Genomic DNA, 115,343 nt, shown 5'->3' with positions numbered 1-115,343 from the left:
CCGTGTTGCGCGATATCGCGCAGCGTACGCGGCGCGGCGCGCAGCAGGCCATTGCGGACGTGCCGCTGGCGCTCTTCGTTGCGTTCCTTGAGCAGCGCCGACAGGCGTTCGATTTCTCTGTGCAGGCGGTCGGACTCGGCTTGCAGGTTGCGCAGGTCTTCGTCGCTGAGCGCGTCTTCCCATTGCGTCAGTTTCAGCAGGCCGCGCTTGTGCAGCGCTTGCCGTTGCAGGTCGAGGTCGACCGTGGCCAGCCGAGTTTGGTGGGCGTCCAGGTCCTGCAGTTCCTGGACGTCGCCGTTGGCGCGGTGCCATTTGTCGCCGAAGTCGAACACCAGCCCGTCGAAGTAGAAATACATCGGCAGGCCTTGTTCGAGCACCTGGCGGGCGGTCTTGTTCCAGCGGCTGGCCAGCTCGGCCAGAGTTAGCGTGATCGGTTCGATGATGGGCATTGTTGTCGCGAGTAGAATCCAATCCGGGATTTTCTCACAGACGACAGCCGGCCATCACTTTATCGCACCGGGACGCAGGCGCTTGCGCATGAAGATGGTCGCCTGCGGGTTGTCGTTGTAGCGTTCGCAGCGCTCGTAGCCGAGCTGCTCGTACAGCCTGATCGCCGCATGCAGGTCGTCCTTGGTGTCGAGATAGACAGCGTCGTAGCCGGCTTGGGCGGCGTGGCTTTCCAGCGCCTGCATCAGCGCCTCGGCCAGGCCGCGCCGGCGGTAGCGGTCGGCCACGTACAGCCGCTTGCATTCGGTCGCGTTGGCCACTTCCTGCAGCGGACGCATGGCCACGCAGGCGGCCGCCTCGCCGTCCACGTAGGCGATCCACATCGCCGAACTGCCGTCGTTGAGGAAGGCGCGGATGGCGTCGTCGTCGTCGCGCAGCACGACGTTGATCAGGTCGAAATATTCGTGCAGCAGATGACGGGCATCGTCGAGCTGGGCCGCAGTGGCGCGGACCACGCGCGTGGCCGGCGTCGACAGGATGTGTTGCACCTTGCGCATCGCGTCCAGCAACTCCATGCGCTGCGCTGCGCCCAGTTGTCCCAGCATGCGCACCGTTTCGGCCGAGGCGCGATGGTTGATGTCGGCAATGACGGCCTGGCCCGCGTCGGTCAGGCTCAGCAGGGTGGCGCGCTTGTCCTGCGGCGAACGCACGCCGTGGACCAGGCCGCGCTCGCCGAGCGATCGCACCAGGCGGCTCATGTAACCCGCGTCCAGATCCAGCTTGTTGCGCAGGTGGTTGGCGGTGCATCCAGGATTTTGCAACAGCTCGTACATGATGCGGCCTTCGCTGAGCGAATAGTCGGTGTCCAGGTAGCGCCCGCGCAGCAGGCCCAGGTGCACGGTGTAGTAGCGGTTGAATTGCCGCACAATGTCGGCTTGCTGTTGCATATCCATTAAATTCTCCACATGCTTGCTTTTGGCAACTATATCGGCGATGTGCGGTGCAGTCAACCGGACGTGCATGTAGAATGTCAGCTTCCATTAGCGGAGTAGCGACGATGATGTTTTTAAAAGTTCCGTTTGCGGAAAAAGACGAAGCCAAGGCGCTGGGAGCGCGTTGGAACGGCGAACGCAAATCGTGGTACGTCCCCGACGGTAAGCCGACCGAGCCATTCGAGCGCTGGCTGCCGCCCGGCGGCGCCGATTTCGTGCCGGCCAAGGCGTCGGTGGCGCCGAAGGCCAAGCCGCTGTCGGTCGATTCCTATGTGGGCAAGTCGGTGGTAGGCAAGTTTTACCAGGAGTTGCCGCACGATTGCAATCCGTTCGAGGCTTGTCCGGTCTGCGCGCCGGTCCTGGCCAGTTCAGGCTGGCAGGCGGCGCACGACGGCGTCGACCAGATGCTGGCTGCACTGCGCGCCTGATCCGCGGCCCATGCAGAGCGCACCGGCATTTCGTACCCACGAGACGGCGGTGCAGCCGGTGGCCGGTTTCCGGCATCCCGCCGATCTGTTCGAGGCCTTGTTCCAAAGCATACAAGGCGGCGAAAGGCATGTGCGCCCGCCGTTGGCGTTGGCGCCCGATTCTCCTTTTCTTCCGTTTATCGAAATCGGCTACGCGCTGCGCGCCTGCTTGGAAGACAAGTCGCGCCGCGATTATCTGGTGCAGCGCTTGCTTCCGCACCGCAGCGCCATCATCGGCACCCTGCCTGCGAGCCTGCTGCCGTACGGCATGCTGCCACGTACCCCGCCGCCATCCGGTTTCCGTTCGTTGGAACAGATCAGCGATGCGGAGGTTCGCGCCTGGCTGGTGGAGGACGGCGGCCTGATTTACGGCGAGCTCCAGCGTTTTGAACTGGAGAATTACTTCGATGCGATCGCCTCGGTCATGCGTCCCGGCGGCGTGATGGTTGATCTGGGCAGCGGTCTGGGCAAGGTGGTGATGTCGGCGGCGCTGGCGTTTCCGTTCCAGCGTTGCATAGGCGTGGAGTTGATGGGCTACCGGCATGCCCTGGCCGTCCGGCGGCTCGACGCCTTATTGGCGCTGACGCGGCAGGGGCTGGCCGCGCTGCCGGCGCCGTTGACGCCCGACACCCCGCTGCAACTGCCGTTTGGCGGCGAAGCCAGCGGCAGGCATTTGCTCGATCTTGGTTCGCGCATCGCGTTTATCGAGGCGGATCTGTTCAAGGTCGATGTGCGCGGCGCCAGCTTGGTGTTCATGTACAGCACCTGTTTCGGCCCGCTGATGGACGCGATCGGCGAAAAGCTGGCGCGCGAGATGCAGGAGGGCGCGCTGGTCAGCACGACCACCTATCCCTTGAACCATCCGGGGTTCAGGCTATTGTGCCAATTCCCGGCCGGCACGGTGGCCTGGACCAGCGTGATGCTCTACCAGCGCACCGAAGCGTTGCCAATCTTGAGTCCGGCCGAGCCGTCCGCTGTCTACGAGCCGGACCCTGCCGAGTGGGAAGCGCGCGTGCGGCAGGAGTTCGCTGCGCTGGATGGCAAGGATTAAAGCAGCCATTTACGCGCAGTTGAGATCATATTGTCCGACAAAGCGCGCGTAAAGGTGGTCTGGATGTCCCACATGTGCCAGATCAGCGGGACGTCCAGATAATCTCCAGGTGTCAGCTCCACCATCGTTCCGGCCCTCAATTGCTGTTCGCATTGCAATATCGGCAGCATGCCGTAGCCGAAGCCCGCCTCCACAAACCGCACAAACCCGTCCGAGCTGGCAAAGGAATGATGCGGATAGTGGCCGGTGTAGCCGGTGCGGCGGGCGATGTAGCGTTCCTGCAGCGCATCTTTGCGGTCGAAATTCAGCGCCGGCGCTTGTTGCACGGCGGCGGCCGTCATACCGTCCGGGAACCAGCGCCGGGCAAACGCCGGGCTGGCCACGCAGAGATAGCGCATGGCGCCCAGCGGCGTTGAGGTCGTCCCGGCAACTTGTGCCGATTCGCTGGTCACGCAGCCGAACACCCGGCCTTCCCGCAACATCGTCAGGGTATGGTCCTGGTCGTCCAGCCGGATGTGGAGCAGGCACTCGCCGCTGCCGATCAGCGGCGTCACGGCTTCCTGCACCCAGGTCGCGGCGCTGTCGGCGTTGACGGCGATGGCGATTTCCGGCCGAGCCTCGCCGGACTCCGGCCGATGCAGCAGCACCGCTTCCAGCAACCGAACTTGCCGGTAGTGGGCGATCAGGCGCTGGCCGGCCTCGGTGGGCGAGGGCGGCTGGCTGCGCACGATCAGCAACTCGCCGGCGCTGTTTTCCAGCATGCGGATACGCTGCGAGACGGCCGATTGGGTGATGGAAAGCGCGACGGCAGCCTTGTCGAAACTGCCATAGTCGATGACGGCGTCCAGCGCCGCCAGGCCGCGATAGTCAACTTGCTTCATTAGCGCCTCTAATATTTGGTCAATAATATTAATTATACTTATCTCCCATGGGAGTTTAAGCTGTCCGTATTGTTTTGGGAGAAAAAATATGGAAGCGACGGCTTTTTTAAAAGGAATGGGTCTCGGCGGCAGTTTGATCGTTGCAATCGGATCGCAAAATGCTTACCTGTTAAAACAGGCACTGAAGCGCGAATTTGTTTTAACCTGCATCGTCATTTGTGTTATCTGCGACGTCGTTCTGATAGGAATGGGCGTGGCCGGAATGGGCCGGCTGATCGTTGAAGCGCCGGCGTTGTTATTCTGGATAAAAATAGCCGGCGCGGGATTTCTTTTCTGGTACGGCTTGCGGGCCGCGCGGTCGGCTGTTAATCCTGGCGCAATGGTGGCCGGAGAAAATAATCCAACCGGCGATCGCCGCGCCGTCATTGCCGCCATGCTGGCATTCAGTTTGCTGAATCCCCACGTTTATCTGGATACCGTGGTATTGCTTGGATCGATAGGCGGGCAGCAGCCGGGCAATGGACGCCTATATTTCGCGCTGGGGGCCATGCTGGCCTCGTTCCTGTGGTTTAGCAGCCTCGGTTTGGGCGCCCGATATTTAACGCCGATATTCGCCAAGCCGCGCGCCTGGCAGATATTGGATGGCGTGATCGCGGTGGTGATGTGGGCCCTGGCTATTTCCCTGTTTGTTTGACGGCGCCTCTCGGGGGCGTATAGGTCAAGCCGGAAACTGGCAGGTACGTGCCAATTTTTAGCATAAAAAGCATGGTTGCGTCCGCTTTTGCGGATGGACAGGCGCATTGTGCTAATCGGCAACACTCGATCCCGCCGGCGATACCGTCGGCGCAGCCGTTCAGCTTACAATGGAGATAGTCACCCCCAAACAGCGCCACAGGATTCCGGGCCAGATGAAGGCCGAAATATATGAGCACGGACCTCAGTAATTACGCCCACCTCTCCGCAGTAGCGGCCGCCTTCGCAGCTGACGCTATTCTGAGTACATTGCTTATTTTCCTATGGCTGATGCAGCGCAAGGAGAAACACGCCTTATTCTGGGGATTAGGGCAGTTATCGGTAATGGGAGGAATTGTCACCTGGTTTATCGGCGACCGCGTATTATCGGAATCCCTGCGTATTCCATTGTGTGCCGCTTTGCTCAGCGGAAGCATGATAGGTTATTGGAGCGGTACCAAGTTTTTCTTGGGTGAATTACATCGCTATCAAATCCGCTGGATATTGCCAGTTGGAATATTCATTGCCGGAGCGTGTTACGCGATATGGCTAAAAGATCCGGCGATTATTCCGCCCGGCAGCGCCGCCATATTGGGCGCGGTAATGCTCTGGTGCGGACAGCGGCTGATCAAGAATAAAAACCGCTATCGCCTGCTGGGGATTACGCTTATTCTGCGTGGCGGTTTTAATATCCTGAGCGCAGTGACACTGGGCCCCGAGTTATATCTGATCTGGTTTGTCGGCACCACCATCCTGAAAACCCTGAGCATGCTGGGTTTGATTTATGCGGTGCAGGACGAGATACAGCAACGTTACGCCCGCACCATCGATAGCCTGAGCAACGGATTCCTGATCCGCGACCGCCGCGGCTATGTCATGGTGGCCAACGAACGCTGCGCCCGTTTGTTGGGTTTCAATGGCCCCGCCGACCTGATCGGCCGCCATGTTTCCGAACTGCTGCCCGGCCTGACCCGTGACATGGCGGACCAGTATTTCAGCCGTTTCCAGGCCGACGGCGTTCAATATCCCATCGTCGACCGCGTCACCATTACTTTGCACAATGGCAATAAATTGCCGGTGGAGATGCTGGGCTCGCCGTATGAGGAGCGCGGCCGGCTGTACTGCCTGGTCCAGCTGCTGGACGTCAGCGAGCGCAAAAAGAAGGACGATTTGCTGTACCAGGCGGCGCGCATCGATCCCGTCACCGGCTATTTCAACCGCCACGCGCTGTCCAAGCGGCTGGAGGAGGAGGTCGGGATCGCCGCTTCGGCCGAGAGCGAATGCGCCGTCCTGTTCATCGACCTGGACAAGTTCAAGCGCGTCAACGATTCCTTCGGCCACGCCGCCGGCGACGAATTGCTGCGCCAGTTCGCGCGCCGCCTGCACGGCATCCTGCGCCCGCAGGATGTGTTGGCCCGCTTCGGCGGCGACGAGTTCATCGTCGTCCTGCCCGGCCTGCCGCAGGGCTTCAGCGAGAAAATGGCCAGCGACTGCGCGGCCGGCGTGATCGCCATCATGGCCGACAGCTTCAACCTGTCGCACCATGCGATCGGGGTGTCGGCCAGCGTGGGCATCGCCTGCTATCCCCTGCACGGCGCCGATAGCGATACGCTGATACGCAACGCCGACATCGCCATGTACGAAGCCAAGAAGGCCGGGCGCGGCGAGATGCGTTTCTTCAACGACGCCATGAACGCCGCCGCCAAGGATGCGCTGGTGATCGATGGCGCCTTGCGCGGCGCCATCGAGGCCGGCGAATTCCATCTGGTCTACCAGGCCATCACCAACGCCCACACCGGCAAGCTGACCAAGGTCGAGGCGCTGCTGCGCTGGGACAGCGCCCTGCTGGGCGCGGTGCCGCCGGATCGTTTCATCCCGGTCGCAGAAGATAGCGGCATGATCGTCGAACTTGGCACCTGGGTGCTGAACCAGGCTTGCCGCCAGGTGGCGCTGTGGAAGTCCGGCGCGCTGGAGGAGATCACCATCAGCATCAACGTTTCGGCCTGGCAGCTGGCCGACCCGGCCTTTGTCGGGCTGGTGCGGCAGGCGCTGGCCAGCAACGGCCTGGCCGCGCGCCAGCTGGAGCTGGAATTGACCGAACGGGTGTTGATCGACGATGGCGGCCACGTGCAGGCGGTGCTGGCGCAGTTGCGCGCGCTGGGCGTCAGCATCTCGCTGGACGATTTCGGCACCGGCTATTCCTCGCTCAGCTACCTGACCCAGTTCCACCTGAACACGCTGAAGATAGACCGCGCCTTCGTGATGGATATCGAGCATAGCGAGCGCAGCAATAACCTGGTGCACGCCATCATCGCCATGGGCCACAGCCTGGGCCTGCAACTGGTGGCGGAAGGCGTGGAAACCGCCGGCCAGGCGGCCATCCTGGAAAAGATGGGCTGCCACTATCTGCAGGGCTACCATATTTCCCGGCCCATCCCGGCGGAGGAGCTGCTGGTTTTTGCGTGCGGCCTGCTAGCCAGGCCGCACGCCGATAACTTCGCTATTTAATCCCCGGTTTGCGCGCCGCCTCTTCGGCGGTCAATATCCAGATGCGGTCGATCCGGCCTTCGCCGTCCACCGTGTAGTTGACCACGATGTCGCTGCCCCGCAGCGCGGCCGGCATCTCGATCAGGTTGTCCTGGTTGAAGATGCGCGCGGCCGGCGACAGCCGGCGCGTGCCGCCGTCGATGCTCACTTCCGGGAAATAGCCGGGCGTCATCTTCCCGCGCTGCGCGTTGGCCGGGAACGTGCGCTCGGCCGCCCAGGCCGACAGCGCCAGGCAGCCGGCCGCCAGCACTACACACCATCGCCGCATGGGAACCTCCATAAAAAATCAGAGCTTCCAGCTTACCCGAAGTATCCCTTGCCGGCGTTGTTGTTTGTTGTCATGTCACCAAGCTGTCACATTGCCGTCATCGCTGCGTCACATGCAGTTCCTACAATCTTGCGAGTTAAGTTTCCAAGCCTAGTCCACACTAACCAGCAAGAAAGAAGAACAAATTATGCAACAGCGCTTCCCTCTGAAACCATTGTGCCTGGTGGTCCTGCAAGCCCTCGCTTGCCACGCCTACGCTGCCGCCGACGCGGCCGATGCAGCCGCCGACAGCTCGGTGGCCGGCGCCATCATCGGTCCTGTGCAAACGGTGGAAATCACCGGCCGTGGCCAGTCGCGCCAGGTGCAAAACATCAACAAGGCCGACCTGGCCGAAGCGCTGCCGGGCACCAGCCCGCTCAAGGTGCTGGAAAAACTGCCGGGCGTGAACTTCCAGTCGGCCGATCCGTTCGGCGCCTACGAGTGGTCGACCCGCTTCAGCGTGCGCGGCTTCAACCAGAACCAGCTGGGCTTCACGCTGGACGGCGTGCCGCTGGGCGACATGAGCTACGGTAACAACAACGGCCTGCACATCAGCCGCGCCATCTCGTCGGAAAACGTCGGCAACGTCACCGTGTCGCAGGGCGCGGGCGCGGTCGGCACCGCCTCGACCAGCAACCTGGGCGGCACCGTGCAGTTCTTCACGCTGGCCCCGAGCGACACGCGCGGCCTGACCTTCGCGCAAACCTTCGGCAGCGATTCGACCTCGCGCACCTTCGCCCGCGTCGATACCGGCCTGATCAACAACGCCGTCAAGGCCTACATCAGCGGCACCCGCCAGCGCACCGACAAGACCAAGGGCGAGGGCGGCCAGGACCAGGATCAGCTGAACTCGCAGTTCGTGTTCAATTTCGGCGAGAACAGCCTGACCGGTTTCCTCAACTATTCCGACCGCCGCGAAGTCGACTACCAGGACGTGTCGCTGGAAATGGTCAAGCGCCTGGGCTACGGCTGGGACAACTACCAGCCTGACTGGCAGCGCGCGGTGGATGCGGCACGCAACAAGTTCACCGGCGGCGTCAACAGCCAGGACGACGCCTACTACTCGGCCGGCGGCCTGCGCAAGGACACCATCGGCGGCCTGACGCTGACCCTGAACTTCACGCCGTCTGTCCAGCTCAAGAGCACCATCTACCACCACGACAACGACGGCCAGGGTCACTGGTACACGCCGTACGTGGCGACCGACGCCGCCAACCCGATCTCGCTGCGCACCACCGAGTACTCGATCGGCCGCGACGGCGTCACCAGCGACCTGACCTGGGAACTGGGCAACCACACCATCACCGCCGGCCTGTGGGGCGAGCGCAGCAACCACAACGTCAGCCGCAACTACTACAAGGTGACCGGCCCGGCCGACACCATGTTCTTCCTGTCCAATCCGTTCCGCACCGACTTCAAGCAGAACTTCGTCACCACCACTTCGCAGTACTACGTGGCCGACACCGTCAGCGCCATGGACGGCAAGCTTAAGTTCAACGCCGGCTTCAAGGCGATGGACGTGGACATCAAGGCAAACAGCCTGATCGGTTCGCGCGCCGCCGGCGAGCTCGACGCGGAGAAGAAATTCCTGCCGCAGGCCGGCGTCAACTACGCCATCAGCGCCGACGACGAAGTGTTCGCCTCCGCCTCGAAAAACATGCGCGCCTTCCAGCCGGGCGTCAGCGGCCCGTTCTCGCAGACCCAGGCCGCCTACAACGCCGGCATCGCCAAGCTCAGGCCGGAGACCTCGGTCAACGTCGACCTCGGCTACCGCTTCAAGCGCGCCGACATCCAGGGTTCGCTGGCCGTCTACAACGCCCGCTTCGACGACCGCCAGCTGAGCGTGGCCACCTGCGCCGGCATCGTCGGCTGCCCGTCGACCTTCGTCAACGTCGGCAAGGTCGACACCAAGGGCCTGGAAGCGATCGCCGTGTGGAAGTTCAACCGCGAAATCAGCTGGTTCAACTCGTACACCTTCAACGATTCCAAGTACAAGTCGGACTACTTCGACAACAACAAGCTGGTCGCCGTCAGCGGCAAGCAGGTGGTCGATGCGCCGCGTTCGCTGTTCAACACCGAGGCCTCGTATGAGAGCGGCACCTGGTTCGCCCGCGTCGGCGGCAAGTACACCGGCAAGCGCTACTACACCTACCTGAACGACGCCTCGGTGCCATCGTTCTGGCTGGCCAACCTGTCGGCCGGCTACAAGATGAAATCGCTGGGCATGCTGAAGGACCTGTCGCTGCAAGTGAACGTGACCAATCTGTTCGACAAGCAGTACATCGGCTCGATCGGCACCAACGGCTTCCAGGCCAGCGACCTCGGCGGCACCGCGCAGACGCTGCTGACCGGCGCGCCGCGCCAGGTGTTCATCACGCTCAACGGCAAGCTGTAAATGGCCCGTCCCCTGCTGGCGCTGGTCTGCGGTGCGTTGATGTCTACGGCCGCCGCAGCGGCCAGCGGGGCGGCCGTCACGCCGATCGAGCACGTGATCGTGCTGGTCGGCGAGAACCGCACTTTCGATAACCTGTACGGCGTCTACGAGCCGCGCAAAGGCCAGACGGTGGCCAATCTGTTGTCGAAGAAAATCGTCAACAAGGACGGCACGCCGGGCCCGCGCTTCGCGGACGCGGCGCAGAAGCTGGGCCTGTCCAGCGGCGCCTACACGGCCACGCCGGAGTTCAACGGCGTCTACGGCACCTTGCCCCAGCCCTGGGCCGGCGGCGCCTTCGGCCAGCGGCAGGACGTGCCCGACGCGCGCTTCCCGTCCAACCTGCCCAACGGCCCGTTCCAGATCACCCACCACGTCGGCTACGGCGCCCACACCGGCGATCCCACCCACCGCTTCTTCCAGATGTGGCAGCAGGTCGACGGCGGCAAGAACGACCTGTTCGTCTGGGTGGCCGACCAGACCGGTCCCGGCCCCAGCAACCCGGCGCCGCTGGCGCCCGGCAAGACCGGGCAGGGCGCGGTCGCCATGGGCTTCTACAACATGGCGCGCGGCGACGCGCCGCTGTTCAAGAAGCTGGCCGACCAGTACGCGCTGGCCGACAACTACCACCAGCCCGTCATGGGCGGCACCACCGCCAACTACTTCGCGCTGGCCACGGCCGATGTCGGCTACTACACGGAGGCCGGCGCGGCCGCCGTGCCGCCGGCCAAGCTGATCGAGAACCCCGACGCCCAGCCCGGCACCAACAATTGGTACACCGAGGACGGCTATCGCGGCGGCACCTATGTCAATTGCTCCGATCCGGCCCAGCCCGGCGTGGCGGGCATCCGCGCACTGCTGGCGCAACTACCTTACCCGGCCTTCAACGACGGCAACTGCGCGCCCGGCCACTACTACATGGTCAACAACCTCGATCCCGCGTTCAGCCCGATGGGCGAGGCGCTGCCGCTGGGGCCGGACAAATTCCTGCTGCCGCCGCAGACCATGCCGCACATCGGCGACGCCATGACGGCCGGCGGCGTGTCGTGGAAGTGGTATAGCGGCGGCCGCAACGACGGCAAGAAGGTCGACAAGGAATACTGCGGCATGTGCGACACGCCGACCTTCTTCAGCTCGACCATGAACGGTCCCGACAAGGACAAGCTGGTCGACCTGATGCAGTTCTACGTCGACGTCAAGGACGCCGCCAGCTTCCCGTCGGTGGCCGTGATCGCGCCGTACGACAGCATCTCCGGCCATCCCGGCTATGCGATGGAGACCAGCTTCGACGAACTGGTGGCCGGTGTGCTGGAGCGGGTGCAAGCCAATCCGGCGCTGTGGAAAAACACCGTCATCCTGGTCACCTTCGACGAGGGCGGCGGCTACTACGATTCCGGCTACGTGCAGGCGATCGACTTCTTCGGCGACGGCACGCGCATCCCGCTGCTGGCGGTTTCGCCGTGGGCCAAGAAGGGCGCGGTCGACCACACGTATTACGACCACGCCTCGATCGCCAAGTTCATCGAGCGCAACTGGTCGCTGCCGCCGCTGTCGGCGCGCAGCCGCGACAACCTGCCCAACCCGCTGCACGACAAGGCCGCGCCCTACGTGCCGCGCAACCGCCCGGCCATCGGCGATTTGATGAACCTGTTCGACTTCGGCGCGGCCCGCCGCTGAGTTGTTGCTTGCCGAACACACTTGCCGCGTCCCGCTGGTGGCGGGCGCGACATCGTTGCATACTGGATGGCCCAAGGCAGCGATGAGGAGACTTCCATGAAATGGTTTTACGACCTGAAAATAGCCACCAAGCTCATCGTGTCGTTCAGCGCGGTATTGCTGCTGACGCTGGTGATGGGCGTGTGTTCCATCCTGTCGATGGGCCAGGTCAACCAGGCCTCGACCGACCTGGCGACGAACTGGATGCCCAGCGTGCGCGCGGTGCTGGAATTGCGCGGCGACGTGGGCGATTACCGGCGCTGGGAACTGGCGCACCTGCTCAACGAAGACCCGCAGGGCATGGCCGGCTACGAAAAGCGCATGGACGACACGCTGACCACCCTCAAGGCCCATCGCCAGGGTTACGAAAAAGTGATCAGCGACTCTGAGGAGCGGGCGCTGGCCGTCGAATTCGACAAGAGCCTGGCCGCCTTCCTGGTCGAGCACGAAAAAATGATGACGCTGTCGCGCGCCAACCAGAAGGTGGAGGCGCGCGCCGTGGCCAGCGGCAACTCGGCCAAGATCCTGGGCGAGCTGACCGCCACCGTCAACAAGCTGGTCAAGCTGAATTCGGACGGCGGCGAGGCGGCCAGCGCTGCCGCCAGCGCCGTGTTCTCCAACGCGCGCTGGACCCAGATCGTGCTGCTGGTGGCGAACATCGTCATCGGCATGGGGCTGGCGCTGTGGGTGGCGCGCATCGTCGCCACGCCCCTGCAGCAGGCGGTGGCGCTGGCGCGCGACGTGGCCGGCGGCGACCTGACCCGCAGCATCGCCGTCACCTCGGCCTGCGAGACGGGCCAGCTGATGCAGGCGCTGCAGGACATGACCGGCAATCTGCAGCAACTGGTGAGCCAGGTGCGCAGCGGCACCGACACCATCGCCACCGCGTCCAGCGAGATCGCCAGCGGCAACCAGGACCTGTCGGCGCGCACCGAGGAGCAGGCCAGCTCGCTGGAGGAGACGGCCTCGTCGATGGAGCAGCTGACCAGCACCGTCAAGCAGAACGCCGACAACGCGCGCCAGGCCAATGTGCTGGCGCAGTCGGCGTCCGGCATCGCGGTCAAGGGCGGCGACGTGGTGGGGCAGGTGGTCGGCACCATGGCCTCGATCAATGAATCGTCGCGCAAGATCGTCGACATCATCGCCGTCATCGACGGCATCGCGTTCCAGACCAATATCCTGGCCTTGAACGCGGCGGTGGAGGCGGCCCGCGCCGGCGAGCAGGGACGCGGCTTCGCGGTGGTGGCGTCCGAGGTGCGCAACCTGGCCCAGCGCTCGGCGGCCGCGGCCAAGGACATCAAGCAGCTGATCGGCGATTCGGTGCAGAAGGTGGAGACCGGCTCGCAGCTGGTCGACCAGGCCGGGCAGACCATGGCCGAGATCGTCGCCAGCATCACCCGCGTGACCGACATCATGGCCGAGATCACCTCGGCCAGCGTGGAGCAGAGCCACGGCATCGAGCAGGTCAACACCGCCATCGTGCAGATGGACCAGGTGACCCAGCAGAACGCGGCGCTGGTGGAGCAGGCCGCGGCGGCGGCCGAGTCGATGCAGGATCAGGCCGCGAAGCTGAGCGAGGTGGTGGGGGTGTTCAAGCTGCTGGAGGCGAGTGCGCCGGCGCCGCGCCGCAAGCCGGTGGCGGTGGCGTCGCGCGCGGTGCAGGCTGCGGCGCGCAAGCCGGCATTGAAGCAGGCCGCCAGGACCGGCACCGGCGACGAGTGGGAAACGTTTTAACGTCATTCCCGCCTGCGCGGGAATGACGACGGCGGCGGCTAGCTAGCCGGGCGCTGCCGGGTGTCGTTCGCGCCAGGCCTTGAGCGCGGCGCGGTAGCGCTCCAGCTCGTCCTGGTACAGGTCCTCGACGCAGAAGGCGCAACCGCTGTGGCAGCAGTCGCCCGGCTCGGGCGGCCTTGGCGGCAGCGGCTGCGGATCGTCTGCCGGCGCCGGGGGCTGATGCTGTTCCATCAAAAACTCCTACAACGGCGGCATGGCCAGCAGCGCCATGTTGCGTCCCTTTTCCTTGGCGCGGTACAGCGCGCGGTCGGCCATCTGCACCAGCAGCTCGGGCGAGCTGTCCTCGGTCGGCCGCATCACCGCCACGCCGATGCTGATGGTCAGAATGCCGAACGGCGACTGTTCGTGCGGCAGCTGGCGCCGCGCCAGCTCGGCGCAGATTTCCTCGGCCACGCCGAAGGCGTCGGCCGCGTCGGTGGCCGCGGCCAGCAGTGCGAACTCCTCGCCGCCGTAGCGCGCCACCAGGTCGGTGGTGCGGCGCCCGTGCGCGGTGATCAGCTCGGCCACAGTGCGCAGGGTCGAGTCGCCGGCCAGGTGGCCGTAGTGGTCGTTGTACTTCTTGAAGTAGTCCACGTCCAGCATCGACAGCGCCAGCGTCTGGCCGGTGCGGGCGGCGCGCCGCCATTCGGCCTCCAGCGCCAGGTCGAAGCCGCGCCGGTTGCTCACGCCGGTCAGGCCGTCGGTGGTGCTGAGCGCGGCCAGCTTGCGGTTCGATTCCTCCAGCTCGCGCGTGCGCGCCGCCACCAGCTGCTTGAGCTCGGCCTGGTGGCGGGTCAGGCGGGCGATGCGGATTTTGTAGGCCAGCATCAGCGAGCCCAGCACCAGTACGGCGGCGCCCGCGCGGAACCACCAGCGCTGCCAGAACGGCGGCGTGATGGTGATGGCCAGCGTGGCCGGCTCCGGATTCCACACGCCCAGGTGGTTGGCGGCCTTGACCCGGAACACGTAGTGGCCGGGATTGAGGTTGGTGTAGCTGGCGCTGCGGTGGGCGGCGTCGGTGTGCACCCAGTCGCGGTCGAAGCCCTGCAGCTGGTAGGCGTAGCGGTTCTCGGCCGGCTCGGTGTAGTGCAGCGCGGCGAACTCCAGCGAGAACACCGAGGCCTGCGACGACAAGGTCAGCGCGGTGGGCGAGGTCACCGGGCCGTCGGCCTTGACGTTCTCGCCCGGCTTGCCGTCCTGCAGCGAGTGGTTGAACACGGTGATGTCGGTGATCGCCACCTGCGGCGGCACCGAGCTGGTGCGCACGGCCGACGGCGTCACCGCCGTCATGCCGTGCACGCCGCCGAAGTACAGCAAGCCGTCCCGGCCCATGGACGAGGAGTTGACGGTGTAGCCCTCGGTCAGCCCGTCCGACGGGCTGAAGTGGCTGACCTGGCCGCTGGCCGGGTCCAGCCGGTACAGGCCGGCGATGGTGCTGCACCAGATCTTGCCGTCGAGGTCGTGCTCGATGGCGAGGATCTTGGGCGCGCGCATGGCGGCCGCGTAGGACTTGAAGCTGACCTGGCCGTCCGCGCCGAACACCACCAGGTCCAGGCCCTTGCTGGTGCCGACCCAGATGCGGCCCTGCGCGTCCTCGTGCAGGCTGGCGATGTTGTCGTCGCTCAGGCTGTTCTTGTCGCCGCCGGCGTGGCGGTAGTGGCGGAACTTGCCGGTGGCCGGGTCCAGCAGGTCGAGCCCGCCGCCGTTCCATTCCGAGCCGGCCCACACGCGCCCGGCGCGGTCCTCCAGCACCGCCGAGGTGCCGTTGACGCTGCGCGTGCTCGGGTCCTGCGGATCGTTGTAGTAGATCTTGCGGGCGTCGGTCCTGCTGTCGTAGCGGATCAGGCTGTTGCCGGTGGCCAGCCACAGCACGCCGCCGGCGCCGGGCGCGATGGCGTTGATGTAGTCGCTGGCGGTGTTGCCGAAGTGGATGACCTGGAACGGGCTGTCCGGCGTGTCCAGCCGGTTCAGGCCGTTGGACGTGCCCAGCCACAGCGGGCCCTTGCCGTCGTCGTCCTGGTACATGCTGTAGACGATGGAGTGGCTCAGCATGCCGGGCTTCTTGTCGTCCGCGCGGTAGCTCTTGATCACGGTGCTGGTGGCCGGATCGTACAAGCTCATGCCGACATTCCCGCCCAGCCAGATGCGCCCGCCCGGCGCGCGGGCCAGGCTCAGCAGCGCGTTGCTGGCCGGCGCCGAGCGGCTGTCGATGCGGAACGGCACGTGGCGCGTGAAGCCCTCGCTCGACAGGTTGGCCAGGCTGATGCCGTCGGTGAAGGAGGCGATCCACAGCATGCCGCCGCGGTCCTGCATCACCGCGCGCAGGTTGTCGCCGGGCAGGCTGTAGGGATCGTCGGCCGCGTGCACGAACTGGTCGAACTCGCCGTTGGCCTCGTTCCAGCGCAGCAGGCCGGCCGACAGCGTGGTGCACCACAAGGTGCCCTTGTTGTCGAGGTTGAAGTTGGTGATGCGGCTGTACGGCGAGGCGACCGCCTGGCGGCTGTCCCAGTCGCGCTTGCCGTCCCAGCGGATCACGCCCGACTCGGTGCCTATCCACAGCGTGCCGCTGCGGTCGAACTGCAGCGCACGCACGATGTTCACGCGCGCGTCCGGCTTGGGCGCCGGGTCGACCTGGTGGTGGCGGAAGCTGGTGGCGCCCGGCGCCAGGTAGTCCAGCCCGCCGGGCCAGGTGCCGATCCACACGCCGCCCTGGGCGTCCAGCGCCAGCGCGTTCAGGTCGTTGCTGGCCAGGCTGCCGGGATCGGCGTCGTCGTGGGCGTAGACGGTGAACTTGCCGGTGTTGGGATCGAAGTGCTGCAGGCCGCCCCAGCTGCCGACCCACATGCCGTTCTTGCCGTCGGAAATGATGTTCTTGACGATGCGGTGGTTCTTGGGCGCCTTGCCGGTGGGCGCGAACAGCGTGAAGTCGTTGCTCTCCGGGTTGAAGCGTGCCAGCCCGTTCTGCGTGCCGGCCCAGATGCGGCCCTGGCGGTCCTCGTAGATGGCCGAGACGCGGTCGTGCGGCAGGCTGCGCGGGTCGGACGGGTTGTTGGTGTACTTGACCGCCTGGTAGCCGTTATAGCGGTACAGGCCGTTGGTGTGGGTGCCGACCCAGATGAAGCCCTTGCGGTCCTGCAGCAGCGACAGCATCGACGGCTCGTCGCCGCCCAGCGGCCCCAGCTTCTTGAAGCGCAGCGACGGCGCCGGCGCCGCGCCGGCGTCGGCCGGCGGCAGCCAGGCCAGCAGGAAACTCAGTATCAGCAAACAGGACAGCAAGACGGAAGGGCAGCGGCGCAGGACCGGCGGAAGCACGTGCATGGTGGTGGGATATCCGGTGGCGTAACGGGTTGCGCGGGCGGAGCTGCGCTCGAAAGTAAACGATATTCTGATCAGATTGGCTATTATACATACCATTGATACAAGAGTTTTAATATAAAAGCCGGCGGTTTTTAGCGCAGTTGCCGGAAATTAGGGTATAGTTTACGGCGCTCATTGTATCCTGCTAAGCGCGCGCCGCCCCGCCGGTCCTTCCGCACTTCCTCCAAGTCGTACACCAAGCCCGGGCCGGCAGCGCAGATCTGTTAATTGAAGAAAGCTTGGCTGTCCGCCGCAGGGCCGCCGCACACACTATGTCCGAAACCGAGATCACCACCCCGACCGTTATTGAGTCCGCCGCCCCGGAAACCGCGGCCGTCGACGCCGTGGCCGCCGCCGCGCCCGCTGTCGAAGCCGCTCCCGCAGTCGAAGCCGCTGTCGCAGTGGACGCCGTTGCCGCCGCCGCGCCCGCCGCCGAAGCCGCGCCGACCGCCGCCGCGCCCGAGCAAGTGCGCTTCGCCGACTTCGGCCTGTCGCCGGCCATCCTGCGCGCGCTGACCGACCAGGGCTATGTGCACCCGACGCCTATCCAGGCCCAGGCCATCCCCGTGCTGCTGCAGGGGCGCGACGTCATGGGCGCGGCCCAGACCGGCACCGGCAAGACCGCCGGCTTCGCGCTGCCCATCATCCAGATGCTGCTGGCCCACGCCAGCGCCAGCACCTCGCCGGCGCGCCATCCGGTGCGCGCGCTGATCCTCACGCCGACCCGCGAACTGGCGGTGCAGGTGGCCGAGAACGTCAAGGCCTACGCCCAGCACACGCCGCTGCGCTCGACCGTGGTGTTCGGCGGCATGGACATGAAGGGCCAGACCATCATCCTCAAGGCCGGCGTCGAGATCGTCATCGCCACGCCGGGCCGCCTGCTGGACCACGTCGAGCAGAAAAACATCAGCCTGGGCCAGGTGCAGATGCTGGTCATGGACGAGGCCGACCGCATGCTGGACATGGGCTTCCTGCCCGACCTGCAGCGCATCATCAACCTGCTGCCGGCCAAGCGCCAGAACCTGATGTTCTCGGCCACCTTCTCGCCGGAGATCAAGAAGCTGGCCAACACCTTCCTGAGCAACCCGGTCACGATCGAGGTGGCGCGCAGCAACCAGACCGCCGACAAGGTCACCCAGGTGGTCTACAAGGTGGCGGAGAACCAGAAGCACGCGCTGACCGCGCACCTGCTGCGCCAGCGCGAACTGAAGCAGGTGATCATCTTCTCCAACACCAAGATCGGCGCCTCGCGCCTGGCCAAGGGGCTGGAGCAGGAGGGCATGAAGGCGGTCGCCATCCACGGCGACAAGACCCAGCAGGAGCGCATGGCCGCGCTGGAATCGTTCAAGAAGGGCGAGATCGACATCCTGGTCGCCACCGATGTCGCCGCGCGCGGCCTCGACATCACCGACCTGCCGTGCGTGATCAACTACGACCTGCCGTACAACGCCGAGGACTATGTGCACCGCATCGGCCGCACCGGCCGCGCCGGCGCCTCGGGCGACGCGCTGTCGATCTACTCGGACAAGGATGAACGCCTGCTGGCCGACATCGAAAAACTGATCAAGCAGACCATCCGCCGCGGCGAACTGACCGGCTTCAACCCGGCCCCGAGCTACGGCGGCGACGAGCGCGGCGAACGCCGTCCGCGCCGCGACGAGGGCGGGCGCGGCGCGCCGTCGTCGTCCTCGAGCGGACGCGGCGAACGCAGCGACCGTGGCGAACGTCCGCCGCGCGCGGCCGGCGCGCCGGCCTACGGCAGCCGCCGCGAGAAGGTCGATCCCTGGTTCCTCAAGCCGTACGAGCCGGCCAAGGCGCCGGCGCCGGCGCCATCGTCCACGCTGAGCAGCGCGGCGGCGGCCAAGCCCAAGCAAAAGCTGGCGGCCCTGCTGGGCGGCTTGCGCAAATAAGTGGCCACCGAGTTGCAGGCCGGCGCGGCGCGCAGCACGCGCCGCCAGATGGCCAGTTTCGCCGTCGCCGGCGTGGCCGGGCTGGTGGTCGACGTGGCCGTGCTGTACCTGGCCATGGCGCTGGGCAGCGGCTTCTACCTGGGCCGCGCGCTGTCCTTCCTGGCGGCCGTCTGGACCACCTGGCGCATCAACCGCCGCTACACCTTCCATCCGGCCGGCGACAGCGTCTGGCGCGAATGGTGGCGCTACCTGTCGGCCATGCTGGGCGGCGGCGCGGTCAACTACCTCGGTTCCAGCGCCGCCATCGCGCTGCTGCCGCACTGGCCGCTGGCGCCGGCGCTGGCGGTGGGCGCGGGCTCGGTCGGCGGCATGGTGATCAACTTCCTCAGCGCCAAATTCCTCGTGTTCAAAAAACGCTGACGGCCCGCGGGCCGTCGGTGTGCTTCACTCCTGCTCGGTGCCGCCGCGCGACTCGCGCACCAGGTAGACCGGGCGCCGCTTGACCTCGTGGTAGATGCGGCCGATATACTCGCCCAGCACGCCGATCCCGATCAGCTGCACGCCGCCGATGAACATCACGCTCACCATCAGCGAGGCATAGCCCGGCACGTCGATGCCGGCGATCGCGGTCTTGATGACGATGATGGCCGCGTACAGCAGCGCGAACGCCGACGCCCCCAGCCCGATATAGGTCCAGATCTTCAGCGGCGCGGTGCTGAAGCTGGTGATGCCTTCCAGCGCCAGGTTCCACAGCTTCCAGAAGTTGAAGCTGGAGTTGCCGGCGCCGCGCGGGCCGTGCTCGTACGGGATGGTCACGGTGCGGAAGCCCACCCAGGCGAACAAGCCCTTCATGAAGCGGTGGTTTTCCGGCAGCTGGCGCAGCGCCGCCACCACCGCCTTGTCCATCAGGCGGAAGTCGCCGACGTTGGGCGGCACGTGGATGTTGGAGATCTTGTTGTGGAAGCGGTAGAACTGGGTGGCCGACAGCTTTTGCAGGCGGCCGTCGGTGACGCGGTCGGTGCGCTGCGCCAGCACCACCTCGGCGCCCCGCTCCCACTGCACCAGCATGTCGGCGATCAGTTCCGGCGGGTGCTGCAGGTCGGAATCGATGGGCACGACGGCATCGCCCATGGCGCGGTCCAGGCCGGCCGTCAGCGCCGCTTCCTTGCCGAAGTTGCGCGACAGGTCGATCACCTGCACCCGCGGATAGGCGGCGTGGGCTTGCAGCAGTTCGTTCCAGGTGTTGTCGCGGCTGCCGTCGTTGACGGCGATGACTTCGAAGTCGTACTGCGGCAGCGCGGCGGCCATGGCGCCGACGCGGCGGAAGAATTCCTCCACGTTGCCGGACTCGTTGTAGAAAGGCGCCACCAGGGACACTAGTTTTTTCATGGGTGATTCTCCGTTACAGTTGCGGGCGCCCGCTTGCACAGCCAGGCGAAATCCGCGTCGATGCAGGCCGCGGCCGCCGCGCCGCCGAGCAGCTGCTGGGCGTCGGCAAGGGCGGCGAAATCGGTCTTGATGAACACAAAGGCGGTCGAGGGCGCGCGCGTGGCGGCGATCTCGGCGGCGTAATTGTCGCACGGCTTCTTGACCCGGGCGACATAACCCGAGGTGATGTTGAGCCCGTGCTGGCTGGCGTACAGCATGGTCGGCAGGATGGTGGTGGTGGCCGGCGCCTTGCCGCAGCCGAACGGCGGATAGTTCTGCAGGGTCTTGATGTCCGGCCCCAGGAAGCCGTCCCAGAGCGCGGCGCGCACCCGCTGCGGCGCCGCGATGTCGGCGGTGGCGCGGTTGCGCTGGTTGTTCGGATGCAGGTCGTACAGCTGCAGCACCAGCAGGCCCACCAGCAGCAGGCCGGCGCGGCGCGGCGGCGCCAGCCGCGCCACGGTGATCACGGTGAAGGCCATCAGCGCGTAGCCGACCGGCCAGAAGAAGCGCGCCGAGGTGCGCATCACCGAGGTCAGCTTGCCGGTCCAGGACGGCAGGTCGAGGTGCAACACCTCGCTGTCGCTCAGGTAGACGATGTTCGACAGCGCGTACAGCGTCATGCACACCAGCACCACGAACAGCGGCCGGTGGCGGCGCCAGAACGCCGGATCGCGCAGGCGGCGCAGGCGGAGCGCGTACACCGTCATGGCCAGCATGAACACGCCGAGGTAGGCGTAGCCCTCGCCCTGGCCCTCGTTGGCGATCTCGACCTTGAAGTGCAGCAGGCGGCCGCCGGCGAACGGGCCCAGCAGGTTCATCGAGTAGAAGCCGAAGCCCCACTCGCCGCCGCCGGACTGCGCGCCCAGCGGCAGCATGGTGACGAACAGGCTGGCGCCCAGGCACACGGCGATCAGCAGCGGCGTGCGGCCCAGCCGGCGCCACGGCTGGCCGGCGCGCGCGTGGCGCAGCAGGTCGGCCAGCAGCAGCAGGCCCAGCATGCAGAACAGGTAGAGGTTGATGTAGAAGGCCAGCGGCATCAGCACGCTCCAGCCGGTGGCGGCCAGCCGGCCCAGGCGGGTGCCGCGGCCGTACAGGGCCAGGCCGAACAGCAGCAGCCACTGCGACATCAGGCTGGTGTGGTGGATGCGGTAGCCCAGCGCCGGGAACGAGGCCAGCAGCAGCACCAGCACCAGCAGCGCGGTCCACGAGCGCAGCCGCGCCTCGCGGCACAGCCACCAGGCGCCCGCGCCCTGCAGCAGGAAGCACAGCGTGATCCACAGCGGATAGGGGTTGCGGAACGGCGTGTCCGGGCCGTGCTGCCACAGCTTGAGCAGCAGCGCGTACAGCGGAATGGCGTCGAGGAAGGTGGCCAGGGTGCCGTCCGGATAGTTGATCGACGACAGGTGCAGCAGCGGCCACTGCCACGGCTCGCGCACGAAGGCGTTGAAGCCGGACACGTATTGGGCGATGTCGCCGTCCTGCTGCTGCCAGAAGCTGCTCAGGCCGCGCATGAAGGCGGTGCCGAACATCCAGTGGGCGAAGGCCAGCGACAGCAGCGCGGCCAGCAGCAGCGCGGCCGGGCCGGCCGGGTCGGCAAGGCGGCGCCAGCCGCGGGCGCCAGGGGAGGAAACAGGGGTCACGGAAACTCGCTTCTCAAAAGGTGGGGACGGCTCAGCGCTGCGCCGGATGCTGCGCCAGCGCCGCGCACAGCGCGGCGACGACCTGCGGCTGCTGGTCCTCCAGGCCCACCCACAGCGGCAGGCGCAGCAGGCGGTCGGCCAGCTGGTCGGTCTGCTCCATGGCGCCGTGGTGGCGGCTGTGGCGCAGGCCGGCCGGGGCGCTGTGCAGGGGCACGTAGTGGAACACCGTCTGCACCCCCTGGGCCTTCATGCTGGCGATCACGGCGCTGCGCTGCTCCAGCGACTCGAGCAGGATGTAGTACATATGGGCGTTGTGGACGCAGCCGTCCGGCAGCACCGGCCGGCGCAGCTGGCCGGCCGCCTCCAGCGGCGCCAGCGCCGCGTGGTAGCCGTCCCACAGCGCCAGGCGGCGCGCGGTGATGGCGTCGGCCTCCTCCATCTGGGCCCACAGGAAGGCGGCGATCACCTCGCCCGGCAGGTAGGACGAGCCGATGTCGACCCAGGTGTACTTGTCGACCTGGCCGCGGAAGAACTGACCGCGGTTGGTGCCCTTTTCGCGGATGATCTCGGCGCGCTCGGCCAGCGCCGGGTCGTTCACCAGCAGCGCGCCGCCCTCGCCGGCGATGATGTTCTTGGTCTCGTGGAAGGAATAGGCGCCCAGGTGGCCGATGGTGCCCAGCGCGCGTCCCTTGTAGGTCGACATGATGCCCTGCGCCGCGTCCTCCACCACCAGCAGGCCGTGGCGTTGGGCGATGTCCATGATGGTGTCCATCTCGCAGGCCACGCCGGCGTAGTGCACCGGCAGGATCACCCGGGTGCGCGGCGTGATGGCGGCCTCGATCTTGCTCTCGTCGATGTTGAGGGTGTCGGCGCGGATGTCGACGAACACCGGCACCGCGCCGCGCATGACGAAGGCGTTGGCGGTCGAGACGAAGGTGTAGGACGGCATGATGACCTCGTCGCCCGGCTGCAGCTCGGCCAGCAGCGCGGCCATCTCCAGCGCCGCGGTGCAGGAGTGGGTCAGCAGCGCGCGCCGGGTGCCGGTGCTGCGCTCGAGCCAGCCGTGGCAGCGCTTGGTGAACTGGCCGTCGCCGGACAGGTGGCCGTTGGTGTGGGCCTGGGCGATGTACCACAGCTCGCGGCCGGTCATGAAGGGTTTGTTGAAGGGGATCGTTTGCATGGTCGATAGGGGGAAGGGTTAGCCTTGGGCGGCGACGGCGGTGCCGATGCAGATCAGCGCCACGCCGAGCATGCGGGTGGCCGACATCGGCTCGTGGAACAACCAGGCGCTGAGCGCCAGCACGATGACGAAATTGAGGCTCATGAACGGGTAGGCATGGCTGAGCTGGAACTTGCTCATCGCGCCCATCCACGCCACCGACGCCAGGAAGGCGGCCGCGAAGGCGCTCAGCACCCAGGGGTTGAGCAGCAGCTGCAGCAGGAACTGCAGCTTGGCGGCGCCGTCGGCCGGCAGCGCGCCGGCCCTGGCCACCTGCATTTTCAGCACGATCTGGCCGTACACGGTCAGCGCGATGGTCAGCGCGATGTAGAGATAGTTCAGCATGCCGGCTCCATCCATTTGTGGAAGGTGTAATAGCTGCGGCAGGGCTCGAAGCCCTGGCGGCACCAGACCTTCTGCACCGACAGGTTGGTCACCTGGGTCGACACCAGCATCTGGCCGATGCCGCGCTCGCGCGCCCAGTTCTGCGCCAGCTGCATCAGCGCGTGGTACAGGCGCTTGCCCTGGTGCTGCGGGTGCACGCCGAACAGCACGCCCTCGAACTGGGCGGCGTCGTGCACCTTGAGCGTGGCGAAGGCGGCGATGCCGTCGGCGTGCTCGATCAGCAGCACGGCGTCGGCCACGGCCGGGTGGCGGCAGGCGCTGGCGGCCCAGCTCGAATACACCAGGTCGGCGTCGGCCTTGGCCAGGCGCGGGTCGGCGTGGTAGTGGCCCAGGTAGCCGTCGAAGGTCAGGCCGGCCAGCCGTTCGACCGCGCCGGCGTCGGCCGCCGTCGCCAGCCGCGCGCGGTAGCCGGGCGGCAGCGCCACGGCCGCCTCGGCGATGTCCTGCTTGCTGTAGTACAGCAGCGTGTCGGCCAGGAAGGCGCCGGCCTGCTCCAGTTGCTGGGCCAGCGCCAGCTCGGTGGTGGCGCTGCGCGTGATCAGCAGCTGGGCCTGGTGGCGGGCGCACCAGTCCAGCACGGCGGCCACCGGGGTGGCGCCGTCCAGCGTGGCCTTGGCGGTGACGACGCCGAAGCGTTCACGGTCGAGTTCGGATAAAGCGATCTGCATGGTCATTCCTCAGTCGTCCCGGCCGCGCGCGCGCGGGCCAGGCAGCGCGCCGGCCGTCAGGCGGCGCACGATGTACAACGGACGGCGCTTGACCTCGTCGAAGGTCTTGCCCAGATAGATGCCGAGGATGCCGAGGATGCCGATCACCAGGCCGCCGATGAAGTACAGCGAGACGATCAGGCTGGCCCAGCCGGCGATCGGCGAACTGTACAGCAGCGAGTGGGCCAGCAGGTAGCTGCCGAAGCAGAACGCCACCCCGGCCATGGTCAGGCCCAGGCTGGCGGCGATGCGCAGCGGCTTGTCCGAATAGGCCAGGATGGTGTCGGCCGCCAGCCGCACCAGCTTGGACAGGGTGTAGGTCGACTGGCCCTCGAAGCGCTCGGCGTGCTGCACCTGCAGGCCGGTGGTGGGAAAGCCCATCCACTGCACGTGGCCGCCGAAGAAGCGCAGCTGTTCGCGCATGCGGCCGAAGTTCTGCACCACCTGGCGCGACATGATGCGGAAGTTGCCGCTGTCGCCGTCGATGTCGATGTCGGCCAGGTAGCTGAACACGCGGTAGAACAGCCACGACGTCACGCGCTTGCGCAGCGGGTCCCGGCGCGGGCCGCGCAGCGCCAGCACCACGTCGTAGCCTTCCTGGGCCTTGGCGTACAGGCGCGGGATTTCCTCCGGCGCGTCCTGCAGGTCGCAGTCCATCACCACCGCCCAGTCGCCGTTGCACTGGTCGAGGCCGGCCGTGATGCCGTAGTGCTGGCCGAAGTTGCGGCTGAACTGCAGGCCGGTCACGCGCGGGTCGGCCTGCGCCAGGCGCTCGATCACGGCCCACGACTGGTCGCCGCCGCAGTCTTCGACCAGGATGATTTCAAAGTTGGGGCTGACCGTTTCCAGCGCGTCGCGCAGGCGTCGGTACAGCTCGTCGAGGATCTTCTCGGCCTTGTAGACCGGGATCACCACCGAGATCAGGGGAGGGGTGCTGTGCATGGAAAAAAACTCGGGTTAGGGTTGGGCGCGCGGGTCGCGCAGGCGCAGTTCGACGCCGCGCGTGACGACGCGGCCGCTGCCGTTGCTCCACACGCGGAATTCGATCGGCGCCGGCCAGTCCAGGCGGAACGGCACCTCGATCTGCAGCGGGCCGCGGCCCTTGATCGGCAGGCCGGCCAGCAGCTGGCCGCCGCCGTTGGCCACCACGTCGACCACGCCGAAGTCGGCGCTGTCGCCGGCCGTCTCCAGCGTGAACGTGGCCAGGTAGTTGCCGGCCGTGGTCACGCGGTGCGGGCCGTACTGCAGGTGGCCGGACGCGCCGGGGCCGGCCTCGAGCGCGGTGCCGTCCGCGCTCAGCTGGCCGATGCGGTGCGGCGTGGCCGCGCCGACCGGGAAGCGCAGCGGCGGCGAGCGCCGCCAGTCCCACTGCGGCAGGCGGGCCGCGATGTTGAACGGATAGCAGATCAGATGCGTGCCCTGGAACTCCAGCTTGCGGCTCGGCTCGCCCAGGTAGCGCGCCATCTGCGCCCAGTCGACCTGCTTTTCCTCGTCGTAGGTCAGCATCAGGAAGGTCTCGCCCTGCCAGGCCTCGGCCTCGTACCAGCGGTCGGACGCCAGGTGGCGGCTCGGCACCGGCAGGCCGTTGTCCAGCGTGACCTGGCGGATGCGGGTGTGCTGGCCGCTGAGCAGCGTGATGCGGCCGGCGCTCCAGAAATTGGCGTAGCCGTAGCGCAGGTCGTGCTCGGCCATGAAGGCGGCGAACTTGTGGTAGGGGCTGTTGTCGATGATGCGGGCGCGCGCGAAGTAGCGCGGCGCCCGCTCCAGGTAGTAGGCGCTGGCCGCGCTCAGCGCCAGCAGCGCCAGCACCGGCGTGGCCAGCACGGTGGCCGGCCGCTGCCAGCGGAAATCGTCGACCGCGATGCCGATCAGCAGCACCAGCGCGCCGGTCAGCGACGGCACCAGGTAGCGCACCGACGCCTCCGGCGCCGCCATGTCGGGCAGGGTGGTGGCCAGCAGCACGATCAGGTTGACCAGCAGGGCGGCGCCGAGGAACACGGCGATGAACAGCCGGCCGCGCTGGGCCGGCGCGCCGGCCTCGACGCGCAGCGCGCGCGCCAGCGCCCACGGCAGCAGGAACAGCAGCGCCAGCGCGGCCAGCAGGTGCAGCGCGGCCCAGGCGCCGGCGGCCTTGAGCACGGGGGCGCCCTCGGCGGGCAGGCCGCCGAACAAGCTCATCAATCCACGCAGCGCGCCCAGCACGTTGCGCAGCATGCCGTCAAAGCCCAGCCACAGCGCAGGCGCCAGGCCGCTGTTGCCGACCAGCTTGACGTAATGGGCGTGCAGCGCGCTGCCGGCCGCCAGCGCCGCCAGCAGCAGCGCCAGCAGGGACAGGCAGCGCCGCAGCGGCAGGCCGCCGGCCGCCACGCCGTGCAGGCGCGGCAGCAGGTACACCGCCGCCGTGGCCGCCATCAGCGGCAGGCCGAAGGACACCGCCGCGCGCGCCGGATTGGACCAGAAGGCCAGCAGCATCAGCAGCGCGAACAGCGCGCCCCAGCGCCGGCGCGCCGCGCCGTCGCCGTGCAGCAGGCGCCAGCCGCTCCAGGCCAGCAGGCTGGCCTGGGCGAACAGCAGGCCGTAGGCGGCCTGGCCGTACAGGTTTTCCGCCATATTGGCCGACAGGCCGCCGGCCAGCACCGTCAGCGTCGCCAGGCGCGCGTTGCGCGACTGGCCCAGCACCGCGCCCATGCCCCAGGCGCCCAGCAGCACCAGCGCCGCCGTGACCATGCCCGACACCGCGTGCAGCGCATAGGTGTTGGGAAACAGCGCCAGCAGCGGCACGATGACCGCGTGCGTGCCCAGCACCCACAGGTCGCCGTTGGCGTAGTGCCAGCCGCGCGGGAAGAACTGGCCGGTGTCGTGGATTTCCTGGGCGAGCAGGTTCATCACGGCCGAATCGGAGTGCACCGCCACCTGGTAGTCCCACACCAGGTAGTGCAGCAGCAGCGCCAGGTTGATCAGCAGCAGCGCCGGCAGCAGGCGCGCCGCCCGTGACGGGCGGGCTTGGTTCTTGTTTAACATGAAAACTTTACTTTTTAAAAATTGCCGGCATTATAAGCGAGCAGGGTCAGCAGGGCGGCCGCGTTGTCTTCCCAGCTCATCCAACGCATGCCGCTCGAGGCCGGGGCCCGGCCCTGCGCGTGCAGCGCCAGCCACTGCTGCAGCGCGGCCGCCAGCGCGGCGCCGTCCAGGCCGCTGAAGTAGTGGGCGTGCTGCTGCGCCACCTCGCGGAACACCGGCAGGTCGCGCGCCAGCACCGGCAGGCCGTAGCGGGCCGCCTCGATCAGCGGCAGGCCGTAGCCCTCGCCCTCGCTGGCGAACAGCAGGCAGTCGCTGGCCTGGTAGACCCGCAGCAGGCGGGCGTCGTCGATGCCCTTGAGCCAGAACAGGCGCCGTCCCAGCTGCGGATGCTGCTGCAGCCGGCGCACGATCTCGGGGATGGTGCGGCGCTCGTGCTCGGCCAGCGGGGTCCAGCCCTCGTGGCCGACGATCACCAGGTTGACCGCCACGCCGTCGCGCCACAGCTGCTCGAAGGCGTCGAGCGCCTGCAGGTGGCCCTTGCGCGGCTCGATCGTGCCCACCATCAGGAAGGCCGGCGCCGCGTCCGCGCCCGGCACGGCCGGGCCGTCGGCAGTCGCGGCCGGCACGGCGGCGTCGATGTCGGCGCCCAGGTGCAGCACCTCCAGCGCCGGCGGGCGCGCCGCCGGCGCCGGCTGCTGCGCCAGCCAGGCGCGCAGATCGTCGCGCACCGCGTCGGAAATGCTGATCAGGCGGTCGGCGTTGGCGGCCGCCACGGCCAGCCAGGCGGCGTGGCCGCGGTCGGCCCCGGCCGGGAAGAACTCCGGCCGCAGCACCGGCAGCAGGTCGTACACCACGAAGTTGACGCTGATGCCGCGCGCGCGCCAGCGCTGGTACAGGCCCTGGGCGGCGGCCGCCATCATCTCGGCCGGCGAGGAGTCGCCGCTGTAGTAGACGTCGCCGGCGTTGGCGTCGGCCACCGGGTCGCTGACCGCGGCCGGGTCCATGCCCAGCAGGCCGAAGGCGTAGCGGCGCGCGTAGCGGTAGTGCCAGTGGCCGCCCTGCTCGCTCAGGTAGACCGGCTCGACCCGCCAGCCGGGGTGCGCGTGGCGCAGCAGCTCGAGCAGCTGGGTGCGCACCACGCGCTCGATGCCGGTGCGCAGGTCGTGGCGGGCGATGGCGGTGACGTCGACCAGCAGCTGGCGCGGCGCCAGCCGGTCGGGCAGGCGCGCCATGCAGGCGGCCAGCTGCTGCAGGTAGGCGTCGTCGCGCGGCAGCTGCGGCAGCGCGGCCAGCGCCGGCGCCAGCGCGCGGGCGTTGTGGCCGCGCTCGGCGTAGGCCTGGTCGGCCGCCGCCGCGTACAGCGCGGCGCAGTGCTCGGGGCTGTAGTCGCGCCGCAGCAGCTCGCGCCCGGCCTGGCCCAGCGCGGCGCGCCGGGCCGGATCGCGCCGCAGCGTCTCGAGCGCCTCCACCAGCGCCGCCTGCTCGAAGCGGTCGTCCAGCATCCACACGGCGTCGGCCGGCAGCTCGCCCAGCGAGCCGTTGGCGTTGACGATGGTCGGCACGCCGTAGCTCATGCAGTACAACACGGCGCCCGAGGTCTCGCCGCGCGAGATGCTGCGCAGCTGCACGCCGACGTCGGCCGCCTGCAGGTACAGGTGGTAGACCGGGTCGTCGGTCCAGCCGGCGATGCGCACGCGGCCGCCGGCGGCCGCCACCAGCTCGCTCAACTGCTGGCCGTAGGCGCCGCCGTGGTTGGCGCCCACCAGCACCAGCTCGCACTGGCGGTCGGCGTGCAGCGCGGACGCGCTCCAGGCCTGCACCAGTTCGCACGTCAGCTTGGTGGGGGCGATGAAGCCGAAGCTGCACACCACGAAGGCGTCGGCGGCGATGCCCAGCGCGGCGCGCGCGGCGCCGCGGTCGTGGTGGGCGGCCAGCGCGCGCGCGTGCGGCACGATGCTCCAGTCCTGCCCGGCCTGCGGATGGTACCAGTGGCGCGCCAGCGTGCGCGCATACTCGGAATGGACGATCACGCGGGTGGCGTGCTCCAGCACCGCCAGGTTGCACGGATAGCTGTCCTTGGCCAGCTCGATGCCGTCGACCTGCTGGCCGGCCAGCAGCGCGGCGTAGCCGTGCGAGTGGAACAGCGCCTCGGCCCAGGCGCCCGGGACGTTGCCGCTGAGCTGGTCGTAGGCCAGCACGCCGCTCAGGAAGAAGTCGTGCAGCACCACCACGCCCGGATGCTCGGCCAGCAGCGGGAACATGTGGCTGTGGAAGGGGCTGTTGCCGAACTGGTACATCACCTGGTCGAACTGGCCGGCGTGGGCGCGGAACCATGCCACGCTGCGCTGCGGCAGGTGGGCCAGCGCCGGCGGCAGCGCGCACTGCGCCTGCTGCAGCACCAGCTCGATGTCGAAGTGGGCGCACAGCGCCGGCAGGATCTCCAGCGCGTAGTCGGCGATGCCGGTGCGTTCGGGCGGCATCGGCGAGACGAAGGCCAGCTTGCGGCGCGGCGCCGGCGCGGCGGCCGGGGCGCCCACGCGGCGGGCCGGCTGCGCCTCCAGCGCGCGCAGCGCGCGCCGCGCGCTGGCGTCCCACGAGAAGCGGGCGGCCTGGCGCGCGCCGTGCTCGCGCAGGCGCTGCAGCAGTTGCGGGTCGGCCAGCACGGCGCCGATCTTGTCGGCCATGGCCTGCGGCGAGCCGGCGTCGAACAGCGCCTCGGCGCTGCCGATCACCTCCGGGATGCTGGTGTTGTCGGCGCCGATCACCGGCGCGCCGCAGGCCATGGCCTCCAGCGCCGGCAGGCCGAAGCCCTCGTGCAGCGACGGGAACACGAACAGCCTGGCGCTGCGGTACAGCGTGACCAGGGTCGCGTCGCTGACGTAGCCGGTCAGGATCAGCTCGTCCGGCGCGAGGCCGGCCGCGTGGGCGCAGGCCTGCAGCGCCTCGCGGTCGTGGGCGCCGATCTTGCTGGCCACCAGCAGCTGGTGCCCGGCCCGCAGCGCGGCCGGCAGCAGGCCGTAGGCGCGGATCAGGCCGTCGATGTTCTTGCGCGCGTCGAAGCCGCCCGGCGCGTACATCAGCAGCTGGCGGCGGATGCCGAACTGTTCCTGCAGGGCCCGCCATTCGGCCGGATCGACCGGGCCGGGGCGGAAGCCCTCGTCCACGGCGGTCGAGATCGACACCACCTGGTCGGCCGCCAGGCCCAGCGCGTCCATGCCCTCCTGGCGCGAGTAGTCGGAGATGGCCAGCACCAGGCCGGCCCGCCGCAGCGAGTCGATCTTGCGCTGGTAGTAGGCGCGCTGCGCCGGCGTGCCGAGGTAGCGCTCGGGGTTCAGGTGCGGGATCAGGTCGTACAGGATGACGGCGGTGCGCTCGGCGCCGGCGTAGCAGCCGATCGAGGTGACGGCGTCGTCGACATAGCCCTCGAACAGGCTGGTGACCAGCACCGCGTCCGGCCGCAGCGCGGCGATATAGGCCTCGCGCAGCAGCTCGGCGGCGCGCGCGCGGGCGCTGTTGTGCTCGTCGAGTTCGGCCACCGGGCCGGCCACGTCGAACACGCGGATGCGCTCGGCGGGGACCAGGCCGGCGAAGGCGGCGCGCAGCTCGGCGATCGACTCGCCCAGCGCGCCGTTGAGCACCAGCCACAGTTCGTGCGGGCCGGCGTTGCGCGCCAGGCCCAGCGCCAGCGCCAGCGTGTAGCGGCCGATGCCGCGGTAGCGGCTTTCCGATTGCGCCCCTTGTAAATCGATGACTATGCGCATCAGTGTGGTCTCGTCTCTAGCGAAGATTTCAATTCCCGGAAATGGCGCAGCGTGCGCGGCGACATGTCGCCCGGCGGCTGCGGCGGCTCGGCCGGCAGCACCGCCAGGCTGGCGTCCTGCCGGCGCTGCAGGCCGCGCAGGCGGGCCTCCAGCGCCGGGCTCAGGCGCAGCAGCGCGCGCGCGGCGCGGGTCGCGCCCGGCCGCCGCCGCACCGCCCGGATCAGCGCCAGCAGCGGCGCCCGCAGGCGCCGCCCGACGCCGCTGAGCAGGCGGCCGTCGCGGCGCGCCGCGCGCAGCCGGCGCACATAGCCGCCCACCAGGCGCCACGGCGCGGTGATGCGCCACGAGCTGCTCGACAGCAGCGCCACCACGTGCTGGCCCAGCGCCTCGGCGCGCGCCTCGGCGGCGGCGTGGCGCTGTTCCAGCGCGTCCAGCCGGGCGGCCAGCGCGCCGGCCAGCGCCGCGTGCTGCGCGGCCAGCGCCGCGTGGTGTCCGGCCTGCTCGGCGCCGGCCTGCTCGGCGGCGTCGGCGCGCCGCTCCAGCTGTTTGAGTTCGGCGTCGACGCCGGGCAGGCGGGCGCGCTGCGCGGCCACGTGCGCGCCCAGCTCGGCCACGCCCTGTTCCAGGCTGTGCAGCGCCTGCCCCTGCTGCGCCAGGGCGCCGTGCAGCGCCTCGCGGCGCTGCGCCTGCAGCTGCTCGTAGCGCTGGGCGACGTCGCCCAGCGCGTAGCCGAACGGCCGGGCGAAGACAGCGTCGAACGGCGCCAGCGTGGCCGCCGGCGCCGCCTTCTGCGCCACGATCGCGTAGTCGGGGCTGACGCCCTCGAGCACGTCGATCAGGCCGATCGGGGCGTCGCCGTGCAGCGCCGCCGCCTCCTGCAGGCGCACGGTGCGCTGGCGGCCGTAGCCGGAGTACTCGGCCAGGAAGCCCAGCAGCAGCGGCGGCAGCGGCCGCTCGTGCGAGGGGTCGAGGTAGAAGCTGGTGGCGCCGACCGACAGGTTTTCCGGGTTAGGCGTCTCCATGATCAGCAGGCCGCCGGGGCGCAGCACGCGGCGCGCCTCGGCGATCAGCGTCTGCAGCGTCTCGAACGGGATGTGCTCGACCAGGTGGAAGGCCGACACCAGCTCCAGGCTGTCGTCCGGCAGCGCGCGCAGGCTGGCGACGGCGTCGGCGTGCGCGGCGTCCAGGCCGCGCTCGCGGCAGGCCGCCAGCATGCCGTCGTCGAGGTCGACGCCGCGGGCGGCGAAGCCGCGCCCGGCCAGCAGTTCCAGCCACTCGCCGCGGCCGCAGCCGAGGTCGAGCGCGGCCGGGCGCGGCGCCAGCGTGGCCAGCGCGTCCAGGAAGGGCAGGTAGGCGCGCAGGCGCGCGCCGATCACCGCGCGGCTGCCGCGGTAGCGGTCCTCGAAGGCGCGGTAGAAGCCGCCGCTCACCGGCACACCTCGACCTCGGGTTCCAGCCAGCTGCTGCCGACGAATTCGTTGCGGTTCATATTCATCACGATAAACAGGAAGGCCAGGTCGCGCCATTCGTAGTTGTTGGCCAGATGGGTTTCATTGCTGGTGAGCGCGGTGGTGACCGAATAGCTGCCCGGCCCCAGGTTGAGCGGGAAGCGGAAGCGGAATTCGAGCCGCTCGCCGGCGCGCACCTGTTCCAGCGCCTGCTGCATGTGGTGGGTGTTGGTGCCGTAGATCGGCTGGCCCAGGCGGTCCTTGATCATATAGCCCAGCACCAGGCGCGGCAAGTCGGCGTGCACCTGCACCTGGATGCGCAGCGTGACGGCGGTGCCGACGTTGGCCACCTCCAGCGGCGTGCCGTTGGCGTCCTCCAGCGTGATGCCGCTGACGGTCACCTCGCGGCTGCCGGAGGTGGTCTGCACCCGGCCCTCGGGCGTGACGCTCTGGTCGATGCTCGAGCCCTCGCGCTCGGCGATCAGGGCGTTGTAGTAGTCCATCACCTGTTCCGGCGCGCCCTGGTAGGCCAGGCGGCCGCGGTCGAGCAGGATGGCGCGGTCGCAGATCGACTGGATGGCGCCGCGGTCGTGGCTGACGATCAGCAGCGTGGTGCCGAGCGCGCGGAACTGGCGGATGCGCTCGAAGCTCTTGTGCTGGAAATAGGCGTCGCCCACCGACAGCGCCTCGTCGACGATCAGCACGTCGGGGCGGCGCGCGGTGGCCACGCTGAACGCCAGCCGCATCTGCATGCCCGACGAGTACACCCGCACCGGCTGGTCTATATAGTCGCCGATGTCGGCGAAGGCCTCGATCTCGGGCATCAGCGCGCCGATCTCGTCGACGGTCAGGCCCAGCAGCTGGCCCGCCATGTAGGCGTTCTGGCGGCCGCTGAAGTCCGGGTGGAAGCCCATGCCCAGCTCCAGCAGCGCGGCCACGCGGCCGCCGATGTGGACGCTGCCGGTGGTGGGCACGGTGGTGCCGGTGATCAGCTTGAGCAGGGTGCTCTTGCCGGCGCCGTTGACGCCCAGGATGCCGACCGCCTCGCCCGGCGCCAGCTGGAAGCTGACGTCCTCGATCACCCACTTGAGGCGGTGGCGCGGGCCGACCGGCAGCGCCCACTCGGCCAGCCGGCTCCAGCGGTTGCCGTACTGCTTGTAGGCCTTGCCCAGTCCCTTGACGATGATGGTGCCCATCAGAGCTCGTCCACCATTTCGCCGGCGCGCTTGCGGAACAGCTGCAGGCCCAGCGCGCAGCAGGCCAGGCCCAGCACGGTGACCGGCAGCAGGCTGCCCCAGTCCGGCATCTGGCCGTGCACCAGGATGGTCTGGTAGGCGGCGATGACGGCCGCCATCGGGTTCCACACCAGCAGCGCGCGCACCGGCGCCGGCAGCGTGTTGAGCGGGTAGACGATGGGGGTGAACCAGAACCAGAACTGCAGCAGGATGGTGAAGAACTGGCCGACGTCGCGGAAGAACACGTTGAGCACGCCGAGGATCATGCCCAGGCCGATGGCGAACAGGATCTGCAGCAGCAGCACCGGCAGCAGCGCGGCGTAGATCCAGCCGGGGAACTCGCCCGACAGCAGCAGGAAGGCGGTGAACAGGCCGAAGATGATGGCGAAGTTGATCAGCGCGTTGAGCACGACGATGATCGGCAGGCAGATGCGGGGAAACTGCAGCTTCTTGATCAGGTTGGCGTGCTCGAGGAACACCGACTGGCTGCGCGAGGTGATCTCGGCGAACAGGCCCCAGGTCAGCACGCCGGCGCACAGGTAGATGCTGTAGGCGAACGGCGAGCCGGAGCCGGCCAGGCGGTTGCCCATCACCTGAGAAAAGATGACGGTGTAGACCACGATCATCGCCAGCGGGTTGAGCACGGTCCAGGCCGCGCCGAGCAGGGAGTTGCGGTACTTGCTTTGGAATTCGCGCTTGATGCTGCCCAGCACAAAGCCGCGGTAGCGCCAGACGCTGCTGAACATCGTGAGGGAAATCATGCGTGGCGAACCGCGCGCGAACGCGGCATAACGAGGGCCGGGCGGCGCGCGGCCGACGGCGTAAACAGGAAAGAAATCATGGCGGATGCAGGAAGGGCGGCGTTGCCGCAGCCTTCACGCTTTAATTGAGCAATTGGCAATGGCGGCAGTATACCATGGCCACCCGCGACTTCTTGCTATCCTGCTAAGCGGAAAGTGTTTCCAGATGTAATGAAATTGTCCGGCGCGCGGGCCTCAGGCGCGCTGCGGCGCCTGGCGCGCGAACTGCACCGCCGGCTGGGCCGGGGCGGCGCCGAACAGGGCGGCGGTGCGCCGCCACAGGCCCGGCCGCGGCAGCGCGAAGCCGTCCGGCAGCGCCATCAGGTCCAGCACCAGGCCCTCGTCGTCGAGCGCGATCTCGTGCCGGGCCCGCCAGTCGCGGTCGGTCACCAGCACCTTGCAGCTGCTGAAGTCGCGCGCCTTGCGCTCGACCAGCATCGAGATGCCGATGCAGCGGCTGCCCGCGTCGAAGGCCACGCCGCGCGGGAAGCCGCCGGTGTCGAGCACGAAGCCGTCGTCGCTGAGCAGGCGGCTCTCGGCCGAGGAGCAGGTGTACAGGCGGCCGCGCTCGCGCCAGATGTTGTGGCCGCAGTTGCCCAGCGCGATGCGCTGTTCCAGCCGGCGCGTCGCCAGCGAGAACGCCAGCAGCTCGCTGGGGCCGCGGTTGTGCGCCAGGATCCACACCAGGCCGTCCTCGAACATGAAGGAGTTCAGGTGGTTCTGGTCGCCCACGCCGGGGCCGCCCAGCGGATACCATTGCTCCCAGCTGCTGCCGTCGTAGATGGCGATCAGGTTGTCGTAGGAGGCGGTGGCCCACAGCTTGCCGTCGTGCCAGGCGATCTCGTGCAGGTCGCGCAGCGGGAACGGCGCGCGCAGGCTGCCGCACGGGCGCAGCTGGCGGTCGAACCTCAGGATCTCGCCGCGCTCCTCGGACGACGGCACCTCGGACGACACCAGGCGCTTGCGCGCCGCGACGTACAGATGCTCACCGTGGCGGGCGATGCCGTAGTACAGGCCGTCGCCGGTGGCGAGCCTGGTCGCCTGGCCGCTGTCGGTATTGAGCAGCAGAAAGGACTGTGAAGTGGTGAGCAATAAATCCATACAATACAAGTCGAGAATGGGCGGGCACGTGCGGCGAACCGTCGATTATAGCGTGAAAGGCTCGGCCTCCGGCGCCGCGGGCCGGTGTTTTACTTGTATTTACACGGGCGACGCCTGGCGCTGCAGCTCGCACAAGGGGTCGAGGTTGCACACGCCGCTCCAGACGATGGCGTCCAGGTTGCGCAGCACGGTGAAGGCGCCGGCGTCCTGCTGGCGCGCCAGCGTCTGGCGGAAGTCGCCGTCGCCGGCGCCGCCCTCGGCCACGCCGGCCGTCAGCGTGTAGTCGCCCGGCGTCAGGCTGGCCTTGAAGGAAAACTCGGCGCGCACCGCCTCGCCGGCCCGCACCGCGCCGATGCGCTGGCGCATGCAGTAGGTGTTGGTCATGAACACCGCCTCGCCGCGCGCGTTGCGGATCTGGAAGCCGATGTGGGGGTCGTCGTAGGCCTGGCCGAAGCGGGCGTCGACCCGCACCGTGGCCACGCGGTCGCTGATGACGGTGGCGGCCTGCTGGTCGTCGACATACAGGCCGACCGCCTCGATGCGGGCGCCGCCGTGTTCGAAGGAGCCGACCGTCGGCGGCGGCGGCGGTGCGGCCTCGGCTTCGGCCGCCGGCGCGGCCTCGGCCGCCGGGGCGGGCGCCGCCTGCGGGGCGGGCGCGGGCGCCGGGTGGCCGTCGCGCAGCTGCAGCACATGGGCGTTGTAGAGGTCGATCACCTCGCGCGGCGTGCTGTCGAGCGCGACGCGGCCGGCGCTGATCAGGATGGCCCGGTTGCACAGCGAATACACCGCGTTCATCGCGTGCGAGACGAACAGCAGGGTGCTGCCGGCCTGGCAGTAGGCGCGGATGCGCTCGAAGCATTTCTGCTGGAAGAACACGTCGCCCACGGCCAGCGCCTCGTCGATGATCAGGATGTCGGGGCGCACCGCGGTGGCCACGCTGAACGCCAGGCGCACCTGCATGCCGGACGAATACACGCGCACCGGCTGGTCGATATAGTCGCCGATGTCGGCGAAGGCCTCGATCTCGGGCATCAGCGCGGTCACCTCCTCCACCGTCAGGCCGATCAGCTGGCCGGCCATCAGCGCGTTCTGGCGGCCGGTGAAGTCGGGGTGGAAGCCCATGCCCAGCTCCAGCAGCGCGGCCACGCGGCCGGCGGTGGCGACCGCGCCGGTGGTGGGCTGGGCGGTGCCGGTGATCAGCTTGAGCAGCGTGCTCTTGCCGGCGCCGTTGACGCCGATCAGCGCCACCGCCTCGCCGGGCGCGATCTGGAAGTTGATGTCCTGCAGTACCCACTTCAGGCGGTGGCGCAGCCCCATGAACGGCGTCAGCCATTCCAGCAGCCGCGACCAGCGGGTCGGGTACTGTTTATAGGCCTTGCCCAGTTGCGTGACTTGTATGCTACCCATGGTTATCCGTCCTGAAAATCTGCGCCGCTGCGCGCCGCGCGTCGCGGCGGGCCGGATTATAGCACCGCCGCGCAGGCCCCCGCGCTTGCCTGTGGCTGCCGGGCGCTGGTATCATCGCGGCCTACCGGCGCCCCGCGCCACGCTAAGGATGATGATGGACAAAGTGCAGGTGTTTCTGCGGTTTAACACGCGTAACGATAATGACAATCCCTTGCCGTGGCGCGTGCTGCTGGCCACGGGCGTGCGCGACGGCGTGCTGCAATATACCCAGGCCTATGCGTCGGAAGTGCGCTTCAGCAGCCCGGTGCAGACGTCCGCGGACGAAGTCGAGCCGGGCGTGGTCAAGTGGCACATCAAGTCGCTCGGCTATGTGCACTGGCAGGGCGACGTCTGCCTGGTCTCCGAGCATCCGCCGGCCTGAGCCGGCCACATCGAAAGGTCGCCATGAGTCGCAACCTGGTCTGGCAAACGCTGACGATAGACCGCGCCAGCCGCGCGCGGCGCAAGCGGCAGCGGCCGTGCGTGCTGTGGTTCACCGGCCTGAGCGGCTCGGGCAAGACCACCATCGCCGGCCTGGTCGAGCAGCGCCTGGCCGCGCTGGAGCTGCACACCTATCTGCTGGACGGCGACAATGTGCGCCATGGCCTGTGCCGCGACCTCGGCTTCAGCGCCGCCGACCGGGTCGAGAACATCCGCCGCGTCGGCGAGGTGGGCTGCCTGATGGCCGACGCCGGCCTGATCGTGCTGAGCGCCTTCATCTCGCCGTTCCGCTCCGACCGCGCGCTGGTGCGCCAGCTGATGCCGGCCGGCGAATTCATTGAAATCTACATCGACACCCCGCTGGGCGAATGCGAGCGGCGCGACCCCAAGGGCCTGTACAAGAAGGCGCGCGCCGGCCAGATCCGCAACTTCACCGGCCTCGATTCGCCCTACGAGGAGCCGCAGGCGCCCGAGCTGCGGCTCGACACCCTGGCCCATAGCGCAGAGCAGTGCGCCGAGCAGGTGATCGCCTACCTGGCCGCGCGCCAGATGCTGGCGCCGGCGGCCGGCGCTTGAGCGCGGCCGCGCCCCTGGCCTGCGCGCCGGCGCCGGCCCACCCGGCCGAGGCCGCCGTCGCGCCGGCCAAGGCGGCGCTGCCGGGCGTCGAGCTGCTGCGCTTTGTCTGCGCCTGCGCGGTGCTGCTGTGGCACTACCAGCATTTTTCCTATGTCGCCAACCAGGCGTTCGAGTTCAGCCCCGAGCGCCAGCCGTTCTATGCGCTGCTGTCGTTCTTCTACCGCTACGGCCTGTACGGCGTGCAGGTGTTCTGGTGCATCTCCGGCTTCATCTTCTTCTGGAAATACGGCGCAGCCATCGCCGCCCGCGGCATCGGCGCCGGGCGCTTTTTCCTGCTGCGCTGGTCGCGCCTGTATCCGCTGCACCTGGCCACGCTGCTGCTGGTGGCGGCGCTGCAGGCGCTGTACGCGGGCGCGCATGGTTACAGCTTCGTCTACCGCGACCACGGCGCGGCCAGCTTCCTGTTGCAGCTGGCGCTGGCCAGCCACTGGCTGTATCCGCTGACCGGCTTCTCGTTCAACGGGCCGATCTGGAGCGTCTCGCTGGAGGTGCTGGCCTATCTGCTGTTCTTCGGCGCCACCCGGCGGCTGGGCGCGGGCTGGGCGGCCACCGGCGCGCTGGCGCTGGCGGCCGGCCTGGCCTGGCGCTATGCCGACTGGCCGCTGCTGGAATGCCTGCTGTATTTTTACGTGGGCGGGCTGGTGGCGCTGGCCCGCGCGGCCGTGGCCGGCTGGCGGGCGGGGCGCCGGCGCGCGCTGCTGGCCGCCCTGGCCGTGCTGCTGGGACTGGTGCTGGCGGCGCCGTGGCGCTTTGCCGTGCCCGGCACGACGGTGCTGCTGCTGGCCACGCCGCTGGCGCTGGGCCTGCTGCTGGCGCTGCCGCCGCTGGGCGGCGCGGCCGGGCGCGCCGCCGGCGTGCTGGGCAACCTGACCTACTCGAGCTATCTGCTGCACTTCCCGCTGCAGGTGGGCATCGCGCTGGCCTGCGGCGCGCTGGGGGTGGCGGTGCCGTGGCGCTCGCCTTGGCTGTGGCTGGGCTTCATGGGCGGCACGCTGCTGCTGGCCCATCTGTGCTACCGGTATTTCGAATTGCCGGCGCAGCAATGGCTGCGGCGCCGCTACGGCGCCGCTTAGCCCTGCGCCAGCTTCTGCAGCGCGGCCGGGTCGACGATGATCAGGCGGTGCGTGCCCTTCTTGATGATGCCTTGCTGGACCAGCGTCAGCAGCGTGCGCGTTACCGTCTCGCGGCTGGTGTTGATCATGTTGGCGATGTCCTGGTGGGTCGGCAGGTTTTCCACCACCTCGACATCGTCGTCCGGCTTCTTTTCCTTCAGCAGTTCCAGGAAGGTGTAGATGCGCTTGGAGGTGTTGTGGATGCTGAGCAGGGCGCGGAACTCGGAATCGCGCTGCACCTTTTCGGCCAGGAAGCGCAGCATCTGGTTGGCCACCGACGGCGAGTGCGAGAACAGGTGCAGCGCGGTGGCGCGCGGCAGCAGCGCCACCAGCACCGGCGTCAGCGCCACCACCGAGGCCGAGCGCATGGAGCCGTTGATGACGGCGATCTCGCCGAAGAAGTCGCCCGGCGCCAGCATGCGCAGGCCGATCGCGCGGCCGTCCTCGGTGACGTCGATCACCTGCAGCTGGCCGGTCAGCAGGAACAGCAGGCTGTCGCCGGTGGCGCCCTTTTGCAGCACCACGTCGCGCTTGTTGTACTGGCGGATGCGGATGTCGGCGCGCACGCGCAGCATGTCTTCTTCGCTCAGATTGGCCAGCAATGGAATTTTGCGCAGATGGATCTGCAGGTTGACTTGCTGCGGCTCCTCGACGGCAGCGGGCGGCGCGCCCTCGGCGGCCGGCGGAGGTGGCGCCACCTCGGCCGGGATCGGCACGTCCGCGGCGTCGGCGGCAGTTGGCTTACTGATGGTCATGCATGCTTCCTAATTCGATCTTGGCAAAGACGGCCGGGCCGTCAGAAATTATCCCAGCGCCAGGTCAGCTGTATGGTCCGGCTATTATATTGAAACAGGCCGATGTTCTCGCGGTTGCGGATATCGCGCCATTCCAGCTGCACGCTGTGGCGCGCGCCCAGCTCCATGGTCGCGCCGGCGCTGAGCTGGCGCGTGTCCTGGCGGCGCACCAGGTCGATCACGCCCGGCGAGTAGACGCTGCTGCCCAGCCAGACCTGGCGCGCGGCGCCGGCCTGCACGCTGTAACGCTCGCCCACCAGGCTGTACAGTAAAAGATTACCATACCAGCCGTCGCGGTTGCCGCCCAGGCGGCCGTTCTGGCCGTGGTCGGACAGCACGCCGACGCTGCCCAGCACCTGGGTGCCGCCCTGGTGATAGCCCAGCGAACTGCCTAGCTCGACCGTGTTGCTGTCGTACTTGGTGCGGGTCGGATAGGTTACATGGCTCAGGCCGCCGGTCAGCGACCACTCCAGCCGTTCCGGCAGCTGCAGCGGCGGCGTCGCCCGCAGCTGCAGCTGCGCCTGGCGCTGGTAGTAGTGGCCGTCGAGCTGCAGCGCGCTGACCGCGCCGCTGGCGCGCCCGTGCCAGTCGCCCAGCTGCCATTGCTGCTCCAGCCCGGCCAGCAGCGAGGCGGTGTCCTGCTCGTGCACACTGTCGTGGCGGCGCGCGCGCAACTGCACAAAGCCGAGCAGGCCGCGGTCGTTGAGGTTGCGGCTGTAGTCGGCCGACAGCATGGCGTAGCGATCCGGCTTGGCCAGGTATTCCGGGCCCAGCTGCCATTCCTTGTAGTTGTCGCCGCTGCCGGTGCTGAAGAAGGCGCTGCTGGCGCCCTGGTTGACGTTGCTGTCGTAGCCGCGCGTCAGCGCCACCGAGAGGCGCTCCTGCTTGCCCTTGACGGGGATGCAGCCGCGCTTGCGGTAGCCGACGATCACCTCGACGATGCCCGGCGGCGGCGCGAAGCGCCGCTCGATCTCGCCGAACAGGCGCTCCGCCTCGGCCGCGTGGCCCAGCTCGCACTGGCTGATCGCCAGGTCCAGCCAGGCGCCGGCGTGGGCCGGCTCTTTTTCCAGGAAGCGCATCAGCAGATCGGTGGCCTGCTCGGCATGGCCGTCGGCCAGCGCGCGCATCGCCTGCAGGTACAGGTCTTCCTGCTGCACCGGCGGGTAGGCCGGATCGGCATCGTCGGCCGCGCGCGCGGCCGGCGCCAGCGCCATGCACAGGGCCAGCGGCATGGCCAGGGTACGCAGCGCGCTCCTCATGCGGCGTCCTCCAGCGTGTACAGGTGGGCGGTCTTTTCCTTGCCGCGCAGGCGCTGTTCGCCCAGCGAGCGGAAGCGGTGGCGGATGGCGCGCTGCACCGTGCCTTCGCCGATGATGACGTCGTACGGGAAGTCGCGCGCGGCCTGCTCCAGCCGCGAGGCGGTGTTGACGCTGTCGCCGACCGCGGTGTAGATGCTGCGGAAGGCGGTGCCGTAGTCGCCGGCCATGGCCAGCCCGCTCTCGATGCCGATGCGCACCCGCAGCGGCGCCTTGCCCTGGCGCACGCGCAGCGCGCTCATGCGACGCACCTCGCGCAGGATCATCTGCGCCGCGTCCAGCGCCAGGTCGGCGTGGTCGGCGATCGGCAGCGGCGCGCCCCAGAACGCCACCAGGCCGTCGCCGGTGTATTTGTCGAGCGTGCCGTGCATGTCCAGTACCGGCCGCGTCAGGCAGTCGAGGAAATCGGTGGTCAGCTTGGCCGCCTCCTCCACCGGCAGCGACTCGACCTGCGTGGTGTAGCCCTCCATGTCGGCGATCAGCGTGGTCACCTGCAGCTGCTTGGGCGTGAGCGGGTCCTTCAGGTCGCTGCGCAGCAGCTCGTCGACCACCTCCTTGGCCACGTACTGGCGCAGCGTGTCGAGCAGCTGGCGCGACTTCTGCTGGGCCAGCTGCCAGTGGAAGGGCACGGCCACCGCCAGCAGGAACAGGTTGGACAGCAGCGGGCCGGAGGTCGAGAACACATCGTCGTGCGGGCTGATGGCGTAGGCCAGTCCCAGCCACAGCGCCGAGCTGGCGGCCAGCAGCGCCACGTTGACGGCGGCCGAGCGGCGCGCCAGCGTGTAGCTGACCAGGGCCACGGTGGCGGCGCAGAACAGCATTGCCAGCCAGCGGCCCGGCCACGGCGCCGGCGCATTGCCGGCCTGGCGCTGCAGCAGCGCGTCCAGCACCGCCGCGTGCACCAGCAGGCCGGCGGTGGAGGCGCCCAGCGGCGTGGCCAGGCGGTCGCCGATGCTCAGCGCCGACGAGCCCACCAGCACCAGCTTGCCCGCCACCTGCTCGGAGGCGAAGCTCAGGTCGAGGATGTCGGCCGCGCTGGCGGCGTTGTAGGCCGACCAGGTGCGGCGGTAGGGGATGCGCAGCGGGCCGGGCGGCAAGTCCAGCGGCGCGCCGCCGGCGCAGCAGTCGAACAGCGCGCGCGCCAGCGTCGGATAGTTGCGGCCGTTGAAGCTGGTGTACATCGGCACCCAGCGCAGCGTGCCGTCGGCGTCGGGGGCGACGCCGATGTTGCCGGCGTGGGCCGATTGCGCCAGGCCGGCGTGGTTGGCCAGGTAGCCGTGGGCCGGCACGCCGGGCGCGCCGGCGGCCGGCGTGCCGCCGACCAGCTGGCCGCCATGCAGCGGCTCCGGCTGCACGGCGAAATCGAACAGCTGGGCCAGCACCAGCGGGCCGTGCCGGGCCAGCATCGCCATGCGGGCGTCGCCGCCCGGGTCGGCCGGCTTTTCCTGCAAAATATCCAGCGCGACGCCGCGCGCGCCGGCCGCCATCAGCGTTTCAATCACGTCCGCCAGGCGGGCGCGCGGCCATGGCCACGGGTACTTGGCCAGGCTGGCCTCGTCGATGTCCACCACCAGGATGCGCGACTCCCTGGCCGTGCTGGCGTGCAGGCGGATGAAGCTGTCGCGCAGCCATTCGTCGGCGAAACGCGCGCCGGCGGGCGCCGCCAGCCACTGGGTGCAGGCTGTCAGCAGGAAGGCTGCCAGCGCGATGCCGATGCGCAGCAGGGGAGCGGAAGGTAGGAATTGGCGCAAAATCAAGTTCTGGTCAGCGCGGTCCAGCTCGGCCGGCGGCAGCGGCAGACGGGGCGGGCGCGTATGAAAAATAGGCGCAAGTATAGCGCCTTGCCTGCAACTGCACTATGTGTCGGGCAATATTTATTTTGCAACTATGGCCTGTGGCGAGCGGACTGCCCAATTTGTATCCAATTGAAATAATGTGACGCCAGTCACATACTTTACCCCCAGAATGCGGAGAATGCTAGATCAGGAGGAATTTAATTATGTTGCGTCATTTCTTAGTCTTGCTGGGTGCCAGCGCCGGTTTGTTCTGGTGCACAGGCGCAGCCGCCGGCGAGGCCGGAAAAATAGTCTTCGTCACCGGGCAGGTGCAGTTGGCCTCGCGCGCGGCGGTGCTGGACGCGCCCGTGGTCGAAGGGGACGAGTTGTCCACCGGCGCCGACGGTTATATTTACGTCAAGACCGTCGACCAGGGCTTCCTGATCCTGCGCCCGAACAGCAAGGCGCGCATCACCACCTATCATGTGGACATGCAGAATCCCGGCAATACCCGCGTCAAGCTGGAATTGCTGAACGGCGTGGCCCGCAGCATTTCCGGCAGCGCCGTCAAGCAGGCGCGCCAGAACTTCCGCTTCAACACCCCGGTCGCGGCGATCGGCGTGCGCGGCACCGACTTCATCGTCTTCACCGACCGCGAAACGTCGCGCGTGGCGGTGGTGTCGGGCGGCATCGTCGTCAGCGGCTTTGCCGGCGCCTGCGGCCCGGAAGGCGGCGGCCCTTGCGAAGGCAGCAACAGCCGCGAATTGTTTGCAGGCCAGGCCGACGTGCTGCTGCAGGTGCAGCGCGGCCAGAAAGTGCCGCAACTGCTGCATGGCCCGAGCGTGGCGCCCGACCAGAGCGCGCCGGCGCGCAGCGACGAGCCGGTGGGCAAGCCGGTGGCCGGCGTGACGACCGTTCCCGGGCAGGACGTGATACTGGATGCGAAAAAAGAGCCTGAATTGATCGGCTCTGGCAAGAGCGCCCAGTCTGTCAATAACAATGGCGGCGGCAAGGATTCGACTCCGCCGCTGGTGATCAAGGAAGATCCGAAACCGCCGGTGGTGACGCCGCCGGTAACCCCGGTGACGCCGGTGACGCCGGTAGTGCCGCTCGTGCCGAGTCCGCCTGAAATCCAGTGGGGCCGCTGGCAGGCGGCGGCCGGGCTGCCGCAAGACAGCGAGGCGCTGGCCAAGATGCGTGACGGCACTTACGAGGGTGCTTACACGGTCGGCTCCTATTCGATTGCCCGCCTGAAGAAGACCGAGCTGGTATTGCCGAAAGAAGGGTCGGCATCGTTTGTGTTGACCGGCAGTGCTGCCTCGTTAAAAGAAGATGGCAAGGACGCGGTGGCGGCATCGGTAAAAGACGCTCAGCTGACCATGGATTTCGGCGCGCGCCGATTTGCCACCGGCTTGACGGTTTATACCAGCGATGCCTCGCTTAAAATGAACGCGCAGGGCAGCATCGGCGAGAAAGGCGTATTGACCAGCGACGGTTATTCGGATGCCACGGTCAAGGGGTATGTTGGCGGTAATCAGGCCGAGCAAGCCGGATATGTTTTCAAGAGCGTCAACAGCTACAAATATACGGCGGAAGGGGCGACGAGCTGGAAGCATTAACCGCCAGATACTCCCTCCATTTAAATGTGCCGCCGCGTGCGGCACATTTCATTTCTGATTCCCGATAATCCGATCTTAATCGGATCGCCGGCGTGATTTGAATCCCGGTGCCGGGATCAATTGAATGCCTTTAAATCATTGCCTATTAAACGGGCAGCGATGCCAAAACAACGCCCGGAATCGTTTTATCGGGCGTTTATGGCCAAAAAAAACACAAAATATTACAAAAAAATGCAGATTTACCCGTCATTTGTGATGGCCGTCACAACATGGCCCTACCCATCTGGCAATATACTCCCTGTTCTGCGAAAAAACGTCCATAGGCATGCAGCGCTGTGTGTCGTGGATGCAGAAATTCGGTTTAAACCAATCAACTAAAGGATATCTATCATGGCCGTAGCAGCAGATTACAACGCAGTAGCTGAGCAACTTTACATTGCTTACTTTGGCCGTCCAGCAGACCGCGATGGTCTGGCTAACATGAGCGCAGCATTGCTCGCCGGCGGCACCCCAACCGACATCGGCGCTTTCGCCGCTGCGTACAAAACCAACGCCACGGTTAAATACTACCTGGACGCTTTCGGCTCCAGCACCGAATCGGCTAACCTGTACACCGGTTCCGACTCCGAGTTCGTGACCGCCGTTTATCAGAACGTTCTGAACCGTGACCCACTGTTGGCCGGTCTGGACTTCTGGACCAACGCCCTGGCAACCAAAGCAATCACCCGCGCCGAACTGGCCGCTCAAGTGATGGCTATCGCTGTGAAACCTGACGGCAACCCAGTTGACGCAGCTATCGTTGCAAACAAAGTCATCGTTGCTGGCAACTTCACCGCAGCTATCGACACCGCAGCTGAAATCAACGCATACCGCGGCAAAGACGCTAACCAAGTTGCTCGCGACATGCTGCACAACGTGTCGGACACCACCGATACCACCGCTTTCAACCAAAGCATCTCCGACGCTCTGGCTAAGATCGTTGATCTGAAGACCCCGACCACCACCTCGACCCTGACCGTTGGCGTCGATACCATTCCAGGTACCTCGGGCAACGACATCATCAACGCCGTTCTGGGCACCGCTGCTCACGCAACCCTGACCGCTTTCGATTCGATCGACGGCGGCGCTGGCAAGAACACCCTGAACATCGTTGATACCGATGCCGACAATGGCACCACCCACATCACCTCGATGCCATCCGGCGTAACCATCAAGAACATTCAGACCATCAATGTTTCGTCGGCTGAAGCGGCTGGCACGACCATCGATACCTCCAGCATCGCTGGTGTTACCAATCTGAACATCAACGCTTCGCTGGGCGCTGACACCATCACCGCAGCAACCACCACCGCTGTTCTGGTGAATGTCGCAAGTGTAGGCACCAATGCCACTAACATCTCGGGTGGCTCGACGATCAACGCTACCATCGCTGGCGTATCGACTGGCGCTTCGAACATCGGTAGCTCGACGACCGCTGGCGCGATCACCGCGATCATCTCCGACGTCGCAGGCGCTGCTGGTGTTAGCGCAGCTGGTGGCGTGGTTACGGTTACTGGCGGTACGACCGTCAACGTAACGCAAAACATCGCCGCAGGTGTTTCGAACGCCACCGCTGCAACCACCACTGGTGGCGCGATCAATGTCGTTGGCGGCGCAGCTACCACCGCTGTGATCGTTAAAGAAACCGCTGCTGTTGCTGCTGTTGCTGCAAGCGCTGGCGTGACCGAAAGCTCGGTAGTTACCTGGCAGAACATGACCGGCAATGGTACCCAATCCATCGGCGGCATGACCGTTACCAACGCAACCGGCGGTGCCGTGACCGCTGCTCAAGTCGCGACCGTTGCTGGTGGCGGTGTTGTTGCTGGCCTGACGGTTACCACTGCTCCTACGCTGTGGACCGTTGCTGCGGCCGCTGGCGCTACCAACGTATTTACCAGCGTTACTGCGAACACCAACGTTGCTGATATCACTGGCGCTGCCAATACCGTAGGTACTGTTCCTGGTGCTGTGACCACCCAAGGTGCTGCTGTTGGCGCGACCGGCGCTGGCAGTGGCGGTATTGCAGGTGGCACGGTAACCGTTACCGATTCGAACAGCACCGATACCACCGGCACCAAAGCCAACACCATCAAGACCGTTTCCCTGGACGGCTACGGTGCAGGTTCCGCAGTGAACTCGAACGCGCTGACCACTCTGTCGCTGGCTAACTCGTCTGGCGTTGTTACCGTAACCGACAATTCGGCTACCGTGACCAATACCACCCTGGGCGTGACCGTCAACAAACTGGGCACCGGTGCTGGCCTGACCGACAACACGATCAAAACCCTGAACGTTACCGCTTCGGGCGCTGCTTCGAAGCTGAACGTGACCGGCGCTGCTCTGACCGCAGTTACCGTTGCTGGCGACCAGAAACTGGACCTGACCGGCTCGACGGCAGCTCTGGTTACTGCATTCACCTCGACCAATACCGGCGGCGTGACTGTTGCTCTGAACGCTGGTTCGACCGGTTCGTTCGGCGCAGGTGCCGATACCGTGACCATCGCTGGCGGCGCAACCAAAGCTGTCACCCTGGGCGCCGGTAACGACACCGCGATCGTCACCACGCTGGGCGTAGGCGCTACCATTGATGGCGGTACCGGCACCAACACCCTGTCGATCTCCGCAGCGAACGCAGCTGCTGCATCGCTGTCGAACACCTTCGCTGGTCAAGTGACCAACTTCCAATCGCTGACCCTGACTGGCGCAACCAATCAGACCGTCGATCTGGGCGTGCTGGGTGGCTACACCAGCGTTTCCACCAGCGGTGGTAACGGTCTGACCCTGAACACCGTCGCTTCGGGTGCAACCCTGACCCTGACCGATGTTGGTACGGCTTACACTGTTGCCCAGACCGGCGCACTGGCTGGTACCGCCGACGTTCTGAACGTTGTTCTGACCGCAGCAGCTTCGACCAACTTCGCTTCGACCGGTCTGACCGCTGCCAACGTTGAAACCATCAAGATCACCGCTAACGATACCTCGGCTACGCCAGCCGGTACCGTGACCGATACCTTCGTTGTACTGGGTAACGACGCGAAATCGATCACCGTGTCGGGCACCGCTCACACCGCACTGACCGCTGCTTCGACCGCGCTGACCTCGTTCGACGCATCGGGCCTGGTTGTTGCTGGTGCTGGCGCTGCAAACACCGGTATTACCTGGACTGCTGGCGCGCTGGCTGCTTCGGCAACCGCCATTGCAACCATCAAAGGTTCGGCTAACGGCGGCGACGTCATCGACGCTTCGGCATCGCTGAAAGGTGTAACCATCACCGAAGTTAAAGGTGCCAACACGATCTACGGCGCTGGCGCAGTTGCTAGCACCCTGACCGGCGGCAGCGGTGCTGACCACATCAACGGCGGTTCGGGCAAGGACGTGATCGTTGGCGGCGGCGGTGCAGACGTGATCAACGGCGGTAACGGTGCCGACCTGATCACCCTGTCCGGCTCGACCTCGACCATCGTTCAAGGTCCAATCACCGGCGCTGGTACCGCACAAGGTGCAGGCACTGCTTCGGGCCTGAACACCGCGAACGTCATCCAGACCTCGGAACTGACCTCGACCTTCGACGTCGTCAAGGGCGCTGTTGCTGGCACCAAGCTGGACCTGTCGGCCTTCGCTGCAACCGCTACCGCTGTTGATCTGGCTGCTACCAACCTGGCTGGCTCTGCTGGTCGCGTTGAGTTCGCTTCCGGTACCTACGATGCAGTCAATGGCGTGTTCAACTACGGCGCAGCTGGTGCTGACACCGTTGTGACCTACGACCACGGCGCAGGCGTATTCGAGTCGATCGTTCTGGTTGGCTTCCACGCTGGTTCGACCACCGCTATCGCTGGTGGCATCGTTACCCTGGGTTAATTCCCGAAAGCATAATCGGAGGGCAGAACAGCGCTCTCCGATGTTGCTGCAAAAAGCCAGGCTTCGGCCTGGCTTTTTTACATTTGCGTGTAACAATGCTATGCGACACAGCGGCTGCGCCGGACGCAACAATCGAGGCCGCCGCGCCCGTAGTGCATCTTTATTTTGCACTGAAGTGTAAAATTTGTGATGCGCATCACATTTATTGCGATTTTTAGGCGATAATCTCTCGTCTGCTCAAATCCAGGTTGTTTCTTGCAGGAAAAGCGCGTTCGCCATCGTAATCCCCGGATGCCACGTGCGCGCCGCCAGAATGCGAGCCTGCTGTTCCGTCGTTGTACTGTTCACGCACACTATGAAAAACAAATTAATCAATTCCAAGAACGAAATTGAACAGGTTCTGCTCACGTTCAAAAAGACTTTCGTCACCGTCGGGACGTTCAGCGCCATCAGCAACGTGCTGATGCTGGTTCCCTCGCTTTACATGTTGCAGGTCTATGATCGCGTGCTGGCTAGCCGCAACGAGCTGACGCTGCTCATGTTGACGCTGATGATGCTTGGCGGTTTTTTGATGATGGGCGCCCTGGAGCTGATACGCAGCTTCGTACTGATACGGGTAGGTGCGCGCTTCGACATGCAGCTCAATAAGCGCGTCTATGCGGCGGCCTTTGAGCAAAATCTGAAACGCGCCGGCTCTAACGCCGGCCAGGCATTGCAGGATTTGACCAACGTGCGTCAGTTCTTGACCGGCAACGCACTGTTCGCGTTCTTCGACGCGCCATGGTTCCCGGTCTACCTGATCGTGATCTTTGTATTCGAGCCGTCGCTGGGCCTGTTCGCGCTGGCGGGCACCGCTGTGCTGGTATTGCTGGCATATATCAACGAGCGCGTGTCGCACAAGCCGCTGGCCGAGGCCAACGCCATGTCGATAGTCTCCAACACCCTCGCCACCAATAATCTGCGCAATGCCGAAGTGATCGAGTCGATGGGCATGCTGCCGAATCTGATGGGGCGCTGGTTCAAGCTGCACGGGAAGTTCCTGCATTTGCAGGCGGAAGCGAGCGAAAAGGCCGGGCTGGTCGGGGCCATCACCAAATTTGTCCAGGTCGCGCTGCAATCGCTGGTGCTGGGCTTTGGCGCGTTGCTGGTGTTGGAAAACAAAATCACCCCGGGCATGATGATTGCGGCATCGATTCTGGTGGGCCGGGCGCTCGCGCCGGTGCAGCAGGTGATCTCCGTTTGGAAATCGTTTGCTAATACTCGCAGTGCTTATGAGCGCTTGAGCAACCTTCTGGCGAACAATCCTGCGCGCGCCGCCGGCATGGAACTGCCTAAGCCGCAGGGCAATCTGACCGTGGAAGGCGTGACCGCCGCGCCGCCCGGCAGCCAGGTCGCCGTGTTGAAAGGCGTTACCTTCGGGATCCAGGCGGGTGACGTGCTGGGTGTGATTGGTGCCAGCGGTTCGGGCAAGTCGACCCTGGCGCGGTTGCTGGTCGGCGTGTGGCCGGCCGCCGTGGGCAAGGTGCGCCTGGATGGCGCCGACATCTTCCAATGGAACAAGGCTGAACTGGGTCCGAACCTGGGCTATCTGCCGCAGGACATCGAATTGTTCGGCGGGACGGTCAGTGAAAACATCGCCCGTTTTGGTGACGTCGATGCGGAAAAAGTGGTGCTGGCCGCCAAGCGCGCCGGTGTGCATGACATGATTCTGCATCTGCCTAAAGGCTATGACACCGAATTGGGCGACGGCGGCGCCGGCCTGTCGGGCGGGCAGCGTCAGCGCCTCGGCTTGGCGCGCGCGATGTACGGCGATCCGTCCGTGCTGGTGCTCGATGAACCCAACTCCAACCTGGATGACGCAGGCGAGGCCGCGTTGGTGCAAGCGGTCAGCGAATTGCGGGCACGCGGCAAGACCATCGTGCTGATTACCCATCGCACTAACGCGATTGCCGTCACGACCAAACTGCTGCTGCTGCGCGAAGGCGCGGTGGGCCTGTTCGGCGAGACCAACCAGGTGCTGGCGGCCCTGAATGAGGCGAATCAAAAGCACGCTCAACAAGTCCAGCAGGCGGCCCAGCAACAAGCGGCCCAGCAGCAAGCTGCGCAACAGGTGGCGCAACAGGCGCTGCAGCAACAGGCACAGCAGGCGCAGGAAAATCTCGGCAATGCGAACAGCCCAGCGCCGACGGAACAGGAGTAATCATGGTAAATATCGTTAAGAAGCAAGAGCCCGCAACCGAAGTCATCACCCATGATGTAGAGCCGTTGACGGTCAATACCGATGCTGGCGCTTATGCGAAAGTCGGCTGGATCATCGTCCTGTTCGGCGTGCTGGGCTTTCTGGTCTGGGCCATTTTCGCGCCGTTGGACAAAGGCGTACCGCTGCAGGGCACGGTTGCCAAGGAATCCAACCGCCAATCGATACAGTATCTGCAGAACGGCATCGTGAAGGATATCCTGGTCAAGGACGGCGACGTCGTCAAAGCTGGCCAGGTACTGGTGCGTATGAATAACGTCCAGGTGAAGGCCGCAATGGATGTCACCCGCGTGCAGTATCTGAGCGCGCGCGCCACGGAAGCGCGCTTGCTGGCCGAGCTGAGCGGACAGAAGTCGGTGAGTCTGCCCGCCGCGCTGGTGCCTTACAAGAACGAGCCGGCAGTCATCGAGGCGATGGCCTTGCAAAATCAATTGCTGGCATCGCGCCAGGGTTCGTTGCAAAGCGAGCTTGGCGGCGCCGATCAAAACATCGAGGGCTTGAAGTTGCAGATCGCCGGCATCCAGCAATCGCGCGACAACAAGAAGGACCAGCTGGCCATGTTGAAGGAGCAGCTCGACAATTCGCGCGACCTCGCGAAAGAAGGCTACCTCGCCCGCAACCGCTTGTTGGAAGTGGAACGCTCTTATTCGCAGGTCAACGGCGCGATTGCCGAAGACGTCGGAACCATAGGCCGCTCGCAGCGCCAGATCATGGAACTGACGATGCGCAAAATGCAGCGGAACCAGGACTATCAGAAGGAAGTGCGCACCCAGCTTGCCGACACCCAGAAAGAAGCCGACGCGCTGCAGGGGCGCCTGGATGCGCAGAACTTTGATGTTGAAAGCGTGGATGTGAAGTCGCCGGTTGATGGCGTAGTGGTGGGATCGAGCGTATTCACCCGTGGCGGTATCGTTGCCGCCGGTGCGCGCATGATGGAAATCGTCCCGACCGCGGACGCGCTGGTGGTCGAAGGACAATTGCCCGTCAATTTGATCGACAAGGTTCATCCGGGATTGAAGGTGGAGCTGAACTTCTCGGCGTTCAACACCAACAAGACGCCGCATATTCCAGGGGAAGTGATACAGGTGGCAGCCGACCGCACTGTTGATGAGCGCACCGGCGCGGCCTACTACAAAGTCCGCGCCCGTGTTTCCGCCGAAGGCAGTCAGCTGATCAAGAAGAAGAAACTCGACGTCGTTCCCGGCATGCCGGTGGATATGTTCGTCAAGACGGGTGAACGCTCGATGATGAGCTATTTGCTGAAGCCGATCTTCGACCGCTCGAAGTCGTCGTTGACGGAGGAATAAGGTGCTCAAACAGTCTATGATTCGACCGCGCACGGTGGTCAAGGTAATGGCGCGCGCAGTTTGCGCCGGACTTTTGTTCCATGCCTCGGGCGCGATGGCGCTGGGCTTGATGCAAGCCTATCAGGCTGCTTTGCAAAACGATCCGACTTATCGTTCGTCGTTTTACGCCAACGAAGCGGGGCGCGAAAATGGGAAGCTGGGTTTGTCCAACCTGCTGCCCAGCGTGTCCGGCAGCTATAGCGCCAGCCAGAACCGCACGACGCGCGAGATCGGCGTGCAGACGTTCCCGGAGGACTATATCAGCCGCTCCGCGGGCGTGCAGTTGCGCCAGTCGTTGTTCAATCTTGACGGCTGGGCACGCTATAAGCAAGGCAAGGCGCAAAGCGACTATGCGGGTGCCCAGTTCGCCAGCCAGCAGCAGGAAGTAATCATCCGGGTCTTTAGCGCCTATCTGGACGTGTTGTTCAAGGACGATCTGCTGAACCTGGCCAAGGCGGAGCGCGATCTGTATGTCGAACAGCGCAAGGTCAATGACCGCCTGTTTGAAAAGGGTGAGGGCACCAAGACCGACATGCTGGAAACCCAGGCCCGGCTCGACGGCGCCGAGGCGCAAGTGCTGGAATCGCTGGACAACCAAGCGGTGTCGCGCGAGACGCTTGCGCGCATCATAGGCGGCGACGTTGGTACGCTGGATGGACTGACGCAGGACTTTCGCGTGCTGCCCAGCGATGGACAGAGCTTCGAGCAATGGAAGGCCATTGCGATGGAGCGCAACCCGGATATCAAGACGCTGATTTACGGCGTCGAGATTGCTCACCAGGAGTATAAGAAAGCGATCGCCGGCCATGCGCCGCGTCTGGACTTCGTCGCCAACTACAGCAAGAACGCATCCGATTCGATCACCACGGTCAATCAAGATACGACCGTGCGCAGCATCGGTATCCAGCTGAATATCCCGTTGTATGCGGGCGGCGCAATCAATGCGCAAGCGCGTCAGGCGTTGGCCAGCGAGGAAAAATCCAAGGCTGATTTGCAGGTGCAGATCGACAAGATCCTGACCGAGCTGCGCAAGGATTACAGCGCGCTCCTCAGCAGCGTGGCGCGTATCGCCGCGCTGGAAAAATCGGTTGCGTCGGCGGAGTTGCTGATTACAGCCACGCAGCAAAGCATCAAAGGCGGGGCGCGCATCAATCTGGATTTGCTCAATGCCCGCCAGCAGTTTTACACCAGCAAGCGCGACTTGGCGCAGGCCCGCTACAACTATCTGGTGACGTCGTTCCGCATGCGCGCAGCGGCAGGTACCTTGGGGCCGGATGATATGCACAACATGGCTGCTATGTACTTCCGTTGAGTGGGGAGTGCATGATGGACGACGAAATAGAGGTCACCGTTGACGGCATCAGCTACAAGCTCAGCGAGCTGAGCGAGGCTGCCCAGGAGCAGGTCGCCAACCTGCAGTTCGTCGATGCGCAGATGGCCGAGCTGAACGCGAAGCTGGCGGTGTACCAGACCGCCCGCAACGCTTACCAGTCGGTGCTGCAGCAACTGGTGCCGCGCCTGCCGCAATAAGCCATATGAAAACGGCGCCCTCGGGCGCCGTTTTCTTTTATGCCTTGCCGTAGCAGTGCGGGCAGGATTTCTCGTACACGTATTCCGGCGACAGCTGCTGGCGCGGCGTGACCACCGCGCGGCAGACGAAGCATTGCACGGTCTCGGTCGGTTCCAGCTTGGGATTGAGCGCGGTGCGGTAGTCGAACACGAAGCAGTCGCCGGTGTAGTGGGCGCCGCCGACTTCCTCGAAGTACTTGAGGATGCCGCCTTCAAGCTGGTACACGTTCTCGTAGCCGATGTTCTGCATGTGGATGGCGGCCTTTTCGCAGCGGATGCCGCCGGTGCAGAAGGTGACCACGGTCTTGCCGGCGAAGTCGTCCTTGTGGGCGGCGATCACTTCCGGGAACTCGGTGAATTTCTTGATGCGGTAGTCGACCGTGTGGTCGAAGGTGCCGACGTCCACCTCGAAATCGTTGCGGGTGTCGACCATGACCACCGGCTGGCCGTTGTCGTCGACGCCGTTGTCGAGCCAGCGCTTGAGCGTGGCCGCCTCGACGAAGGGCGCGCGGCCTTCTTCCGGCTTGATCAGCGGCATGCGCATGGTGATGATTTCTTTTTTGATCTTCACCAGCATGCGCTTGTGCGACTGCTCGGCCGAATAGCTTTCCTTCACCTCGAGGTCGGCGAAGCGGGCGTCGCTGCGCACCCAGGCCAGGAACTCGTCGATGTGGCTGCGCGGGCCGGACAGGAACATATTGATGCCTTCCGGCGTCAGCAGGATGGTGCCCTTCAGTTCCAGGCGCTTGCAAATGTCCTGGTACAGCGGGCGCATCGCCTCGGTGTCGTCGAAGGTGACGAATTTGTAGGCGGCGATGTTGACGTGAGCGGCAGCGGCAGCGATGGCGGCGGCATGCGCTTCAGCTTGTAAAGCAGTATTAGCGTGCATGGTGGTGGCGAAGGAAAACCAGGAAAGCCGACATTATACGCGAGCTTGCTCTGTACTCCCCTATTTTGCTTAAAAAACGTGCAGATGTTGATGCTTGATTCGTCAATGCGAGCTTTTCTGGGCGGGGTATCTTATCAGTCCTGCGCGTCGATAAATAGGTCGCGTCAATACCGTCAATATTTATTGGGGGTACAATAAATATGCAAATCGAATTTGATCCTGAAAAGCGCGCTGCGACCTTGGCAAACCGGGGACTGGATTTTGCTGACGCGTCTCTGATATTTGATGGTGATACGTTCACTTGGCTCGATGAGCGTGTTGAATATGGTGAGGATCGTTTCGTCACGATGGGACTATTGCGTAGCCGGACTGTCGTGCTGGTTTGGACTTGGCGTCAACGTGCGCGGCGCATCATTTCGATGAGGTATGCAAATGAAAAAGAAGTTACCCTATTCAAAAGCTCCGTTGGTTGACGAGGATGACGCTCCAGAGTTGAGCGAAGCCTGGTTTGCGGAAGCGAACCTGTATCGTGGGGGGGTATTGGTTAAGCGTGGACGCCCCCCGCAAGCCGTTACTAAGGTCGCAGTTAAGCTTCGCCTGGATCGTGATATCGTCGCTGCTTTCAAGGTGGAGGGGCCTGGATGGCAGACGCGTATCAATCAAGCCTTAAGGGACTGGCTGGTATTGCATCCCGATGAAGCAGGGGCGGCAATTAATAGCTTGCGACAAGCCGAGAAAATTCCCGGTGTCAGTGCTGAGGGGGTTATGGAATGGATCGCTGAGGGGCGGAAGTAAAGATGGGAAGGACGGGCTGGAGACTAGAGCGATTGATATCCTACGCCGGATGCGGGCATGGCGTGCGCATCGCGTGACTGCCAGCCAAATCAGATTCATCGAATCCGGCCGCCGCACGGTAAAATAGCTGGTTATTGAACCAGCATTGAGCGGCGTATGAACATGGTAGCAAACGAACAAGCAGTGGCGGCGCCGGCGGCGGCCCCGGTGGGACCGGACTTCGTCCACCTGCGGGTGCACTCGGAATATTCCATCGTCGACGGCCTGGTGCGCATCGACGACCTGGTCGCCACCGCCGCCAAGGACAAGCAGGCCGCGCTGGCCGTCACCGACCTGTCCAATATGTTCGGCATGGTCAAGTTCTACAAGGCCGCGCGCGGCAAGGGCATCAAGCCGGTGGTCGGCGTCGACGTCTGGATCACCAACGATGACAACCGCGACAAGCCGCACCGCCTGATGCTGTTCGCCAAGAACCGCATGGGCTATCTGCAGCTGTGCGAGCTGCTGTCGCAGGCCTGGCTCACCAACCAGTACAAGGGCCGCGCCGAGATCCGCACCGAGTGGCTCACCGAGCTCACCGCCAAGACCTACGCGCTGCTGCCCGACGACAGCCCGGCCAACGGCTTGATCGCGCTGTCCGGCGCGCACTTCGGCGACGTCGGCATGGCGATCGAGAACGGCAACCCGGCGCTGGCCGAGCAGAACGCCGCCAAATGGGCGCGGATCTTCCCCGGCCATTTCTACATCGAGATCCAGCGCGCCGGCCAGGCCAACCAGGAGGCCCAGGTGCGCCACGCGGTGGCGCTGGCCGCCAAGCTGGGCCTGCCCGTGGTGGCGACCCATCCGGTGCAGTTCATCCGCAAGGACGAGTTCATCGCGCACGAGGCGCGCACCTGCATCGCCGAGGGCGAGATGCTGGCCAATAACAAGCGCGTGCGCCGCTTCAACGAGCAGATGTGCTTCATGTCGCAGGCCGAGATGCGCGAGCTGTTCCACGACCTGCCGGCCGCGCTGCAGAACTCGGTGGAGATCGCCAAGCGCTGCAACCTGACGCTGACCCTGGGCAAGCCGCAGCTGCCGAACTTCCCGACGCCGGGCATGACCATCGACGACTACCTGCGCGCGGAAACCAAGAAGGGCCTGGAGGAACGCCTGGAGCAGCTGTATCCCGATCCGGTCAAGCGCGAGGCGCAACGGGAGCGCTACGAGGCGCGACTGGAGTTCGAGAACAACACCATCATCAACATGAAGTTCCCCGGCTACTTCCTGATCGTGGCCGAGTTCATCCAGTGGGGCAAGAACAACGACGTGCCGATCGGGCCGGGCCGCGGCTCGGGCGCGGGCTCGCTGGTGGCGTACGCGCTCAAGATCACCGACCTCGATCCGCTCAAGTACAACCTGCTGTTCGAGCGCTTCCTGAACCCCGAGCGCGTCTCGATGCCCGACTTCGACATCGACTTCTGCCAGGAAAAGCGCGACCTGGTGATCCAGCACGTCAAGGACCTGTACGGGCGCGACGCGGTGTCGCAGATCGCCACCTTCGGCACCATGGCGGCCAAGGGCGCGATCCGCGACGTCGGCCGCGTGATGGACTTCGGCTACAACTTCTGCGACGGCGTCTCCAAGCTGATCCCGTTCAAGCCGGGCAAGCCGGTGTCGATCGCCGAGGCGATCGAGGAGGAGCCGATGCTCAAGGAGCGCCAGCAGAACGAGGAGGAGGTGGCGCAGCTGCTGGACCTGGCGCAGCAGGTCGAGGGCATCACCCGCAACATCGGCATGCACGCCGGCGGCGTGCTGATCGCGCCGGGCAAGCTGACCGACTTCTGTCCGCTGTACACCCAGGGCGGCGACGGCGGCGTGGTGTCGCAGTACGACAAGGACGACGTCGAGGCCGTCGGCCTGGTCAAGTTCGACTTCCTGGGCTTGACCACCCTGACCATCCTCGACCGCGCAGTCCGCTACATCAAGATGCTCGATCCGAAGGAGGCGGAGTTCGACCTGGCGCGCCTGCCGCTCAACGACCGGCCGTCCTACGAGCTGCTGACCAAGGCCAAGACCGTGGCCGTGTTCCAGCTGGAGTCGCGCGGCATGCAGGGCATGCTGAAGGACGCCCGTCCCGACCGCTTCGAGGACATCATCGCGCTGGTGGCGCTGTACCGTCCGGGCCCGATGGACCTGATCCCGGACTTCTGCAAGCGCAAGCACGGCGAAAAGTTCGACTATCCCGATCCGCGCACCGAATCGATTCTGTCCGAAACCTACGGCATCATGGTGTACCAGGAGCAGGTGATGCAGATGGCGCAGATCGTCGGCGGCTACTCGCTGGGCGGCGCCGACATGCTGCGCCGCGCGATGGGCAAGAAGAAGGCCGAGGAGATGGCCGAGCACCGCGAGATCTTCCGCGCCGGCGCCGCCAAGGACGGCCTGTCGGCCGAGAAGGCCGACGAGATCTTCGACTTGATGGAGAAGTTCGCCGGCTACGGCTTCAACAAGTCGCACGCGGCCGCCTACGCGCTGCTGTCCTACCACACGGCCTACCTGAAGGCCCACCATCCGGCCGCGTTCATGGCGGCCAATATGTCGCTGGCGATGGAGGACACCGAGAAGGTCAAGATCCTGGTCGAGGACGCGATCGACATCTGTGGCCTGACCATCCTGCCGCCGGATATCAACAAGTCCGACTTCCGCTTCATGCCGGACGGCCCGCCGCCTTCGGTGACCGGCAAGAAGGTCACGCAGATCCGCTACGGCCTGGGCGCCTGCAAGGGCGCCGGCCAGAACGCGATCGAGGCCATCATCGCCGCCCGCAACGCCGGCGGCCCGTTCACCAGCCTGTTCGATTTCTGCAAGCGCGTGGACAAGAAGCAGATCAATCGCCGCACCATCGAATCGCTGATCCGCGCCGGCGCCTTCGACTGCCTGGCCATCGACCGCGCCATCCTGCTGGCCTCGGTCGGCTTCGCGATGGAGTGCGCGGACCAGGAGGCCAAGGCGGCCAACCAGGTCAGCCTGTTCGGTGGAGACGACTCCGACCTGGTGGCGCCGCCCGAATACGTGAAGGCCGCGCCGTTCACCGACCGCCAGAAGCTGGCCGAGGAAAAGATCGCGCTGGGCTTCTACCTGTCGGGCCACATGTTCGACTCGTTCGCGCCGGAGGCGCGCCGCTTCGCCCGCACCAAGCTGGCCGAGCTGGAGCCGTCGCGCGAGCCGCGCATGCTGTGCGGCGTGATCACCGGCATCCGCCCGCAGATGACGCAGCGCGGCAAGATCCTGATCGTCACGCTGGACGACAAGACCGCGGTGGTCGAGGTGACCGTGTATTCCGAGGTGTTCGAAGAGAACAAGCGCATGTTCAAGGACGACGAGTTCCTGGCCGTGGTCGGCAAGGTGTCGGAGGACCGCTTCTCGGGCGGCCTGCGGATCTCGGCCGAGAAGGTGTTCGACATCGTCACGGCGCGCATCAACTACGGCAAGCAGCTGGGCATGGCGCTGCCGGCCTCGGTGGACGTGCGCAAGATGGCCGAGGTGCTGGCGCCGCACCGCCACGCGGACGGCTTGCCGGTGTCGGCGCGCATCACGCCGCAGGGCGTGGCTTGCGTGGTGCAGCTGGGCGAGGCGTGGCGCGTGGCGCCGTCGGACGAGTTGCAGCTGGCGCTGCAGCAGGTGCTGGGCGCCAAGGACGTCGCGATCGAATATTAACCCCCAACCGAAGGGGGTCTGACCCCGTACGGGGTCGGACCCCGGTCACTGGTGTGCGGGGTTAAAGCTGTCCGTCCAGGCTGGTGATGGCATACCCCTTGGCGCCTATCTGCTCCAGGGGGTGGACGATGTGGTAGCGGGGCAGGTCGTCGCGCGCGTCGTCGACCTCGACGTGGCGCGCTTCGGGATGCCAGTCGGTGTTGGTGGCTTCCTCGGGGATGGGTTTGCCCTCCGGCACAGCCAGGTAGCTGTGTTTGCCTTTTGCTTCATCTCGGTAATAAATATCCACACGCATGGTATTTCTCCTTGGACGAAAAACCCATGTTACCGGATTTTTCAGGCCAATGCGTATTCGTCGCCGTCGCGTGCGTCAATCGACAGCGTGCTGTAGTTTTGGCTCAACGGTGTCGGCACGGTTTCGAAGCGCGGCGCGCTCAGGCCGGCGCGGATCACGGCGCTGAGGGCGGTCAGCGTCTCGTGGCGCTTGCGCGCCTCCGAGCGCTTCTTCGACGCGATCGCCGCCAGGTCCGGCGGCGCGATGGCCTCGCACGGCAGGCGCCAGTCGCCGTCGGCGCGGCGGCCGGCGTCCAGCTCTTGCCACAGCGTGTCATAGTTGGCGTGCACCTTGCCCTGGCGGGCGGCGCCGCACACCACGCGGTTGGCGTTGCTGACCAGGCGCAGCTCGACGCAGCCGTAGTCGTGGCCGATCTGGCTCAGCAGCTTGACCATCATATTGGTCGGCCGCAGGCCGTGCAGCTCGCGGGTGGCGTCCTTGATCCGTTGCAGGCCCAGTTCGCTCTTCGAGCCCTGCATGCAGCCGACGCTCAGCACCATGCCGCGCCCCCCCTGCTGGAAGGAAAACGCGCTGCTGTAGATCAATTCGTCGTCCTGGTACAGCTGCAGCACCAGTTCGCCCTCACGCTCCATCGGCTCGATCGCGCACAGGCGGATCTGGTAGGGCAGGCCGGACTTGCCCTCGACGCTGCCCAGCACCACGCTGCCGCGCGCGGCGCGCACCGTCAGCGGCCCCAGGCCCTGGCGGAAGATGAAGCGGTAGTGCTGTTGCAACAGGTCGACGCGCTGGACGCAGCCCATGGTGTTGCTGAGATAGGGACGGTAAATCTTGTAGAGCAGGCGCGGCCGGGCCTTGACCAGTTCCGCGAACAGCGGATGGGAGTTGAGCAGTTGCAGCCAGCCGTCGGTGGCCCGGCGGTGCAGCAGCGCGCGCAGCGACAGCTTGAGCGATTCGCGGACTTGCTTCAGGCCGCTGAAGCCGGCCACGCCGGAGCGGATGGTGATTAACTGCGACATCGAACGACTCTCATCAAAAACGGCGGCAAGGGATGGCGCGGCGCGCTGGCTTCATGTCTTCTGGTCAATGGTAGGTGCCATTACGACATCTTTGCATTGTAAATCCTATGTAACGTATTGTAAATTGGGGTAAAGGCTTACGGTTTTCCCTTAATAATCGCTGCATGAGAAAAGCAAGTGTTGTATAGCGGCGAAAGCGCAGGCCTAAGGGTATCCCGTAGTAATAAAAAGCAATGCGCGATGAATTCCAGCAATGCATAATGCTACATACCGATACAAAGCCCCGTATGTCACTTTCCCGCCTGCGCTACCTGGAATTCCCCGCGTTCATCGCGCTGTATTTGCTATTCGACTGGGCCACGTATATCGACCCTTTCTATGGCTTGAACATCACGCCGTGGAATCCCGATCCGGCGCTGGGCCTGGTGTTCTGGCTGCGCCACGGCTGGCGCGCCGCGCTGCCGTGGCTGGTGGCGCTGATCGGCGGCGAGCTGCTGGTGCGCGGCATGCCGGCCGGCTGGGCGGTGAGCGTGCTGAGTTCGCTGTGGCTGACCGCCGGCTACGGCCTGCTGGGCGCGGCGCTGCGGCGCCAGTTCGGCGACGGCGGCGTGTTCGACAGCCGCGACCGGCTGTTCCAGTGGCTGCTGATCGTCGTGGCCGGCACCATGATCAACGACGTCGGCTACATCTCGCTGCTGGCGGCCGCGGGGCTGATCCCGGCCGGGCAGTGGGGCGAGGCGGTGCTGCGCTTCGGCATCGGCGACATGGTCGGGGTGGTGGTGTCGATGCCGCTGATCTGGATGCTGGCCAGCGCGGCCGGCCGGCGGCGGCTGCGGGCGACGGTGTGGCGGGCCGAGACGCTGGGCTACCTGGCGCTGGCGATCTGCGTGTTGTACATGGTGTTCGGCACCATCGCCACGTCGGAGTTCAAGCATTTTTATTTCTTGTTCCTGCCGGTGATCTGGGCCGCGTTCCGCCAGGGCCTGTTCGGCACGGCGCTGATCGTGTTCGTGCTGCAGGCCGGCATCGGCGCGCTGGTCAAGTGGAACCACGCGGTCAACATCGCCGTGCACGAGTTGCAGATGCTGGACGCGGTGCTGGCGCTGGTGGGCTTTTCGATCGGCATCGCGGTCGACGAGCTGCGCAAGGTCGCAAGCGAGCTCAAGCAGACGATGCGGCTGGCGGCGGCCGGCGAGATGGCCGCCGCGCTGGCGCACGAGTTGAACCAGCCGTTGACGGCGCTGGGCGCCTACGGCAAGGCCTGCGAATTCCTGCTGGAGCGGGGCGAGAGCGGCGAGGTGCTCAAGGGCGCGATCCAGCGCATGATCGCCGAATCGGGCCGGGCCGCCGAAGTGGTGCGGCGGCTGCGCGATTTCTTCCGCACCGGCGCGATGAAGCTGGAGCCGCTCGATCCGGGCCAGCTGGTGGCGGGCATCAGCCAGCAGTTTTTTGCCCAGATGCGCGAGCACGGCGTCGAGCTGACGGTGGGCGAGATCCCGCCGCTGCCGGTGCTGGCCGACCGGCTGCAGCTGGAGCTGGTGCTGCGCAACCTGCTGGCCAACGCGCTGGAGGCGGTGCAGGAACGGCCGGCCGGCGCGCGCCGCATCACGCTGTCGGGCGAGCGGCTGGACGGCAAGCGCCGCGGCGGCAAGCAGCGCAAGGGCGGCTGCCTGCAGCTGACGGTGGAGGACAGCGGCAAGGGCGTGTCGGCCGCGCTGGCGGCGCGCCTGTTCGAACCGTTCGTCTCGTCCAAGGCCAGCGGGCTGGGCTTGGGGCTGGTGCTCAGCCGCGCCATCATGGAGGCGCACGGCGGCTCGCTGTGGGCCGAGGTGGACGATCATGGCATTTTCAGGTTGGCGCTGCCGTTGGCGCGCCCTTTGGAGCAGGATGGAGAGCAGGTGAGCTATGCAGCATGATTTAACCGTATTCATCGTCGACGACGACCCGTCGGTGCGTGACGCGCTGAGCCTGCTGCTGGGCGTGCGCGGCTACCGCACCGCGATGTTCGCCAGCGGCGAAGCCTTCCTGCAGGCGTGGCAGCCGGCCTGGCGCGGCTGCATGCTGATCGACATCCGCATGTCCGGCATGGACGGCCTGAGCCTGCAAATGGAATTGCGCCGGCGCGACTGCCGCATCCCGGTGATCATTATGAGCGGGCACGGCGACGTCAGCATGGCGCGCGCGGCGTTCAAGGCCGACGCGGTGGATTTTCTGGAGAAGCCGTTCGACGACGTCAAGCTGATCGCCGCCATCGATGAGGCGCTGGCGCGCGCGCGCAGCGTGCACAGCGAGCAGCAGCGGCGCAGCCGCAGCGACAGCCTGCTGAGCGTGCTGACGCCGCGCGAGCGCGAGGTGATGGAGCTGGTGGTCATGGGGCGCCACAACCGCGACATCGGGCCGGCGCTGGGCATCAGCGTGCGCACGGTGGAAGTGCACAAGGCGCGGCTGATGGCCAAGCTGGGGGTCGACAACGTCGCCGACCTGGTGCGCATTACGATGCAGGACTAGGCAGGCGGCTCCCCGGCGCGAGCCTTGTTTTTCGTCAACTGAGAATCGCCGCTTTGGTGGCAGCATGGCCTGTCACGAAAAGCGGGAGCGGGCGATGAAAGATCTCTTGCCGCATTACGAAGCCGAACTGGCGCTGTTGCGGCGCCTCAGCCGTGCCTTTGCGGAGCGATATCCCGGCATCGCGGGTAACCTGCAAATGTCCGGCGATACGTGCAAAGACCCTCATGTCGAACGCCTCATACAGGCATCGGCATTGCTGGCGGCACGCATCTCGAAGCGGCTGGACGATGAATATCCATTGTTCACCGAGTCCCTGTTGGAGATGTTGTATCCGCACTATCTTCGCAGCTTCCCCTCATGTTCGATCATCCAGCTGGATTTTCGCCATGTCACGCGTGAGCTGCCCGAGATTGTGACTGTCGTCCCCCGTGGAACGATACTGAAATCAGCACCGATGCGCGGGGTGAAATGCAAATTCGCCACCACCGCTGACATAGTCGTTGCGCCTATCCGATTGGTCGATGTACGGTATATCCCGATCATTAATGCTCCCGCTTCGGTTCGGTTAAACGCGGATGCGAGCTCTGCAATCGCACTGACCTTCGACAGTGCCGGCAGGGCGGCGCTGGATACTCTGAACTTCGAGCCATTACGGCTGTTCGTCGATGCCGATTCCACCTTGTCTGCTGCGCTGCAGGACACGCTGTTCATGCGTGTTTGTTCGGTCTACATTTCGTTTGCGGAAAATGGGCCGTGGATGGAAATCAGCAAGTCGTGCATTTCTGCGGTTGGTTACGCCGAAGACCAGGCACTGATACCATTTTCGACGCGATCGCATCCGGCCTATCGTCTGCTAACGGAGTACTTCTGCTTTCCTGAGAAATTTAAGTTTGTTGATGTGGCATGGAGTGAGATTATTCGATTCATGCCGACCGGCTGCCGTCGCGTCACGCTGCATGTGGTAATCAAGGATGCACAGAACGGCTCAGGTCTTGCACAAACGCTGGGGAAGGTGTCGGAAAGGAATCTGCTATTAAATTGTGCGCCGGTCGTAAATCTTTTCAAGCGTACCGCCGCACCGGTAGACGTCCGCCATACGACAGTTGACTACGCATTATTGGCTGATAGCGCCAATCCGGAAGCGTATGAGATATTCGGTATCCAATCGGCCAGTCTGATTACCGATGTGTCGCGGCGTGACGGGATTCAAAGCGTCCGCCCCTTCTACAGCATGCGCCATGGCCAACCAGCGAAACAGTCCGACTATTTTTGGATCTTACGGCGAGACGGCATCACCGCGGATATCAGTCCGGGCCACGAAATGCGCATCAGTTTGGTGACCTCGGAGATGGCGCCGCTTGCTGAAAAAGCCCAGACGCTGTCCGTTGAACTGTTATGCAGCAATCGTCACCTACCGGTGGCGCTGAACTACGGCGCTGCCGATGGCGACCTGAAAATGGATGGACTGCTCACGCACACTCCGGTGCGGTTGTTGCGCCGCCCTGGCGCTGTTCATCGTTTCGAATCCGGTAATGGTGCGCACTGGCGCCTGATCTCTCATCTCACGCTGAATCATCGATCCCTTAGTCATGTCGGGTTGGATGAGTTTCGCGAGATGCTGACGCTCTACAACCTTCCCCGCAGCAGCGTTACGCAGCGCCAGATACAAGGCGTGGTGGCCCTGCAATATCGAACCGCCACAGCCTGGGTGCGTGGCGTGCCGACTGCATCGTTGATGCCAGGCCTTGAGATCCGCATGACGCTGGATGAAGACGCGTTTGTGGGGAGCGGCATTTATTCGTTTGTGCAGACACTCGATCATTTCTTTGGCCTCTATTGCCAGATAAATGTTTTCAGCCAGTTGATCGTCATTTCCAATCGCACCGGAGAGGAGCTTGTACGATGCTCACCACGAAGCGGCGCGGTCCTGCTGGGTTAATCCAGCAAGTGATCGAACACCCATATCGATTCGAGTTCTTTCAGGCTGTGCGTCTTTTTGAACGGTTTTTGACTGCGCACGGTATTCCGCAACATGCTGTTTTATCAGACTACTTACGGTTCAGGAACAGCAGCTCCCAAAATTTTCCCGCCAGTCAAATCGAAGCGCTGAAGGTGGAGGTGAGGAAGGATTGTCCTGATGTCGCAGATGAGGCGGCACTGTCGGACGCTCTCAATCAGGGACAGTTCAATCGCATCTGCATCACGCCCACCTTCTTTGGATTGCTTGGCAATCACGGCGTGCTGCCCGGTCATTACGGCGAGCGCATTGCCGCTTATCGGAAGAGTACGAACGACGAAAGCGCACAGGAATTTCTCGATATTTTTTCTAACCGATTAGTCGCCCTGTTTTATCAGGCCTGGAAGAAGCACAGGCTGGAACTACCGCGCCGGGAACAAGCGGATGGATTGATGCCGCTGCTGATGTCGCTGTCCGGCAGCAGTGCCAAGGGGGTGTCAGATCCGGTTGCTGCTTACTATGCGGCGGTCTTCTCCCAGCGGCCTGTGTCGGCATTGATGATAGAGCGCGTGCTGGCGGACTATTTCAGGATTCCCGTTTCAGTTCAGGCCAATACTGGTCGATGGCATAGGCTGGATACGTGCCACGAAAATCGTCTCGGCTGCGCGAATAGTCAACTCGATGCCGGAATGGTATTGGGCGAGCGCATATGGCGCCGTGACCTGACCGTAACCATTCGCCTGGGACCGCTGGACAAGACACAGTACGACGATTTCCTCAATGGCGCTGCTGGTTCCGTTGCATTGCGAAAGATGCTCGCCATGTTCGAAACCCCGACGCTGACTTACAAGATCCAGCTAATACTGCGGGCTGAGGACGTCCGAAGCACCGCGCTGACTGGCGCCTCTTCGACACGGTCGGCACGCCTGGGCATCGATTCCTTTTTGTTGACCGGTCAGAAGCACGTGGCGCGTGATGATTTGTACTACTTGATCTGATAGCAGGCTGCGCTACAACATGATCGGCCGCAAGGCAGGCCAGCATCAGACCGCTAAAGTGGATCACTCGTCTCAAGCTCCCGCACACAAGGACTTGTCAACATGAACCTGCTTCAGGGCGTCACAGCGATACTTACGGCTTTCAGTAACGATCCTCAGGGGCAGCGCCTGCTGCGTCTCGACTTCCCGCAAGGCGATGGCCCCGACAGCCTGATGCTGGCCAACGCCATCGTGGCCGACGAGGCGCTTTCTCGCGATTTCAATTATGACGTTGAAGTGTTATCCGACGATGCGCTGATTCCGTTGAAATCGGTCGTCGGCAAGATGGTCACGATCTCGATGGTGCGTGATGACGGCACGCTGCGCTACTTCAACGGCTATGTTTTTGAATTCCGTTTTATTAAAACCGACGGCGGCTTCGCCTTCTATCAGATGATGCTCAAGCCGTGGCTCGCCTTTCTGCGCCTTCGTGGCGACTGCAAAGTATTTCAGAACTTGAACCTGACTGAGTTGTTCGATCAAACTTTCGAAAACTATCTTCAGCGTGATTATGAATACCGCCTGATCGAAGCCACTCCCGATCTGACGATGGCGGTGCAGTACAACGAAAGCGATCATAACCACCTGCATCGCCGGATGGAGGCGGCTGGCTTGCATTACTGGTATGAGCACAGTGAAGACGGACACACGCTCTGCATTTGCGACGACAGCACGCAAGCGGAGAGCATCGCTGGCAGTGGCGAGATCGCATATCAAAGCCAGGCGGGATCAAGAGAACATGACGGCATCAGTCAATGGCGGCCGGTGCGGCTTGCGTCGTCGGGCAAGGTGGCTGTGAACAGCTACAACTTCAAGCACTCGCGCAGCGACCGCATGGAGCGGCCATCGCTGAACCAGCAGGGTGCTATCGAAGAGTACGAAGTCTATCTGGACGCGGGCGCCTACGGCTTTAAGGACGACGATGACGGCGAGGCGTTGGCTCATCGCCGAATGGACATCATCGACGCCCGTGGACAGGATTTCATCGCCGAAAGTAACGAGCGCGCCGCGCAGCCGGGCCGGAGCTTCACCATGACGGGCCATTTCAGCGGAGGTTATTACGGCGGCGATGACGATACGCCGGGTAGCGATAAGGCTGAGCGCGAGTACCTGATACTGTCAGTACGTCATGTCGCCAGTAATAATTATCACGACGGACAAGGTACGGTCTCCCAGTACAGCAATACCTTTACCTGCCTGCGGAAAACCATACGCTGGCGGCCTCAGTTGGGTATGCACAGCAACGACACGCGAATCTATGGCGTGCAGACTGCCACAGTGGTTGGCCCAAAGGGCGAAGAGATACACACGGATGAATACGGTCGGGTGCGGGTGCAGTTCCACTGGGATCGGGTAGGCGGGTACGACGAGAAGAGCTCGCCATGGGTGCGGGTGATGACCAGCGCCGCCGGCTCAGGTTTTGGGCAGATCAGTGTGCCGCGCATTGGTCAGGAAGTGGTGGTTCAGTTCCTGAACGGGAACTGCGACCGACCGCTGATCATCGGCAGCGTCTATAACTCCGTCAATATGCCGCCATGGGAGCTGCCGGCCAATAAAACGCAAAGCGGTTTGCTCACTCGGTCGAGTATCGGCGGCAAAACCGAAAACGCTAATGCGCTGCGCTTTGAAGACCTGAAAGGCTCCGAGGAGGTATGGCTGCACGCGGAAAAGGACCAGCGCATTGAAGTCGAGCATGACGAGTCGCACTCGGTGGGCAATGACCGGAAGAAGAACGTTGGGCATGACGAAGTCGTGGCGGTGAAGCATGACCGCACCGAGACAGTTGGCAACGATGAGAAGATCACTATCCATCATGACCGTACCGAGCGTGTGGACAACGACGAGCATATCGAAATTGGCGGAAGTCGTCATGAAACGGTGACTGGACACGAGAAGGTCATTATCCATATGACGAAAACTGAACGTGTCAGTTTGGCCAAAGAGGAAACCATAGGCTTGGCAAAAACACTGGAGATCGGTGCTGACTACGGTATCGCCGTGGGCGCGGCCATGCTTACCATTGTTGGGCAATCGAAGTTCGAAAAAGTAGGTCAGGATAAAAAGACCGAAGTCGGTCAGAGTTATACCGTGGTCGCGGCGGAATCCTTCGAGGTGAAGGTCGGCAGTGCGAGTTTGAAGCTGACGGCGAATGGTGCGATCACGATATCCGGGACCAGTATCGATATCGGTGCCTCGGGCCCAGTTCATATCAACGGCAAGGACGTTGACATCAACTAGGGGGCGTCATGAACGTCATCAACCATACTCCATTCCCGGCGCAAGCGTTTGAAGCGGTCGATCAGTACGAGCAGCGATTTCATGTCTTCGTGTTGAGACAAACTCTCGACTTCTCGTCGGGCAAGTTGGAGTATGCCGATGAGCAGGCGCCCTTGTGCGACACCGATAGCTATTTCGGAGAAGGCTTCAGCGGCGGCGTGCGTCAGGAGTCCGACTATTGCCCCTACAAACCCAAGTGCGATGTCATCGTAAATGCCGTGGCCTATGCACCGAAGGAGAAAGCAGTTCCCACCTTTCTTGTGGGATTGAATGTGGTGCGAGATGGGCATAAGCTCATCGAAAAAGTCTTGAGGATTTCAGGACGGCGCCACTTCAAAAAGAGAGTGAGTGCGATGCGCCTTTTGCAGTGGTTGGTGAAATGGGGAACGCTCTGGCTGCTGCAACCGAATCCCTGGAAGCTTACGAAACCTGTGTTGCTTACGTCGCTTCCTCTGCGTGCTGAATATGCCTACGGAGGTGTATGCAGAATTGCGCAAGATGATCCGGCAGCTCGGCGGGTGCCAGCGAAGTATCGGCTGACGCCGGAGCAGGCGGCAGGCCACCCCGATGTGCAAATATTGGGGTTGAAGCCACCGGCTGCTCATGTCATGTACGAACCGAATATGAATGGCGTGGGCTTTGCGCCTGAATGGTATTTGAAAGCGACCAAGATCACGCATGTCGCTGCACCTCAGGTCGAGAATTCTCAATCAAAGATCACCGCCAAGCAATTTTGGAGCGGGCGAGGGGCGCCACCCGTCGCTCCGGCTGGATTCGGGACTCGAAGCAGGCTCCACCCAGAGCGCAGAATCATGGTCGGCGAGGTCGACGATGCCTTTGCCAATTCCGGGGCGCCATTGCCGCCGGGTTTTAACTTCGAAATATGGAATGCAGCGCAACTGGATCAGCAGATCGATTTCCTGACCGGTGCCGACGTGATCGAGTTAGTTAATCTTTGCCCTTCAGGCACGCCTGGTGTCGTGGAGACCGACAAAGGCAACGCGCTGTTTCGCTTGACTCTGCCTGAGCATGAGTGCTTCCTGCTAATGCAGTCGGACAGGAACGTTGCGCGCACACGCTCCCTGTTGATAGACACGGCGATAGTCGAGCCAGAAAGCCACCAGCTCACGCTGGTCTGGCGTGCGGCAATTCCAGTTGATGAAATTGGCGCGATCAATCTTTGCGAGTTCCACATGCGTACTTTTTCCGAAAGAGATTTGACCCGTTGCAGGGGCACCATGGTGCTGAGAACGCCATCAGAAATTGACGTGGCTAATGAGGCGGTAGCGCTATGAGCGATCGTTCCAAATTCTCGGATGCCACGGAGGATGCGGAGGCGGACAAGGTCGCCAAGGAACTCGTTCTGAACGATGAGCTCAAAGAGCTCAACGAAAAAGAGCAAAGACTGAAACGCAACATCGCCGCATTAACGGCGGAGATTGCAAGGGCGAAAAAAAATCCGTCGGCGCCAAGCCCAAGTGCCAACAACAAGATAGGTGCTCGCAAGGACAGCTCCTTCAAAGCGATCAGCACCGCTCCATCGATTAATAAAACGCCCATGGGGTGTTTGATGGTGCCCGTCCCGTATCCGGTAATCCAAGATCTGTCGAACAGTATGAAAACTGCACGTACGGTCAATTTCAATGGGTGTCCCGCCTATGTTCTTGACTGTAGTAATCAACCTCGCTGTACGGGCGATGAACCAGGAACGGGAAAAGGAATTAGATCCGGTACTGTTAGTGGTGAAGTAAAACCGCTGCAGGGGAGTGCAAGTGTCCGAATAGAAGGAAAATGCGTGGTGCGCGACGGGGACGCATGCACGATGAACGGTGGGAATAATCCTGGGATATACACCACTGCGCCCATAACATCAAGCCAGTCCACCAGCAATGCATCTAAATCTGCTATTTCGTTGGCTAGTCAACAGAATTTGGAGATATGGGCTAGTGTTAAGGAATGGTTGCATCAGCAAGGTTCGAACCTTTCGGCGGCAATTCAGCACCCCCTGGATGGTTTTAAAGGAGCCATTAAAGGAGCCATAAATACAATTCCGCAGACGGGAGAGATGTTTACTCACGCATTGATTGAGCAACATGCCTCGGAGCTAGAAGAAGGTGCTGTCATTCAATCACTTTTTAGTCAGGGCGAGGCAGCAAAAGAATTAAGGAATATCGCTGCGGTTTCGCGGATTCAGTCGGCCGGAATAGATTTTAAAAAATTGAAAATGAGTAACTCTGCGCAAGATGGAGGAGATCTAATTTCTACTATTATTCAAGTTCTTTTTGCCGGAGGCGCAGTTTCGAAAGTGGGCGGGAAGGTTACCCGTAAGTTGAGCAATACCGCTCGAACTTTCGTGGAGAAAGACGCACAAATCGGTAGAGCTGGATCGGGAAACGGAGTAAGAATTTCTGCGAAGTCGGGTACCCATGTCATTAAATCTATGAGCCGTGAGGACCTTGAAAAATGGCTCAGGGAGATGCATGGTATTTCGGAAAAGTCAAAGCTAGATGATATGATCAATAGTTTTGACTCTTCTAAATTGATAGAATTGGTAGAGCTCCAAAAGGATACTGTTGTTATTCAATATGTCAGAGAAAACGGGACAGTAGGAACCTTTTACGCATACCCGGGCACTTCACCGGCTGAGCTCGCAATTTCCGGCGATGGTAGAGTACTCAGGACCTTCACAGTTTCAGAGCCTGTTCAAGTGTTACGGGGGACAGCTGCGGAGTTTCCAACTGGAAAGTACCCTGGTGTGGGTGGGCCGGGTGGAGGTATTCAGTTAATTGCTCCGCGTGGTAGTACTAAATTCATTGAAAATACAGGAAGGTAAATGTCATGCAGATCCTCGCGATAGAGAAGATTGAACAAGCGATTCAGGAAACCAACCTGCTCTTATCAACCGGCGAAGACCCGCTGCTCAAATCATTCTTGAATGAGCTTAACCGATACAAAATGTTAGCCCAAGATCATTGGCCGTTGAGCTATCAAGAAAAGACGACCGTAGATATTGGTCGCGTTGCTGTTCGTGAACTAGATGAGTTATATCCTGAATACGTCACACTACTTTGTCATGTGGGAGCTCTGCTTCGTGAAGAAGCCGATTAATTTATACGGTGGCAACGTGGTTGTTGCCTAATGCCAGCGCCTCGGCGCGCCACGATTCCACCACTTCCAGCACTTGCTGCGGCGTGATCGCCAGCATGCAGGTGCAGCGGGCCGCGTCCTCGCAGTGGCCGCAGGCGACCGGCGTGCACAGGCTGCGCGCGCGCGGTCCCAGTGCGCCCCAGCGCACGATGTCGATCGGCTTGAGCGGCGGGAACAGGCCCAGCGCCGGCCGCCCCAGCGCCGACGCCAAATGCAGCGGCCCGGTGCCGCTGGCGATCAAGCCGTCGCAGCCGCCCACCAGCGCGGTGAAGCCGTCCAGGTCCAGGCGGCCGCACAGATTCTCCACGTTCGGCAAGGCCAGCAAGGCCGGCGCCTGCTGCGCCAGCAGCTCGCCCTCGGCCGCGCTGCCGGTCACCAGCACCCGCACGCCCTCGACCTTGCCCAGCATTTCGGCCAGCGCCGTGTAGTGCTGCAGCGGCCATTCGCGGCCGTTGCCGTTGGACTTGGGATGCAAAATCAGCTTGAAGCCAGGCCCGGCCAGCAGGGCGTCGGCGGCCGGATGGTGCGGCGTGTTCAGGCCGTACATGGTCTTCAACTGCTCCAGCGGCGGCTCCACGTCCACGCCCAGCGGCAGCAGTAGCTTGAAGTTCAGCTGTGCCTCGTGCAGCGGCGAGTTGGCGCGGCTGAACGTGGCCAGGCGGTTGCAGTGGTACCAGTGGTGGATGCGGTGGCTGCTGCCGATGCGGCGCTCGATGCCGGCGCGGCGCGCGGCCGCCGCCAGCGTGCGCATCGGGAAGGTGAAGATCATCGTGTCGCAGCCGCTGCGCGCCAGGCCGTCGGCCCAGTCCTCGCCCAGCTCTTCCAGCGTCAGCACCTGGTCCACGTGGCGGCACTGCGCCACCACGGCGGCGGCGTAGCGGCGGCACAGCAACACCACCTCGGCCTGCGGATACAGCTGCTTCAGGTAGCCCGCCAGCGGCAGGGTCAGCACCACGTCGCCGATGTTGTCGGTGCGGGCGATCAGGATGCGGCGCGGCACCGGCGCCGGGTACTGCGCGGCCAGGCACATGCCGACCAGGCTGCACACCATCATCACGTAAAACACCTTCGGCATCATCAGCCAGAACATCACGTCGGTCAGGCCGAAACCGATGAAGGCCACCACCACCACCAGGCCGGCCAGGGCCAGCGGGCGCTGGCCCCGGTCCACGCGGCGCAGCTGGGCGGAGAAGAAGCGCAGCGGCGCCACGTACATCAGGATCAGCAGGCTGAAATCGAGCAGGCCGCCGGTGGCCAGGCAGTTGAGCATGTCGTTGTGGCTGCTGCTGTAGAGCAGCGCCGGCGATTGCTGCAACCGGCCCTGCGCCGCCAGCGCGTGCAGCGCGACGTCGAATTGTTCGCGCCCCACGCCCAGCCATGGATGTTCGGCGAACATCATCAGCGAGGCTTTCCACAGTTCGAGCCGGATGCCGACCGAGGTGCTGGCGTCGCCCAGCGTCAGGTAGCGCTGGATTTCCGCCAGCGCCTGTTCGATCCGCACGGCCACGCCGGTGGCCGGCACGGCCAGCGCCAGCACCACCAGCGCCAGCAGCGCCGCGCCCACCACCAGCAGGCGGCGGCCGTACAGCTGCACGCCGTAGCGGGCCACCGGGATCATCACCAGCGGCAGCGCCAGCCAGCCGCCGCGCGAGGCCGACAGCATCGAGGCCAGCAGCCCGCACAGCAGGCCGACGCCGGGCAGCCAGGCCATGCGCGTGTGGCGCAGGTCGGTCAGGCCGCACAGCGACATCAGGCCGCAGGCCAGCGCCAGGTCGCCGAAGGTGATTTCGTGGTGGGTGAAGCCGATCGCCCGCTCCATGCCGAGCACGGCCACCTGGTAGAACGCCACCACGGCCGCCAGCACGGCGGCCAGGCACAGCCCCAGCCAGAAGTGGCGGGCGCGCGGACGCAGGTAGTAGACCACGCCGATGCAGCTCAGGCCGAACAGCAGGCGCGACGGCCCGTCCAGGGTGTGCAGGCTCTGGTGGTCGAGCACCAGGCGCGCCAGCGACACCAGGAAGTAGCCGCCGAAGGCCAGCACCACGCCGCCGATGTCGTTCCAGTGGCGCTTGTACAGCGGCAGCAGCGTGCGGCCGCGGCGGATCAGCAGCAGCAGGATCAGCAGCTGGACCAAGCCGAGGCCGACCTTGCTCGACAGCGCCAGCGCCGGCAGCAGGAAGATCATGGTCGAGGAGAGCGGACCGCCATATTCGGTGTGCGGCGTCGAGGGGCTGGCTGGAGTCATGGTCACGCGGTCGGGGCGGCGGAGGCCGGTGCAAAAAAGGCTGATTATAGCAGCATGGCCGGGCCCTTCCAGCGGTGCCTGCGGCTTGTGGCTGCGGCCGCGATGGGCGATAATCGAGCCGGCATGGGCCACCGGCCTGACGATGAAAGATTCCGTGTTACCAGATAAAACCGTCACCGCCGGGACCGCGCCGCGCACCCTGGTCATTTCCCCCAACTGGATCGGCGACGCCGTCATGGCCCAGCCCCTGTTGCAGCTGCTGCGCGCCGCCCATCCCGATCGCCCGATCGACGTGCTGGCGCCGCCGGCGGTGTCGCCCGTGTGGCGCCAGATGGCCGAGGTCGACGAGGTGCTGGAGACGCCGTTCCGCCACGGCGCGCTGCAACTGCGGGAGCGCTGGAAATACGCGCGCCTGCTGCGCCAACGCGGCTACGCCGACGCCTATGTGCTGCCCAACACCATCAAGTACGCGCTGATCCCCTGGCTGGCCGGCATCGGGCGCCGGGTCGGCTACAAGGGCGAGAGCCGCCACGGCCTGATCAATGTGATGCACCACGACGACACGCCGCCGCGGCCGATGGTGGCGTTCTACGCCGCGCTGGCCGGCGCGCCGCGGGCGCCGCTGCGCGCCGTTCTGCCGCGTCCGCGCATGGCGGTCGGCGCGGCGCAGATCGACGCGGTGCGCCAGCGCCACGGCGTCGACCTGGCGCGGCCGGTGGTGGCGTTCGCGCCGGGCGCCGAGTTCGGCGGCGCCAAGCGCTGGCCGGCGGCCCACTTCGCCGCGCTGGCGCAGGCCATCCTGGCGCGCGACGGCGCGGCCCAGATCGTGCTGCTGGGTTCGCCCAAGGACCAGACGGCCTGCGCCGAGGTGGCGGCCGGCATCGCCGGCGGCGCCGTGTTCAACCTGGCCGGCTCGACCAGCCTGGCCGAGGCCATCGCGCTGATCGCCGGCAGCGCCGCCGTGGTCGCCAACGATTCGGGCCTGCTGCACATCGCCTCGGCGCTGAACCGGCCGGTGGTGGCGCTGTACGGCCCGACCGACCCCGGCCACGCGCCGCCGTTTTCCGACCTGGCGGCGTCGCTGTCGCTGCGGCTGGCCTGCGCGCCGTGCAAGCAGCGCGAGTGCCCGCTGGGCCACCAGGACTGCATGGTCAAGCTGACGCCGGCGCTGGTCTGGCACAGCCTGCAACCCATGCTGGCCCCGCCTTGAACGGCGCGGCGCGCTGGAATTGCTGTATAAAGCAGGGATGCCCACGTCCCGTGCTCATCGGCTGACCCGCCATGTTTAAACGCTACACGATCACTTTCTGGGCCACGCTGTTTGTCGGCGTGGTGTGCCTGTCGCTGGTGGCGGTGGACGTCTGGCGCAGCCTGAGCGCGCGCGACGCCCAGCTGCTGGAGATGGAGCGCCTGACCTCCAACGTGGCGCGCGCGATGGCGCAGCACGCCGACGACACCATCAAGGCCGCCGACACCGCGCTGGCCGACATCGTCGAGCGCATCGAGACCGACGGCCTGGGCGCGCCGCAGCTGGAGCGGGTGCGGCGGCAGATGCAGGCGCACGTGGCCAACCTGCCGCAGCTGGCCGGCATGTTCATGTACGACGAGCGCGGCCATTGGCTGGTCAATTCGCCGGCCGTGCTGGGGGCCTCGCTCAACAACGCCGACCGCGAATACTTCCTGTTCCACCGCGACCACGCCGAACGCGGCCCGCACGTGGGCCAGCCGGTGATCAGCCGCACCAGCGGCAAATGGATCATCCCGGTGTCGCGCCGCCTGAACCGGGCCGACGGCAGCTTCGGCGGCGTGGTGCTGGCCACGCTGGACATCGACTACTTCCGCCGCTACTACCAGAGCTTCGACATCGGCGCGCGCGGCGCGGTGGCGCTGATCTCCAGCCAGGGCGTGCTGATGCTGCGCCGGCCGTTCGACGACAACCTGGTCGGCGTCGGCCTGCGCGCCAATCCGCTGTTCCGCGCCTACAGCGCGCAGCGCAGCGGCAGCGGCCTGTTCGTCTCGCCGTACGACGGCGAAGTGCGCTACAACAACTACCGCGCGCTGGAGCACTATCCGCTGTTCGTGACGGCCGCGCTGTCGCAGGAAGAGATGCTGGAGCACTGGCGCCACGACAGCTTCATGCGCTGGATCGGCGTGATCGTGCTGGCCGCGCTGCTGGGCTTTTTCGGCAAGCGGCTGGTGGACCAGATCAAGCTGCGCGAGCTGGCCGAGGCCGAGCTGCGCCAGGCGCGCGACGCGCTCGAGAGCGCCAACCGCACGCTGGAGCGGCTGGCCATGCAGGACGGCCTGACCGGGCTGGCCAACCGCCGCCAGCTCGACGTCACGCTGGGCAACGAGTTCAGCCGCGCGATGCGGCACCAGGACACGCTGGCCTGCGTGATGATCGACGTCGACTACTTCAAGCAGTACAACGACCTGTACGGCCACGGCGCGGGCGACGATTGCCTGCGCGCCGTGAGCAAGCTGATCCGCGCGCTGACGCCCAAGCGCGCCGGCGACGTGGTGGCCCGCTATGGCGGCGAGGAGATCGCCATCCTGATGCCCAACACCGGCCTGGACGGCGCGGTCGCGGTGGCCGAGCGCATCCGGCTGGCGATCGTCGCGCTGCAGACGCCGCACCGCGGCAGCCCGTTCGGCACGGTCACCATCAGCGCCGGCGTGGCGGCGATGGCGCCGCGCCGGGGCGATCTCGCCGGCCTGCTGGTGGAGACGGCCGACAAGGCGCTGTACGCGGCTAAGGCGGCCGGCCGCAACCGGGTCAGCGCGGCGGCCCCGCCGGCGGCCGACCAAGCCGACCAAGCCGGCTAACGCCCGCTCAGCTGGCGCAGCGCGGCGTGCGCCAGCGGCGGCGACACCAGATGGGCGCCGTCGAATTCCCCATACTGCACCGCGTAGCCCTCGCCGGCCAGGCGCACGGCGATGGCCTTGCCCCGTTCCACCGGCAGCACCCGGTCCTGCCGGCCGTGGGCGATGAACACGCGCGGCATGCCGACCCGCTGCAGCGGCGACATGAAGCCGGGCGAGAAGGCGAAGATGTCGGCGAACAGCTCGCCGTTCATCAGGCCGACCGACAGCGCGTACGAGGCGCCGTCGGAAAAGCCGCCGAGCGCGACGGCGTCGGCGGCCACGTCGTAGCGCTGCATGGTCCACAGCAGCAGGCGGTCGATGAAGGCCAGGTCGGGGCCGTAGCCACCGCGCAGGAAATCCCAGCTGGTCGACTGCGCCTCGGGCAGCAGCAGCAGGAAGCGCTGCTGGGCCGCGTGCGCCAGCGCCAGGATGTCGCCGCCGCCGTGCTGGCCGCCGGCGCCGTGCAGCATGACCAGCAGCGGCAGCGGCGCGTCGCCGTCCGGCGGCGGCACGTACAGGCGGGCGTGGCGGTCATGCGGGAAGGCCAGCCGGTGGACGCCGGCCGCCAGCGGCACCGGCGCCGGCTGCGCCCGCGCCAGGCCGGCGCGGGCATGCAGCCGCCCGTCGCTGTAGGGCGCGGGCGGAGTGGCGTCGGTAGGCATGGCGGCTCATTCGCGTTTATTTGCGCACGAAGGCGGTCAGCTCCCAGCTGTCGCGGTTGAAGATGCGGCCGGTCCAGTCGGTGTCGTGATAGTCGAGCTTGACGAAGTTGTTCACCTCCGGCGCGAACCACAGCGTCTCGGTCAGCTGGCCGCTGCCGCCGGGGCTGTTCGATTCCTCGCCGTGGTACAGCGCCTCCACCTCCAGCTTGAGCGCCTCGAATTCGCCGGCCGCCACCCTGATCTTTTCCCAGTTCAGCACCTTGCCCTTGATGCGGTAGCGCCAGTGCTTGCCGGACTTGGGATTGTCGCCGGTGGCGTCGGTGGTCCACTCCTTGCCGGGCGTCAGCGGGAAGGCGTAGCGGGCGAAGGCCGGCGCGAAGTGCATGGCGCCGCGGTCGATGGGATTCATCTCGGCGCTGAACAGCTGCCGGGTCACCAGGGCGCCGCTGGCGGCGCGCTTGATGTCCACGTGCACGCCGGCGGCGTCCACGCCGGTCACTTCCAGGCGGTTGAGGTTGCCCTTCGTGCCTTTCCACACATCGGTGTACTGGTAGGTCCAGGAATCGCCGACGGCCGGCGCCGGCGTCGGCACCGGGCCGTGTTCGTCCGCCAGCGCGAGTTGCGCCGCCAAGGTCAGTGCCAGTGCCGCCAGTATGTGCCGAGTCGCCATGCCGCCTCCGAAATGGTGTGATGAATATTACAATTATGCCATCACACGGCAAGGCGGCATGAGCGAAATCGTGCGCGCTGTGGCGCTGGCAAGACAGCGGCGGCGCCCGCTCAGCGCGGCCCGGCGTCCAGCGCGGCCAGGATGCCGGCCAGCGTGTCGCAGTCGGCCGCCGGCAAGGGCAGCAGCGGCGCGCGCGGCAGGCCGGCGTCGACGCCGCGCAGGCGCAGGCCGGCCTTGATGGTGGTCGGCAGGCCGCCTTTGACGATGAACTGCAGCAGCGGCAACTGGCGGTAGAACAGCGCGCGCGCCGTCGCCAGGTCGCCCGCCGCCACCGCCTGGTACAAGGCCAGCGGCAATTGCGCCTGCAAGTTGGGGGCGGCGGTGCACCAGCCGCTGGCGCCGGCCGCCAGCGCCGCCAGCGCCAGCGGATTGCTGCCGTTGAAGAACGGCACCTTGCCCTCGGTCAGTTGCACCAGGCGGTGCATGCGCTGGATGTCGCCGCTGCTTTCCTTCACCATCGTCACCGCCGGCACCTCGCGGCAGATGCGCGCGATCAATTCCGGCGTCAGGTCGATGCCGCTGGTGGCGGGATTGTTGTACAACATGATGGGGAGGTCGACCGCGTCGCCGATGGTGGCGTAGTGGCGGACGATCTCGTCGGCCGTCAGCTTCCAGTACGACACCGGCAGCACCATCAGCGCGTCGGCGCCGGCGTGCTGGGCGTAGCGCGCGCGCCGCACCGCGCCGCGCGTGGTCAGGTCGGAAATGCCGACCACGGTGGGCAGGCGCCGGTCCACCGCCTGCAGCGAGGCCGTCGCCACCGCCTCCCATTCCCGGTCGTCGAGATAGGCGCTTTCGCCGGTGCTGCCCAGCGGCGCGATGCCGTGCACGCCTTGCCGGACCAGGTCGTCGATCAGGCGCGCCAGCGTGGCCAGGTCGACCCGGTCGTCCGCGGTGAAGGGGGTGACGGGGTAGGCGATGATGCCTTTGAATACGGTGCTCATGGTGGTCTCCGGTGGGTGCTTAGGTCAGGCAGTCTTGGTGGGTGCGCAATGCGCGGCGGGCGTAGTACGCGAACGTCACTTGATCGCGCCGGGCGGTGGAGATCCAGTCGCGCGCCTCGGCCGCCAGTTCGGGCGGCAGCGGCTGGATGGCGCCGGCGGCCATCGCCAGCAGCTGCAGCCTGGCGGCGCGCTCGATCAGGATGGCCAGCAGGCAGGCTTGCTCGATGGTCGCGCCGACCACCAGCTGGCCGTGGTGGGCCAGCAGGATGGCGCGCTTGGCGCCCAGCGCGCCGGCGATGATCTCGCCCTCCTCGTTGCCGACCGGGACGCCCGGCCAGCGCGGCAGGAAGGCGCAATCGTCGAACAACGGGCAGGTGTCCATGTGCGAGATCTGCAGCGGCGTTTCCAGCATCGATAACGCGGCCACGTGGAGCGGGTGGGTGTGGATGATGCAGTTGACGTCCGGGCGCTGGCGGTAGATCCAGGTGTGGAAGCGGTTGGCCGGATTGGGGATGCCCTGGCCGGCCACCATCTGCAGGTCCTGGTCCACCTCGATCAGCTTGGCGGCGCTGATTTCGTCGAAGCCGTAGCCCAGCTGCTGGGTGTAAAAACGGCCCGGCTCGCCGGTGCGGCAGGTGATCTGCCCGGCCAGGCCGGAATCGTGGCCGCCGTCGAACAGGATGCGGCAAGTCAGCGCCAGCTTCTGGCGCGCGCTCCAGTCGCCGGGCTGGACATGGCGCTCCAGCCGTTGCTGCGCCAGCGACATCAGCTCCGCCTTGGACATGTCTTGGGTGTTCATCAAGGGGACTCCTTCGTGGGTAAATGACACGAAGTGAAGTATAGGACACAAAGTGTCATGGTGTACAATTATTTTTATCCCGGAGCCGAGCCCCTATGACTATTCGCCTGAAACTACTGAGAAAACAAAAAGGATGGACGCTGGAAGTGCTGGCGGAGCAGACCGGCCTCACCAAGAGTTATCTGTCGAAGGTCGAGCGCGGCATCAGCGTGCCCTCGATCGCGGTGGCGCTGAAGCTGGCCAAGGCCTTGCAGGTGAGCGTGGAGGAGCTGGTGTCCGAAGGCCGCAACGCGGAGCTGATCTGCGTTACCCGCGCCGCCGAGCGCGTCGCGATGGATGGCGGCCACGCGGTGGAGAGCATCGCGGCCAACCTGGCGCCCAAGCAGATGCTGCCCTTCATGCTGCGCCCGCCGATGGACTTCGTGGCGTCGGCGTTCAAGGAGCACGAGGGGGAGGAACTGCTGTTCGTCCACAAGGGCAGCATTGAAATCGAATTCCCCAACCAGCTGGTGCGGCTGGAGGAGGGCGATTCGATCTACTTCAACGCCGTGATCCCCCACCGCACCAGAAGCCTGGGAGCGCGCGCGGCGGAAGTGCTGGTCGTGGTCGGCAGCGGGGACGACGCGGCCTGAGCAAGTTGGCCGCCAGGGTCAGCGTTGAGCGGCACACGCCGCGCCGGACGATGCTAGCATGGTGTCATGGCCGCACTCAAGCACAGGTACCCAATGAAAGTCATCCGGATTATCACCAGCATCGCGCTGCTCGGCGCGTTCTCCGCCGCGCACGGCGACGAGGCCGCGGCCAGGCTGCACGCCCTGAACGACGCCGAACTGCGCGGCGTGTCGACGCCGATCCCGGCACCGGCGCCGCGCCCGCCGGCGCGCTCGCTGCACCGCAGCCTGTTCCCGCTGCTCGGCCTGTTCGGCGGCCTGGGCGGCAGCGACGTCAGGAGCGCCGAGATGGGCACGGTGCTGTTCCCGCTGCTGGGCGTGCTGAACGCCGACGTGACGGCGCGCGACGTGGTGTTCGGGCCGAACGGCAGCGCGCCGCGCCTCAACGCGGACGGTTCCGTCAACCTGGCGCTGCCGGCGTCGATCGGCGAACTCGATCTACAAAACATCCGCACCGGCGTCAACGACAACGCCAATTTCGGTTCGGTGCAGATCCGCGGCATCGACCTGAGCCGTACCGTGATCACGGTCGCGCCGACCCGCTGAGGCGGCGCGGCTCAGCCGGCATGCTCCAGCGTGGGGTGGTCTTGCCCGGGTAGTTGATCCAGCGGCGGCCGGGCCAGGCGCACGGCGTTGCGGCCCTCGTGCTTGGCCGTGTACAAGGCGGCGTCGGCTTGCGCCAGCAAGGTGGCCACGTGCGGCTCGCCGCCGGCGATGCAGGCGCAGCCGATGCTGGTGGTACAGGCCGGCAAGCCGGCTGCGCCGCTCTGCTGCTCGACCGCCTGGCGCACCCGCTCGGCGACGATGGCGGCGCCCTGCAAATCATTGTCGGGCAACAGGACGATGAACTCCTCGCCGCCGTAGCGGCCCAGCGTGTCGATCGAACGCAGCGCCGATTTGACGGTCGCCGCGAACTGGGTCAGCACCTGGTCGCCGACCACGTGGCCATGGCGGTCATTGATGCGCTTAAAGTGGTCTATATCAAGCAGCAGGATGGAGAACACGCGGCCGGTGCGTTGCCAGCGCGCCACTTCGCCCTCGAACGCCTGCATGATGGCGCGCCGCGACGCGGCGCCGGTGAGCAGGTCGACATTGGCCAGGCGTTCGAATTCCGCCCGCACCCGTTCGCTCGCCAGCAGCACCAGGCCCAGGCAGGTGACCATGCCGCCCACGCTGAACGAGCTGAGGTAGAGCATCTGGATCCAGGTCGCGCCATAGCGGCTGGCGTCGGCGGCGTCGATGAAGGGCGCGCTGCCCGCGCGCAGCAGCAGGATGGCGCAGCGCGCCAGCAACAGCACGGCGAGGAAGCGGCCGGCAAAGCTCAGGCCGTGCCGCCAGTGCAGCGAGGCGTGGACGCCGGTGTAGACCGTCATCGCCAGCGCGAAGACCATGACCCGCACCCGGTAGTCCGGCCAGGCCAGCATGAAGCAGGCGATCACGCCCAGCACGGCCAGGGTGAAGGCGAGCCAGCGGCGGCCGTTGAGCGGATGTTCATAAAACGCGGCGGTGCCGAACAGGTTCAGCGCGGCGCTGGCGAAGGCCAGCGAGTTGCCCAGCATGGCCGCCAGCGCGGCCGGCAGCATGCCGTCCAGGCCGTACGCGAGCGAGGAGGCGCCGCCCACGATGGGCGACAGCGCCCACCACAAGGTGCCCTGGATACGGCGCGGATAGTAATGGCGCATCCCCAGCAGCACGAAGGCCATAAGCAAAGCCATCATGCCGGTGATGGAGTTGATGGTGCGGAGGTCGAGCATGACGCCACTGGGTTGGTTGTGATGGCTGAGCATTATACGCAATCGAAAATGCCGGCCGTACCGCACGCCTTGTCATCTGCAAGTCATGCTGGGCCTTTAGCATGGGCGCTTTCACATTGCTGAGGGCGTGACATGGAAAAGATGCGTGAAGGCGGTGCGCAGGATGCACAACGGCGGTCCTTGCTCAAACTGGGGCTGGCATCGGGCCTGTCCGCCGGCGGGCTGCTGGCCGGCTGCGGCGGCGACAGCGCGGCCGCGCCGGACACCCGCATCTCCAGCTTCGCGCTGGCGGTGCTGCCGGACACGCAATTCTATTCGCGCTATGCGACCTCGTCGGAAAACAGCCAGTACGAACGCCACTACGGCAACGAACCCTACGCGGCGCAGACCAATTGGGTGGCGCGCAACGCGCAGGCGCTCAACATTCCCTTCCTGATCCACCTGGGCGACGTGGTCGACCAGGTCGGCAAGCCGGAACAGTGGAAGGTGGCCGACGGCGCCATGCAGGTGCTGGAGGCGGCCAAGCTGCCGTACTCCATCCTGGCCGGCAACCACGACGTGCTCAATGACATCGACTTCGACAGCGACCCCGGCAAGGGCACCGACGCCCAGCGCGTGCTGGCCAACGAGCCCTACCTGCAATGGTTCGGCACCAGGCGGGCGCAGCGCCAGGCCACCTTCGGCGCGCGCGACAGCACCGGCTTCCACGAGTACCACATCTTCACGGCGCAGGAGCAGCAGTTCCTGGTGCTGTCGCTGTCGTGGCGCATCTCGGACGCCGGCATCGCCTGGGCGCGCAAGGTGCTGGCCGACCATCCGACCTTGCCGGCCATCCTGGTCAACCACCAGCTGCTCAACATCGCGCCGGACGCGGTCAGCCCGCTGGAAACGGGCTACGGCAAAATGCTGTGGGAAAAGCTGATACGCGATAACGACCAGATATTCATGACGCTCAACGGCCACCACCACGGCGGCGCGCGCCTGACCAAGACCAACGACTTCGGCAACGCGGTCGAGGAAATGGTGGTCGACTACCAGATGGCCTACCAGGGCGGCAACGGCCTGATGCGCCTGTACGAATTCGACCTGACCAACAACCAGATCAAGGTGCTGTCGTTCTCGCCGTGGGTGCCGATGAAGCCGGCCGACACGCTGAACGCCTTCGACCGCGCGGTGCTCACCGAGAGCAACCACAGCTTCACGATCGACATGAACTTCGCCAAGCGCTTCGCCCGCTTCAACAGCGGCTTCGGCGTGGGCAAGGCGACGGTCGCGTCGTCGCTGGTGGAGCAGGCCAGGGCGCTGGTGCTGAAGGGCTACACCGAGCCGGCCATCGTCGCGCCGGTGCTGCCCAAGGACGCGGACGACTATCCGAAAGTGGCGTCCACGGTGGCGCACTGGCGCTTCTACGGCGGCAGCGACGGCGCGCCGGTCGCGCCCGGCACGCGCATCGCCGACGTGACCGGCGCCAATCCGCTGGTGCGCGACCAGCTCAACCAGGGCGGCATCGTCGGCGCGGCGGCCGGCGACATCGTCTGGAGCAGCGACCATCACCGCCTGTCGTCGGCGCCGGGTTCGGTCGGCTTCCTCAACACCGACAAGAACGCGCCGCGCCTGAGCTACTTCCTCACCGACGCCACGGCCGCGATCAACGCGCAGACCTTCGCCACGACCGGCTACACGATCGAAGCCTTCATCAAAATCAACCCGGCGTGGGACAAGGCCAAACATGCGTGGATGAACATCATGACGCGCGACGGCAAGCGCGGCGGACTGGCCGGCTTCGACGGCGGCGACCCGGAATCGCCGCCGCTGCTGTTCGCCATCTCCAGCCTGCGCGAGGTGCAGTGGGAAGTGGTGCCGGACGTCGGCGGCCAGCGCGACGCCATGGCCAGCTGGTCGGGCGAAATCATCGCCGGCAACTGGGTGCACATCGCCATCGTCAACGATCCGGCCACGCACGACACCGTCATGTACGTGGAAGGCGCGCCGGTGCTGCGCAACAGCAGCCATGTGGTGGGGCTGGCGAGCTTGTCGGCGTCGTCGCCGTGGGTGGTGGGCGGCGGCTCGTGGGACGGGGCGCGGGCCGACGGCTTCTTCGGCAACATCGGCGAAGTGCGCGTGGCCGGCGCGGCGCTGCCGCCCGGCCAGTGGCTGACGGCGCGCCGCGGTTAAGCGCCGCGCCGGTCGCCTACATCAGCGGACGCCGACGAAGGCCGAGGAGCTGGTGCGCGCCTGGTTCAGCAGCGCGATGACCAGCTGCCGCGGGCCGGCGGAGGTGGGATAGTCGACCGCCAGGCCGCTGAGCGATTGTCCGGGCAGGACGCAGGGCGCGGGACCGTAGGTGAGGGCGACATCGAACGCGTTCTTGCCGGAGCTGCGCGGCGTGAAGCTGCCGCTGAAGGAGCAGCCGCCCGACACGGCGGTGAAGCTGCCCGTGGCCGAAATGGTGAAGGTGTTGGCGAAGCCGCGCAGCGAGGTCAGGTTCCAGACGCCGGCGATGTCGGCCAGGTTCGCTGCGGTGTTGTAGTTGTACACCGCGCTCGATAGCGGCGTGCCGTTGAAGGTGACCGTGTTCGCGCCTTCGGTCAGCGTGCCGTTGAAGCTGGTGTTCGCGATATACGAAGCGCTGAGCGAGCCGGACAGCAACTGGCCGGCGGCGGTCGCGTCCCTGACGTCGCTCGCGGTGAAGCTGCCGTTGCTGGAGCTGCCATTGCCCTGCACGAAGCCGGCCAGTGCGAACGCGCCGCCGGTGGTGTTGCCGTACAGCGTATAGAACTGATCGTTCTCCAGCACCACGGTGAAGTGCTGGCTGCCGTTCGAGTAGCTGCCCGAGTAGGCGCCCTGCGCGCTTGGCGCCGGTGTTGGCGCGGCCGGACTTGTACCGCCGCCACCACCACCGCCGCCGCATCCGGCGAGAGCAAGAAAGAGCGCCGCCATCGGCGCGAAGGTCGATTTTTTTCCAGTCATGCCATCCTCTTTTGTTTTTTCAAGGAAACTTAAGTGTAACGGCATGTTTTTGCATTTGGCAACTAAAAGCTGCGGTGCTGCTTGGCTGAGCGCAGCGGTTCGCGCATGGCTAGCGGGAGGGCTGGCGAACAGGAGCCTTAAACTTGGTCAAGAGACGCCGCCCCTTTCGATGGCAGCATGGCCTGTCATGGGAACCCGCAGCCAACACATATCTTTCGTCGATTCAAAGTACGGCGCTGGAGGAAATGAAGCACTACGGCATAGAGCCGATGCATATGATCCGATTCGAGATGGAGAGTGTTGCCACCAAAGTTCTGGACTTGACCAAGTTTGATATGGCTTCAAAATATGGCTATGTCGGAGGCCCTATCGGCTTGGATACACAGGCGTTAGGAGTCATTGCACGGAAAGATGGGTACAACGTCATCCGCTACTATTCGGAGCGGGACACTGGAAAGATCAACGATGCCATTATTGATGACTACAATGATGTTTTGAGAGCCTGGATCGTTACGCCGGTGAGAATATGAAACTTGTATTGTTTGAGTACCGATGCAGGTCTTGCGGGGGAATTTTTAAGGCTCCGCAGGTGAGTCCGCGCGCGTATGGTGAATTTTTGCTTCGTAAGAAGAACTCATCGGCGCTCAGGTATCTGGACGCAATCAATAGCAGCGTCTATTCCGATGTCGCGCGGGAGATCAAGATCAGCGCGGAGACGAATGGATTGAACGAGACGCAGCGATCCGACGTTTTGCAGGCGATTTTTGGTGTTGTTGCTTGCGATCCCGACGCGGATGGTCAACCCTTTCATGTGGGGCTGATGCCATGCTGCCCCCATTGCAATGACCGCGATGCTCTGTCTTGGAAGATCAGCGATCCGATTGAATTCGTGGAAATCGAGGTGCCTCCGGCGTCGTTCTCCGTTTGGCACGGGCTCAAGCCGAGCGAGCGGACAACAAGAATCCTGGACAGCGTGCGAAAATTTTTGCCCAAGACGAGGGTCGCCTAGCTTTACCACGCATCCGACTCTTACATCAAGATGACGTCGTACTGCTCCTGGTGATAAGCGGTCTCCACCTGCAGCGAAATCTTCTTGCCGATGAAATCGCCCAGCATCGCCAGGTGCTGCGATTCTTCTTCCAGGAACATGTCCACCACCTCCTGCGAGGCGAGGATGCGGAACTCGCGCGGGTTGAACTGCTTGGCTTCGCGCAGCAGTTCGCGCAGGATCTCGTAGCAGATGGTGCGCGAGGTTTTCACCTGGCCCTTGCCGCTGCAGGCCGGGCACGGCTCGCACAGGATGTGCGCCAGCGATTCGCGCGTGCGCTTGCGCGTCATCTCCACCAGCCCCAGCGCCGAGAAGCCCGACACCGACACCTTGGTGCGGTCGCGCGACAAGGTCTTCTTCAACTCCTGCAGCACGGCGTTGCGGTGCTCGGTGTTCTCCATGTCGATGAAGTCGAGGATGATGATGCCGCCCAGGTTGCGCAGCCGCAGCTGGCGCGCGATCGCGTGCGCCGCCTCCAGGTTGGTCTTGAAGATGGTGTCGGCGAAATTGCGCCCGCCGACGAAGCCGCCCGTGTTGACGTCGATGGTGGTCATCGCCTCGGTCTGATCGACGATCAGGTAGCCGCCGGACTTGAGGTCCACGCGCCGCCCCAGCGCGCGCAGGATCTCCTCCTCCACGCCGTACAAATCGAACAGCGGCCGTTCGCCCGTGTAGTGCTGCAAACGCGGCAGCACGCCCGGCGTGTAGGCCAGGCCGAATTCCTGCAGCTTCAGGTAGTTCTCGCGCGAGTCGACCTGGATGGTGGCGGTGTCGTCGTGCACGAAGTCGCGCAGCACGCGCTGGGCCAGGCTCAAGTCCTGGTGCAGCAGCGTGGTGGCAGGTTTGGTCTTGGCGCCGTGCAGGATCGCGCCCCAGGTCTTGCGCAGGTATTCGACGTCGGCCGCGATGTCGGAGTCCGACGCGTCCTCGGCCTGCGTGCGCACGATGTAGCCGCCTTTTTCCTCCGGCGGCAGCAGGCTTTGCAGGCGCGCGCGCAGCGCCTCGCGTTCGGATTCCTTTTCGATCTTCTGCGAGATGCCGATGTGGGCGTCCTGCGGCAGGTAGACCAGCATGCGGCCGGCGATCGAGATCTGGGTCGACAGGCGCGCGCCCTTGGTGCCGATCGGGTCCTTGATCACCTGCACCGTCAGCACCTGGCCGTCGAACAGGATTTTTTCGATCGGGGTCGGCGCCGCGTTCTGGCCGCCGTCGTGCGGGCGGGCTTCCCAGATGTCGGCCACGTGCAGGAAGGCCGCGCGCTCCAGGCCGATGTCGATGAAGGCCGACTGCATGCCGGGCAGCACCCGCACGACTTTGCCCGAATAGACATTGCCTGCCAGGCCGCGCGTAAGCGTGCGTTCGATGTGCAGCTCTTGCACGGCGCCCTGCAGGATGAGGGCGACCCGGGTTTCCTGCGGGGTGATGTTGATCAGGATGTCTTCGTTCATGCTCGGCTTCTGTATGGGCTGTGAACGACGATCATACACGCCGCTCAGGGCAGCGGCAAACCCGCCTGGCGCAGCAGCTGCACGGTTTCGTACAGCGGCAGGCCCATGATGCCGGAATGGCTGCCGGTGATGTGTTCGATGAACGCCGCGGCCGGGCCCTGGATGCCGTAGGCGCCGGCCTTGTCGTAGGGTTCGGAGGTGGCGCAGTAGGCGGCGATGGCGGCAGGCGACAGCACGCCGAAGCGCACCTCGGACACCTGCGTGACCTGGCCGGCGAAATCGGCCGAGTGCGCGGCGATCGAGGTCAGCACCTGGTGGGTGCGGCCGGACAGCTGCTGCAGCATGGCGATGGCTTCGTTGGGCGTGGCAGGCTTGCCGAGGATGGCGCCGTCGATGGTGACGGTGGTGTCGGCCGCCAGCACCACGCGCGGCGCCATGCGGCGCTTGACCACCAGGTCCGCCGCGAAGGCGGCCTTTTCACGCGCCACGCGCGCCACATAGTCGAGCGGCGCCTCGCCGGGCAGCACGTCCTCGGTCACGTCGGGGCCGCGCGGGCCGTCGCTGCGCAGCAGCAGCAGTTCGAAATCGATGCCGACCTGGCGCAGCAGTTCGCGCCGGCGCGGGCTTTTGGAAGCGAGGTAAATCTTTTTGTCGACCGGTTTCATATGGTTTTGTTTTAAACGCGGTGATACGGATGGTTCTGGGTGATGCTCCACGCACGGTACAGCTGTTCCGCCAGCATCACGCGCACCATACCATGCGGCAGCGTCATGCTGGAAATGCGGATCAAGCCCTCGGCGCGCGCCTTCAGCTCGGGATCAAGGCCGTCGGCGCCGCCGATCAGGAAGGCCGTGTCGCGGCCGTCCTGCTGCCAGGCTTCCAGCTGCTGCGACAGGCCGACCGAGGTCAGGTCCTTGCCGCGTTCGTCGAGGGCGATGATGCGCACGGACTTGGGCAGCGCCGCCTCGATGCGCTCGCGTTCGAGCGCCATCGCGGTGGCGGCGGTCTTGCTGCCCGAACGGTCGACCGGCTTGATTTCCTTGAGCACGATCTTCAGTTCCGGCGGCATGCGCTTCGCGTATTCGGCGAAGCCCGTTTCTATCCAGGCCGGCATTTTATGGCCGACCGCAGCGATGATCAGCTGCATGCCCGATTACTCTTCGACTTTTTTGATGCGCTTGATGACGGTCTTGACCGGCGCTTCGTCGGCCTTAGGCTTGGCGACCTTGCGCTTAGGCGGCAGGGCCTTCAGCGCTTCGGCGGCGGCGACGGCGGACTTGGTCTTGCCGACCTTGATGGTTTTACCGGCTGGCACAGCGGCTGCCTTCTTGGCGGCCGGCTTCTTCGCGGCGGCCGGCTTGGCGGCGGCGGCTTTGCGCGCAGGGGTTTTCTTTTCGATGACCGGGGAGGCGTCGACGGCTTTTTTGCCGGCGGCCAGGTGGCTGCTGACTTTCTTCGGTGCGTCGGCTTCCTCGCCTTCCTTGGTCGACTTGCGCTTGGCGGCGCCCAGCTTGACCGGCTTGTCGCCCCAGATTTCTTCCAGGCGGTAGTAGGCGCGGATCGGCGCCTGCATGATGTGGACAATCATGTCGCCCAGGTCGACCAGCACCCATTCACCGGTGTCCTCGCCTTCCATGCCGTAGACGTCGCCGCCGGCGGCCTTGACCTTGTCGCGCACCGAGGCGGCCAGCGCCTTGGTCTGGCGATTGGAGGTGCCGGATGCGATGGCGATCCGGTCGAACAGGCTGGTCAGATGGGTGGTATCGAACAGGGCGATGTCTTGGGCCTTGACGTCTTCGAGGGCGTCAACGACGAGGGATTGCAGTTTTTTGATGTCCATTTAGCTTTTGTATAGATTGTGTTGTTCAATATAGTCTAGCACTAGCGGCGGGATAAGCGAGTTTGCCGATTCCCCCCGTTGTAATGCCGCACGTATTTCGGTGGCGGAGATATCCACCGCGAAGTCTTGTGCCAGATAAGTCAGACCGTGCGGCGTGTTGCGGATTTGTTCAGGCGTTCCCAGACGGCGGGAAAACGCCTCGGCCACTGCCGGCGGAAGGCCGGCGGTGGCCAGGTTAAAGCCAGGGCGGGCCGCTACGCAGATATGGGCGTAGTCGAACAGCGCCTGCCATTCATGCCAGGTGTCGAGCCGTTGCAGCTGGTCGGCGCCCATCAAGAAGCTGATGGAGGCCGACGGGCCCATTTCGGCGCGCACCTGGCGCAGCGTGTCGATCGTGTAGGTGGCCTGTCCCTGCGCGCCGCGGTCGATTTCCTGCATATCGACCACGACGTCGTAGGCGGCGCCGGCAAAGGCCAGCGCCACCATCTCGGCGCGCTGCTGGGGCGTCGCCTTCAGGGTGGACTTCTGCCATGGCAGGCCGGCGGGGATCACGCGCAACTGGTCTACCTGCAGCAGCTGCGCGAAGTGCGCGCCGAGTGCGACATGACCGTGATGCACCGGATCGTAGCTGCCTCCCAGCAGTGCGATGCGGCAGGCCATCGTCACGCGGCGAGCCAGTCGCGATGCGGCAGGAAGTCGCTGTACAGCGCCGCCTCCGGGCTGCCCGCTTCGGGCTCCCAGCGGTAGCGCCATTTGACGATGGGCGGCATCGACATCAGGATCGCCTCGGTGCGGCCGCCCGACTGCAGGCCGAACAGCGTGCCGCGGTCGAACACCAGGTTGAACTCGACGTAGCGCCCGCGGCGATAGGCCTGGAAGTCGCGTTCGCGTTCGCCGTACGGCGTGTCCTTGCGGCGTTCCAGGATGGGCTGGTAGGCCTTGAGGAAGGCGTCGCCGACGCTCTGCATCATGGCGTAGCTTTGCTCGAAGCCCGCTTCGTTGTAGTCATCGAAGAAGATGCCGCCGACGCCGCGCGCTTCCTGGCGGTGTTTCAGGTAAAAATACTCGTCGCACCACTTCTTGAAGCGCGGGTGCAGGTCGCCGCCGAACGGCGCCAGCGCGTCGGCGCAGGTTTGGTGGAAGTGCTTCACGTCCTGCTGGTCGCCGTAGTAGGGCGTCAGGTCCATGCCGCCGCCGAACCACCACGCCGGTTCGCCGCTGGCGGTGGTGGTGGTGAAGAAGCGTACGTTCATGTGCACCGTCGGCGCATACGGATTGCGCGGATGGATCACCAGCGACACGCCCATCGCTTCCCACGGCTGGCCGCCCAGGTCCGGGCGGTGCGCGGACGCCGACGGCGGCAGCTTGGCGCCCATCACGTGCGAGAAGTTGACGCCACCGCGTTCGATGACATTGCCTTCCTCGATCAGGCGCGAAATGCCACCGCCGCCCTCGGGCCGTTCCCACGCGTCGCGCAGGAAGGGCTTGCCGTCGACGGCCTCCAGCGCCTGCACGATGCGGTCTTGCAGATCGAGCAGGTAGGCCTTGACGGCGCCGGGGTTCGGAAGGGACGACATCTGGTCCTAGTGCTTCAGGCCGCGCCAGCCGATGTCGCGGCGGCACTGCATGCCGTCGAACGAAATCTGGTCGACCACTTCGTAGGCCTGCTTCTGGGCGATCTTGATGCTGTCGCCCAGGCCGACCACGCACAGCACGCGGCCGCCGGTCACCTGCAGCTGGCCGCCCACTTCGGCGGTGCCGGCGTGGAAGGTCACCGATTCCGGCGTCTCGGCCGGGATGCCGTCGATGACGGCGCCCTTCAGCGGCGCGTCCGGATAGCCGGCCGCTGCCAGCACCACGCCGACGGCGGTGCGGCGATCCCATTCCAGCTCGACCTGGTCCAGCGTGCCGTTGACGGCGTGTTCCATCACCGCCACCAGGTCGGTCTTCAGGCGCGACATGATGGGCTGCGTTTCAGGGTCGCCCATGCGGCAGTTGAATTCCAGCGTGCGCGGATTGCCCTGGGCGTCGATCATCAGGCCGGCGTACAGGAAGCCGGTGAAGACAATGCCGTCCTTCGCCATGCCGGCGATGGTAGGGTTGATGATCTCGCGCATCACGCGGGCGTGCATGGCCGGCGTGACGATCGGGGCAGGGGAGTACGCACCCATGCCGCCGGTGTTCGGGCCTTCGTCGTTGTCCTTGAGGCGCTTGTGGTCCTGGCTGGTGGCCAGCGGCAGGATGTTTTTGCCGTCGCACATGACGATGAAGCTCGCTTCCTCGCCGGCCAGGAATTCCTCGATGACGATGCGCGCGCCGGCATCGCCGAAGCGGTTATCGGCCAGCATGTCGTCCACCGCCTGGTGGGCTTCCTCCAGCGACAGCGCCACCACCACGCCCTTGCCGGCGGCCAGGCCGTCGGCCTTGATGACGATGGGCGCGCCGTTGGCGTCGATGTAGGCGTGCGCTTGCGCCACGTCCGAGAAGGTCTGGTACTTGGCGGTCGGGATGCCGTGGCGCTGCATGAAGGCCTTGGCGAAGTCCTTGGACGACTCCAGCTGGGCCGCTTCCTTGGTCGGGCCGAACACCTTCAGGCCGCGCGCGCGGAACAGGTTGACGATGCCGCCGGCCAGCGGAGTCTCCGGGCCGACCACGGTCAGGCCGATGTGCTCCTGCTCGACGAAGGTCGCCAGTTCGTGCAGGTCCGTGATGTTGACGTTGACCAGGCGCGGATCGCGCGCGGTGCCGCCGTTGCCGGGGGCGACGTAGACCATCTGGATGCGTTCCGATTGCGCCAATTTCCAGGCCAGCGCATGTTCACGGCCGCCGGAGCCGACTACCAATATTTTCATAAATCCTCAGTCTTCGATCAGCGTGTTGGAATAGACTTCCTGGACATCGTCCAGTGCTTCCAGCGCGTCCAGCAGTTTTTGCATCTTGACGGCGTTGTCGCCGGTGAAGACGGTCTCGGTGGCCGGCTTCATGATGATCTCGGCCACTTCGGCCTTGAAGCCGGCCGCTTCCAGCGCGTCCTTGACGGCGGCGAAGTCGTGCGGGCCGCACAGCACTTCGAAGCCGCCTTCGTCGTCGGCCACCACGTCCTCGGCGCCCGCTTCCAGCGCCACTTCCATCAGCGCGTCCTCGTTGGTGCCGGGCGCGAACAGGAACTGGCCGCAGTGCTTGAACATGAAGGCCACCGAGCCTTCGTTGCCCATGTTGCCGCCGTTTTTGTTGAAGGCGTTGCGTACCTCGGCCACGGTGCGCACGCGGTTGTCGGTCATGCAGTCGACGATGACGGCCGCGCCGCCGATGCCGTAGCCTTCGTAGCGGACCTCCTCATAGGCCGCGCCGTCCTCGCCGCCAGTGCCGCGGGTGATCGCGCGTTGCACGTTATCCTTCGGCATATTGGCGTCGGCCGCCTTGTCCACGGCCAGGCGCAGGCGCGGGTTCGAATTCAGGTCGCCGCCGCCCATGCGCGCAGCCACGGTGATTTCCTTGATGAGACGGGTCCAGATCTTGCCACGCTTAGCGTCGGTAGCTGCTTTTTTGTGCTTGATATTGGCCCATTTGCTGTGTCCAGCCATGTTCGGTCTTCCTTCGGCGGTAAGTCATTGGTGTGCGGTGAGGGCGGTATTCTAGCATAGGGGCCAACTCAAAACCTTTTCCATCACCTCTGGCAGCTCGATTTTCGTCACCCACGCGTCCATTTCCTTGACCAGGATGACGGCGCTGTTTTCCTGGTCGATCGGCACCCATTCCGGGTTGTTCTGGCGCATCAGGGCGATCACCGGCACGTGCACGGCGTTCGCCAGGTGCATCACGGCCGTTTCCACGGTGATGATCAGGCTGCACAGGCTGAGCACGGCCGGCAGCTGGAAGAAATTGTCCACCGCCGAGAACAGGTAGGTGTCGGGCGGCGCCAGGCGGTCGTACAGGGCCTGGGCGTTCGCCATGTCTTCCGGCACAACGTTGACAATAAAGCCAGCTTCGCGCCACTTGGGCTGGGCGCGCATCTGCTCGATCAGCTCGAAGGCGCGCTCCAGCGGCCAGCAGCGTTCCTCGCCCTTGGAGTAGGCGTTGATGAAGACCACCTGCGGCGGCAGCTTCCATGTGGCGAATTGATCGCGCGCATAACGCATCCACTGGTCGGGGATCTGGATGGTCGGGTAGCGGTCGGCCTTGGGGATGTCGATGCCGAAGGCGGTCTGGAACCATTGCGCGTAGATGTCGCTCACGTGCGGCACGTCGCGCTCCTGCGACTCGTACAGCGGCATGGTGGCGTTGAACTTCAGGATGCTGAGCTTCTTGGACAGCTCGAAGAAGCGGTACTTCTGCTTCTTCAGGCCGACGATGAAGCCGCGCGGGCTGATCTCGCGGGTCAGGCGCGCGTAGCGGTGGCAGGCCATGTGCGTGAGCGAGACGACCAGCGGATACTCCTCGCGCTGCGCCTTGGCGATCGATTGCGCGTGCAGGGCGGGGCTGTAGTTCTGGCTGTAGGTGTGGTCGATGTACGGGCTGGCGTGGAGCCAGTCGTACAGCGAGTAGTTCTTCAGGTGCGGCCAGTCCTCCGGGTTGTCCGAGCGCCGGCGTTCGTCGACCCACAGGTGGATCTGCAGGTGGGGGTGGGCTTGCTTCAAGGCGCGAAAGCACATTTGCATGTAGGTGAAGTCGCCGATCGCCATGTGCGTGACGATCAGGATCTTGTCTGCTTTCGCAAGCAGTGGTGCGGGTATCAGTTGTTTCATTTCGCGAGCTTGCCGGTATTGAAAAAAATTAAGATAGTTTAAGACGGTAACACGACGCCAGGCTCTAGAGGCTGGCCTCCACTTTTTGTAGAGATACTGTCATATCCTCCTGCTACGATTTTCTTTTACATAACTAAAAAGCGGAGCAGACATGGATAGGCGGCAGTTTCTAAAATTCGGCAGTTTTGTCACGGTATCGGTGGCCTCTGGCGCCGGCCTGAGCGCCTGCGGCGGCAGCAGCGCGGCCCCCGGCAGCGACCTGCCACCGGCCAGCGGCGCGTGGAAATTCCCGCAAAGCGTGGCGTCCGGCGATCCGCGCGCCGACAGCATCATGCTGTGGACCCGCGCCGTGCCGGCTGCGGCCGACAATGTCGCTGCCGCCACCGGCAGCGATACCGCCATCCGCCTGGTCGTGACCGCTGTGGATAATAGCAGTTCGCTGGGCGGCAATACGGCATTGAGCGGCGCCACCGTGGCCGACGTGACCCTGCCGTTGCAGGTCAAGTACGACAACACCGTGCGCCACAAGCTGACCGGCCTGTCGGCCGGCACCACCTACTACTACCAGTTCGTCGCCGGCGACAACCGTTCCAACGTAGGCCGCTTCAAGACCGCGCCGGCGGTCGACGCCGACGTCTCGCAGCTGCAGTTCGCCTACATGACCTGCCAGGACTGGAGCGTCAACCACTGGGGCGCGATGAGCAGCATCGCGGGCGAGAACCTGGACTTCATCGTCCACCTGGGCGACTACATCTACGAGACCGTGGGCGACTCCTTCCAGCTGGGCGCGGTCGAATCGCGCCACGACGCGCTCACGCTGCCGGACGGCGCCTTCAAGAGCGGCACGTCGGGCGCCAAGTACGCCACCACGCTGGCCGACTACCGCTACCTGTACAAGAAGTACCGCACCGACAGCCGCCTGCAGGCGCTGCACGAGCGCTTCGCCTTCATCGCCATCTGGGACGACCACGAGTTCTCGGACGACGCCTGGCAGGATGCGCAGACCTACGACGGCAGCTTCAACGCCGACGGCTCGGACCTGCACCAGAGCGGCCGCCGCCGCAACGCCAACCAGGCGTGGTTCGAATACATGCCGGCCGACGTAGACCTGGACACGGCCACCGCCAGCTTCCAGAACATCAAGATCTACCGCGACTTCCAGTTCGGTAAGCTGATGCAGCTGGTGATGACCGACGAGCGCCTGTACCGCGCCGACCACGTGATACCGGAATCGTCGGTCAACCCGGCCACCGGCCAGCCGCTGGGCCGCATCGGCTCGCGCTATCTGGTGCCGCAGGACCTGTTCAACACGGTCGAGGCGCAGAAGATGGCCGGCGGCACCACCATTGGCCTGGAGCCGCTGGCCACCGTGACCATGCTGGGCACCACCCAGCGCCAGTGGTGGATGGACAAGATGAAGGCCGCCACCGCGACTTGGAAACTGTGGGGCAACGAAGTGTCGCTGCTGCGCATGGGCCTGAACGGCGTAGACGCCATCGCGACCCTGCTGGCGCTGAACGCGGTGCCGACCATCGCCGCCTCGATCGGCAGCACGGCCGCCGCCGTGGGCGGCAACTTCCCGCTGGCCTCGGCGATCGTCGCGGCGGCCACCGCGGGCGCCGCGGCGGCCGTGGCGCAGCAGGGCGGCGGCGCGATCATGCAGGCCTACGGCGCCGCCGGCAGCACGCCGGAAGCGCAGGTCGGCGCCGGCGTCAAGGCCGGCCTGACGGTGGCGCAGGCCACCATTGCGGTGGCCGCGTACACCCGCGTGTACCTCGCCGGCAGCGGCGTGGTCGCCGCGACGCCGGCCGCGCTGGCCGGCACCGGCGCGCAGACCATCGCCTTCGGCTACATCAAGCAGGACATCCAGGCCAAGAAGATCGACTCGCCGTTCGTGGCGGCATCGGGCAAGAAGGCGGCGCTGGCGCCGTTCTTCACGCGCTTCCTGCTCAACTGCGACCAGTGGGACGGCTACAACAGCGAACGCAAGGCGCTGATGTCGCACCTGAAGGCCAACAGCATCGGCAACGTGGTGGCGATCACCGGCGACATCCACGCCTTCTTCGCCGGCACCGTCAGCGACGATTTCGACGCCACCGGCGGCGGCACGCCGGTGATGGTGGACCTGGTGTCGGCCGGCATCAGCTCCGATTCGTTCTTCAGCTACCTGCGCGACGCGGCGTCGGCGCTGGGCGACATCGCCACGCTGGTGTCGTACCCGCTGGCGATCCCGGTGACCGGCCTGGGCACCTTGAACGTCTCGATCAACCTGCTGGACTACACCATGGGCAAGGCCGCGCCGACCGTGGCCAGCATGCTGGAGCAGATCCGCGTGCAGGTGCGCGGCGCGCTGGGCGCCAAGGGCTTGCCGGAGGCGCAGCTGGACGCGACCACCAGCGCGGTGCTGGCTGGCCTGCAGGCCAGCAGCGATTTCAGCGTCTCGCTGCTGGCGCTGGCGCAGCAGCTGTCGGGGCTGGGCAACAACCCGTGGATCAAGCATCTGAACACCGACGCGCAGGGCTACACGCTGGTCACGCTCACGCCGGGCAAGATGGTGGCGCAGTTTAAGCAGGTCAACAAGCTGGTGGGCGCGAGCGCGCCGGCCAGCGTGGTGGCCCGCGTGACCACCGCCACCGTGACCGCCGGCTCGGCGGCCGTGGCCATCAGCTAAGCGTAAAACAAGGCGCCGCCAGCGGCGCTGTCCGTTTGCCCGTACAATTCCGGTATGGAAAAAAGCATCACGGACAGCGCGCCGGCGCGCGCCGCCTATCTGGGCGGCTTGGGTATCGCCATCGGCGGGGCGGTTCTTTTCTCGACCAAGGCGGTGGTGGCCAAGCTGCTGTACCGCTATCACATCGACGCCGTCACGCTGATCGCCTTCCGCATGATCTTCTCGCTGCCGGTGTTCGCCGCCATCGCGCTGTGGAAGATGCGCACCGAGGCGCCGCTCTCCAGCAACGACCGCTGGCGCCTGATCGGCCTTGGGCTGGTCGGCTACTACCTCTCCAGTTTCCTCGACTTCCTCGGCCTGCAGTACATCTCGGTCGGCCTCGAACGGCTGATCCTGTTCCTGACGCCCACCTTCGTGCTGCTGATCTCCTCCACGCTGCTCAAGCAGCACATCAGCCGCAGGCAGTGGCTGGCGCTGCTGATCTCCTATTGCGGCATCGTGTTCGTGTTCCTGCACGACCTGCACAGCGGCAGCCGGAACGTGGTGCTGGGCGCCTTGCTGGTCACCGGCTCGGCCGCCGCGTATTCGGTCTACCTGCTGCTGTCGGGCGAGATGGTGCGCCGGCTCGGCGCGCTGCGGCTGGTGTCGTACGCGATGTGCGTCTCCAGCGCCGCCTGCATCGGCCAGTTCTTCCTGCTGCGGCCCGCCTCCGGCCTGATTCAGCCGCTGCCGGTGTACGGCCTGTCGCTGGTCAACGGCATCCTGTGCACCGTGATGCCGGTGTTTATGACCATGGCCGCCGTCGAGCGCATCGGCGCCGGCACCGCCTCGCAGGCTGGTATGATCGGCCCCGTTTCAACGTTGTTTTTGGGCGCGCTGCTGCTGGGCGAGCCCGTCACGTCCTGGCAGTTGGGAGGCACCGTGCTGGTGCTGGCCGGGATTTATCTGCTGTCAAAAAAATAGGATCAAGACATGAAAACCCGCATTGCCCTGATTGCCCACGACAAGAAAAAAGACGACATGATCGCGCTGGCCGCCGAGTACAAGGACTTCCTGGCCACCTGCACGCTGACCGCGACCGGCACCACCGGCGGCCGCCTGATCAACGAGCTGGGGCTGACGGTGGACCGCAAGCATTCGGGCCCGTTCGGCGGCGATTTGCAGATCGGCTCCATGCTGGTCGAAGGCGAGATCGACTGCGTGATCTTCCTGCGCGATCCGATGACGCCGCAACCGCACGAACCGGACATCAACGCGCTGGTGCGCGCCTGCGACGTGCACAACACGCCGTGCGCCACCAACGTCTCGTCGGCGCACCTGGTGCTGTCGCAGCTGCAGCTGCGCGCCGCCACGGCCTGACCGGCGCTACACTTTTTTCGTATCCCGCACATCGGAGGCAGACATGACCAAGGCAATCCGCATCAACCGCGTCGGCGGCCCGGAGGTAATGGAACTGGTGGACGTGGAACTGGGCCCGCCCGGTCCCGGCGAAGCGCAGGTGCGCCACGAGGCGATCGGCCTGAACTTCATCGACGTCTACTTCCGCACCGGCCTGTATCCGCAGCCGCTGCCGGGCGGCCTGGGCATGGAGGGCGCCGGCGTGGTGGAGGCGGTGGGCGAGGGCGTGACCGAGGTGCAGGTGGGCGACCGCGTGGCCTATGCGGGCCGGCCGATCGGCGCCTACGCCGAGGCGCGCAATATGCCGGCCGCGCAGCTGCTGGTGCTGCCGGAGAAGATAGGCTTCGACACGGCGGCCGCGATGATGCTGCAAGGGTTGACGGTGCAGTACCTGTTCCACCGCACGGTGCCGCTGAAGGCCGGCGACACCATCCTGTTCCACGCGGCGGCCGGCGGCGTCGGGCTGATCGCCTGCCAGTGGGCCAGGGTGATGGGCGTGACCTTGATCGGCACGGTGGGCTCGGACGAGAAGGCGGCGCTGGCCACCGAGCATGGCGCGCACCACGTCATCAACTACAACCGGGAAAACTTCACCGAGCGGGTGAGGGAGATCACCGGCGGCAAGGGCGTGGCGGCGGTGTACGACTCGATCGGCAAGGACACCTTCATCGGCTCGCTCGACTGCCTGCGGCCGCTGGGCACGATGGTCAGCTTCGGCAACGCGTCGGGGCCGGTGCCGCCGTTCAGCCTGAGCGAGCTGGCCAATCGTGGATCGCTGTTCATCACGCGGCCGTCGCTGATGGCCTACATGGCCACCCGCGCGGATCTGGAGGCGGCGGCCAAGTCGCTGTTTGGCGTGGTGGGCAGCGGCGAAGTCAAGATCGACGTCCGCCAGCGTTATGCCTTGGCCGATGTAGCGCGGGCCCACACCGAGCTGGAAGCGCGCAAGACCACCGGCTCGTCCATCCTGCTGCCGTAAAAACCTCGGGGGTCAAGTCTGACATTCGGACACGAGCTCTGCCGTAGCAGCCGCTACGGCAGAGCTCGTGTCCGAATGTCAGACTTGACCCCCGCCTTTTTAGCCGGCCTTGGGCGGCGTGGCGTCGACCGTTTCGGTCTTCGGATCGATGGTCAGGTCGACCTTGCGCGGCACGCCGTTCACGCCAGGGAAGCCGGTGAAGGCGCTTTGCACCAGCGCCGGCATCACGTGCGGCGTGGCCTGCACGCGGCTGGTGTTCTGCACGGTGACGTCGTACAGCTTGCGGCCGTCGATGGTGTTGATGGTCACGCGCAGCTGGCGCTGGTACTCATGCTTGATGCGCTCCTCCACCATCACCGGGCCGTAGTAGCGGAACGGATCGTAGAAGTACGGACGGTAGCCCCAGCGCGAATACCCCCAGCCGTAACGGCCGAAACCCGGACCCCAGTACGGTCCCATGAAGGGATCGTCCGCCTCCAGCACCCGCACCGGATGGTCGATGGTGCTGAATTTCATGCCAACGAGCAACTTCGGCTGCTGGTTGCCGGTCGCCTGGTGGAAACCCAGCTTGCCCAGCTCGTTGCTCACGAGTACCTGATAGTTGCGGTATTCCAGCGTGTCGTCCGCGCCCTGCGGGGCCTCGAACGCATAGGATTTGTCCTGCAGGTCGGCCGGCCAGGCGTTGAAGGCCGTGACGTCGCTGTGGATGGTGGTGGCGCAGCCACTCAGCAGCATGACCGCTGCGGTGGCCAGCAAGGCGAGATATTTCATGATATTGCCTCTCTTAGTTTCAGACGGTATTTTTCAATCCTAAGTTTACGACGGCGGACCTGAGCTTGCACGATTATTACAGAATGTTACGGCAAGGTGGAAACCAGCAACTTATCTGCGCCCCCGCAGGCAATTCGCCCGTCCTCCCGCGGCTGGTATTGGTAAAATAGGCTTTTGCTTACGTCACCAGAGTCCTCCAATGCGCACAGACAGCAGTCCACAGACGATATTCCGCAAAGATTACACCCCTCCCGCCTACCTGGTTGATACCGTGGAACTCGGCTTCGACCTCGATCCCGACCGCACCGTGGTGGCCAACCGCATCACCATGCGCCAGAACCCGGCCGGCCGGGGCCGCGACATCGTGCTGCACGGCGAGGAGATCGAACTGGTGGCGCTGCGCATGAACGGCAAGCCGCTGGCGCCGACGGAATACCAGCTGGCCGGCAGCACGCTGACTATCCGCAAGGCGCCGGCCAAGGCGGTGCTGGAAATCGAAACCCTGTGCGCGCCGGTGCAGAACACCAGCCTGTCCGGCCTGTATGTCTCGAACGGTAATTTCTTCACCCAGTGCGAGGCCGAAGGCTTCCGCCGCATCACCTATTTCCCGGATCGCCCGGACGTGATGGCCAAGTACACCGTGATGCTGCGCGCCGACAAGGCGACCTATCCGGTGCTGCTGTCGAACGGTAATCTGATCGAAGAGGGGGACCTCGGCGACGGCCGCCACTACGCCAAGTGGGAAGACCCGTTCAAGAAGCCGTCCTACCTGTTCGCGCTGGTGGCGGCGCGCCTGGTGTGCCAGGAAGAGCGCTACACGCTGCAGTCGGGCCGCGAGGTGCTGCTGCAGGTGTGGGTGGAGGAGGGCAACCTCGACAAGACCGACTACGCCATGCAGTCGCTGAAGAATTCGATCCGCTGGGACGAGCAGCGCTTCGGCCTGGAGCTGGACCTGGACCGCTTCATGATCGTCGCCGTGGGCGACTTCAACATGGGCGCGATGGAGAACAAGGGCCTGAACATCTTCAACACCAAGTTCGTGCTGGCCAACCCGCGCGTGGCCACCGACGTGGACTACGCCGGCATCGAGGCCGTGGTCGGCCACGAATACTTCCACAACTGGACCGGCAACCGCGTGACCTGCCGCGACTGGTTCCAGCTGTCGCTGAAGGAAGGCCTGACCGTGTTCCGCGACCAGGAGTTCAGTGCCGACATGATCGGCACCGACAGCGGCCGCGCCGTCACCCGCATCGACCAGGTGCGCACCTTGCGCCAGGCCCAGTTCCCGGAGGACGCCGGCCCGATGTCGCACCCGGTGCGGCCCGACTCCTTCGTCGAGATCAACAACTTCTACACCGTGACCGTGTATGAAAAGGGCGCCGAAGTGGTGCGCATGTATCAGACCCTGCTGGGCCGCGACGGCTTCCGCAAAGGCATGGACCTGTACTTCAAGCGCCACGACGGCCAGGCCGTCGAATGCGACGACTTCCGCGCCGCCATGGCCGACGCCAACGGCCGCGACCTGCGCCAGTTCGAGCGCTGGTACTCGCAGGCCGGCACGCCCATCGTCACCGCCCGCACGCGCTACGACGCCGTCAAGCGCAACTTCGACATCATCCTCAGCCAGCGCGCGCCGTCGTCCTCGTCGGCCTCCGCCGGCCAGGCCGACAAGCTGCCCTTCCACATCCCGGTGGCGGTCGGCCTGCTGAGCGCAAGCGGCAAGGACCTGCCGCTGACGCTGGAAGGCGGCAAGCACGCCAAGGGCGCCACCACGGTGGTGCTGGAGTTGACCGAGCAGGAGCAGATCTTCCGCTTCCGCCACGTCGACGAGCGGCCCACGCCATCGATCCTGCGCGACTTCTCGGCGCCGGTGATCCTCGAATACGACTACACCGACGACGAACTGCTGCACCTGTTCAGTCACGACAGCGACCCGGTCAACCGCTGGGAAGCGGGCCAGCGGCTGGCGATGGAGCGCCTGCTCAAGCTGACCGCGCAAGTGGCGGCGGCCGGCGGCAGCGACGCCGGCCTGAAACTGGACGCCACCTTCATCGACGCCCAGCGCGCCGTGCTGACCGACGACACGCTGGACCCGGCCTTCCGCGAACTGGCGCTGATCCTGCCGTCGGAAATCATCATCGCCGAGCAGATGGACGTGGTCGACCCGCAGGCCATCCACGTGGCGCGCCAGTTCATGCGCCGCACCATCGGCGCGGCCCTGAAGAGCGAGCTGCTGGCGCAATACCACGCCAACCAGACGCCCGGCGCCTACAGCCCGGACGCGCTGTCTGCCGGCAAGCGCGCGCTGAAGAACCTGTGCCTGTCCTACCTGATGGTGGCGCCGGACATGGCGGAACTGAAGCTCGCGCAGCAGCAGTTCGAAAAGGCCGGCAACATGACCGACCGTTCCGCCGCGCTGGTGTCGATGATTCACAGCGGCGCCGAAGCGGGCCCGTACCTGAAGGCGTTCTACCAGGACTTCGAACACGAGGCGCTGGTGATCGACAAATGGTTCGCCATGCAGGCCGCCGCGCCGACCACCAACGTGGCCGCCGTGCGCAAGCTGATGCAGCATCCGGCCTTCACGCTGAAGAATCCGAACCGCGCGCGCAGCCTGATCTTCAACTTCACCAGCGCCAACCCGTCGCAGTTCCACGCGGCGGACGGCAGCGCGTATGAATTCTGGGCCGAATTCGTCATCAAGCTCGATGCGATCAACCCGCAGGTGGCGGCGCGCCTGGCGCGCGGCATGGACCGCTGGCGCCGTTACGCGCCGGCGCTGCAGGCCAAGATGAAAAAGGCGCTGGAAAAAGTCGCCGGCCGCGCCAAGCTGTCGAACGACGTGCTGGAAGTGGTCACCAAGGCGCTGGCCAATTAAGCATAACAATTTATACGATTTATATTCAACGCAAGGGAAACCATGAAACGCATCAGCCTCACACAATACCTGGTGGAAGAACAGCGCCAGAACAACTCGATCCCGGCCGAACTGCGCCTGCTGATCGAAGTGGTCGCGCGCGCCTGCAAAACCATCAGCCACTCGGTGGGCAAAGGCGCGCTGGGTGAAGTGCTCGGCACCGCCGACACCGAGAACATCCAGGGCGAAGTGCAGAAAAAGCTGGACATCATCTCCAACGAAATCCTGCTGGAAGCGAACGAATGGGGCGGCCACCTGGCGGCGATGGCATCGGAAGAGATGGAATCGATCCACCCGATTCCGAACCGCTATCCAAAAGGCGAATACATGCTGCTGTTCGACCCGCTGGACGGCTCGTCGAACATCGACGTCAACGTCTCCATCGGCACCATCTTCTCTGTGCTGAAGGCGCCGGAAGGCATGGGCCAGCCGACCGAGGCCGACTTCATGCAGGCCGGCACCAAGCAGGTGGCCGCAGGCTACGCCGTGTACGGCCCGCAGACCATGCTGGTGCTCACCACCGGCAATGGCGTCAACTGCTTCACGCTGGACCGCGAGATGGGTTCGTGGGTGCTCACGCAGCGCGACATGCAGATTCCGGCCAAGACCAAGGAATTCGCGATCAACATGTCGAACCAGCGCCACTGGCACGCGCCGGTGCAGCGCTACGTCAGCGAACTGCTGGCCGGCGACACCGGCCCGCGCGGCACCAACTTCAACATGCGCTGGATCGCCTCGATGGTGGCGGACGTGCACCGCATCCTGAACCGCGGCGGCATCTTCATGTACCCGGCCGACACGCGCGACACGTCGATGCCAGGCAAGCTGCGCTTGATGTACGAGGCGAATCCGATGGCGTTCATCGTCGAACAGGCGGGCGGCGCGGCCACCGACGGCCAGAACCGCATCATGGAGATCCAGCCGCACAAGCTGCACCAGCGCGTGCCGGTGTTCCTGGGTTCGCGGGACGAAGTGGCGGTGGTGACGGGCTACCACGCGGGCTGAGAAGCTTCAAAACCGCACAAAGCAATGATATTTTTGCAGCATGGCTAAAATTTATCGTGCAGGGACTAGCGTGTAGCAAGAAATATTTGTTAGAATGTGCGACTTCGCCGCTTTAGCTCAGTTGGTAGAGCAGTTCATTCGTAATGAAAAGGTCGCCAGTTCGATTCCGGCAAGCGGCACCAGAACACAGCAGTAAGAAATACCAAGAAGTCTAAAAACCCGCTCTCCTCATAGGAGAAGCGGGTTTTTTATTGTCTCTTCAAATCCGTCGGAGTACCATAAAATCCACGACGAGTGAGGGACCAAAAGGCGTCTGGTCCCTCACTTGGAAGTTTGGTCCCTCATTTGGCGCCAGATCACTCCGGGAGGCAGTCATGGCCCTTACCGACCTTTTCGTACGGAAACTCAAGCATTCCGGCAAACCCAGCGGCGACAAATATAGCGACGGCCGATCGCTGTACCTACTTGTCAAAGAGTCAAACAAGTACTGGCGCATGAATTACCGCTTCGATGGCAAGCACAAGACCTTGGCTCTCGGCATCTATCCTGAAGTCTCGCTGGCGGAAGCACGCGAGCTATGCGCGGATGCACGTAAGCAGTTGCGGGCCGGTGTCGATCCAAAGCCGCCGAAGGTTGACGCGCGTGCGGATCTGCAGGAGCCTGATCAAAACACCTTTGAGGCGCTGGCGCGTCAGTGGCTGACGAAGATGGAGGCCAGCCGCAGCGCGCACACCCAGGACAAGGTACTGGCCTGGCTAGAACACGATCTGTTCCCCTTCATCGGCAACTTGCCGGTATCGACTATCAAGCCGCGCGACATTCTTGGCGTCATACAGCGCGTCGAAGCGCGCGGCGCGATCGACTCGGCCCACCGCATCAAACAGGTGTGCGGCCAGATCCTGCGCTATGGCGTGGCGATCGGCTGGCTGGAGCGCGACGTGACACCGGACTTGAAGGGCGCACTGGTTGCCATACCGAGGACGAATTTCGCGGCGATCACGGAGCCGAAGGAGCTGGCGGTGTTGTTACGCTCGATATCCGCCTATAACGGTCACGTGGTGGCCGTGGCGGCGTTAAAACTTACGCCTATGCTGTTTGTGCGTCCGGGAGAATTACGCGCCGCAGAATGGCGGGAATTCGATCTGGATGCGGCGGAGTGGCGCATCCCGGCGGCGAAAATGAAAATGAAGTTGGAGCACATGGTGCCGCTCCCCACGCAAGCGGTGGAAATTCTTCGCGAACTTTACCGCGTGACCGGGCATGGAAAGTATGTCTTCCCCAGTCTCCGTACAGAGGATGCATGTATGAGCGAGAACACCATCAACGCAGCGCTGCGCGGCATGGGGTTCGCGAAAGATGTCATGACGGCACATGGTTTCCGTGCGACGGCGCGGACGATCCTGGACGAGGTGCTGAACGAGCGTGTGGATCTGATCGAGCATCAACTGGCGCACCGCGTGATCGATCCGAACGGGCGCGCATACAACCGCACCGCGCATCTACCGGCCCGCGCTGCGATGATGCAGCGCTGGGCCGACTACCTCGATAAGCTGCGTCTCGGTGCCGACGTTATTCCGATCCGTCCTGCTCCGGGGATTGGCTAGTGTTGACCGTGGCGTTATTGGGCACGCTTGTAGATGATTTGGATGAGCAAGGCTATGTGGCGATACTGGTCACGGCAACTGGGCTGATTGACGTTGCTTCACTGCGCGCAGCTTGATCTTGAGTTCGACCCATTCCTGCACTTCGCTTTGGAGCCAAGCCACGGAGCGCGCTGAAATCCTGATCGGCTCGGGGAACTGGCGCTCCTTGATATTGTTGTACAGCGTGCTTCGGGACATTCCGCATATTCGCAATACTTCCTTCAGGCGAATTAAGCGAATGGTTTCGGGGAGACTGTTGTAGGTTCTCATGTTGTCCTCCAGCGTTGGTTGTCGTTGTACGATACGATGCACCGTTGTCCGTGCAAGCGCCAATCGAAATCAGGCTGTTTATCGCGGCCCATTTCCTATCAGCGTTCGACAAATAAATCGGCGAAAATTTTATGTCGGTGATGCCGGCGCGGTGCCAAGTGGAGGACAATATGCTTTTCGACGCGAGGGGATCGTCCTTCGCGCAACTTGGCATCGCGCCAAGCGTCTGCGCTCGTCACGCGCCCTTAGATAATGCATTCGTGCATAGCTGCATCTTAGATTGGCTTCGCCTTTGAGCGAGCCTGTGATCAGCCTGGATTGGCTGTATCCATATTGCGCATCCTTCCCCTGAGGACGATGCGCGTCACATCGTGCGCATTCACGCACCGTCCCCACCTCACGCGGCGATCTGCCGCCGCGTGCATGTCGATACGCCGCCCTAGTCCGCGGCGCAAACCGCGCGTCGTTACTGGCGGCCTGCTGCCAGTGACGACGCGCTCGCAACCAAGCGCTATATGGGCTGCGCCACTGTTTTCTCAGTGACGGCGGCCAGTGACAGCGGATCTACCGCCATCAGCGCAGCAGAACGCTGCTTGCCAACCTTGCCCCTCGTGGGCCGACAACGTGTGCGAGGCACACCCCATGGACCCTGGGTAACTGGTCCCACCGCGATCAGGCTTCTACAAGGAGCGGATCGCGGCGCCATACGCGCATGCGGCGCGGGCAAGCAGTGAACATACCGCAAACACGGGAGTGGTGTCCCGGGGCCTTTACAAACCGTCCTTGCTGCGGCAAGCACGGTGGCCAGAAACACTCATCGGACTCGATCACACCAAGTTTTATTTTAGGAGCATGCGATGCGCGACTTGAACTATCAACTCAAGCAGCTGTGCGACCGTAATCGCGACGGCAGCTATGCCACGCAGTCCGACCGCGCGCGGATACTGTCGCACGTGGCCAACCAGTTGCACGATCTCGGATATCGCCATATGAATGCTGACAGTCTGCGTCCCAAGCATGTGGATGCGTTGGTGCAGAAGTGGAAGGCCGATGGCATCAGCGCCGGCACGATGAAGAACCGAATGAGCGCCATGCGATGGTGGGCGCAGAAGATCGGCAAGGACAACATCATCGCGCGCGACAACGCCAGTTACGACATCGACAAGCGCACCTTTGTCACCAATATCTCCAAGGCCAAGGTGCTTGATGATGCGCGCCTGGTCAAGATCACGGATGCGTACACGGCGATGTCGCTGCGACTGCAATCCGCGTTTGGCTTGAGGCGCGAGGAGAGCATCAAGATCGTTCCCGCGTGGGCCGATGGCGGCGATCGACTAAAGCTTAAGGATACATGGACCAAGGGTGGCAAGTATCGCGAGATCGCCATTCGCGCGCCTGAACAGCGCACGGTGCTCAATGAGGCCAAGCGGCTTGCAGCTGACGGAAGTCTTATTCCATCTAACCTGCGATACCGCGATCAGCTCCAGCGCTTTCGCGCTCAATGCAACAAGGCGGAAATTCATGGAGTTCATGGGCTGCGTCACCGGTATGCGCAAGAACGATACAAACAACTCACTGGATGGCAATGTCCCGCTCGTGGAGGTCCACGTTCAACTCAACTCACTCAGGAGCAGAGGCAGTATGATCTTTCGGCTCGCTTGCTTTTGTCCGATGAAATGGGGCATGGCCGTGAGCAGATTACGGCAGTCTACTTGGGTCGATAAATCTTAAGGGACAGGGCATGCGAAACAGAGGAGCGGACACATCTTCATCGTCCCTCATACGCACGATTGATCGCCGCTGCCGCTGCCTTGAGGTTAACGGCAACGATAAATTTGTCGGGCGAATAAAGGAAAAATGAGGGGCGCTTCGACGTGCAATTGAACGCTGACGTTATTAAAATCCTGTGGTCGTTGTTACTGGGCATAAAATATTACGTCTAGCTGGTGCGCTACTTCATCAACGTCTTGAGGCGCGGATCATCCAGCTTGAATACCTCTCGGCAGTCGCCATCATATAGGCATATAGAATCACCTGGTTGCATGTCTTCGCGTCGCATCCACACAAGGATGCTCTTCCTCTGCACTACCACCATGCCTTCACAGCCTGGTGGCGGTAGTATCTTGGCCAACAATTCCGCTACCGATGGAATAAATGCTTGTGCGCTCATTTAGGATGCCTCTCGGTGGTAATGAAAGTTGAGGCTCTTGGAAACTCGGATCCAGAGATGATGATGCAGTTCAATTTGGACGTACCGATTTTGAAGCTGATTTGCTTTGACCATAGCAGTTATTTCGTCTACTGCACGCGAGGCTTCAGCTTGAATGGATTTTTCGACAGCCTGCCAAGTCGGCCAATTGGCCCCTGGTCGCATGATATAGCGCCAACGCGGTGCGACGGCGCGCAATTCAATGAGCTCCAACTCGACTGCATGTTGTACGTCATTTGCCGAGAACGGATTCCCACTCGGATGGTTGTGGGTGAAGAGGGTTTTGTTCACGCCGCTCAGCTCATGTGGCTGGAACAGAATGTTGGTGGGTGTTCCCGTCTTACGAAATACGAGCGAGCCATCGGGTTGGAAGAATGCACCCGTTTCGTTCGGATTGTGCCGAACGGTGGTTTCAAATCCGACGGCGGCGAGCCTTGCAGGCGTAGACGTGTCTGGGGCGATGCGAGGGCAATTCGGGTCGTACACCGAAAAATCCCATGAATTTTGCATGTCGGATGACCGCCGAGAGATTGTTTGTTTTTCGCCGAGCTATCTATAATTTCAGCTTATTTCGGCGAGTCATTTAAAACCCTTGATGATTCATATTAGATGTAAATACCGTTGATGGCAAAAAAATAATTTACCTGAGCCAGTCACTGTTGCCCGCAGGTCACATTGTATAGATGGTGTCGTCGCTCGGCTTGACCCGTAGCAGGTTCCAGCCGCGCAGAGGCGGCCATAAAATACTACGAAATTAGATTAAATTTTTGCGCAAACGGCGGTCGTTAGTTTTGGCTCAAGTTTTGCAAAAAGAGTTTCCACAAGACACTACGATTATTTCTTGTTAATATGTTAAACCATTCTTTAACATTGACTAGAGCACCTATGACATTGCCTGTGAATCAAGCCGCCCAGCGTTTGTGTTCCGCCATCCATGAGGCCACGACTGGTCTGGTCGATCGCGAGCAATTGGCTGAACTGATGATACTTGCGGCCGTGGCGAAGGAGCATTTGCTGGTGATCGGGCCGCCCGGCACTGCGAAGAGCGCGGTGGTGCGGCGTGTAGCGCATAGTCTCGGTGGGCAATATTTCGAGTATCTGCTGGGCCGTTTCACTGAGCCATCTGAGTTGTTCGGCCCTGTCAACCTGAGCAAACTCCGCGAAGGCCAAGTGGAAACCGATATTGCCGGCATGCTGCCGGAGGCGGAAATAGCTTTCCTCGATGAGGTTTTCCTCGGTTCGACCGCCATCCTCAATACTTTGCTGGGACTGCTGAACGAACGCCAGTTTCGGCGCGGCCACACGCGTATCCATTGCCCTCTGCGGGTCTGCGTTGGCGCTGCAAATGCTCTGCCCGAGGACGAAGGCCTGGCAGCGTTCGCCGACCGTTTCCTGCTTCACGTGTTTGTCGAGCCAGTTCCTGATAATCGCCTGGAAGAGCTGCTGGCCGGCGGCTGGGCGGTCGGCCAGCGCGACGTGACGACCATGGCCGACTTGGCCAGCCTTGATGTGTTGAACCGGGCCGTGCCACACGTCGACATGGAGGGCGTGCGGTTGGCGCTGGCACAGGCGATCCGTCTGCTGCGGCAGGCCCATGTGCAATTATCGGACCGTCGCATTGTCAAGGCGCAGCAGCTTATCGCGGCGGCGGCTGTTCTGGCCGGGCGTGAGGCGGCCACTCGTGCCGACTTATGGCCGCTGTTGTACGTTATCCCAACCGCCGCTGGTCAACTCAGCGCGCGCGAAACCCTGCGTGAGCTGCTGGCCGAAGCCAGCCATCCTTTGCTGCACGCGGTGGTCGAGCAGGTCGCACAGCAGCCCATGGCGCGGGTGGCACGGCTTGCCGAGAGCGCCGACCTGCTGCTGGCCGACGTCGGCGGCGACGGCGCCCGGTCGCGGATCGAAGCATTGCTGCGCGAAATTGACGCCAACTTCGATGCGACGCAGATGCCGGATCAACTGGGCGAACGTCGTCAGCGCCTGATCGCCGCAGCGAGCGAACGCTGATGCCGATGATGGCTTGGCAAACGCGCCCTGTCGCGCTGACGCCAGCTGGATTGGTGGCGTCGGGATCGCTGGTTTCCGCGTTATTGTCGCTGCTGCGCCAATGCGAGCCTAAACAGCTGTCGGCGCTGTCAGTGGTAGCTACGCGCGACCTTGTCGTGCTGCTTGGCGCTAACGAAACGCTGCCGTGGATCGACGGTGCGCGCTACTGTGCCCCGGATCCGGACGCGCGCAATTTGTGGACTCCGACGCATCTGGTGCCTGCGCTGCCGGCAGACCTGGTACAAGCAAATCTGATTGAGCGTGCCGGCACCAGTCCTGTAATACTGTGGCACGCGCCGGAGCAGTTGCTGCCGCTGGCCGGCGCACAAGCGCTGACGCCAGCCTTGCTGGACTGGCTGGCCCAGGAGCTGACATGACAGCGTTGCCGGCAGCACTGGAGCCTTGGGGCCACTGGCTCAACTTGTTCCCCCCTGATTTGGCGCCCGCTGTCGGCGCTCTGCTGCTGCGCTTGCATCCTTTGGTCGGCAAACTTAGCACTGCTACATTGGCGCGCGGCGCCGATCCCGCTGGCATCGGCAACATCGTCCGGCGCGGCCAATACGAGCGCCTGCTGATGACAGAGTGGGTTTATGCCGACGCCGAGCCGGACGAGTTTTTGCGCCGCGCCGGTAGCGGCGAGTTGCTGTTCAATGGCCCGGAGCCTGCGGTGCACCAACGTTCTTTGCGTAGCGTCGCGCTATTCGACGCCGGCCCGACCCAGTTGGGCGAGCCGCGTCTCGCGCATCTGGCGCTTTTCATCCTGCTTGCACGCCGCGCTCAGCAAGCAGGCGCTCAATTCAGCTGGGGAATCTGGCATCGGCCGGGTGTGCTGTACGAGGACGCCGGACTGGACGGCCTGCGCAGGCTGATCAAATCGCGCACCCTGCAAGCGGCATCCGCTGACGCGAGCCAGCAGTGGGAAGCCATGCTCGGAGGTGATCTGGCCGACTGCTGGCTGATCGGAGTCGCCGGTGACGGGCCCAAGCAGGGCCGTGATCGAGTCGCCATTCGCCGCGCTCTGAGCGGCAATCATCTCAACGTCAGCTTGCAGCAGAGGCGCGACCGCCGCACATTGCAACTGGAATTGCCCGACGCTCCGACTGGAGTGCGCCTGCTGAGAAAGCCGTTTGAGCCAAGCGTGCCGCCGGGCGTTATCCATCATTCGAATAGCCGGCCGTCACGCGCGCAAGCACCTCGCTTTTCCAGTGGCGGCAACTTGGTCTGTGTGCCGCAACTTAACGGCGCTGCGATCGTCTATCACGTGCCGCAGTCGGCGCGTGTCAAGCCTGGCAAGTTCCGCATCCTGTCCGTGCCGACGCATGGTGCCATCCTTGCCGCAGGCGTATTCAAACCCAGTCTGTCGTACATCACCACGGGTGGTGGAACGCTTGGTTTTTATGGTTTTCCTGGCCCGTTGTTTTCAAGTAAAAAGATCGTTTGTGACCGACCGCCGCTGGAAGACTTTTATGCACCACCTGGTATGGCGCGTTGGTTGCAGGCGTTCTATCTGCTGTCACGTCACCAGGTCAAGCGATACGAACACGTCGTCGTACTCGATACCAAAAGGCGACTGGTTTGCTGGCAAGCCAGCCCTCCAGTGCCGCATACGGGAACGCCCACGATTTCCTTCCACCACGTACTGGATAACGTGATCGGCGTCTATCAGCTTAATGACGCACTGTTTATCGGCTGTGCCGATGGCGACGGCGTTCAGTTTTACAACTGGCAAAGTCAGAATTCGTCGCCAAACAAGATGATGCGGATCGAGCAAAAAGGCAGCCTGCTATTGTTTGGCGTGCTCAAAGGCACACCCGCTGGCCATGGTGGCAGTTTGCTGGCGATAAAAACCGGCGCGACCCAATGGTGGGTGGGTAGCTACAACAAGGGTGAGTCGATGGAGATCGACGACGGCGCGACCGTGCTCGGCGTCGCAATCAGCCAGAAGCATCTCAAACCCGGGTTGGTAGTACTGCATCCGGGACGTCGCCGCATCGAATTGCGCGTTGGCCAGTTGCGCTCCGAACTGGCTGTCTCGCCGGAACCGATACAGCAGGCTAGCATGGATCCTGGCAGTGCCCGCATCTCCTGGATCACCGCCAAAACCAGTACCGTCGTCGTGCGGAATATCGATGAGGAACAACCTCTGTTGCAAATTTCCTGCGATCGGGGCGGTGATGACGAATAACGTACGTCGCCCTCTCTACGACGGCATGCAGATGGTGCATGCGCTGTGGTTCGATTTAGCGCTGATCGGCGAGGCTGAGGCGCGCCGGCGCGTGTTGGGTCACTGGGCACCCGGCGCGCGGCTACATCTGGTGCAGGACGGCTTCTTGCTGATGCTGGCGGCGCCGCGTTACGGCTACTGTGCCACGCTAGATGGCCTGCCGCTGTGCGAACAGGCGGGGATCCTGGGTAGTGCACCGCTGGCGGCGGACGAACGGGCGGCAACTCCGCCTTCCAGCATCTGGCTGGTACGTGCGGCGCAGGCGCAGCTGATCAGCCTTGTAGCGTCGCCGCGCATTGATCCCGCCGCCTGGCTTGATCTGCGCGCAATTCCGCTGCATGTGCCGTTGCGACCGCCGCGCGCCGTCGCTTCTGTTACCGCTGACGCGGGCCTGCTGGAAACGACACCTGTACGTGAAATTTTCTCGGGATCTATTCCGCCGCCAAGCGACAAGCGCGACGATTTTCTTAGACAGGTCGACAAGGTCCAGCATGGCGGAAAGGCCGCGCTGCGCGGCGTTGGTATCGCACTGGCCGTGGTGGGCATGGCCGCAGTCTTGATGGGCGCGGTGCCGCTGGGTTTGATAAGGTTGTTTGGTCGCGGCGCGCGGCCGGTTTCCGCGCAACCGGCCAGTTCTCGCACAAGGAGGTCACCGTCGGCGCTGGAGCAACGTCTGGCAGCGTTGATGACCCGACTGGCGATTTTTACGCGCGCCTCCAAGGTCATCGGCTGGCGTCAGGCCGCCTATCTGCGCAAGATGATGAACCTGCTTGAAAAAGGCGACACGCGTGAGGCGCTACGCCATGCGATCCCCCTTGACGCGCTGTCACAGGCAAATCGCCCAGCCTTCGGTACCCCACGCCCGCGCGCTAGCCTGGAGATTTCCGGCCCGAGCCAAACGCGCACAGCGATCAGTCTTGGTAGCGAGCTAGAGCAGTATTTACGCACCACCTACCGCCGCACATTCGAGCGACTTGACCGCGAAGGCAAGATCGACGAAGCCACTTTCGTGCTGGCGGAACTGCTCAAGTGCGGTGGTGAGGCGGTCGACTATCTGGAGAAAAAAGGCCGCGTCAAGCAAGCCGCCCAACTGGCGGAAACAATGGAGCTGGCGCCGGAAATCGCCGTGCGATTGTGGTGCATGGCGGGCAATGTCGAACGGGCGGTGCAACTGGCGCGGCTCGGCCAGGCGTTTGCCGCAGCGGTTCAACTGCTGGAGCGACGCCAAAGCCCGCAAGCGCCGGCGATGCGGTTGTTGTGGGCGGAGGATCTGGCGTTGCGTGGCCAGCTAACCGAAGCGGCGGAGGCCATCTGGCCATTGCCGGAACAGCATGGCAGGGCGCTGGCATGGCTGCTGGAAGGCGAGCGCGCCGGCGGCACGTTGGGTCTGCGGGCACTACTCAAAAAGCTGGCGCTGCTGCCGGGCAGTCTGGCTGAGAGTGAAGCAGTCGTGATGCAATTACTTGACGACGACAGTGAATCGGGTGCTCAGCAGCGAATGCGCCTGGGTACGGAATTGCTGATGCTGTCGCAGCATTCGCAGGCCACCAAGCGCGTGGCTGCCGAATTGATGCGTCCGCTGCTGGCCGATCGTATGGCGGAGCGCAACAGGTTCGACAAGAAATCGCTGACCAAGCTGCTGTCGCTGTCCGATGGTGAGGTCTTGCAGGCCGACCTGCCGTCGCTGGCCATCTCCACCAAGACACCGCCTTCGGGGCTGACCGGACGTACCGATCTGCTTCAGGTGCATCTCGCCGAGCGCGGCCTGTTGACGATACACGATGCGCGTCGCCTGCCGGACGGACACTATCTGCTGGCGCTCGGCGAGGGCGGCGTGATCCGCATCGACCGGCATGGCCGACAACTAGCGCAGTTCCCCGTGCCGGCGACGCGGCTGGTGATGGCGACCGGCGGACAGCGCGCGCTGGCACTGGTACAGCGCGACAGCATGTGGCGCGTCAGCCGCATCGATCTGATTGCTCGCAAAGTGTCGGACTGGATTATCCAGCCGCTGCGCTTCTGGGCCGAGCAATATGATGGCTTGGTCTGGAATGCGGTGATCGACAACCGGCTGGTCGCTATCGATACCAGCAAAGACCAGTTGGCGGTGAGCTGGCAAGTGGCCGACTTGCCGGGCCGGGTGGTCGCTTTCCTTGAAGAGCATGGGACGCAAACCTTGTTGCTGTCGACTGCGGAGGACATCCAGCAATGGCGCTATCAACTGCCTGCTCGACGGCTGATGCAACGCGACAGCTTCCCGCATCCGGACTACGCAGTATTGGCTCTGCTGCCTCACAGTTCGCGCGACGCACCGACTGTGATCCGTAAGCGCGGCGATGTGGCGTCTCCATCGCTGCAGGTCTATAACGGCGGCGCCTCTGTGCCATTTACGCTCGCGTTGGAGGTGATTGCCTCCTCGCCGGAGGTCGCACAAGCCTCAGGCTTTCTGCTGGTGCAGAGCTATCCAGAGGACGGCGATACGCTGGACTGCCTCGTAGCCGATGGTAGAACGGGAAAAATCCTTGCCCATTTGTTGTTGGCGGAGTGCGAGTCGGCGCGCGTAAATCTCGATGACGGCCATATACTGTTGTTCGACCAATTGGGGCGGCTGATCGATATTTGCTGCGAAGACAGTCAAGTGCTCACGCTGACGCTGGCATAGGGGGAGCATAGATTGGGGTAAATTGTGGAATCGAACTATTTCCATTTCACATTTTGTCGGTGCTTTTGTCGGTACTTTTTTATGCCAATTTGCAATGCGAAATGTACCTAAAGGCCGTATGCAAAGTTCGATTCCGACAGGCTACCGGATTTTGCACTTGTGCCTTTGACGTGTTGGCGAATGAGCTCATCTCAGTAAATCAACACGGTAGTAGATGGTGCCAAAAAACTATTGGGCGCTCCTTTCCCTTAAAGTCTTCGAAGTTAGCGCACATGTTCTAACAGCGGCTTGGAAGTTTGGTTCTGCGACAGTTTGGCTGTAACGAACGAACACTGGTCGCAACGATAATTGAGCAAGTTCTTTGCGCTCGGACTCTTTAAGCAGTTGCATATCAAGAGGTTTGTGTGAACCTCGCTGAATATCCTCGATCAACATCTGCTGAGATAGCTCAAGAGCTCTAATTCCAATGGGCGTTTGAAATATCTGAACCAGTTCATTGGCATCTGTCTGCGAGAGCGACGTGGACATATACGCTTGGCTAACGCAAAGTCTTATATCGCTCAGGTCAGACGATGCCACCTCTTCCATATGTCTCGCATACTCTCGGTTGCTTCCTTCGCCGC

93 protein-coding genes and 1 tRNA gene (2 of these 94 only partly in view) are annotated in these 115,343 nt (G+C 64.7%); 49 read left to right on the top strand and 45 right to left on the bottom strand.

From position 1 onward, the window contains the following. Together AC07WS_RS08695 and AC07WS_RS08690 are read right to left on the bottom strand one after the other, a co-directional pair. Positions 1-449 carry the 5' portion of a hypothetical protein gene (locus tag AC07WS_RS08695; protein ID WP_494728656.1) on the bottom strand. Its footprint begins 181 nt before the window's first position, so only the first 449 of its 630 coding nucleotides appear in the window; the start codon lies at positions 447-449; its stop codon lies beyond the left edge, outside the window. A gap of 54 nt (positions 450-503) precedes the next feature. Continuing rightward, positions 504-1,400, bottom strand: a complete 897-nt coding sequence (locus AC07WS_RS08690; protein WP_494728655.1) for a bifunctional helix-turn-helix transcriptional regulator/GNAT family N-acetyltransferase — start codon at positions 1,398-1,400, stop codon at positions 504-506. Positions 1,401-1,504: 104 nt separating this feature from the next. On the opposite strand from AC07WS_RS08690, the gene AC07WS_RS08685 reads away from it, so the two are divergent. Further along, on the top strand, positions 1,505-1,867 hold the full coding sequence (locus AC07WS_RS08685) for a DUF5710 domain-containing protein (RefSeq protein ID WP_494728654.1): 363 nt from the start codon (positions 1,505-1,507) through the stop codon (positions 1,865-1,867). A 10-nt stretch (positions 1,868-1,877) separates the two neighbouring features. Next, positions 1,878-2,957 (top strand): histone methylation protein DOT1-like protein, encoded by a 1,080-nt coding sequence (locus AC07WS_RS08680; RefSeq protein ID WP_494728653.1) that lies wholly within the window; start codon positions 1,878-1,880, stop codon positions 2,955-2,957. Here AC07WS_RS08680 and AC07WS_RS08675 read toward each other — a convergent pair. After that, positions 2,954-3,838 carry a LysR family transcriptional regulator ArgP gene (locus AC07WS_RS08675; protein ID WP_494728652.1) on the bottom strand — a complete coding sequence of 295 codons (885 nt, stop codon included), beginning with the start codon at positions 3,836-3,838 and terminating at the stop codon, positions 2,954-2,956. The genes AC07WS_RS08680 and AC07WS_RS08675 overlap by 4 nt on opposite strands. Positions 3,839-3,926: 88 nt before the next feature. On the opposite strand from AC07WS_RS08675, the gene AC07WS_RS08670 reads away from it, so the two are divergent. Together AC07WS_RS08670 and AC07WS_RS08665 are read left to right on the top strand one after the other, a co-directional pair. Next, positions 3,927-4,532: a LysE/ArgO family amino acid transporter gene (locus AC07WS_RS08670; protein WP_494728651.1), complete on the top strand. Its 606-nt coding sequence runs from the start codon at positions 3,927-3,929 to the stop codon at positions 4,530-4,532. A gap of 740 nt (positions 4,533-5,272) precedes the next feature. After that, positions 5,273-7,078: a putative bifunctional diguanylate cyclase/phosphodiesterase gene (locus AC07WS_RS08665; RefSeq protein ID WP_494728650.1), complete on the top strand. Its 1,806-nt coding sequence runs from the start codon at positions 5,273-5,275 to the stop codon at positions 7,076-7,078. Here the strand turns inward: AC07WS_RS08665 and AC07WS_RS08660 are convergent. After that, positions 7,071-7,385: a hypothetical protein gene (locus AC07WS_RS08660; RefSeq protein ID WP_494728649.1), complete on the bottom strand. Its 315-nt coding sequence runs from the start codon at positions 7,383-7,385 to the stop codon at positions 7,071-7,073. The genes AC07WS_RS08665 and AC07WS_RS08660 overlap by 8 nt on opposite strands. 187 nt (positions 7,386-7,572) lie before the next feature. Between AC07WS_RS08660 and AC07WS_RS08655 the strand changes: the two genes are divergently transcribed. The 3 genes from AC07WS_RS08655 (at position 7,573) to AC07WS_RS08645 (ending at position 13,305) form a co-directional block, all read left to right on the top strand. After that, on the top strand, positions 7,573-9,819 hold the full coding sequence (locus AC07WS_RS08655; protein ID WP_494728648.1) for a TonB-dependent receptor: 2,247 nt from the start codon (positions 7,573-7,575) through the stop codon (positions 9,817-9,819). Continuing rightward, complete coding sequence (locus tag AC07WS_RS08650) at positions 9,820-11,532, top strand: alkaline phosphatase family protein (RefSeq protein WP_494728647.1); 1,713 nt, start codon at positions 9,820-9,822, stop codon at positions 11,530-11,532. It begins immediately after the preceding gene. 96 nt (positions 11,533-11,628) lie between these two features. Next, on the top strand, positions 11,629-13,305 hold the full coding sequence (locus AC07WS_RS08645) for a methyl-accepting chemotaxis protein (RefSeq protein ID WP_494728646.1): 1,677 nt from the start codon (positions 11,629-11,631) through the stop codon (positions 13,303-13,305). 42 nt (positions 13,306-13,347) lie between these two features. Here AC07WS_RS08645 and AC07WS_RS08640 read toward each other — a convergent pair whose 3' ends face one another. Both AC07WS_RS08640 and AC07WS_RS08635 read right to left on the bottom strand, forming a co-directional pair. Continuing rightward, positions 13,348-13,536: an oxidoreductase-like domain-containing protein gene (locus AC07WS_RS08640; protein ID WP_494728645.1), complete on the bottom strand. Its 189-nt coding sequence runs from the start codon at positions 13,534-13,536 to the stop codon at positions 13,348-13,350. A 9-nt stretch (positions 13,537-13,545) separates the two neighbouring features. Further along, positions 13,546-16,662, bottom strand: coding sequence for a ligand-binding sensor domain-containing diguanylate cyclase (locus tag AC07WS_RS08635; protein ID WP_494728644.1), 3,117 nt, complete (start codon positions 16,660-16,662; stop codon positions 13,546-13,548). A 311-nt stretch (positions 16,663-16,973) separates the two neighbouring features. On the opposite strand from AC07WS_RS08635, the gene AC07WS_RS08630 reads away from it, so the two are divergent. Together AC07WS_RS08630 and AC07WS_RS08625 are read left to right on the top strand one after the other, a co-directional pair. After that, positions 16,974-18,611 (top strand): DEAD/DEAH box helicase, encoded by a 1,638-nt coding sequence (locus AC07WS_RS08630; RefSeq protein WP_494728643.1) that lies wholly within the window; start codon positions 16,974-16,976, stop codon positions 18,609-18,611. Further along, the gene (locus AC07WS_RS08625; RefSeq protein WP_494728642.1) at positions 18,612-19,031 is read left to right on the top strand and encodes a GtrA family protein; all 420 of its coding nucleotides are present in this window, start codon (positions 18,612-18,614) and stop codon (positions 19,029-19,031) included. It abuts the gene before it with no gap. 24 nt (positions 19,032-19,055) lie between these two features. Here the strand turns inward: AC07WS_RS08625 and AC07WS_RS08620 are convergent, their stop codons facing one another. The 13 genes from AC07WS_RS08620 to AC07WS_RS08560 all read right to left on the bottom strand — a co-directional run bounded on the left by AC07WS_RS08620 (position 19,056) and on the right by AC07WS_RS08560 (position 36,783). Next, positions 19,056-20,000: a glycosyltransferase family 2 protein gene (locus tag AC07WS_RS08620; protein WP_494728641.1), complete on the bottom strand. Its 945-nt coding sequence runs from the start codon at positions 19,998-20,000 to the stop codon at positions 19,056-19,058. After that, positions 19,997-21,679, bottom strand: a complete 1,683-nt coding sequence (locus AC07WS_RS08615) for a DUF6311 domain-containing protein (RefSeq protein WP_494728640.1) — start codon at positions 21,677-21,679, stop codon at positions 19,997-19,999. The genes AC07WS_RS08620 and AC07WS_RS08615 overlap by 4 nt, the downstream gene beginning before the upstream one ends. Positions 21,680-21,710: 31 nt before the next feature. Further along, positions 21,711-22,859 carry a dTDP-4-amino-4,6-dideoxygalactose transaminase gene (gene rffA, locus AC07WS_RS08610; protein WP_494728639.1) on the bottom strand — a complete coding sequence of 383 codons (1,149 nt, stop codon included), beginning with the start codon at positions 22,857-22,859 and terminating at the stop codon, positions 21,711-21,713. A gap of 18 nt (positions 22,860-22,877) precedes the next feature. Next, positions 22,878-23,243: an EamA family transporter gene (locus tag AC07WS_RS08605; RefSeq protein WP_494728638.1), complete on the bottom strand. Its 366-nt coding sequence runs from the start codon at positions 23,241-23,243 to the stop codon at positions 22,878-22,880. Then, complete coding sequence (locus AC07WS_RS08600; RefSeq protein ID WP_494728637.1) at positions 23,237-23,971, bottom strand: GNAT family N-acetyltransferase; 735 nt, start codon at positions 23,969-23,971, stop codon at positions 23,237-23,239. The genes AC07WS_RS08605 and AC07WS_RS08600 overlap by 7 nt, the downstream gene beginning before the upstream one ends. A gap of 9 nt (positions 23,972-23,980) precedes the next feature. After that, positions 23,981-24,952: a glycosyltransferase family 2 protein gene (locus AC07WS_RS08595; protein ID WP_494728636.1), complete on the bottom strand. Its 972-nt coding sequence runs from the start codon at positions 24,950-24,952 to the stop codon at positions 23,981-23,983. 15 nt (positions 24,953-24,967) lie between these two features. Then, on the bottom strand, positions 24,968-27,031 hold the full coding sequence (locus AC07WS_RS08590) for a hypothetical protein (RefSeq protein WP_494728635.1): 2,064 nt from the start codon (positions 27,029-27,031) through the stop codon (positions 24,968-24,970). A 14-nt stretch (positions 27,032-27,045) separates the two neighbouring features. Then, positions 27,046-30,792 carry a glycosyltransferase gene (locus AC07WS_RS08585; protein WP_494728634.1) on the bottom strand — a complete coding sequence of 1,249 codons (3,747 nt, stop codon included), beginning with the start codon at positions 30,790-30,792 and terminating at the stop codon, positions 27,046-27,048. Beyond that, positions 30,792-32,222, bottom strand: coding sequence for a class I SAM-dependent methyltransferase (locus AC07WS_RS08580; RefSeq protein WP_494728633.1), 1,431 nt, complete (start codon positions 32,220-32,222; stop codon positions 30,792-30,794). The genes AC07WS_RS08585 and AC07WS_RS08580 overlap by 1 nt, the downstream gene beginning before the upstream one ends. Then, entirely contained in the window at positions 32,219-33,436 is a 1,218-nt protein-coding gene (locus tag AC07WS_RS08575; protein ID WP_494728632.1) for an ABC transporter ATP-binding protein, read from the bottom strand. Before AC07WS_RS08575 ends, AC07WS_RS08580 begins: the two co-directional genes overlap by 4 nt. Beyond that, a complete protein-coding gene (locus AC07WS_RS08570) occupies positions 33,436-34,236 on the bottom strand; it encodes an ABC transporter permease (RefSeq protein WP_494728631.1) in 801 nt (266 codons plus the stop codon). The genes AC07WS_RS08575 and AC07WS_RS08570 overlap by 1 nt, the downstream gene beginning before the upstream one ends. Positions 34,237-34,470: 234 nt before the next feature. After that, positions 34,471-35,367: a YncE family protein gene (locus AC07WS_RS08565; protein WP_494728630.1), complete on the bottom strand. Its 897-nt coding sequence runs from the start codon at positions 35,365-35,367 to the stop codon at positions 34,471-34,473. A 108-nt stretch (positions 35,368-35,475) separates the two neighbouring features. Continuing rightward, on the bottom strand, positions 35,476-36,783 hold the full coding sequence (locus AC07WS_RS08560) for an ABC transporter ATP-binding protein (RefSeq protein ID WP_494728629.1): 1,308 nt from the start codon (positions 36,781-36,783) through the stop codon (positions 35,476-35,478). Between the two features lie 154 nt (positions 36,784-36,937). On the opposite strand from AC07WS_RS08560, the gene AC07WS_RS08555 reads away from it, so the two are divergent. The 3 genes from AC07WS_RS08555 to AC07WS_RS08545 are packed head-to-tail and all read left to right on the top strand — an operon-like array spanning position 36,938 to position 38,972. Beyond that, on the top strand, positions 36,938-37,204 hold the full coding sequence (locus AC07WS_RS08555; RefSeq protein WP_494728628.1) for a hypothetical protein: 267 nt from the start codon (positions 36,938-36,940) through the stop codon (positions 37,202-37,204). A 23-nt stretch (positions 37,205-37,227) separates the two neighbouring features. Continuing rightward, positions 37,228-37,839 (top strand): adenylyl-sulfate kinase, encoded by a 612-nt coding sequence (cysC, locus tag AC07WS_RS08550; protein ID WP_494728627.1) that lies wholly within the window; start codon positions 37,228-37,230, stop codon positions 37,837-37,839. After that, a complete protein-coding gene (locus AC07WS_RS08545) occupies positions 37,836-38,972 on the top strand; it encodes an acyltransferase family protein (protein ID WP_494728626.1) in 1,137 nt (378 codons plus the stop codon). Before cysC ends, AC07WS_RS08545 begins: the two co-directional genes overlap by 4 nt. Here AC07WS_RS08545 and AC07WS_RS08540 read toward each other — a convergent pair. The 3 genes from AC07WS_RS08540 to AC07WS_RS08530 are packed head-to-tail and all read right to left on the bottom strand — an operon-like array spanning position 38,969 to position 42,872. After that, complete coding sequence (locus tag AC07WS_RS08540) at positions 38,969-39,766, bottom strand: Crp/Fnr family transcriptional regulator (RefSeq protein ID WP_494728625.1); 798 nt, start codon at positions 39,764-39,766, stop codon at positions 38,969-38,971. The genes AC07WS_RS08545 and AC07WS_RS08540 overlap by 4 nt on opposite strands. Before the next feature lie 41 nt (positions 39,767-39,807). Further along, positions 39,808-41,064 (bottom strand): tetratricopeptide repeat protein, encoded by a 1,257-nt coding sequence (locus AC07WS_RS08535; protein WP_494728624.1) that lies wholly within the window; start codon positions 41,062-41,064, stop codon positions 39,808-39,810. Further along, positions 41,061-42,872, bottom strand: coding sequence for a CHASE2 domain-containing protein (locus tag AC07WS_RS08530; RefSeq protein WP_494728623.1), 1,812 nt, complete (start codon positions 42,870-42,872; stop codon positions 41,061-41,063). The genes AC07WS_RS08535 and AC07WS_RS08530 overlap by 4 nt, the downstream gene beginning before the upstream one ends. A gap of 248 nt (positions 42,873-43,120) precedes the next feature. Here AC07WS_RS08530 and AC07WS_RS08525 point away from each other — a divergent pair, with 248 nt between their 5' ends. From AC07WS_RS08525 to AC07WS_RS08500, 6 genes are all read left to right on the top strand, one after another. Further along, a complete protein-coding gene (locus tag AC07WS_RS08525; RefSeq protein WP_494728622.1) occupies positions 43,121-44,515 on the top strand; it encodes a FecR family protein in 1,395 nt (464 codons plus the stop codon). Positions 44,516-44,905: 390 nt separating this feature from the next. Then, positions 44,906-48,412 carry a DUF4214 domain-containing protein gene (locus AC07WS_RS08520; protein WP_494728621.1) on the top strand — a complete coding sequence of 1,169 codons (3,507 nt, stop codon included), beginning with the start codon at positions 44,906-44,908 and terminating at the stop codon, positions 48,410-48,412. A gap of 355 nt (positions 48,413-48,767) precedes the next feature. Next, complete coding sequence (locus AC07WS_RS08515; protein WP_494728620.1) at positions 48,768-50,612, top strand: type I secretion system permease/ATPase; 1,845 nt, start codon at positions 48,768-48,770, stop codon at positions 50,610-50,612. 2 nt (positions 50,613-50,614) lie between these two features. Next, positions 50,615-51,976, top strand: coding sequence for an HlyD family type I secretion periplasmic adaptor subunit (locus tag AC07WS_RS08510; RefSeq protein WP_494728619.1), 1,362 nt, complete (start codon positions 50,615-50,617; stop codon positions 51,974-51,976). 1 nt (position 51,977) lies between these two features. Continuing rightward, positions 51,978-53,327, top strand: a complete 1,350-nt coding sequence (locus tag AC07WS_RS08505) for a TolC family outer membrane protein (protein ID WP_494728618.1) — start codon at positions 51,978-51,980, stop codon at positions 53,325-53,327. Positions 53,328-53,341: 14 nt separating this feature from the next. Continuing rightward, positions 53,342-53,545, top strand: coding sequence for a DUF6447 family protein (locus AC07WS_RS08500; protein WP_494728617.1), 204 nt, complete (start codon positions 53,342-53,344; stop codon positions 53,543-53,545). 37 nt (positions 53,546-53,582) lie between these two features. Here the strand turns inward: AC07WS_RS08500 and AC07WS_RS08495 are convergent, their stop codons facing one another. Next, entirely contained in the window at positions 53,583-54,473 is an 891-nt protein-coding gene (locus AC07WS_RS08495; RefSeq protein ID WP_494728616.1) for a sulfurtransferase, read from the bottom strand. Between the two features lie 200 nt (positions 54,474-54,673). Between AC07WS_RS08495 and AC07WS_RS08490 the strand changes: the two genes are divergently transcribed. The 3 genes from AC07WS_RS08490 (at position 54,674) to dnaE (ending at position 58,967) form a co-directional block, all read left to right on the top strand. After that, a complete protein-coding gene (locus tag AC07WS_RS08490) occupies positions 54,674-54,946 on the top strand; it encodes a BrnT family toxin (RefSeq protein ID WP_494728615.1) in 273 nt (90 codons plus the stop codon). Further along, on the top strand, positions 54,906-55,268 hold the full coding sequence (locus AC07WS_RS08485) for a BrnA antitoxin family protein (RefSeq protein ID WP_494728614.1): 363 nt from the start codon (positions 54,906-54,908) through the stop codon (positions 55,266-55,268). The genes AC07WS_RS08490 and AC07WS_RS08485 overlap by 41 nt, the downstream gene beginning before the upstream one ends. 156 nt (positions 55,269-55,424) lie before the next feature. After that, positions 55,425-58,967: a DNA polymerase III subunit alpha gene (gene dnaE / locus AC07WS_RS08480; protein ID WP_494728613.1), complete on the top strand. Its 3,543-nt coding sequence runs from the start codon at positions 55,425-55,427 to the stop codon at positions 58,965-58,967. A 61-nt stretch (positions 58,968-59,028) separates the two neighbouring features. On the opposite strand, the gene AC07WS_RS08475 is transcribed toward dnaE, so the two are convergent. Both AC07WS_RS08475 and AC07WS_RS08470 read right to left on the bottom strand, forming a co-directional pair. Next, the gene (locus tag AC07WS_RS08475; RefSeq protein ID WP_117011914.1) at positions 59,029-59,262 is read right to left on the bottom strand and encodes a DUF6139 family protein; all 234 of its coding nucleotides are present in this window, start codon (positions 59,260-59,262) and stop codon (positions 59,029-59,031) included. Between the two features lie 41 nt (positions 59,263-59,303). Then, positions 59,304-60,278 carry a VirK/YbjX family protein gene (locus tag AC07WS_RS08470; protein ID WP_494728612.1) on the bottom strand — a complete coding sequence of 325 codons (975 nt, stop codon included), beginning with the start codon at positions 60,276-60,278 and terminating at the stop codon, positions 59,304-59,306. 287 nt (positions 60,279-60,565) lie between these two features. Here AC07WS_RS08470 and AC07WS_RS08465 point away from each other — a divergent pair, with 287 nt between their 5' ends. The 8 genes from AC07WS_RS08465 to AC07WS_RS08430 all read left to right on the top strand — a co-directional run bounded on the left by AC07WS_RS08465 (position 60,566) and on the right by AC07WS_RS08430 (position 71,165). Continuing rightward, positions 60,566-62,194, top strand: a complete 1,629-nt coding sequence (locus AC07WS_RS08465) for a sensor histidine kinase (protein ID WP_494728611.1) — start codon at positions 60,566-60,568, stop codon at positions 62,192-62,194. Next, positions 62,184-62,786, top strand: a complete 603-nt coding sequence (locus AC07WS_RS08460; RefSeq protein WP_494728610.1) for a response regulator transcription factor — start codon at positions 62,184-62,186, stop codon at positions 62,784-62,786. Before AC07WS_RS08465 ends, AC07WS_RS08460 begins: the two co-directional genes overlap by 11 nt. 94 nt (positions 62,787-62,880) lie before the next feature. Next, on the top strand, positions 62,881-64,725 hold the full coding sequence (tssF, locus tag AC07WS_RS08455; RefSeq protein ID WP_494728609.1) for a type VI secretion system baseplate subunit TssF: 1,845 nt from the start codon (positions 62,881-62,883) through the stop codon (positions 64,723-64,725). Continuing rightward, positions 64,689-65,741 carry a type VI secretion system baseplate subunit TssG gene (gene tssG, locus AC07WS_RS08450; RefSeq protein ID WP_494728608.1) on the top strand — a complete coding sequence of 351 codons (1,053 nt, stop codon included), beginning with the start codon at positions 64,689-64,691 and terminating at the stop codon, positions 65,739-65,741. The genes tssF and tssG overlap by 37 nt, the downstream gene beginning before the upstream one ends. 102 nt (positions 65,742-65,843) lie before the next feature. Further along, the gene (locus tag AC07WS_RS08445; RefSeq protein ID WP_494728607.1) at positions 65,844-68,018 is read left to right on the top strand and encodes a type VI secretion system Vgr family protein; all 2,175 of its coding nucleotides are present in this window, start codon (positions 65,844-65,846) and stop codon (positions 68,016-68,018) included. A gap of 8 nt (positions 68,019-68,026) precedes the next feature. Then, entirely contained in the window at positions 68,027-69,352 is a 1,326-nt protein-coding gene (locus AC07WS_RS08440) for a DUF2169 family type VI secretion system accessory protein (RefSeq protein ID WP_494728606.1), read from the top strand. Beyond that, positions 69,349-70,890: a DUF4150 domain-containing protein gene (locus tag AC07WS_RS08435; protein WP_494728605.1), complete on the top strand. Its 1,542-nt coding sequence runs from the start codon at positions 69,349-69,351 to the stop codon at positions 70,888-70,890. The genes AC07WS_RS08440 and AC07WS_RS08435 overlap by 4 nt, the downstream gene beginning before the upstream one ends. Positions 70,891-70,895: 5 nt before the next feature. Beyond that, the gene (locus AC07WS_RS08430) at positions 70,896-71,165 is read left to right on the top strand and encodes a hypothetical protein (protein ID WP_494728604.1); all 270 of its coding nucleotides are present in this window, start codon (positions 70,896-70,898) and stop codon (positions 71,163-71,165) included. A 1-nt stretch (position 71,166) separates the two neighbouring features. Here the strand turns inward: AC07WS_RS08430 and AC07WS_RS08425 are convergent, their stop codons facing one another. Beyond that, the gene (locus AC07WS_RS08425; protein ID WP_494728603.1) at positions 71,167-73,449 is read right to left on the bottom strand and encodes a glycosyltransferase family 9 protein; all 2,283 of its coding nucleotides are present in this window, start codon (positions 73,447-73,449) and stop codon (positions 71,167-71,169) included. A 142-nt stretch (positions 73,450-73,591) separates the two neighbouring features. Between AC07WS_RS08425 and waaF the strand changes: the two genes are divergently transcribed. After that, positions 73,592-74,659, top strand: a complete 1,068-nt coding sequence (gene waaF, locus AC07WS_RS08420; protein WP_494728602.1) for a lipopolysaccharide heptosyltransferase II — start codon at positions 73,592-73,594, stop codon at positions 74,657-74,659. Positions 74,660-74,730: 71 nt separating this feature from the next. After that, positions 74,731-76,275 carry a GGDEF domain-containing protein gene (locus AC07WS_RS08415; RefSeq protein ID WP_494728601.1) on the top strand — a complete coding sequence of 515 codons (1,545 nt, stop codon included), beginning with the start codon at positions 74,731-74,733 and terminating at the stop codon, positions 76,273-76,275. Here the strand turns inward: AC07WS_RS08415 and AC07WS_RS08410 are convergent. The 4 genes from AC07WS_RS08410 to AC07WS_RS08395 form a co-directional block, all read right to left on the bottom strand. Continuing rightward, positions 76,272-76,976, bottom strand: a complete 705-nt coding sequence (locus tag AC07WS_RS08410; RefSeq protein ID WP_494728600.1) for an alpha/beta hydrolase — start codon at positions 76,974-76,976, stop codon at positions 76,272-76,274. The two genes, AC07WS_RS08415 and AC07WS_RS08410, sit on opposite strands and share 4 nt — an antisense overlap. A gap of 16 nt (positions 76,977-76,992) precedes the next feature. Beyond that, on the bottom strand, positions 76,993-77,646 hold the full coding sequence (locus AC07WS_RS08405; protein WP_494728599.1) for a hypothetical protein: 654 nt from the start codon (positions 77,644-77,646) through the stop codon (positions 76,993-76,995). Between the two features lie 110 nt (positions 77,647-77,756). Next, positions 77,757-78,650 (bottom strand): dihydrodipicolinate synthase family protein, encoded by an 894-nt coding sequence (locus AC07WS_RS08400; RefSeq protein ID WP_494728598.1) that lies wholly within the window; start codon positions 78,648-78,650, stop codon positions 77,757-77,759. Between the two features lie 19 nt (positions 78,651-78,669). Further along, the gene (locus tag AC07WS_RS08395; RefSeq protein WP_494728597.1) at positions 78,670-79,449 is read right to left on the bottom strand and encodes an aldolase; all 780 of its coding nucleotides are present in this window, start codon (positions 79,447-79,449) and stop codon (positions 78,670-78,672) included. Positions 79,450-79,544: 95 nt separating this feature from the next. On the opposite strand from AC07WS_RS08395, the gene AC07WS_RS08390 reads away from it, so the two are divergent. Both AC07WS_RS08390 and AC07WS_RS08385 read left to right on the top strand, forming a co-directional pair. Beyond that, positions 79,545-80,081, top strand: a complete 537-nt coding sequence (locus AC07WS_RS08390) for a helix-turn-helix domain-containing protein (RefSeq protein ID WP_494728596.1) — start codon at positions 79,545-79,547, stop codon at positions 80,079-80,081. A gap of 93 nt (positions 80,082-80,174) precedes the next feature. Then, the gene (locus tag AC07WS_RS08385; RefSeq protein WP_494728595.1) at positions 80,175-80,666 is read left to right on the top strand and encodes a hypothetical protein; all 492 of its coding nucleotides are present in this window, start codon (positions 80,175-80,177) and stop codon (positions 80,664-80,666) included. 11 nt (positions 80,667-80,677) lie between these two features. Here the strand turns inward: AC07WS_RS08385 and AC07WS_RS08380 are convergent, their stop codons facing one another. Beyond that, positions 80,678-81,874 carry a GGDEF domain-containing protein gene (locus AC07WS_RS08380; protein ID WP_494728594.1) on the bottom strand — a complete coding sequence of 399 codons (1,197 nt, stop codon included), beginning with the start codon at positions 81,872-81,874 and terminating at the stop codon, positions 80,678-80,680. Between the two features lie 132 nt (positions 81,875-82,006). Here AC07WS_RS08380 and AC07WS_RS08375 point away from each other — a divergent pair, with 132 nt between their 5' ends. Further along, entirely contained in the window at positions 82,007-84,049 is a 2,043-nt protein-coding gene (locus AC07WS_RS08375; RefSeq protein ID WP_494728593.1) for a LamG-like jellyroll fold domain-containing protein, read from the top strand. A gap of 21 nt (positions 84,050-84,070) precedes the next feature. Here the strand turns inward: AC07WS_RS08375 and AC07WS_RS08370 are convergent, their stop codons facing one another. Beyond that, positions 84,071-84,844, bottom strand: coding sequence for a hypothetical protein (locus AC07WS_RS08370; protein WP_494728592.1), 774 nt, complete (start codon positions 84,842-84,844; stop codon positions 84,071-84,073). 143 nt (positions 84,845-84,987) lie between these two features. On the opposite strand from AC07WS_RS08370, the gene AC07WS_RS08365 reads away from it, so the two are divergent. Both AC07WS_RS08365 and AC07WS_RS08360 read left to right on the top strand, forming a co-directional pair. Then, complete coding sequence (locus AC07WS_RS08365; protein WP_494728591.1) at positions 84,988-85,374, top strand: hypothetical protein; 387 nt, start codon at positions 84,988-84,990, stop codon at positions 85,372-85,374. Continuing rightward, entirely contained in the window at positions 85,371-85,853 is a 483-nt protein-coding gene (locus tag AC07WS_RS08360; protein ID WP_494728590.1) for a hypothetical protein, read from the top strand. Before AC07WS_RS08365 ends, AC07WS_RS08360 begins: the two co-directional genes overlap by 4 nt. 20 nt (positions 85,854-85,873) lie before the next feature. Here the strand turns inward: AC07WS_RS08360 and rng are convergent, their stop codons facing one another. From rng to AC07WS_RS08315, 9 genes are read right to left on the bottom strand one after another with little or no spacing between them, the layout of a single operon-like run. After that, on the bottom strand, positions 85,874-87,340 hold the full coding sequence (gene rng, locus AC07WS_RS08355) for a ribonuclease G (RefSeq protein ID WP_494728589.1): 1,467 nt from the start codon (positions 87,338-87,340) through the stop codon (positions 85,874-85,876). Between the two features lie 44 nt (positions 87,341-87,384). Continuing rightward, positions 87,385-88,005 (bottom strand): Maf family protein, encoded by a 621-nt coding sequence (locus AC07WS_RS08350; RefSeq protein WP_494728588.1) that lies wholly within the window; start codon positions 88,003-88,005, stop codon positions 87,385-87,387. 11 nt (positions 88,006-88,016) lie between these two features. Next, a complete protein-coding gene (gene rlmH / locus AC07WS_RS08345) occupies positions 88,017-88,487 on the bottom strand; it encodes a 23S rRNA (pseudouridine(1915)-N(3))-methyltransferase RlmH (RefSeq protein WP_008451768.1) in 471 nt (156 codons plus the stop codon). A 6-nt stretch (positions 88,488-88,493) separates the two neighbouring features. Continuing rightward, a complete protein-coding gene (rsfS, locus tag AC07WS_RS08340) occupies positions 88,494-89,180 on the bottom strand; it encodes a ribosome silencing factor (protein ID WP_117011897.1) in 687 nt (228 codons plus the stop codon). Further along, a complete protein-coding gene (locus tag AC07WS_RS08335) occupies positions 89,181-89,840 on the bottom strand; it encodes a nicotinate-nucleotide adenylyltransferase (protein WP_494728587.1) in 660 nt (219 codons plus the stop codon). It lies immediately after the preceding gene. 2 nt (positions 89,841-89,842) lie between these two features. Then, complete coding sequence (gene hemF, locus AC07WS_RS08330) at positions 89,843-90,757, bottom strand: oxygen-dependent coproporphyrinogen oxidase (RefSeq protein ID WP_494728586.1); 915 nt, start codon at positions 90,755-90,757, stop codon at positions 89,843-89,845. A gap of 6 nt (positions 90,758-90,763) precedes the next feature. Beyond that, on the bottom strand, positions 90,764-92,032 hold the full coding sequence (purD, locus tag AC07WS_RS08325; RefSeq protein WP_494728585.1) for a phosphoribosylamine--glycine ligase: 1,269 nt from the start codon (positions 92,030-92,032) through the stop codon (positions 90,764-90,766). 6 nt (positions 92,033-92,038) lie between these two features. Then, positions 92,039-92,764 carry a YebC/PmpR family DNA-binding transcriptional regulator gene (locus tag AC07WS_RS08320; RefSeq protein ID WP_494728584.1) on the bottom strand — a complete coding sequence of 242 codons (726 nt, stop codon included), beginning with the start codon at positions 92,762-92,764 and terminating at the stop codon, positions 92,039-92,041. Between the two features lie 51 nt (positions 92,765-92,815). Beyond that, entirely contained in the window at positions 92,816-93,925 is a 1,110-nt protein-coding gene (locus AC07WS_RS08315) for a glycosyltransferase family 9 protein (protein WP_494728583.1), read from the bottom strand. 151 nt (positions 93,926-94,076) lie between these two features. Between AC07WS_RS08315 and AC07WS_RS08310 the strand changes: the two genes are divergently transcribed. From AC07WS_RS08310 to AC07WS_RS08295, 4 genes are read left to right on the top strand one after another with little or no spacing between them, the layout of a single operon-like run. Beyond that, positions 94,077-96,596: an alkaline phosphatase D family protein gene (locus tag AC07WS_RS08310; protein ID WP_494728582.1), complete on the top strand. Its 2,520-nt coding sequence runs from the start codon at positions 94,077-94,079 to the stop codon at positions 96,594-96,596. A 54-nt stretch (positions 96,597-96,650) separates the two neighbouring features. Then, entirely contained in the window at positions 96,651-97,559 is a 909-nt protein-coding gene (locus tag AC07WS_RS08305) for a DMT family transporter (RefSeq protein WP_494728581.1), read from the top strand. Positions 97,560-97,568: 9 nt separating this feature from the next. Beyond that, positions 97,569-97,955, top strand: coding sequence for a methylglyoxal synthase (locus tag AC07WS_RS08300; protein WP_161084055.1), 387 nt, complete (start codon positions 97,569-97,571; stop codon positions 97,953-97,955). A 43-nt stretch (positions 97,956-97,998) separates the two neighbouring features. Continuing rightward, a complete protein-coding gene (locus tag AC07WS_RS08295) occupies positions 97,999-98,973 on the top strand; it encodes a quinone oxidoreductase family protein (protein WP_494728580.1) in 975 nt (324 codons plus the stop codon). 99 nt (positions 98,974-99,072) lie between these two features. Here the strand turns inward: AC07WS_RS08295 and AC07WS_RS08290 are convergent, their stop codons facing one another. Next, the gene (locus tag AC07WS_RS08290) at positions 99,073-99,744 is read right to left on the bottom strand and encodes a DUF4136 domain-containing protein (protein ID WP_494728579.1); all 672 of its coding nucleotides are present in this window, start codon (positions 99,742-99,744) and stop codon (positions 99,073-99,075) included. A 199-nt stretch (positions 99,745-99,943) separates the two neighbouring features. Between AC07WS_RS08290 and pepN the strand changes: the two genes are divergently transcribed. The 4 genes from pepN to AC07WS_RS08270 all read left to right on the top strand — a co-directional run bounded on the left by pepN (position 99,944) and on the right by AC07WS_RS08270 (position 105,270). Next, positions 99,944-102,622, top strand: a complete 2,679-nt coding sequence (gene pepN, locus AC07WS_RS08285) for an aminopeptidase N (RefSeq protein ID WP_494728578.1) — start codon at positions 99,944-99,946, stop codon at positions 102,620-102,622. Between the two features lie 42 nt (positions 102,623-102,664). After that, on the top strand, positions 102,665-103,666 hold the full coding sequence (locus tag AC07WS_RS08280; RefSeq protein ID WP_117011885.1) for a class 1 fructose-bisphosphatase: 1,002 nt from the start codon (positions 102,665-102,667) through the stop codon (positions 103,664-103,666). 106 nt (positions 103,667-103,772) lie between these two features. Next, positions 103,773-103,848, top strand: a tRNA-Thr gene (locus tag AC07WS_RS08275). 192 nt (positions 103,849-104,040) lie between these two features. Beyond that, a complete protein-coding gene (locus tag AC07WS_RS08270; protein ID WP_494728577.1) occupies positions 104,041-105,270 on the top strand; it encodes a tyrosine-type recombinase/integrase in 1,230 nt (409 codons plus the stop codon). A 69-nt stretch (positions 105,271-105,339) separates the two neighbouring features. Here the strand turns inward: AC07WS_RS08270 and AC07WS_RS08265 are convergent, their stop codons facing one another. Further along, the gene (locus AC07WS_RS08265) at positions 105,340-105,579 is read right to left on the bottom strand and encodes a helix-turn-helix transcriptional regulator (RefSeq protein WP_494728576.1); all 240 of its coding nucleotides are present in this window, start codon (positions 105,577-105,579) and stop codon (positions 105,340-105,342) included. 857 nt (positions 105,580-106,436) lie between these two features. On the opposite strand from AC07WS_RS08265, the gene AC07WS_RS08260 reads away from it, so the two are divergent. After that, entirely contained in the window at positions 106,437-107,303 is an 867-nt protein-coding gene (locus AC07WS_RS08260; protein ID WP_494728575.1) for a phage integrase N-terminal domain-containing protein, read from the top strand. A gap of 446 nt (positions 107,304-107,749) precedes the next feature. Here AC07WS_RS08260 and AC07WS_RS08255 read toward each other — a convergent pair whose 3' ends face one another. Continuing rightward, entirely contained in the window at positions 107,750-108,298 is a 549-nt protein-coding gene (locus AC07WS_RS08255) for a hypothetical protein (RefSeq protein ID WP_494728574.1), read from the bottom strand. A gap of 375 nt (positions 108,299-108,673) precedes the next feature. Between AC07WS_RS08255 and AC07WS_RS08250 the strand changes: the two genes are divergently transcribed. From AC07WS_RS08250 to AC07WS_RS08235, 4 genes are read left to right on the top strand one after another with little or no spacing between them, the layout of a single operon-like run. Next, positions 108,674-109,795 (top strand): AAA family ATPase, encoded by a 1,122-nt coding sequence (locus AC07WS_RS08250; protein WP_494728573.1) that lies wholly within the window; start codon positions 108,674-108,676, stop codon positions 109,793-109,795. Then, a complete protein-coding gene (locus tag AC07WS_RS08245; RefSeq protein WP_494728572.1) occupies positions 109,795-110,211 on the top strand; it encodes a bpX5 domain-containing protein in 417 nt (138 codons plus the stop codon). The genes AC07WS_RS08250 and AC07WS_RS08245 overlap by 1 nt, the downstream gene beginning before the upstream one ends. Next, a complete protein-coding gene (locus tag AC07WS_RS08240; protein ID WP_494728571.1) occupies positions 110,208-112,019 on the top strand; it encodes a hypothetical protein in 1,812 nt (603 codons plus the stop codon). Before AC07WS_RS08245 ends, AC07WS_RS08240 begins: the two co-directional genes overlap by 4 nt. Then, complete coding sequence (locus AC07WS_RS08235; RefSeq protein WP_494728570.1) at positions 112,009-114,720, top strand: bpX6 domain-containing protein; 2,712 nt, start codon at positions 112,009-112,011, stop codon at positions 114,718-114,720. The genes AC07WS_RS08240 and AC07WS_RS08235 overlap by 11 nt, the downstream gene beginning before the upstream one ends. 228 nt (positions 114,721-114,948) lie before the next feature. On the opposite strand, the gene AC07WS_RS08230 is transcribed toward AC07WS_RS08235, so the two are convergent. Then, positions 114,949-115,343 carry the end of an energy transducer TonB family protein gene (locus tag AC07WS_RS08230; RefSeq protein WP_494728569.1) on the bottom strand. Its footprint extends 484 nt past the window's final position, so 395 of the gene's 879 nt are visible here — the last part of the coding sequence; the start codon falls outside the window, past its right edge; the stop codon is at positions 114,949-114,951.

The sequence above is a fragment of the Duganella sp. GW821-FHT01E12 genome, assembly GCF_059422325.1.
The sequence above is the reverse complement of the archived record's forward strand: the minus strand, read 5'-3'. Positions and strand labels throughout refer to the sequence as shown.

What these genes read in the sequence shown, in the direction of transcription:
- AC07WS_RS08500 (WP_494728617.1), top strand. Translation starts at nt 53,342, where the DNA reads ATGGACGACGAAATAGAGGTCACCGTTGACGGCATCAGCTACAAGCTC.
- AC07WS_RS08655 (WP_494728648.1), top strand. Translation starts at nt 7,573, where the DNA reads ATGCAACAGCGCTTCCCTCTGAAACCATTGTGCCTGGTGGTCCTGCAA.
- AC07WS_RS08425 (WP_494728603.1), bottom strand. Translation starts at nt 73,449, where the DNA reads ATGACTCCAGCCAGCCCCTCGACGCCGCACACCGAATATGGCGGTCCG.
- AC07WS_RS08485 (WP_494728614.1), top strand. Translation starts at nt 54,906, where the DNA reads ATGAAAAAGAAGTTACCCTATTCAAAAGCTCCGTTGGTTGACGAGGAT.
- AC07WS_RS08510 (WP_494728619.1), top strand. Translation starts at nt 50,615, where the DNA reads ATGGTAAATATCGTTAAGAAGCAAGAGCCCGCAACCGAAGTCATCACC.
- AC07WS_RS08295 (WP_494728580.1), top strand. Translation starts at nt 97,999, where the DNA reads ATGACCAAGGCAATCCGCATCAACCGCGTCGGCGGCCCGGAGGTAATG.
- AC07WS_RS08525 (WP_494728622.1), top strand. Translation starts at nt 43,121, where the DNA reads ATGTTGCGTCATTTCTTAGTCTTGCTGGGTGCCAGCGCCGGTTTGTTC.
- AC07WS_RS08640 (WP_494728645.1), bottom strand. Translation starts at nt 13,536, where the DNA reads ATGGAACAGCATCAGCCCCCGGCGCCGGCAGACGATCCGCAGCCGCTG.
- AC07WS_RS08660 (WP_494728649.1), bottom strand. Translation starts at nt 7,385, where the DNA reads ATGCGGCGATGGTGTGTAGTGCTGGCGGCCGGCTGCCTGGCGCTGTCG.
- AC07WS_RS08690 (WP_494728655.1), bottom strand. Translation starts at nt 1,400, where the DNA reads ATGGATATGCAACAGCAAGCCGACATTGTGCGGCAATTCAACCGCTAC.
- AC07WS_RS08490 (WP_494728615.1), top strand. Translation starts at nt 54,674, where the DNA reads ATGCAAATCGAATTTGATCCTGAAAAGCGCGCTGCGACCTTGGCAAAC.
- AC07WS_RS08415 (WP_494728601.1), top strand. Translation starts at nt 74,731, where the DNA reads ATGTTTAAACGCTACACGATCACTTTCTGGGCCACGCTGTTTGTCGGC.
- AC07WS_RS08585 (WP_494728634.1), bottom strand. Translation starts at nt 30,792, where the DNA reads ATGCGCATAGTCATCGATTTACAAGGGGCGCAATCGGAAAGCCGCTAC.
- AC07WS_RS08390 (WP_494728596.1), top strand. Translation starts at nt 79,545, where the DNA reads ATGACTATTCGCCTGAAACTACTGAGAAAACAAAAAGGATGGACGCTG.
- AC07WS_RS08560 (WP_494728629.1), bottom strand. Translation starts at nt 36,783, where the DNA reads ATGGGTAGCATACAAGTCACGCAACTGGGCAAGGCCTATAAACAGTAC.
- AC07WS_RS08360 (WP_494728590.1), top strand. Translation starts at nt 85,371, where the DNA reads ATGAAACTTGTATTGTTTGAGTACCGATGCAGGTCTTGCGGGGGAATT.
- AC07WS_RS08235 (WP_494728570.1), top strand. Translation starts at nt 112,009, where the DNA reads ATGACGAATAACGTACGTCGCCCTCTCTACGACGGCATGCAGATGGTG.
- AC07WS_RS08400 (WP_494728598.1), bottom strand. Translation starts at nt 78,650, where the DNA reads ATGAGCACCGTATTCAAAGGCATCATCGCCTACCCCGTCACCCCCTTC.
- AC07WS_RS08650 (WP_494728647.1), top strand. Translation starts at nt 9,820, where the DNA reads ATGGCCCGTCCCCTGCTGGCGCTGGTCTGCGGTGCGTTGATGTCTACG.
- AC07WS_RS08600 (WP_494728637.1), bottom strand. Translation starts at nt 23,971, where the DNA reads ATGCAGATCGCTTTATCCGAACTCGACCGTGAACGCTTCGGCGTCGTC.
- AC07WS_RS08290 (WP_494728579.1), bottom strand. Translation starts at nt 99,744, where the DNA reads ATGAAATATCTCGCCTTGCTGGCCACCGCAGCGGTCATGCTGCTGAGT.
- AC07WS_RS08265 (WP_494728576.1), bottom strand. Translation starts at nt 105,579, where the DNA reads ATGAGAACCTACAACAGTCTCCCCGAAACCATTCGCTTAATTCGCCTG.
- AC07WS_RS08315 (WP_494728583.1), bottom strand. Translation starts at nt 93,925, where the DNA reads ATGAAACAACTGATACCCGCACCACTGCTTGCGAAAGCAGACAAGATC.
- pepN (WP_494728578.1), top strand. Translation starts at nt 99,944, where the DNA reads ATGCGCACAGACAGCAGTCCACAGACGATATTCCGCAAAGATTACACC.
- AC07WS_RS08430 (WP_494728604.1), top strand. Translation starts at nt 70,896, where the DNA reads ATGCAGATCCTCGCGATAGAGAAGATTGAACAAGCGATTCAGGAAACC.
- AC07WS_RS08370 (WP_494728592.1), bottom strand. Translation starts at nt 84,844, where the DNA reads ATGACTGGAAAAAAATCGACCTTCGCGCCGATGGCGGCGCTCTTTCTT.
- AC07WS_RS08535 (WP_494728624.1), bottom strand. Translation starts at nt 41,064, where the DNA reads ATGAGGAGCGCGCTGCGTACCCTGGCCATGCCGCTGGCCCTGTGCATG.
- AC07WS_RS08605 (WP_494728638.1), bottom strand. Translation starts at nt 23,243, where the DNA reads ATGCTGAACTATCTCTACATCGCGCTGACCATCGCGCTGACCGTGTAC.
- AC07WS_RS08465 (WP_494728611.1), top strand. Translation starts at nt 60,566, where the DNA reads ATGTCACTTTCCCGCCTGCGCTACCTGGAATTCCCCGCGTTCATCGCG.
- hemF (WP_494728586.1), bottom strand. Translation starts at nt 90,757, where the DNA reads ATGTCGTCCCTTCCGAACCCCGGCGCCGTCAAGGCCTACCTGCTCGAT.
- AC07WS_RS08320 (WP_494728584.1), bottom strand. Translation starts at nt 92,764, where the DNA reads ATGGCTGGACACAGCAAATGGGCCAATATCAAGCACAAAAAAGCAGCT.
- AC07WS_RS08685 (WP_494728654.1), top strand. Translation starts at nt 1,505, where the DNA reads ATGATGTTTTTAAAAGTTCCGTTTGCGGAAAAAGACGAAGCCAAGGCG.
- rng (WP_494728589.1), bottom strand. Translation starts at nt 87,340, where the DNA reads ATGAACGAAGACATCCTGATCAACATCACCCCGCAGGAAACCCGGGTC.
- AC07WS_RS08540 (WP_494728625.1), bottom strand. Translation starts at nt 39,766, where the DNA reads ATGACCATCAGTAAGCCAACTGCCGCCGACGCCGCGGACGTGCCGATC.
- AC07WS_RS08590 (WP_494728635.1), bottom strand. Translation starts at nt 27,031, where the DNA reads ATGTTAAACAAGAACCAAGCCCGCCCGTCACGGGCGGCGCGCCTGCTG.
- AC07WS_RS08520 (WP_494728621.1), top strand. Translation starts at nt 44,906, where the DNA reads ATGGCCGTAGCAGCAGATTACAACGCAGTAGCTGAGCAACTTTACATT.
- AC07WS_RS08635 (WP_494728644.1), bottom strand. Translation starts at nt 16,662, where the DNA reads ATGCACGTGCTTCCGCCGGTCCTGCGCCGCTGCCCTTCCGTCTTGCTG.
- AC07WS_RS08260 (WP_494728575.1), top strand. Translation starts at nt 106,437, where the DNA reads ATGCGCGACTTGAACTATCAACTCAAGCAGCTGTGCGACCGTAATCGC.
- AC07WS_RS08280 (WP_117011885.1), top strand. Translation starts at nt 102,665, where the DNA reads ATGAAACGCATCAGCCTCACACAATACCTGGTGGAAGAACAGCGCCAG.
- AC07WS_RS08595 (WP_494728636.1), bottom strand. Translation starts at nt 24,952, where the DNA reads ATGCACAGCACCCCTCCCCTGATCTCGGTGGTGATCCCGGTCTACAAG.
- AC07WS_RS08380 (WP_494728594.1), bottom strand. Translation starts at nt 81,874, where the DNA reads ATGCTCGACCTCCGCACCATCAACTCCATCACCGGCATGATGGCTTTG.
- AC07WS_RS08405 (WP_494728599.1), bottom strand. Translation starts at nt 77,646, where the DNA reads ATGGCGACTCGGCACATACTGGCGGCACTGGCACTGACCTTGGCGGCG.
- AC07WS_RS08375 (WP_494728593.1), top strand. Translation starts at nt 82,007, where the DNA reads ATGGAAAAGATGCGTGAAGGCGGTGCGCAGGATGCACAACGGCGGTCC.
- AC07WS_RS08435 (WP_494728605.1), top strand. Translation starts at nt 69,349, where the DNA reads ATGAGCGATCGTTCCAAATTCTCGGATGCCACGGAGGATGCGGAGGCG.
- AC07WS_RS08460 (WP_494728610.1), top strand. Translation starts at nt 62,184, where the DNA reads ATGCAGCATGATTTAACCGTATTCATCGTCGACGACGACCCGTCGGTG.
- AC07WS_RS08350 (WP_494728588.1), bottom strand. Translation starts at nt 88,005, where the DNA reads ATGAAACCGGTCGACAAAAAGATTTACCTCGCTTCCAAAAGCCCGCGC.
- AC07WS_RS08310 (WP_494728582.1), top strand. Translation starts at nt 94,077, where the DNA reads ATGGATAGGCGGCAGTTTCTAAAATTCGGCAGTTTTGTCACGGTATCG.
- waaF (WP_494728602.1), top strand. Translation starts at nt 73,592, where the DNA reads ATGAAAGATTCCGTGTTACCAGATAAAACCGTCACCGCCGGGACCGCG.
- purD (WP_494728585.1), bottom strand. Translation starts at nt 92,032, where the DNA reads ATGAAAATATTGGTAGTCGGCTCCGGCGGCCGTGAACATGCGCTGGCC.
- AC07WS_RS08675 (WP_494728652.1), bottom strand. Translation starts at nt 3,838, where the DNA reads ATGAAGCAAGTTGACTATCGCGGCCTGGCGGCGCTGGACGCCGTCATC.
- AC07WS_RS08255 (WP_494728574.1), bottom strand. Translation starts at nt 108,298, where the DNA reads ATGCAAAATTCATGGGATTTTTCGGTGTACGACCCGAATTGCCCTCGC.
- AC07WS_RS08630 (WP_494728643.1), top strand. Translation starts at nt 16,974, where the DNA reads ATGTCCGAAACCGAGATCACCACCCCGACCGTTATTGAGTCCGCCGCC.
- cysC (WP_494728627.1), top strand. Translation starts at nt 37,228, where the DNA reads ATGAGTCGCAACCTGGTCTGGCAAACGCTGACGATAGACCGCGCCAGC.
- AC07WS_RS08515 (WP_494728620.1), top strand. Translation starts at nt 48,768, where the DNA reads ATGAAAAACAAATTAATCAATTCCAAGAACGAAATTGAACAGGTTCTG.
- AC07WS_RS08555 (WP_494728628.1), top strand. Translation starts at nt 36,938, where the DNA reads ATGGACAAAGTGCAGGTGTTTCTGCGGTTTAACACGCGTAACGATAAT.
- AC07WS_RS08245 (WP_494728572.1), top strand. Translation starts at nt 109,795, where the DNA reads ATGCCGATGATGGCTTGGCAAACGCGCCCTGTCGCGCTGACGCCAGCT.
- AC07WS_RS08440 (WP_494728606.1), top strand. Translation starts at nt 68,027, where the DNA reads ATGAACGTCATCAACCATACTCCATTCCCGGCGCAAGCGTTTGAAGCG.
- AC07WS_RS08470 (WP_494728612.1), bottom strand. Translation starts at nt 60,278, where the DNA reads ATGTCGCAGTTAATCACCATCCGCTCCGGCGTGGCCGGCTTCAGCGGC.
- rffA (WP_494728639.1), bottom strand. Translation starts at nt 22,859, where the DNA reads ATGCAAACGATCCCCTTCAACAAACCCTTCATGACCGGCCGCGAGCTG.
- AC07WS_RS08645 (WP_494728646.1), top strand. Translation starts at nt 11,629, where the DNA reads ATGAAATGGTTTTACGACCTGAAAATAGCCACCAAGCTCATCGTGTCG.
- AC07WS_RS08385 (WP_494728595.1), top strand. Translation starts at nt 80,175, where the DNA reads ATGAAAGTCATCCGGATTATCACCAGCATCGCGCTGCTCGGCGCGTTC.
- AC07WS_RS08575 (WP_494728632.1), bottom strand. Translation starts at nt 33,436, where the DNA reads ATGGGCACCATCATCGTCAAGGGACTGGGCAAGGCCTACAAGCAGTAC.
- dnaE (WP_494728613.1), top strand. Translation starts at nt 55,425, where the DNA reads ATGAACATGGTAGCAAACGAACAAGCAGTGGCGGCGCCGGCGGCGGCC.
- AC07WS_RS08395 (WP_494728597.1), bottom strand. Translation starts at nt 79,449, where the DNA reads ATGAACACCCAAGACATGTCCAAGGCGGAGCTGATGTCGCTGGCGCAG.
- AC07WS_RS08670 (WP_494728651.1), top strand. Translation starts at nt 3,927, where the DNA reads ATGGAAGCGACGGCTTTTTTAAAAGGAATGGGTCTCGGCGGCAGTTTG.
- AC07WS_RS08410 (WP_494728600.1), bottom strand. Translation starts at nt 76,976, where the DNA reads ATGCCTACCGACGCCACTCCGCCCGCGCCCTACAGCGACGGGCGGCTG.
- tssF (WP_494728609.1), top strand. Translation starts at nt 62,881, where the DNA reads ATGAAAGATCTCTTGCCGCATTACGAAGCCGAACTGGCGCTGTTGCGG.
- AC07WS_RS08445 (WP_494728607.1), top strand. Translation starts at nt 65,844, where the DNA reads ATGAACCTGCTTCAGGGCGTCACAGCGATACTTACGGCTTTCAGTAAC.
- AC07WS_RS08680 (WP_494728653.1), top strand. Translation starts at nt 1,878, where the DNA reads ATGCAGAGCGCACCGGCATTTCGTACCCACGAGACGGCGGTGCAGCCG.
- AC07WS_RS08300 (WP_161084055.1), top strand. Translation starts at nt 97,569, where the DNA reads ATGAAAACCCGCATTGCCCTGATTGCCCACGACAAGAAAAAAGACGAC.
- AC07WS_RS08495 (WP_494728616.1), bottom strand. Translation starts at nt 54,473, where the DNA reads ATGCACGCTAATACTGCTTTACAAGCTGAAGCGCATGCCGCCGCCATC.
- AC07WS_RS08240 (WP_494728571.1), top strand. Translation starts at nt 110,208, where the DNA reads ATGACAGCGTTGCCGGCAGCACTGGAGCCTTGGGGCCACTGGCTCAAC.
- rlmH (WP_008451768.1), bottom strand. Translation starts at nt 88,487, where the DNA reads ATGCAGCTGATCATCGCTGCGGTCGGCCATAAAATGCCGGCCTGGATA.
- AC07WS_RS08250 (WP_494728573.1), top strand. Translation starts at nt 108,674, where the DNA reads ATGACATTGCCTGTGAATCAAGCCGCCCAGCGTTTGTGTTCCGCCATC.
- AC07WS_RS08475 (WP_117011914.1), bottom strand. Translation starts at nt 59,262, where the DNA reads ATGCGTGTGGATATTTATTACCGAGATGAAGCAAAAGGCAAACACAGC.
- rsfS (WP_117011897.1), bottom strand. Translation starts at nt 89,180, where the DNA reads ATGGACATCAAAAAACTGCAATCCCTCGTCGTTGACGCCCTCGAAGAC.
- AC07WS_RS08335 (WP_494728587.1), bottom strand. Translation starts at nt 89,840, where the DNA reads ATGGCCTGCCGCATCGCACTGCTGGGAGGCAGCTACGATCCGGTGCAT.
- AC07WS_RS08270 (WP_494728577.1), top strand. Translation starts at nt 104,041, where the DNA reads ATGGCCCTTACCGACCTTTTCGTACGGAAACTCAAGCATTCCGGCAAA.
- tssG (WP_494728608.1), top strand. Translation starts at nt 64,689, where the DNA reads ATGCTCACCACGAAGCGGCGCGGTCCTGCTGGGTTAATCCAGCAAGTG.
- AC07WS_RS08620 (WP_494728641.1), bottom strand. Translation starts at nt 20,000, where the DNA reads ATGAAAAAACTAGTGTCCCTGGTGGCGCCTTTCTACAACGAGTCCGGC.
- AC07WS_RS08305 (WP_494728581.1), top strand. Translation starts at nt 96,651, where the DNA reads ATGGAAAAAAGCATCACGGACAGCGCGCCGGCGCGCGCCGCCTATCTG.
- AC07WS_RS08570 (WP_494728631.1), bottom strand. Translation starts at nt 34,236, where the DNA reads ATGATTTCCCTCACGATGTTCAGCAGCGTCTGGCGCTACCGCGGCTTT.